Annotated in this window: 83 protein-coding genes and 2 pseudogenes (2 of these 85 cut by a window edge); 45 read left to right on the top strand and 40 right to left on the bottom strand. The window is 64.2% G+C overall.

Features of this window, described 5'->3' with window-relative positions:
- Positions 1-390, bottom strand: the start of a protein-coding gene (locus CXQ81_RS20180; RefSeq protein WP_101338342.1) for a cytochrome c. It extends 876 nt beyond the left edge of the window; 390 of the gene's 1,266 nt are visible here — the first part of the coding sequence; it begins with the start codon at positions 388-390; its stop codon lies off the left edge, out of view.
- Between the two features lie 302 nt (positions 391-692).
- Between CXQ81_RS20180 and CXQ81_RS20175 the strand changes: the two genes are divergently transcribed.
- From CXQ81_RS20175 to CXQ81_RS20165, 3 genes are all read left to right on the top strand, one after another.
- A complete protein-coding gene (locus CXQ81_RS20175; RefSeq protein WP_101338341.1) occupies positions 693-1,907 on the top strand; it encodes an MFS transporter in 1,215 nt (404 codons plus the stop codon).
- Between the two features lie 115 nt (positions 1,908-2,022).
- Entirely contained in the window at positions 2,023-2,922 is a 900-nt protein-coding gene (locus CXQ81_RS20170) for a LysR family transcriptional regulator (protein ID WP_101338340.1), read from the top strand.
- Between the two features lie 107 nt (positions 2,923-3,029).
- Positions 3,030-3,686, top strand: coding sequence for a DsbA family protein (locus CXQ81_RS20165; protein ID WP_101338339.1), 657 nt, complete (start codon positions 3,030-3,032; stop codon positions 3,684-3,686).
- Between the two features lie 70 nt (positions 3,687-3,756).
- On the opposite strand, the gene CXQ81_RS20160 is transcribed toward CXQ81_RS20165, so the two are convergent.
- The gene (locus tag CXQ81_RS20160) at positions 3,757-5,115 is read right to left on the bottom strand and encodes an OprD family porin (RefSeq protein WP_101338338.1); all 1,359 of its coding nucleotides are present in this window, start codon (positions 5,113-5,115) and stop codon (positions 3,757-3,759) included.
- A gap of 407 nt (positions 5,116-5,522) precedes the next feature.
- Here CXQ81_RS20160 and CXQ81_RS20155 point away from each other — a divergent pair, with 407 nt between their 5' ends.
- The 3 genes from CXQ81_RS20155 to CXQ81_RS20145 all read left to right on the top strand — a co-directional run bounded on the left by CXQ81_RS20155 (position 5,523) and on the right by CXQ81_RS20145 (position 8,852).
- On the top strand, positions 5,523-6,167 hold the full coding sequence (locus CXQ81_RS20155) for a hydrolase (protein WP_009044372.1): 645 nt from the start codon (positions 5,523-5,525) through the stop codon (positions 6,165-6,167).
- Between the two features lie 109 nt (positions 6,168-6,276).
- The gene (locus CXQ81_RS20150) at positions 6,277-7,884 is read left to right on the top strand and encodes an MFS transporter (RefSeq protein ID WP_101338337.1); all 1,608 of its coding nucleotides are present in this window, start codon (positions 6,277-6,279) and stop codon (positions 7,882-7,884) included.
- Positions 7,885-8,447: 563 nt separating this feature from the next.
- Entirely contained in the window at positions 8,448-8,852 is a 405-nt protein-coding gene (locus tag CXQ81_RS20145; RefSeq protein ID WP_101338336.1) for a DUF6124 family protein, read from the top strand.
- 210 nt (positions 8,853-9,062) lie between these two features.
- Here the strand turns inward: CXQ81_RS20145 and CXQ81_RS20140 are convergent, their stop codons facing one another.
- Positions 9,063-9,785, bottom strand: coding sequence for a pirin family protein (locus CXQ81_RS20140; RefSeq protein WP_101338335.1), 723 nt, complete (start codon positions 9,783-9,785; stop codon positions 9,063-9,065).
- Positions 9,786-10,007: 222 nt separating this feature from the next.
- Here CXQ81_RS20140 and CXQ81_RS20135 point away from each other — a divergent pair, with 222 nt between their 5' ends.
- Together CXQ81_RS20135 and CXQ81_RS20130 are read left to right on the top strand one after the other, a co-directional pair.
- Positions 10,008-10,958 (top strand): GlxA family transcriptional regulator, encoded by a 951-nt coding sequence (locus tag CXQ81_RS20135; protein ID WP_101338334.1) that lies wholly within the window; start codon positions 10,008-10,010, stop codon positions 10,956-10,958.
- Between the two features lie 152 nt (positions 10,959-11,110).
- The gene (locus CXQ81_RS20130) at positions 11,111-12,607 is read left to right on the top strand and encodes a winged helix-turn-helix domain-containing protein (protein WP_101339451.1); all 1,497 of its coding nucleotides are present in this window, start codon (positions 11,111-11,113) and stop codon (positions 12,605-12,607) included.
- Here the strand turns inward: CXQ81_RS20130 and CXQ81_RS20125 are convergent.
- The gene (locus CXQ81_RS20125; RefSeq protein WP_101338333.1) at positions 12,554-15,370 is read right to left on the bottom strand and encodes a winged helix-turn-helix domain-containing protein; all 2,817 of its coding nucleotides are present in this window, start codon (positions 15,368-15,370) and stop codon (positions 12,554-12,556) included. The genes CXQ81_RS20130 and CXQ81_RS20125 overlap by 54 nt on opposite strands.
- A 384-nt stretch (positions 15,371-15,754) precedes the next feature.
- Between CXQ81_RS20125 and CXQ81_RS20120 the strand changes: the two genes are divergently transcribed.
- Together CXQ81_RS20120 and CXQ81_RS20115 are read left to right on the top strand one after the other, a co-directional pair.
- Complete coding sequence (locus tag CXQ81_RS20120) at positions 15,755-16,330, top strand: flavodoxin family protein (protein ID WP_101338332.1); 576 nt, start codon at positions 15,755-15,757, stop codon at positions 16,328-16,330.
- A gap of 32 nt (positions 16,331-16,362) precedes the next feature.
- Positions 16,363-17,187, top strand: coding sequence for an alpha/beta fold hydrolase (locus CXQ81_RS20115; protein WP_101338331.1), 825 nt, complete (start codon positions 16,363-16,365; stop codon positions 17,185-17,187).
- 94 nt (positions 17,188-17,281) lie between these two features.
- Here CXQ81_RS20115 and CXQ81_RS20110 read toward each other — a convergent pair whose 3' ends face one another.
- The gene (locus CXQ81_RS20110; protein WP_009044359.1) at positions 17,282-17,707 is read right to left on the bottom strand and encodes an AraC family transcriptional regulator; all 426 of its coding nucleotides are present in this window, start codon (positions 17,705-17,707) and stop codon (positions 17,282-17,284) included.
- 292 nt (positions 17,708-17,999) lie between these two features.
- Here CXQ81_RS20110 and CXQ81_RS20105 point away from each other — a divergent pair, with 292 nt between their 5' ends.
- The 6 genes from CXQ81_RS20105 (at position 18,000) to CXQ81_RS20080 (ending at position 24,480) form a co-directional block, all read left to right on the top strand.
- The gene (locus CXQ81_RS20105; protein WP_101338330.1) at positions 18,000-18,923 is read left to right on the top strand and encodes a LysR family transcriptional regulator; all 924 of its coding nucleotides are present in this window, start codon (positions 18,000-18,002) and stop codon (positions 18,921-18,923) included.
- A gap of 125 nt (positions 18,924-19,048) precedes the next feature.
- Complete coding sequence (locus CXQ81_RS20100) at positions 19,049-19,465, top strand: DoxX family protein (RefSeq protein WP_101338329.1); 417 nt, start codon at positions 19,049-19,051, stop codon at positions 19,463-19,465.
- Positions 19,458-20,087, top strand: coding sequence for an antibiotic biosynthesis monooxygenase (locus CXQ81_RS20095; RefSeq protein ID WP_101338328.1), 630 nt, complete (start codon positions 19,458-19,460; stop codon positions 20,085-20,087). The genes CXQ81_RS20100 and CXQ81_RS20095 overlap by 8 nt, the downstream gene beginning before the upstream one ends.
- A 118-nt stretch (positions 20,088-20,205) precedes the next feature.
- A complete protein-coding gene (locus CXQ81_RS20090) occupies positions 20,206-22,044 on the top strand; it encodes an amidohydrolase (protein WP_101339450.1) in 1,839 nt (612 codons plus the stop codon).
- A gap of 68 nt (positions 22,045-22,112) precedes the next feature.
- Positions 22,113-22,739 (top strand): isochorismate family cysteine hydrolase YcaC, encoded by a 627-nt coding sequence (ycaC, locus tag CXQ81_RS20085; RefSeq protein WP_007924341.1) that lies wholly within the window; start codon positions 22,113-22,115, stop codon positions 22,737-22,739.
- A gap of 835 nt (positions 22,740-23,574) precedes the next feature.
- On the top strand, positions 23,575-24,480 hold the full coding sequence (locus CXQ81_RS20080) for a LysR family transcriptional regulator (RefSeq protein WP_101338327.1): 906 nt from the start codon (positions 23,575-23,577) through the stop codon (positions 24,478-24,480).
- Between the two features lie 74 nt (positions 24,481-24,554).
- Here CXQ81_RS20080 and CXQ81_RS20075 read toward each other — a convergent pair whose 3' ends face one another.
- From CXQ81_RS20075 to tssA, 19 genes and pseudogenes are all read right to left on the bottom strand, one after another.
- Entirely contained in the window at positions 24,555-25,823 is a 1,269-nt protein-coding gene (locus CXQ81_RS20075; RefSeq protein WP_371860910.1) for a TIGR02270 family protein, read from the bottom strand.
- Between the two features lie 7 nt (positions 25,824-25,830).
- A complete protein-coding gene (locus CXQ81_RS20070) occupies positions 25,831-26,742 on the bottom strand; it encodes a hypothetical protein (RefSeq protein WP_101338325.1) in 912 nt (303 codons plus the stop codon).
- A complete protein-coding gene (locus CXQ81_RS31265; protein WP_371860909.1) occupies positions 26,742-27,569 on the bottom strand; it encodes an HNH/endonuclease VII fold toxin-2 domain-containing protein in 828 nt (275 codons plus the stop codon). The genes CXQ81_RS20070 and CXQ81_RS31265 overlap by 1 nt, the downstream gene beginning before the upstream one ends.
- A gap of 8 nt (positions 27,570-27,577) precedes the next feature.
- A pseudogene (locus CXQ81_RS31785) lies at positions 27,578-28,007 on the bottom strand (DUF4150 domain-containing protein); the annotation flags it as partial.
- The gene (locus CXQ81_RS20060) at positions 28,007-29,047 is read right to left on the bottom strand and encodes a 3-oxoacyl-ACP synthase (protein ID WP_101339449.1); all 1,041 of its coding nucleotides are present in this window, start codon (positions 29,045-29,047) and stop codon (positions 28,007-28,009) included. The pseudogene CXQ81_RS31785 and the gene CXQ81_RS20060, both read right to left, overlap by 1 nt.
- Complete coding sequence (locus CXQ81_RS20055) at positions 29,044-30,156, bottom strand: DUF2169 domain-containing protein (protein WP_101338323.1); 1,113 nt, start codon at positions 30,154-30,156, stop codon at positions 29,044-29,046. Before CXQ81_RS20055 ends, CXQ81_RS20060 begins: the two co-directional genes overlap by 4 nt.
- A gap of 15 nt (positions 30,157-30,171) precedes the next feature.
- Complete coding sequence (locus CXQ81_RS20050; RefSeq protein WP_101338322.1) at positions 30,172-30,618, bottom strand: DUF6484 domain-containing protein; 447 nt, start codon at positions 30,616-30,618, stop codon at positions 30,172-30,174.
- Positions 30,619-30,748: 130 nt separating this feature from the next.
- Complete coding sequence (locus CXQ81_RS20045) at positions 30,749-32,974, bottom strand: type VI secretion system Vgr family protein (RefSeq protein ID WP_009044346.1); 2,226 nt, start codon at positions 32,972-32,974, stop codon at positions 30,749-30,751.
- 30 nt (positions 32,975-33,004) lie between these two features.
- On the bottom strand, positions 33,005-35,728 hold the full coding sequence (gene tssH, locus CXQ81_RS20040; RefSeq protein WP_101338321.1) for a type VI secretion system ATPase TssH: 2,724 nt from the start codon (positions 35,726-35,728) through the stop codon (positions 33,005-33,007).
- Positions 35,721-36,755, bottom strand: coding sequence for a type VI secretion system baseplate subunit TssG (gene tssG, locus CXQ81_RS20035; protein WP_101338320.1), 1,035 nt, complete (start codon positions 36,753-36,755; stop codon positions 35,721-35,723). The genes tssH and tssG overlap by 8 nt, the downstream gene beginning before the upstream one ends.
- The gene (tssF, locus tag CXQ81_RS20030) at positions 36,737-38,596 is read right to left on the bottom strand and encodes a type VI secretion system baseplate subunit TssF (RefSeq protein ID WP_101338319.1); all 1,860 of its coding nucleotides are present in this window, start codon (positions 38,594-38,596) and stop codon (positions 36,737-36,739) included. The genes tssG and tssF overlap by 19 nt, the downstream gene beginning before the upstream one ends.
- Positions 38,593-39,108, bottom strand: a complete 516-nt coding sequence (gene tssE, locus CXQ81_RS20025) for a type VI secretion system baseplate subunit TssE (RefSeq protein ID WP_009044342.1) — start codon at positions 39,106-39,108, stop codon at positions 38,593-38,595. Before tssE ends, tssF begins: the two co-directional genes overlap by 4 nt.
- Positions 39,096-39,224 carry a hypothetical protein gene (locus tag CXQ81_RS31545; RefSeq protein ID WP_007923470.1) on the bottom strand — a complete coding sequence of 43 codons (129 nt, stop codon included), beginning with the start codon at positions 39,222-39,224 and terminating at the stop codon, positions 39,096-39,098. Before CXQ81_RS31545 ends, tssE begins: the two co-directional genes overlap by 13 nt.
- 46 nt (positions 39,225-39,270) lie before the next feature.
- A complete protein-coding gene (locus CXQ81_RS20020; RefSeq protein ID WP_101338318.1) occupies positions 39,271-39,711 on the bottom strand; it encodes a hypothetical protein in 441 nt (146 codons plus the stop codon).
- Entirely contained in the window at positions 39,708-40,139 is a 432-nt protein-coding gene (locus CXQ81_RS20015) for a type VI secretion system amidase effector protein Tae4 (RefSeq protein ID WP_037005248.1), read from the bottom strand. Before CXQ81_RS20015 ends, CXQ81_RS20020 begins: the two co-directional genes overlap by 4 nt.
- A 75-nt stretch (positions 40,140-40,214) precedes the next feature.
- Positions 40,215-40,703, bottom strand: a complete 489-nt coding sequence (locus CXQ81_RS20010) for a type VI secretion system tube protein Hcp (RefSeq protein WP_009044340.1) — start codon at positions 40,701-40,703, stop codon at positions 40,215-40,217.
- Between the two features lie 97 nt (positions 40,704-40,800).
- Complete coding sequence (tssC, locus tag CXQ81_RS20005) at positions 40,801-42,294, bottom strand: type VI secretion system contractile sheath large subunit (RefSeq protein ID WP_101338317.1); 1,494 nt, start codon at positions 42,292-42,294, stop codon at positions 40,801-40,803.
- Positions 42,295-42,309: 15 nt separating this feature from the next.
- Positions 42,310-42,825, bottom strand: a complete 516-nt coding sequence (gene tssB, locus CXQ81_RS20000; RefSeq protein ID WP_087092181.1) for a type VI secretion system contractile sheath small subunit — start codon at positions 42,823-42,825, stop codon at positions 42,310-42,312.
- A gap of 64 nt (positions 42,826-42,889) precedes the next feature.
- Positions 42,890-43,912 (bottom strand): type VI secretion system protein TssA, encoded by a 1,023-nt coding sequence (gene tssA / locus CXQ81_RS19995; protein WP_256593488.1) that lies wholly within the window; start codon positions 43,910-43,912, stop codon positions 42,890-42,892.
- Positions 43,913-44,293: 381 nt separating this feature from the next.
- Here tssA and tagH point away from each other — a divergent pair, with 381 nt between their 5' ends.
- The 12 genes from tagH (at position 44,294) to tagQ (ending at position 61,792) form a co-directional block, all read left to right on the top strand.
- On the top strand, positions 44,294-45,706 hold the full coding sequence (tagH, locus tag CXQ81_RS19990) for a type VI secretion system-associated FHA domain protein TagH (protein ID WP_101338316.1): 1,413 nt from the start codon (positions 44,294-44,296) through the stop codon (positions 45,704-45,706).
- 107 nt (positions 45,707-45,813) lie between these two features.
- Entirely contained in the window at positions 45,814-46,284 is a 471-nt protein-coding gene (gene tssJ / locus CXQ81_RS19985) for a type VI secretion system lipoprotein TssJ (RefSeq protein ID WP_101339447.1), read from the top strand.
- A gap of 21 nt (positions 46,285-46,305) precedes the next feature.
- The gene (gene tssK / locus CXQ81_RS19980) at positions 46,306-47,640 is read left to right on the top strand and encodes a type VI secretion system baseplate subunit TssK (protein WP_101338315.1); all 1,335 of its coding nucleotides are present in this window, start codon (positions 46,306-46,308) and stop codon (positions 47,638-47,640) included.
- A gap of 6 nt (positions 47,641-47,646) precedes the next feature.
- A complete protein-coding gene (locus CXQ81_RS19975; protein WP_007930440.1) occupies positions 47,647-49,014 on the top strand; it encodes a DotU family type VI secretion system protein in 1,368 nt (455 codons plus the stop codon).
- A complete protein-coding gene (tssM, locus tag CXQ81_RS19970; protein ID WP_101338314.1) occupies positions 49,011-52,523 on the top strand; it encodes a type VI secretion system membrane subunit TssM in 3,513 nt (1,170 codons plus the stop codon). The genes CXQ81_RS19975 and tssM overlap by 4 nt, the downstream gene beginning before the upstream one ends.
- Positions 52,520-53,212, top strand: coding sequence for a type VI secretion system-associated protein TagF (tagF, locus tag CXQ81_RS19965; protein WP_101338313.1), 693 nt, complete (start codon positions 52,520-52,522; stop codon positions 53,210-53,212). The genes tssM and tagF overlap by 4 nt, the downstream gene beginning before the upstream one ends.
- Before the next feature lie 34 nt (positions 53,213-53,246).
- Positions 53,247-53,972 (top strand): PP2C family serine/threonine-protein phosphatase, encoded by a 726-nt coding sequence (locus CXQ81_RS19960; protein WP_101338312.1) that lies wholly within the window; start codon positions 53,247-53,249, stop codon positions 53,970-53,972.
- Positions 53,973-54,000: 28 nt separating this feature from the next.
- Positions 54,001-57,066 (top strand): serine/threonine-protein kinase, encoded by a 3,066-nt coding sequence (locus tag CXQ81_RS19955; RefSeq protein WP_101338311.1) that lies wholly within the window; start codon positions 54,001-54,003, stop codon positions 57,064-57,066.
- A complete protein-coding gene (locus CXQ81_RS19950) occupies positions 57,066-57,782 on the top strand; it encodes an ABC transporter ATP-binding protein (RefSeq protein ID WP_101338310.1) in 717 nt (238 codons plus the stop codon). The genes CXQ81_RS19955 and CXQ81_RS19950 overlap by 1 nt, the downstream gene beginning before the upstream one ends.
- Positions 57,782-58,969: an ABC transporter permease gene (locus tag CXQ81_RS19945; protein ID WP_101338309.1), complete on the top strand. Its 1,188-nt coding sequence runs from the start codon at positions 57,782-57,784 to the stop codon at positions 58,967-58,969. Before CXQ81_RS19950 ends, CXQ81_RS19945 begins: the two co-directional genes overlap by 1 nt.
- 73 nt (positions 58,970-59,042) lie before the next feature.
- Complete coding sequence (locus tag CXQ81_RS19940; RefSeq protein WP_256593402.1) at positions 59,043-60,707, top strand: SUMF1/EgtB/PvdO family nonheme iron enzyme; 1,665 nt, start codon at positions 59,043-59,045, stop codon at positions 60,705-60,707.
- 143 nt (positions 60,708-60,850) lie between these two features.
- On the top strand, positions 60,851-61,792 hold the full coding sequence (gene tagQ, locus CXQ81_RS19935) for a type VI secretion system-associated lipoprotein TagQ (RefSeq protein WP_101338307.1): 942 nt from the start codon (positions 60,851-60,853) through the stop codon (positions 61,790-61,792).
- 176 nt (positions 61,793-61,968) lie between these two features.
- Here tagQ and CXQ81_RS19930 read toward each other — a convergent pair whose 3' ends face one another.
- Entirely contained in the window at positions 61,969-63,402 is a 1,434-nt protein-coding gene (locus CXQ81_RS19930) for a PLP-dependent aminotransferase family protein (protein WP_101338306.1), read from the bottom strand.
- Between the two features lie 158 nt (positions 63,403-63,560).
- Between CXQ81_RS19930 and CXQ81_RS19925 the strand changes: the two genes are divergently transcribed.
- The 5 genes from CXQ81_RS19925 to CXQ81_RS19905 all read left to right on the top strand — a co-directional run bounded on the left by CXQ81_RS19925 (position 63,561) and on the right by CXQ81_RS19905 (position 70,705).
- Entirely contained in the window at positions 63,561-64,454 is an 894-nt protein-coding gene (locus CXQ81_RS19925) for a DMT family transporter (protein WP_101338305.1), read from the top strand.
- 478 nt (positions 64,455-64,932) lie between these two features.
- Positions 64,933-66,708 (top strand): type I secretion system permease/ATPase, encoded by a 1,776-nt coding sequence (locus CXQ81_RS19920; protein WP_101338304.1) that lies wholly within the window; start codon positions 64,933-64,935, stop codon positions 66,706-66,708.
- Entirely contained in the window at positions 66,701-68,014 is a 1,314-nt protein-coding gene (locus tag CXQ81_RS19915) for an HlyD family type I secretion periplasmic adaptor subunit (RefSeq protein ID WP_101338303.1), read from the top strand. The genes CXQ81_RS19920 and CXQ81_RS19915 overlap by 8 nt, the downstream gene beginning before the upstream one ends.
- Positions 68,015-68,017: 3 nt before the next feature.
- Complete coding sequence (locus CXQ81_RS19910; RefSeq protein WP_178081075.1) at positions 68,018-69,415, top strand: TolC family outer membrane protein; 1,398 nt, start codon at positions 68,018-68,020, stop codon at positions 69,413-69,415.
- Positions 69,416-69,988: 573 nt separating this feature from the next.
- Positions 69,989-70,705: a LuxR C-terminal-related transcriptional regulator gene (locus tag CXQ81_RS19905; RefSeq protein ID WP_101338301.1), complete on the top strand. Its 717-nt coding sequence runs from the start codon at positions 69,989-69,991 to the stop codon at positions 70,703-70,705.
- 244 nt (positions 70,706-70,949) lie between these two features.
- Here CXQ81_RS19905 and CXQ81_RS19900 read toward each other — a convergent pair whose 3' ends face one another.
- From CXQ81_RS19900 to CXQ81_RS19880, 5 genes and pseudogenes are all read right to left on the bottom strand, one after another.
- A complete protein-coding gene (locus CXQ81_RS19900) occupies positions 70,950-78,374 on the bottom strand; it encodes a DUF5801 repeats-in-toxin domain-containing protein (RefSeq protein WP_101338300.1) in 7,425 nt (2,474 codons plus the stop codon).
- 342 nt (positions 78,375-78,716) lie between these two features.
- Positions 78,717-83,306, bottom strand: coding sequence for a DUF5801 repeats-in-toxin domain-containing protein (locus CXQ81_RS19895; RefSeq protein ID WP_101338299.1), 4,590 nt, complete (start codon positions 83,304-83,306; stop codon positions 78,717-78,719).
- Positions 83,307-83,579: 273 nt separating this feature from the next.
- Positions 83,580-86,408 (bottom strand): DUF5801 repeats-in-toxin domain-containing protein, encoded by a 2,829-nt coding sequence (locus CXQ81_RS19890; RefSeq protein ID WP_101338298.1) that lies wholly within the window; start codon positions 86,406-86,408, stop codon positions 83,580-83,582.
- A 273-nt stretch (positions 86,409-86,681) separates the two neighbouring features.
- Positions 86,682-91,346 carry a DUF5801 repeats-in-toxin domain-containing protein gene (locus tag CXQ81_RS19885; RefSeq protein WP_101338297.1) on the bottom strand — a complete coding sequence of 1,555 codons (4,665 nt, stop codon included), beginning with the start codon at positions 91,344-91,346 and terminating at the stop codon, positions 86,682-86,684.
- A 174-nt stretch (positions 91,347-91,520) separates the two neighbouring features.
- Positions 91,521-91,742 (bottom strand): annotated as a pseudogene (locus tag CXQ81_RS19880) (VOC family protein); the annotation flags it as partial.
- 158 nt (positions 91,743-91,900) lie between these two features.
- On the opposite strand from CXQ81_RS19880, the gene CXQ81_RS19875 reads away from it, so the two are divergent.
- Complete coding sequence (locus tag CXQ81_RS19875; RefSeq protein ID WP_101338296.1) at positions 91,901-92,926, top strand: fimbrial protein; 1,026 nt, start codon at positions 91,901-91,903, stop codon at positions 92,924-92,926.
- Between the two features lie 89 nt (positions 92,927-93,015).
- Here the strand turns inward: CXQ81_RS19875 and CXQ81_RS19870 are convergent, their stop codons facing one another.
- A complete protein-coding gene (locus tag CXQ81_RS19870; protein WP_101338295.1) occupies positions 93,016-94,770 on the bottom strand; it encodes a dipeptidase in 1,755 nt (584 codons plus the stop codon).
- A gap of 428 nt (positions 94,771-95,198) precedes the next feature.
- Here CXQ81_RS19870 and CXQ81_RS19865 point away from each other — a divergent pair, with 428 nt between their 5' ends.
- Positions 95,199-96,215 carry a GlxA family transcriptional regulator gene (locus CXQ81_RS19865; protein ID WP_101338294.1) on the top strand — a complete coding sequence of 339 codons (1,017 nt, stop codon included), beginning with the start codon at positions 95,199-95,201 and terminating at the stop codon, positions 96,213-96,215.
- 19 nt (positions 96,216-96,234) lie between these two features.
- Here CXQ81_RS19865 and CXQ81_RS19860 read toward each other — a convergent pair whose 3' ends face one another.
- From CXQ81_RS19860 to CXQ81_RS19840, 5 genes are all read right to left on the bottom strand, one after another.
- On the bottom strand, positions 96,235-96,717 hold the full coding sequence (locus CXQ81_RS19860; RefSeq protein WP_101338293.1) for a DUF4265 domain-containing protein: 483 nt from the start codon (positions 96,715-96,717) through the stop codon (positions 96,235-96,237).
- Between the two features lie 152 nt (positions 96,718-96,869).
- Positions 96,870-97,250 carry a cytochrome c gene (locus CXQ81_RS19855; protein ID WP_101338292.1) on the bottom strand — a complete coding sequence of 127 codons (381 nt, stop codon included), beginning with the start codon at positions 97,248-97,250 and terminating at the stop codon, positions 96,870-96,872.
- 52 nt (positions 97,251-97,302) lie between these two features.
- Positions 97,303-97,557: a hypothetical protein gene (locus tag CXQ81_RS19850; RefSeq protein ID WP_007923413.1), complete on the bottom strand. Its 255-nt coding sequence runs from the start codon at positions 97,555-97,557 to the stop codon at positions 97,303-97,305.
- A gap of 150 nt (positions 97,558-97,707) precedes the next feature.
- Positions 97,708-98,919, bottom strand: coding sequence for an MFS transporter (locus tag CXQ81_RS19845; protein WP_101338291.1), 1,212 nt, complete (start codon positions 98,917-98,919; stop codon positions 97,708-97,710).
- Between the two features lie 287 nt (positions 98,920-99,206).
- Positions 99,207-100,256 (bottom strand): NAD(P)-dependent alcohol dehydrogenase, encoded by a 1,050-nt coding sequence (locus CXQ81_RS19840; RefSeq protein ID WP_101338290.1) that lies wholly within the window; start codon positions 100,254-100,256, stop codon positions 99,207-99,209.
- A 167-nt stretch (positions 100,257-100,423) separates the two neighbouring features.
- Between CXQ81_RS19840 and CXQ81_RS19835 the strand changes: the two genes are divergently transcribed.
- Positions 100,424-101,347, top strand: a complete 924-nt coding sequence (locus CXQ81_RS19835; RefSeq protein ID WP_101338289.1) for an AraC family transcriptional regulator — start codon at positions 100,424-100,426, stop codon at positions 101,345-101,347.
- A gap of 51 nt (positions 101,348-101,398) precedes the next feature.
- Here the strand turns inward: CXQ81_RS19835 and CXQ81_RS19830 are convergent, their stop codons facing one another.
- Positions 101,399-101,842: a helix-turn-helix domain-containing protein gene (locus CXQ81_RS19830; protein WP_101339446.1), complete on the bottom strand. Its 444-nt coding sequence runs from the start codon at positions 101,840-101,842 to the stop codon at positions 101,399-101,401.
- A gap of 79 nt (positions 101,843-101,921) precedes the next feature.
- Between CXQ81_RS19830 and CXQ81_RS19825 the strand changes: the two genes are divergently transcribed.
- Together CXQ81_RS19825 and CXQ81_RS19820 are read left to right on the top strand one after the other, a co-directional pair.
- Positions 101,922-102,437 carry a DUF2938 domain-containing protein gene (locus CXQ81_RS19825; RefSeq protein ID WP_101338288.1) on the top strand — a complete coding sequence of 172 codons (516 nt, stop codon included), beginning with the start codon at positions 101,922-101,924 and terminating at the stop codon, positions 102,435-102,437.
- A gap of 272 nt (positions 102,438-102,709) precedes the next feature.
- Positions 102,710-103,210, top strand: a complete 501-nt coding sequence (locus CXQ81_RS19820; protein ID WP_101338287.1) for a GNAT family N-acetyltransferase — start codon at positions 102,710-102,712, stop codon at positions 103,208-103,210.
- Positions 103,211-103,294: 84 nt separating this feature from the next.
- Here the strand turns inward: CXQ81_RS19820 and CXQ81_RS19815 are convergent, their stop codons facing one another.
- Both CXQ81_RS19815 and CXQ81_RS19810 read right to left on the bottom strand, forming a co-directional pair.
- The gene (locus CXQ81_RS19815; protein ID WP_101338286.1) at positions 103,295-103,966 is read right to left on the bottom strand and encodes a bifunctional 2-polyprenyl-6-hydroxyphenol methylase/3-demethylubiquinol 3-O-methyltransferase UbiG; all 672 of its coding nucleotides are present in this window, start codon (positions 103,964-103,966) and stop codon (positions 103,295-103,297) included.
- Between the two features lie 103 nt (positions 103,967-104,069).
- On the bottom strand, positions 104,070-105,053 hold the full coding sequence (locus CXQ81_RS19810) for a TerC family protein (protein ID WP_101338285.1): 984 nt from the start codon (positions 105,051-105,053) through the stop codon (positions 104,070-104,072).
- 426 nt (positions 105,054-105,479) lie between these two features.
- Here CXQ81_RS19810 and lptA point away from each other — a divergent pair, with 426 nt between their 5' ends.
- The 6 genes from lptA (at position 105,480) to CXQ81_RS19780 (ending at position 113,276) form a co-directional block, all read left to right on the top strand.
- Complete coding sequence (lptA, locus tag CXQ81_RS19805) at positions 105,480-106,031, top strand: lipopolysaccharide transport periplasmic protein LptA (protein WP_101338284.1); 552 nt, start codon at positions 105,480-105,482, stop codon at positions 106,029-106,031.
- A gap of 429 nt (positions 106,032-106,460) precedes the next feature.
- Entirely contained in the window at positions 106,461-107,480 is a 1,020-nt protein-coding gene (locus CXQ81_RS19800) for a fimbrial protein (protein ID WP_101338283.1), read from the top strand.
- Between the two features lie 221 nt (positions 107,481-107,701).
- The gene (locus CXQ81_RS19795) at positions 107,702-109,027 is read left to right on the top strand and encodes an LLM class flavin-dependent oxidoreductase (RefSeq protein WP_101338282.1); all 1,326 of its coding nucleotides are present in this window, start codon (positions 107,702-107,704) and stop codon (positions 109,025-109,027) included.
- A gap of 187 nt (positions 109,028-109,214) precedes the next feature.
- Complete coding sequence (locus CXQ81_RS19790) at positions 109,215-109,736, top strand: sigma-70 family RNA polymerase sigma factor (RefSeq protein WP_007923435.1); 522 nt, start codon at positions 109,215-109,217, stop codon at positions 109,734-109,736.
- The gene (locus CXQ81_RS19785) at positions 109,733-110,692 is read left to right on the top strand and encodes a FecR domain-containing protein (protein ID WP_101338281.1); all 960 of its coding nucleotides are present in this window, start codon (positions 109,733-109,735) and stop codon (positions 110,690-110,692) included. Before CXQ81_RS19790 ends, CXQ81_RS19785 begins: the two co-directional genes overlap by 4 nt.
- Before the next feature lie 103 nt (positions 110,693-110,795).
- Entirely contained in the window at positions 110,796-113,276 is a 2,481-nt protein-coding gene (locus CXQ81_RS19780; protein ID WP_101338280.1) for a TonB-dependent siderophore receptor, read from the top strand.
- A 59-nt stretch (positions 113,277-113,335) separates the two neighbouring features.
- Here the strand turns inward: CXQ81_RS19780 and CXQ81_RS19775 are convergent, their stop codons facing one another.
- Positions 113,336-114,988, bottom strand: a complete 1,653-nt coding sequence (locus tag CXQ81_RS19775) for a hypothetical protein (RefSeq protein WP_101338279.1) — start codon at positions 114,986-114,988, stop codon at positions 113,336-113,338.
- 243 nt (positions 114,989-115,231) lie between these two features.
- Here CXQ81_RS19775 and moaC point away from each other — a divergent pair, with 243 nt between their 5' ends.
- Positions 115,232-115,343: the start of a cyclic pyranopterin monophosphate synthase MoaC gene (moaC, locus tag CXQ81_RS19770; protein ID WP_007929119.1), read on the top strand. It continues 374 nt past the right edge of the window; the window shows 112 of its 486 coding nt (coding positions 1-112); the start codon lies at positions 115,232-115,234; its stop codon lies beyond the right edge, outside the window.

Below are 115,343 nucleotides of genomic sequence, written 5' to 3'. Positions count from 1 at the left end.
CGTCATGCGTCGGTAGTAGGCGTAAGGGAAGGCCGGATACAGCAAGTGCCCGTCGCGGGCGACCCCTTCGCGCATCGCCCGCTCGAAGGCCGGCAATGACCATTGGCCAATCCCGGTCTCGGCATCCGGGGTGATATTGGTGCTGTAGAGCGTGCCGAACGGCGTCACCAGCGCCAGCCCGCCGGCCAGGTAGCGGCCGCCGGGGCGGGTATGGCACACCGCGCAATCACCGGCTTCGGCGACCCGCGCGCCGCGTTGCACCTGGGCGGCATCGAAGCGTTGTGGCGGTTCGGCCGGCGCGATCGCCGGGCGCCACATCAACAGCGCGGCGCCTATCGCGCCTGCCGTGGCGAGAACCACGGCGCCCAGCCACAGCTGCCTGGCGTTCATCGGGTCACCCTTCATTGGTCCGTGGAATCCGCGCGGGCGGACAGTGATGCAGTCGAGGTCATGGAAGTCTCCTTGAGCCGAAGCGCAGTGCGGTGACGGACCGCCCCGTGGCAAGTGCCCAAGGGTAGAGAAGGGGGGTGGACGGCGGTATTGGCAAACCGCGCAAAGACCTTTTGCGTCATCGGCAACGCCGGGATCGTTGCGTGATGCGCATTGCTCAATTGCCCCGGCGGTGGATTCTCCCGATTGAGCGTCGCGCCTAGCCTTGGCGAAACTTTTCTCCACGCGAACGAGGTTTCACCATGCCTACCGGCAATTTTGCAACGACGGCCAGCACGGCGGTGAAGGGCGAACGGTCCGCCACCCTTTCTGGCGCCCTGGTGGCCTTGCTGGCCTTCTGTTGTGGCGCGGTCGTCGCCAACCTTTACTACGCCCAGCCGATCGTCGAGCTGATCGCCCCGCAGATCGGCCTGTCGAATGCCCATGCCAGCCTGATTGTCTCGCTGACCCAGCTCGGCTACGCCGCAGGCCTGCTGCTGTTGGTGCCCCTGGCCGACCTGATGGAAAACCGCCGCCTGGTGGTGGGGTTCACGCTGGCCGTGAGCCTGTGCCTGATCGCCGCGGGCTTTACTGAGTCACCTTCGCTGTTCCTGGCGTTGTCGTTGCTCATCGGCCTGACTTCGGTGGCGGTGCAGATTCTGGTGCCGTTGGCCGCGCACATGGCACCCGAGGAAAGCCGCGGGCGGGTGGTCGGCAACATCATGAGCGGGCTGCTGCTGGGCATTCTGTTGTCGCGCCCGCTGTCAAGCCTGCTGGCCCAGGCGTTCGGCTGGCGCGGGGTGTTCTTCAGCGCCGCGGGCCTGATGGCGGTGATCGCCTGCGTCATGGCCGTTGCCCTGCCACGGCGCATGCCGACGCATCAGTCTTCCTATGGCGAGTTGATCGGCTCGGTCTTCGCCCTTGCGCGCCGCCATGCCGGCCTGCGTGAGCGCTCCTTGTACCAGGGTTTGTTGTTCGCCAGCTTCAGCCTGTTCTGGACCATCGTGCCCATCGAGCTGATTCGCCAGCACGGCTTCAGCCAGGCACAGGTGGCGGTGTTCGCCCTGGTGGGCGCGGTGGGGGCGATCGCGGCGCCTATCGCCGGCCGGCTGGCCGACGCCGGGCATGGCCAGCGCGGCACTCTCGTGGCCTTGTTGCTGGCGCCGCTGTCCCTGCTGATAGGGGCGCTGCCGGGCAGTGGCTACCTGTGGCTAGTGGTGTGCGCGGTGCTGCTGGATTTTGCCGTGCAGTTGAACATGGTGCTTGGCCAGCGTGAGGTGTACGCCATCGACCCCCACAGCCGGGCGCGCCTGAATGCGGTGTACATGACCAGCATCTTCGTCGGCGGCGCCCTGGGCTCGCTGGTGGCCAGCCCGCTGTATGAGCAGGTGGGATGGAGCCTGTCGGCGACTTTGATTGCCGCGGTTCCTGGCTTGGCGCTGCTGCTGTTTCTCAGCCGTCGGTACCGCCAGGGGTGAGCCACGTTGAATGCCCCAGGGCGCGGGCCGCGGCGCTTGAGCACAACCATACAAGACACTTCATGCACCCTCAGGCATAGTCCTTCGATTGATTTTTTGCTCGCGGAATCGGCTTATGGACAAGTTGCTGGCGCTGAAGATGTTTGTTGAAACCGTGCGCTGTGGCGGCTACTCATCGGCGGCGCGCAAGCTCGGTCTGTCGACGTCTTCGGTGACGCGGCAGGTGGCGGGGCTGGAAAGCGAGCTGGGCGCCAGCCTGCTCAATCGCACCACGCGCAACACCAGTGTCACGCTCGCCGGGCAGGCCTATTTCGACAAGGCCGTGGCGATTCTCGAGGCCATCGACGAAGCCGACGCCAGCGTCGCCGATCGTGGCAGCGAAGCCCAGGGGCATCTGCGGGCCAGCGTTCCGGTGGAGTTCGGCCGGCGCATCATCGCCCCGCACCTGGGGCGCCTGCTCGAACGCCATCCGGGGCTGGAGATCAGCCTGTCGTTGAGCGACCGGGTCAGCGACCTGATCAGTGAGCGTATCGATGTCTCGGTGCGCCTCGGTTCCTCGGTGGTCAGCGATGACATCGTCAGCAAGAAGATCGGCGACTTCCAGCGTTGGGTCGTGGCCAGCCCCGACTACCTGGCACGCACCGGCCTGCCGCGCCAGCCGAGCGACCTGCTGGAGCACCAGTGCCTGCGGTTCGACTATGGCGGCGTGCACCAGGACTGGACCTTCCAGGGCGACGAAAACCCCCAGCGCCTGGGGGTGCAGGGACGCTTGCAGAGCAACAACGCCGACATCCTGCGCGAGGCGGCGCTGGCCGGTGGTGGTGTGGCGCTGCTGGCCGACTGGCTGGTGCGCGACGATGTCGGCCAGGGTCGCCTGACCCGCGTGCTGGAGCAGTACGAGGTCAATCCCGGCACCGCCAGCACCTGCATCAACGCGCTGTACCTGCCCAACCATCGCGGCTCCAGTCGCATCAATGTGTTTATCGAGTTCCTCGAGGAAATCCTTGCCGCCTGAGCCGCGCCCAGGTCTCGAGCAAGACAGCGTTGCGCGCCCTGTGGCTACTCGTCCGGCAGGTGCGCGCCTAGAGTCTGGCCATCATTGGTAGAAGCAAGGTGGTCGCTATGGGTAACGTCATTCATCTGGCGTACGACTTCATCAATCCCTGGTGCTGGATCGGCGAGCTGAACCTGCGCCAGGCCATGGCGGCGGCGCACCGGCCACGGCCGATCGTCTATGTGCCGAGCCGCTCCACGTTTGATCTTCCCGCCAGCCGCATCGAGCAGGGCGAGTACGCCCGGCGCCGGTTCGGCAGCCTGGCGCGCAGCCGGTTGTTCGAAGCGCAGATCACCCGGGCCGGCCAGGCGCTGGGGCTGCGTTTTGCCTTCGAGCGAATCGAGCGCCTGGTCGACAGCGACCCGGCGCACAGCCTGATGCTCGAGCGTGCCGCCCGCGGTGGCGACTGCGCCGCGCTGTTCGCGCGGATCTTCCGTGCCTATTTCTGCGAGGGCCGCGATATTGGCGATGCGCGGGTGCTCGCGGAGCTGGGCGGGGACGGCAAGCGCGAGCAGGAGCGGCTGCTCGACTACCTGCGCAGTGGTGAAGGACGGGCTGCGTTGCAGTGCCACAAGCGCGATGCCGCGGACTGGTCGGGCGGGGTGCTGCCAGCCTTTCGCATCGGCGACACCCGGGTCTCGGGCGCCCAGCCCGGCGCCTTGCTGGCGCGGGTGTTGCGGGACGTGACGGTGCCAGACGCGCAGGTGGCCCATGCCTTGGGTTAGCCGTCATCTGGCCGCTGCCAACGGGCCTGCCCGGCGCACGGCCCGAGCAGGCTCGGCCCACCGCGCAGGATCAGAACGGCCCGAGCTTGAGCGGGTACTGAATGACGATGTACAGCCGGTCGATGTCGTCGCCGGCCTGGGCGGCGTTGGCCCGGTGGCTGACGTGGGACAGTTGCAGCGACAGGTCCTTGGCCGGACCCGACTGCACGATGTAGTGCAGGTCCAGGTCGCGTTCCCAATGGCGTCCGCCCCGGCCCTGTTGCGGGCTGTAGGTGCCGCTGGCGGGATCGAAGGGGTTGTAGGCGCCGCCCTGGGGCGCGTGGCTGCCGTCGACGCCGCGACCGCTCACATAGCGCGCCATGAAGCTCAGGCCGGGAATGCCCAGGGCGCCCAGGTCGAGGTCGTAGCGCGCTTGCCAGGAGCGTTCGCCCGGGCCATTGAAGTCGGCGTACTTGATCGAGTTGGCGAGGTAGATGGAGTCGCCGCCGACGAAGTCGAAGGGCGTATCGCCGTGGATTTTTTGATAGGCCAGGGTGAATGCCTGGGCGTCGATCCGGTATTTGCCGGAGAGGCTGTAGGCCGTGGTGTCGATGGCGCCGGCCGCGGCCTGGCCCTGGTCGCGGGTGCGGTACAGGTTGCCGTCGAGGAACCACTGGCCAAGGCTGGCATGCAGGTTGGCGTAGTACTGGCGCCAGGTGTCGCTCAGCTCCGAGGCGTAGAGGGCGCCACCCAGCGCCTGGCCGGCGAACAGGTCGGCGCCGATGAAGTCGATGCTGGCGTGGCGGGTGGTTGCCCCGTAGCCGGAAAAGTCGCCCTTGGCGGTGGAGGCGTCCTGGTTCTTGAAGGCGTTGAAGTGACCGGCCTGCAGGTCGAGCCCTTCGAGTTCCCGGCTGGAGAGCAGCAGGCCACTGGCGTATTCCGGTTGCAGGCGTTTGTCGGCGGTGTCGAACACCGGGGTCGCCACGCTCATTTCACCGAGCGCCAGGGTGGTCCGCGAGGCCTTGAACTTCAGCGCGCCGCCGGCGCTGGAATAGCTGCCTTCGCTGCGCCCGTCATGATCCAGCGGCAACAGGCCCGTCCCGGAATGCCCCTTGCCGCCGTCCAGTTTCAAGCCCAGGAAGCCGTGGGCATCGACCCCCACGCCGAGGGCGCCGGGGGTGAAGCCGGACGCGAACGAGGCGATGAAGCCCTGGGCCCATTCCTGCTTGTAGCTCTTGCCGGCCGGGGTCGGGGAGCGATAGTCGTTGTTGAGGTAGAAGTTGCGGCTGAGCACTTCAAGGCTCGCCCCCTCAAGGAAACCGGGGGTGTCCTGTGCGCTCTGTGCCGCCAGCGCCGGGGCGCCGCCGCTGAGCAAGGCGAGCAGCCACAGCGGCGTCAGGCGGATGCGCATCGGCCCGGGGGCGGTGAGGTGTTTCGAGGCAAGCAGCATGCTGATTTCCCGCGTCAAGGTGGGTGGTCCAGGACGCGGCTGGCCGCGGGTCCGGCAGCTGCCGGCACGCCTTCGGTCTGCCCGCGTCCGCTCGGCGTGGCCATCGGATCGAGGCGAAGCATGGTTGCGTATTGCACTGCGCGGGGATTGTACGGCTGTGCTGCGTTCGGCCGTTTGCGCGGGCAGGCAGGCGGCAGGTGCGGTTCGCAGTGGGCGCTGCGGCAGTTTTTAAATTGTCTCTATTTTGGAATCAATGATTCTCTATTTTGTTGGATTGTCCCTTTTTGTTTTGACCCCTAAATTAGCCACCAAGCCGGCAGCAAAGCCTCCCACAGCGGAACCCGCGCCGAGCTCCCGAATTGTGCCACTCAACGTTTGAACCTACTCGACAGCAAAAGGAACGCGCCATGTCTATCCGTGAACTGCTCAACCCAACCAACTCCGCCCTGATCCTGATCGACCACCAGCCGCAGATGTCCTTCGGCGTGCAGTCGATCGACCGCCAGACCCTGAAGAACAACACCGTGGGCCTGGCCAAGGCGGCGAAGATCTTCAACGTGCCGACCATTTTCACTTCGGTGGAAACCGAGAGCTTCAGCGGCTACATCTGGCCGGAACTGCTCAGCGTGTTCCCCGACCATCAGCCGATCGAGCGCACCTCGATGAACTCCTGGGAGGACAAGAAACTGGTGGACGCGGTGAAGGCTACCGGGCGCAAGAAACTGATCATGGCCGCGCTGTGGACCGAGGTCTGCCTGAACTTCCCGGCTCTGGAAGCCCTGGCCGAAGGCTACGAGGTGTACATCGTCACCGACGCTTCCGGCGGCACCACCCAGGAAGCCCACGACATGTCGGTGCAGCGCATGATCCAGGCCGGCGCGGTGCCGGTGACCTGGCAGCAAGTGCTGCTCGAGTTCCAGCGCGACTGGGCGCACAAGGACACCTACGACGCGGTGATGGACCTGGTGCGCGAGCACAGCGGCGCCTACGGCATGGGCGTGGATTACGCCTACACCATGGTGCACAAGGCGCCGCAGCGGCAGGTCAAGTAAGGCTGTCGCCAACGACCATCGGCCGACGCAACCCGCTTGCCTCGGCCGATGGTCGTTAGCGGTAAAAAACATCCGGACTGCACAGCGTTCCCACGACTCAAGGACCGTCATGAAACAGACCCTCGATTCCTCCCGTAGCGCGGCCTCCCTTTCGCCCTGGAGCCCGCTCAAGCATGGCCTGTTTCGCGGGCTGTGGCTGGCCAGCATCGCCTCGAACATCGGTACCTGGATGCACGAGGTGGGCGCCGGCTGGCTGATGACCTCGCTGTCGGCCAGCCCGATGACGGTGGCGCTGGTGCAGGTGGCCGCCGCGGCGCCGATGTTTTTCCTCGCGCTGCCGGCGGGGGCGCTGGCCGATATCGTCGACAAGCGCCGCTACCTGTTGCTGGTGCAGGGCTGGATGGCCAGCGTCGCCATGCTCCTGGCGTTCCTGACCCTCAGCGGCCTGATGACGGTGCCCTTGTTGCTGCTGTTGACCCTGGCCATGGGCATCGGCACGGCCCTGATGATGCCGGCCTGGTCGGCCCTGACCCCGGAACTGGTGCCCGCCGGCGAATTGCCCGCGGCCATCGCCTTGAGCAGCGTCGGGACCAACGTGGCGCGCGCCGTCGGCCCGGCCATCGCCGGGGTCCTGGTGAGTCTGGCCGGGCCCTGGGCGACCTTCGCGGTGAATGCGCTGTCGTTCTTCGCGGTGATCGCCGTGCTCGCCTGCTGGCGGCGCGAGCCGAAGGTCGCGGTGTTGCCGGCGGAGCGGCTGTTCAGTGCGATCCGCGTGGGCTGGCGCTACGCCCGCAGTTCCCATCCGCTGCAACGGGTGCTGATTCGCACCCTGGGGTTCTTCTTCGGCGCCAGCGCCGGCATGTCCTTGCTGCCGTTGATCGTGCGCGGCGAGTTGCAGGGCAGCGCGACCCAGTTCGGCGTGTTGCTCGGCAGCGTCGGCCTTGGCGCGGTGCTGGGGGCGATGCTGTTGCCAAAGCTGCGCCAGCGCCTGGCGGTGGATCGCCTGGTGGCGCTGGCCAGCGTGACCTACGCCCTGGTGCTGTTCGCCCTGGCCTGGCTGCGCGACTTCTATCTGTTGATCCCGGTGATGCTGATCAGCGGCGGCGCCTGGATCGCCGTGCTCTCGAGTTTCCAGGTGGCGGCCCAGACTTCGGTGCCGGCCTGGGTGCGGGCACGAGCGCTGGCGGTGTATATCCTGATGTTCTTCGGCAGCATGGCCCTGGGCGGGTTGCTCTGGGGCTGGGTGGCCAGCCTGTTGTCCATGAGCGTTGCCCTGAGCCTGGCGGCAGCGGTGCTGCTGGCCGGGGTCGGGCTGACCTGGCGGGTCGGCTTGCCCCAGCGCAGCGCCGAAGACCTGGCGCCGTCGCTGCACTGGCCGCAACCGCTGCTCGGCGCCGACCAGGACCTGGAACGCGGGCCGGTGATGATCAGCCTGGAATACGACATCGCCCCCGAACACGCCCAGGCCTTCCAGCAGGCAATGAACCCGGTGCGGCGCATGCGCCAGCGCAACGGTTCGTTTTCCTGGTGCCTGCTGCAGGACAGCGAAAACCCGCGCCTGTGGTGCGAGATGTTCTTCGACGAATCCTGGGTCGGCCACCTGCGCCACCACGAGCGGGTGACCCGCGCCGAGCTGAAGATCGAGGCCGCCGCCCGCCGCTTCCAGAGCGACGGGGTGAAGATCCGGATTCGTCATTTGCTCAAGGGGCAGGGCTGAAGGGGCATCTGGTGGTCGGATGCGGGCTTTCACGTACCTGTAGCCGCTGCCGCAGGCTGCGATAGGACCGAAGGTCCTCCAGCGGTCTCAAGACCCAGCGCCCGCTATGCGGTCGATCGCAGCCTGCGGCAGCGGCTACAGCGATTGGGCGTTCTCAGGTTGTGCATTTGGCCTTTGTAGGAGCAGCCGGTCGACGCTCGATTGCTCGCGAAAAAAGCTCGTGGCTTGAGCGGCTTTTCTCTTTGATTTGTAGGGCATTTCCGAGAGAATCGCCGGGTTACATTTCTGCGGTTTTGGCGTCTTGTGCCTGTTGAATGTTCGGGGCTAGGCTGCCCCGGTTGCTGCAAAATCAGCGATCGGGACTGCAAGCCCGAACAAGCAAGAAGCGCTAGACGCACACACGGAATCGTTGAGATGTCAGCTCGATTTATGGTGGCTGCGTGCGGGAGACTTTCGGGTCTGCCGGGTTTGCTTCTTCTTCCCGGTCTTGCAGACCTGCACGTAGCCGCCACCCATCATCTGCAAGTGATGCTGGCGGTCTTCATCAAAGAAGGAGCCGCGTCATGAAAAAGATCGTCCCCGATCCGCCCATTCTTTCGCCCAGCCGCGAACAAATAGTTCAGCTGGAAATTCCCAATCAAACCCTTCTTCAGGCACTGGAAAGTCGCGTTGAGGGTGAGCCTTTGCACCGTGCTTTGCAGGAAACCGGCAGCAGCACGTTCGGTTGTCATGACGGCAACGGCCGTCCGCTATTCGCCGTTCGCCCTGGCGTCAGCGCCGAGGAGGCGTTGTTGCATGTGTCGTTGTTGCTCAAGTGCGCCGAGGAGACGGCGGATGAGATCACCAGTGCCAGCGGGATCGAGCGGGGCTTGATCTGGTCGATGATTCATTCGGTGGAAATGGCGCGGGCGGTGGTGGATGCGTTGCTGGATGGGGCGCGAAGGCAGGGAGCAGCGCAGACGTTTTGAGGCGGGAGGGCATCGCACACCCGTCGAACGGCCGCAGAGGGGCAGGGGAAAAAGGCGAACGCCCCTTGTGCAACTCGGTCAGGCTGGTTGACGCGAACGAATAGGCGCTAGCGGCTGTCAGCCGCTGCGGTCGAGGGCTTCCACCGGCCCCTGGGCGCCTGTCAACGTCGAAAAAAGGCCCGGGGACGCAAGCCCCCGGGCCGGTGCCGGTCACGGCATTTCCGGCAGTTCCTGCGCACGCAGATCGAACACCAGCACTTCGGCATCCACGCCCTTGCTCAAAGTCAGCGCCTGTTCCTCGCGGACCCGCACACCATCGCCTTCCTGCAAGAGCAGGCCGTTGAGGTCGACCGAGCCGCGGGCCACATGCACGTAGGCGTAGCGGTTGGCGTCGAGCTTGAGGGTGGCGCTTTCCTGGCCGTCGATCAGCCCGGCATACACCCGCGCATCCTGGCGCACCTGCAGCGAACCGTCGGCCCCCTCGGGGGAGATGATCAGTTGCAGGCGGCCGCGTTTTTGCCGTGGGCTGAAATGCTCTTGCTGGTAACGTGGCTTGGCGCCGCTGACGTCCGGCACTATCCAGATCTGCAGGAAGTGCACCGGCTGGGTGGCCGAGTGGTTGTACTCGCTGTGCGCCACGCCGCTGCCGGCGCTCATCAGTTGCACGTCGCCAGGGCGGATCACCGAACCGGTGCCCAGGGTGTCCTTGTGTTCCAGGGCGCCTTCGAGCACATAGGAGAAAATCTCCATGTCCCGGTGCGGGTGTTGGCCGAAGCCTTTGCCGGCGGCGACCCGGTCGTCGTTGATCACCAGCAGGTCGGAAAAACCCTGCTCCCGCGGGTTGCGATAGTTGGCGAAGGAAAAGGTGTGGAACGACTTCAACCAACCGTGGTTGGCGGCGCCGCGATCAGAGGCTTTGCGAAGGGTCAGCATGAGGGAATCTCCTGTCGGAACGGGAATTCGTCCGGTTGAGGAGAAGGCTAATGTTTACCCTGCGGCGCAATAAGTAGATGGAAACTGAAATACTGTCCTGTTCAGGTTGACAATTTTGTGCGATGAATCACGTATTCTTGCCCGATGAGCGCGCGCCGTCCGGGCATAATGTCCAGGGTCGGCGTTATGCTTCCAACCCTTTGATATCAGTGATATTTACCCATGAAAACCGTGGCAATGGTGTTGTTTCCAGACTTTCTCCTGCTCGACATGGCCGGGCCCATGGAGGTGTTTTCCATCGCCAACCGTTATCTGGAGCCGAAGGACCATTACCAGCTCTCGACAATCGGTACCGAGCACGGCGCGTTGCGCGCTTCCAACGGCGTCAAGGTGCAGGCCGATCTGCATATCGACCAGGCGCGCGGCAGCTATGACCTGCTGCTGGTGCCCGGCGGGCCGGGGGCCTACAACGAAAAGCACCGCCCCTTGCTCGACTGGCTGGCGGCGGCCGTGCGCCGCTCGGCGGTCTATGGCTCGATCTGCACCGGGGCCTTCATCCTCGGGCATGCCGGTTTGCTCGACGGGTATCGGGTGACAACCCACTGGCACTACACGGAACGCCTGATCCGGGCCTTCCCCGAGGCGACGGTGGAGACCGACCAGATCTTTGTCGAGGATCGCAACCTGATCACCTCGGGCGGGGTCACCGCCGGCATCGACCTGGCGCTGGCGGTGGTCGCCCGGGACCACGGCAAGAAAGTCGCCCAGGACGTGGCCAAGGTGTTGCTGGTGGTGATGAAGCGCCAGGGCGGGCAGGCGCAGTTCAGCCCGTTGATGGCCACGGTGGCGCCGCAGGAGACGCCGGTGACCCGGGTGCAGAACCATGTGCTCGAACACCTGGAAGAAGCCTTCAGCATCGAGCGCATGGCCAGCCTGGCGAACATGAGTTCGCGGCATTTCGCCCGGGTGTTTGCCCGGGAGGTGAACATGACGCCCATGGAGTTCCTGCAAAGCGCGCGCATCGACCGCGCCAGGAACCTGCTGGAAACCAGCGACCTGCCGCTCAAGACCGTGGCCTACAAAAGCGGCTTCGGCAGCGTGCGGCACATGCGCTTCCTGTTCGGCGAAAAGCTCGGCCTGACCCCCACCCAGTACCGCGAACAGTTCAGCTAGCGCCGGCTTGTCCGTCTGGCGCACCGCGATGGCCGTGACGCTCCCTCCAGGGCGGTTGTACCGTCATCGGTGCCTGCCAAGATACCGGGGAACTCTCGGAAATGGAGGTGCGGGAGCCTGGCGCCGGCCAGGTTTCCAGCATGTGGATACGCATGAACAGCATCAGAGATTTGAACGGCGACGGACTGCTGCGGTTCGGCCCCTACGCCTTCCACCTGCGGCAGCGGCTGGTCCTGGACGGCGACCGGCCGTTGCGCATGGGCGGGCGTGCCCTGGACATCCTGCGGGTGCTGGTCGAGCGCGCCGGCCAGGTGGTGGGCAAGGACGAATTGATCGCTCGTGTCTGGCCGAACTCGGTGGTCGAGGACATCAACCTGCGCGTGCACATCGCCGCCCTGCGCCGCGCCCTCGGCGAGGGCCAGGACGGGCAAGGCTACATCGTCAACATTCCGCAGCGCGGTTACTGCTTCACCGCCCCGGTGCGGCGTGAGGCGCAAGGGGAGCCGGTCGCGCTGGCGAGCCTGCACAAGCCCCAGCACAACCTGCCGGCACGGTTGACCCCGGTCATCGGTCGCGACCCGGTGGTCGGCAGCCTGGTCCGGCAGTTGCCGGTGCGCCGGTTCATGACCCTGGTCGGTCCGGCGGGGATCGGCAAGACCACGGTCGCGCTGCAGGTCGCCGAGCTGCTGTTGCAGCACTACCGCGACGGCGTGTGGTTCATCGACCTGGCGAGCATCGACAACCCGGCGCAATTGGTCGAGCACCTCAGGCACAGCCTCGAACTGGACGCCGGCCTGGAGGCGCTGGCAACCCGGCATGCCTTGCTGGTGCTGGACAATTGCGAGCATCTGCTCGAACGCTGCCGGGCCGTGGTCGAGCCGTTGCTGGCCTCGGCGCCACGGCTGTCGATCCTGGCCACCAGCCGCGAACCGCTGCGGGTTTCGGGGGAGGCGGTGCATGGCCTGGCGGCCTTGTCGGTGCCGCCGGCCTCGTCGTTGCACAGCGTGGCGGAAGTCATGAGCCATTCGGCGGTGCAGCTGTTGGTCAGCCGTGCCCGGGCCCGCCAGCAAGGCTTTGCCTTGCGGGAACAGGACCTGGCCGCGGTGCGCGAAATCTGTCGGCGGCTCGATGGCTTGCCATTGGCCATCGAGCTGGCGGCGGCGCAGATCGATGCGCTGGCGCTGGTGGGGCTGCAAGCGCAGCTGGACAACTGCTTTCAATTGCTGACCCAGGGCCGGCGCACCGCCGTGGCCCGGCATCGGACGCTCGAGTCCGCCCTGGACTGGAGCTATCAGCGGCTGAGCCCGCTGGAGCAAAGCCTGTTGCAGCGCCTGGCGGTGTTCGACATGGCCTTCACTGTGCAGGCCGCCACCGACGTCATCAGCTGTGCGGTGCTGCGGCCCGAGTGCGTGGCCGAGGTGATGGCGCAACTGGCGCGCAAATCGCTGCTGGTGGTGGAGCCCGGCCAGGGCACGACGCATTACCGCTTTCTCAACACTACCCGCGCCTACGCGCTGCAGAAGCTGGAACACAGCGGGCAATTGCGGGTGTTCGAAAGGCGGCATGCCCACGCCATCGGCAAGGCCCGCTGGCTGTCAGTCAGGCACCTGTCGTTGCAGCTCATCGAGCAGCTCCCGGACGCGGGTTAGGTCCGGCGTGGCAAAACCTTCGGTGAAGCGGGCGTAGAGCGGTTCGAGCAGCTCATGGGCGCGCCGGGCCTGGCCCTGGCGCTGCCAGAGCCGGGCCAGCGAGGTGGCGCTGCGCAATTCCCAGGTCAGTGCGCTCTGGGCCCTGGCCACTGCCAACGCCTGGTGCAGCACTGCTTCGGCGGCGTCAGGCGCATTGTCGGTCAGCAGCGCCTCGGCCCGGGTGCGCAGGATCTCCGCCGTGCTCCAGCCCGCGGTGCCGCTTTCGGCCCGTTGCAGCAAGGCGTTGTCGATGAAAGCGCCGTCCAGGGTCACCATGATTTCGCCGATCAGCCCGGTGCCGGATTGCGGCGGCGAGAACTCCGGGGCGCCTTCGATGACCTGCGCATAGTGCCGGCCCCAGGTGTAGAACAGCAGCACCGAATGCTTCTGCGCCTGCTCCAGCAGCAGGCGCAGGAGTTCGCGGGCGGTCGCGGCGTCGCCGTTGTAGTGGGCGATCAGGCAGCCGGCCAGGGCCAGGGTGTAGCAGATAGAGGTGCCGTGGTTGATCTGCAGGGCGATGTCCAGGGCCTGGCGCGCGGTGCGCCAGGCCTGTTCCGGATGGCCTTGCAGCCAGAGGATCCGCGCCAGGATCGTCAGGGCGGCGACGCTCTGGTCGTACTGCACGCCAAAGCCGCGGGTGAAGCGGCTCAGATTGCCGCTCTGGGCCATCAGCTGGATGACTTGCTCGGCCTGGTCCCGGGCCCGTGGTTGGTCGCCGGCGAAGTGCAGGGCCAGCACCTGCAGGCGCTGGGTGCTGAGGGACATCGCGGTCGGGCCGGCGCCGCGCCGCGCCAGGTGGTCGAACTGCCGGCTTTGCTCCAGGGCCAGTTGGTAGTGACCGCAACTGAGGTTGACCGCCATGTGCCCGGACACCGCCTTGAGCTGGGCGGCCACATCGTCGGTGCTTTCGGCCAGGGCCCTGGCCGCGACGAAGGCCTCGATGGCCTCGGTGCTGCTGCCCTGGGTGTGGTAGCAGGCGCTGCCGAGGGCCAGCTTGAGGGCCTGGGTCAGGCGCGGGCAGGCCTCGCCCGCCGCGTGCAGCAGGGCCAGGGCCTGGCGCACATAGCCGCCGTGTTCCTTGAGCAGCGACAGCTCCTGCCACAGCGGTGCGGAGGCCGCGGCCAGGTGGATCGCCAGCTGTTGCGGGCCCTGGGCATTCAAGCCCCAGTCGAGTGCCGCGCGGATGTCTTCCAGGCTGCGGGCGTGCCGCTCGACCCACAGCGTCGAGGGCGTCTGCTCCCAGTCGTCCCGGGCCTGATGCATCAAGGCCAGGCAACGCTCGGCGTGGCGCCTGCGGGTAGCCGGCAGTTCGGCGGCCTGCTCGAGTTTTTCCAGGGCATAGCTGCGGGTGGTGTCCAGCAGGCGATAGAACACTTCCTCGTCGCCGACCTCCACGTTCAGCAGGGACTTGGCCACCAACTGGGTGATCGCGGTAAAAACCGCGCTGGCTTCGATGTGCGCGTCGACGATCACCGCCGCGGCCGATGGCAGGGTGAAGCCGCCCCTGAATACGCCCAGCCGGCGCAGGCAGGCCTGCTCGCAGGCGCTGAGCAGTTCGAAGCTCCAGTCCAGGGTGGCGCGCAGGGTCTGATGACGGCCCGGGGTGACCTGGCAGCCCTGGGTCAGCAGGCGGAAACTGCCGTGCAACTGGCTGAGCAAGCCCGCGAGCCCCAGGTTGCCGACCTGGGCGGCGGCCAGTTCGATGGCCAGGGGAATGCCGTCCAGGCGCCGGCAGATATCGATCGCCAGGGGCAGTTCGTCCTGGCTCAGTTCGAAGCTGTCGTGGCTGGCCATCGCCCGCTCGACGAACAATTGCAGGGCCGAGAAAGTCAGGGCCTGGGCGCGGTCCAGCACCGCGATGGGCGGTGGGCAATCCAGGGACTCCAGGCGTTGCACGAATTCGCCCTCGGCCCGCAGGCTCTCGCGGCTGGTGGCCAGGACATGCACTTGTGGTGCAGCGCGCAGGATGCTTTCGCAGAGCGGCGCGATGGCATCGAGCAGGTGCTCGCAGTTGTCGATCACCAGCAGCATCTGCCGCTCGCGCAGGAAGTTCGCCAGGCTGGCCAGCGGTTCGTCGTCGTGCAGCGCCAGGTCGAGCAGGGTCGCCAGGTGGCTGGTGATCATCCGTGGGTCGTTGAGCGGGGCCAGGTCCAGCAGGCGGATGCCGTCCCGGTACTGGCCGATCAGCTGTTCGGCGACCCGCAGGGCCACGGTGGTCTTGCCGATGCCGCCGGGGCCGACCAGGGTGATGAAGCGCTGGCGCGCCAGTTGCGTCATCACATTGTCCACCAGGGCCTGGCGCCCGATCAGGCGGGTGCGGCGCACCGGCAGGTTATGCCCGCCCGGCTCGGCCGAAGGGGCTTTGGAGCCTTGCTCGAAGCGCTCGGGGGCGAACGGCTCCAGGGCGAAGGGCGCGACGAAGCTGTAGCCGCGCTGGGCCACGGTGACGATATAGCGCTGGCCGGCCTGGCCGTCGCCCAGGGCCTTGCGCAGCGCCGCCATGTGCACCCGCAGGTTGGTGTCTTCGACCACGCTCCTGGGCCAGACCCGGGCGATCAGTTGCTGCTTGCTGACCACTTCGCCGGCGTGTTCCAGCAGGATCAGCAGGATGTCCATGGAGCGGCGGCCCAGGCGCAAGGGCCGCTCGGCTTCCAGGATCAGGCGTTGCCCGGGGTAGATCCGGTAGGGGCCGAAATGCACAGCCTGTTCGGGGGGTAGGGTCAACGGCTCACTCCTGTTGCTGTTTTTTTTATCCTCCCCGTGGCACCTGCGCGGGGCGGGCGGACGAAGGGCACGGCCTTCTATCCCGCGGTTTTCGAGCATGTTCCTCAGGTTTCCTGAACAACGCAACGCAACGCGGACGGGCGTGCCTCGAGTGCGCTAGCCGCAGCAATCTTCTTGCCAGCGATGGGCCCCGTATTTATTGGCCGCGGCCTTGGCGACGAGCGGGCAGGGGCGGTGCCTGGGCCCTTGAAAATTAACAACGTTTAACTCGCCCTGGGTCCGCCCTACGGCCAAAACTCCAGACCTTCACGGTCGCCAACCGCAGGGACGGTCGGGTGTGCCGCGCGCAGGAAAAAGGGATGAACACCTCTGGAGGATGCCGGAATGAGCAAGGTGGTGGTGGTCTATCACAGTGGCTATGGCCATACCCGGGTCATGGCCGAAGCCGTGGCCCAGGGGGTGGAGAGTCACCTGGGCAGCGCCTGCCGGCTGATTCCGGTGGAGGCGGTGCACGAGCAGTGGGAGTGCCTGCACCAGGCCGACGCCATCATCTTCGGCGCGCCGACCTACATGGGCAGCGCCTCGGCGCCGTTCAAGGGGTTCATGGAGGCCACCGCGGCGTTCTACCTGGCCCAGCCCTGGCGCGACAAGCTCGCCGCCGGCTTCACCAATTCCGGTTGCCTGTGTGGCGACAAGCTCAACACCCTGGTGCAGATGGCGGTCTTCGCGGCCCAGCACTCGATGATCTGGGTCGGCCTCGACCTGCTGCCGGCGCGCTCCAGCCGCGGGGTATTCGATGGCCAGTTGAATCGCCTCGGCAGTTCCCTGGGCGCCATGGCCCAGTCGAATGTCGAACAGTCCCCCGAACACGCGCCGCCCCTGGAAGACCGCCGCACCGCCGCGCACCTGGGCGAGCGGGTGGCGCGCCTGGCCGAGCGCCTGGGCCATTCATCGATTTGAGTCACCCAACCCCCTGAAGGAGCAAAAACGCCATGAGCACATTCACCACCCGCGACGGTACCGAGATCTATTACAAGGACTGGGGCAGCGGCCAACCCGTCGTCTTCAGCCATGGCTGGCCGCTGAATGCCGACAGCTGGGAGGCACAGATGATCTTCCTGGCATCCAGGGGCTACCGGGTCATCGCCCATGACCGCCGCGGGCATGGCCGTTCCAGCCAGCCCTGGTCGGGCAACGAGATGGACACCTATGCCGACGACCTGGCGCAGTTGATCGAACGCCTGGACCTGCGGAACGCGGTGCTGTTCGGCTTCTCCACCGGCGGTGGCGAAGTGGCGCGCTACATCGGTCGCCACGGCACGGCGCGGGTTGCCAAGGCCGGGCTGATTTCCGCGGTGCCGCCACTGATGCTCAGGACCGCGGCCAACCCCGGCGGCCTGCCGATCGAGGTCTTCGACGGCCTGCGCGAAGCGTCCCTGGCCGACCGTTCGCAGCTGTACAAGGACGTCGCCAGCGGGCCGTTCTTCGGCTTCAACCAGCCTGGCGCCAAGCCGTCCCAGGGCATGATCGACTGGTTCTGGATGCAGGGCATGACGGCGGGCCACAAGAACGCCTATGACTGCATCAAGGCCTTCTCCGAAACCGACTTCACCGAAGACCTGAAGAAGTTCGACGTGCCGACCCTGGTGGTGCACGGCGACGCCGACCAGATCGTGCCGATCGAAGCCGCCGGCATCGCCTCGGCCAAGCTGGTCAAGGGCGCTAAGCTGCTGGTCTACCCAGGCGCGCCCCATGGCCTGACCGACACCCACAAGGATCAGCTCAACGCCGACCTGCTGGCGTTCATCGAGGCCTGAGTGGTTCGGCGACCTGCGCCTGATCCATGAAAAAACGCCGGGAGGTTTTGCCCCCCGGCGTTTTTTATTGTCGGCCCTCGAGCGTGCCGCGGCCTTATGCGCTCGCCTGGTCGAGGCAGGGGCGGGCGCCCAGGACCCGGCACCGCCAGGCGAACGGATTGATGCCTTCGCTGTGGGTGAAGATGTGGCAGAAGTGCGCCTGGTCGCAGAAGCCGCATTCCAGGCTGATCTGCGTCAGGGTCAGGTCGGTGTTGCGGATCAGTTGCTTGGCCCGGGCGATGCGCTGGCAGCGAATCCATTCCTGGGGCGACAGGCCGGTGCTGCACTTGAAGGCGCGGGAGAAATGGCTGCGGGACAGGGCGCAGGCGCGGGCGAGTTCGGTGACTTCCAGGGTGTCGCTCAGGCCGTCGAGGATCATTTGCTTGACCAGGCTTTCGCGCCAGGGAGAAAGGCCGCCGGGGGTGGTTTTTCGGGGTTGCGGGACGGACGCCCTGACGGCGTTGTGCTGAGCGTGGGCCATGACGAAATTCCGTGTCGGTGGGCATGCGCCGGCGCACCGCGGGGTGGGTCGGGCGCTTCCCGATTTAGAAAACAGGTCTGCGCAGAGGGCTTCATTCTTGGTGGCGGGGCGGTGGGCTTGCGAGTTAAACGTTGTTAATTCCGCTCAGCCGCAGGTTGCGTATCCGCGGCAACTGAGCACATGGCTGCAATTTTTCCGTGGGGCAGGCGTGCATGCTCCCGCAAGCCGCAAGCCGGGGCGGCCTACCGCTGGATAGTTCGTACAGGGCTGACAAGACAAGGGGACCGTACCGATGAACCGTAACGATCTGCGCCGCATCGACATGAACCTGCTGGTGATTTTCGAGGCCCTGATGTTCGAAAAGAACCTGACCCGGGTCGCCGAAAAACTGTTCATGGGCCAACCCGCGGTGAGCGCCGCGCTGGGCCGCCTGCGCGACCTGTTCGACGATCCGCTGCTGTTGCGCAACGGTCGCAGCATGGAGCCGACGGCCCGGGCGCTGGTGATCCTCAAGGAGCTGCAACCGGCGATGGACGCGATCTCGGGCGCGGTCAGCCGGGCCAAGGAGTTCGACCCGGCGACCAGCTGCGACCTGTTCCGCATCGGCCTCTCGGACGATGCCGAGTTCGGTCTGTTTCCGCCGCTGTTGAGCCGGTTGCGCGAGGAGGCTCCGGGCATAGTCGTGGTGGTGCGCCGGGCCAACTACCTGTTGATGCCGGCCTTGCTGGCCTCCGGGGAGATCTCGGTCGGGGTCAGCTACACCACTGAATTGCCGGCCAATGCCAAGCGCAAGAAGCTGCGGGACATCGGCTGCAAGGTGCTGCGCGGCGACAACCGGCCCGAACCCTTGACCCTCGATGAATACTGCCGGCGGCCCCACGCCATGGTGTCGTTCTCCGGCGACCTGAGCGGCAATATCGACCTCGACCTGGCCAAGGTCGGGCGCAGCCGCCGGGTGGTGTTGGGGGTGCCGCAGTTCAGCGGTCTGCGGGCCTTGCTCGCCGGCACCGAGATGATCGCCACCGTGCCCGACTACGCGGCCTGTGCCCTGGTCGAAGGCTGCGCCTTGCGCGCCGAGGACCCGCCGTTCGCCATCGAGGCGGCGCAGCTGTCCATGGCCTGGAGCGGGGTGCATGACAACGATCCGGCCGAGCGCTGGTTGCGCTCGCGGATCGCCCAGTTCATGTCCGAGCCCTTGAAGATCCACGGCGCCTAGGCGCGGGCGGTCGATCCGGTCCCTGCGGCAAGAGAGCACATACATTCAATTTTTCCCGACCGCGCAGCGGCACCATGCAATCTCGGCGTCGATGCCGGGGATTTTCAAATTGTGCGGGTGCGCCAATGAACGCTTCACCATGGGATGCACGGGCCCGGGACCTCGGGCTGCTGTTTCTGCGAGTCAGCGCCGGGCTGTTTCTGCTGTGGGTGCACGGCCTGCCGAAACTGCTCGACTACAGCGCGCAACTGCAACGCATCGAAGACCCGTTCCGACTGGGCGCCAACCTGACGCTGATGCTGGCGATTTTCGCCGAGGTGCTGTGCCCGTTGCTGATTGTCGCCGGGGTGGCGGTACGCCTGGCGTGCCTGCCGATCCTCGCGGTGCTGCTGGTGGCACTGCTGGTGGTGCATCCGCAGTGGAGCCTGGCCGAAGGCCAGTTCGCCTGGCTGTTGTTGATCCTGTTCAGCAGCATTTTTATCGCCGGCCCGGGACGGCTGGCCCTCAATGATCGTTTCGCCGGAGCCTTGCGTCATGTCTGATTCCAATCGCCTCGAAGCCACTGCGCGGCCGGACTCCGATGAGGTCGTGACGCTGATCGTCAAGCACCGGGTCAAGGCTGGCCTGGAAGCGCCCTATGAAGCCTGGTTGCGGCGCATTGTCGGGGTTGCCGGGCAGTACGAGGGGCACCTGGGCGTGGACGTGATTCGCGGCAAGAGCGGCGGCCTCGACCTGTTCACCTGCGTGCTGCGCTTTTGCTCCACCGAGGCGATGCAGCGCTGGCTCGACTCGCCGCAACGCCGGACGCTGGTGGACGAAGCCGCGCCGATGCTGGCCGACGGCGACCAGACCGAAGTCCACCCGGTCCATGAGTTCTGGTTTTCCATCCAGACCGACGCCGCTTCGCCACCGCCACGCTGGAAGCAGGCGCTGTTGACTATGCTGGTAATTCTGCCGCACACCCTGCTGGTGCCGCTGATCTGGGGGCCTGTGCTGCAACTGAATGCCTGGCTTGGCAATTACGTGGTCGCCACTTTCCTGATCACCCTGACCATCGTGCTCTCGGTGGTCTATCTGTTCATGCCCTTGGCGACCCGGCTGTTCGCCCCCTGGTTGCAAGCCTCTGCCACCGATCGACACCTGGAGCCCGGCCATGGCCAATAACGATGACCCGACCGATCCGCTGCGCCGCCACTTGCTCGCAGCCGGGTCCTTGCTCAGCGCCGCGGCGGCTTTCTGGCCGCGCCTGTCCCTTGCCTCTTCCCATTCAGAAGGACATCCGATGAACGCCGATCTGATTCTGTTCAATGGTCAATTCCACACCGTCGACCGCGAGAAGCCCCGCGCCAGCGCGGTCGCCATCAGCCAGGGGCGCTTCGTCGCCGTGGGCACCGATGCCGAGGCCATGGCCCTGCGCGGCGGCGCCACCCAGGTCATCGACCTCAAGGGGCGCACGGTGATCCCCGGCCTCAACGACTCGCACCTGCACCTGATCCGCGGTGGCCTGAACTACAACCTGGAACTGCGCTGGGAAGGCGTGCCGTCGCTGGCCGACGCCCTGCGCATGCTCAAGGACCAGGCCGACCGCACGCCAACCCCGCAGTGGGTGCGGGTGGTGGGCGGCTGGAACGAGTTCCAGTTCGCCGAAAAACGCATGCCGACCCTGGAAGAACTCAACCAGGCGGCGCCGGACACCCCGGTGTTCGTCCTGCACCTGTACGACCGCGCCTTGCTCAACCGCGCAGCCTTGCGGGTCGCCGGCTACACCCGCAACACGCCGAACCCGCCGGGTGGCGAGATCGTGCGCGACAGCAACGGCGAGCCCACCGGCATGCTGGTGGCGCGGCCGAACGCGATGATTCTCTATTCGACCCTGGCCAAGGGGCCGAAGCTGCCGCTGGAATACCAGGTCAACTCGACCCGCCAGTTCATGCGTGAACTCAATCGCCTCGGCCTGACCAGCGCCATCGATGCCGGCGGCGGTTTCCAGAACTACCCGGACGACTACGCGGTGATCGAGCAACTGGCCCGTGAGCAGCAGTTGACGGTGCGCATTGCCTACAACCTGTTCACCCAGAAGCCCAAGGAAGAACTCACCGACTTCAAGAACTGGACCGGCAGCGTCAAGCTGCACCAGGGCGACGACTTCCTGCGCCATAACGGCGCCGGGGAAATGCTGGTGTTCTCCGCCGCCGACTTCGAGGACTTCCTCGAACCGCGTCCGGACCTGCCGCAGACCATGGAGCAGGAACTGGAACCGGTGGTGCGCCATCTGGTGGAACAGCGCTGGCCGTTCCGCCTGCACGCCACCTACGACGAATCGATCTCGCGCATGCTCGACGTGTTCGAGAAGGTCAACCGCGACATTCCGTTCAATGGCCTGCCGTGGTTCTTCGACCACGCTGAAACCATCACGCCGAAAAACATCGAGCGGGTTCGTGCCCTCGGCGGCGGCATCGCGATCCAGGACCGCATGGCGTTCCAGGGCGAATACTTCGTCGATCGCTACGGCGCCAAGGCCGCCGAACAGACCCCGCCGATCAAACGCATGCTGGCCGAAGGTGTGCCGGTGGGCGCCGGCACCGATGCCACCCGGGTCTCCAGCTACAACCCCTGGACGTCCCTGTACTGGATGGTCAGCGGCAAGACCGTGGGCGGCATGGAGCTGCATGCCGAAGGCCTGCCGCGGCAGACCGCGCTGGAACTGTTCACCCATGGCAGCGCCTGGTTCTCCTCGGAGCAGGGCAAGAAGGGCCAGATCAAAGTCGGCCAGCTGGCGGACCTGGCGGCCCTGTCCGCGGACTTCTTCAGCATCGAGGAAGAGGCCATCAAGTGGATCGAGTCGGTGCTGACCGTGGTCGACGGCAAGGTGGTGTACGCCGCCGGCGACTTCTCCAAGCTCTCGCCACCGATGGTGCCGGTGCTGCCGGACTGGTCGCCGGTGGTCAAGGTGCCGGGGCACTGGCGTCCGACCTCGCCGCTGGTGGCCCAGGTGCACCAGTGCAGCGGCCCGTGCGCGGTGCATGCCCACAGCCACGAGCGGGCGCGCCTGTCGAATGTGCCGGTCAGTGACTTCCAGGGTTTCTGGGGCGCCTTCGGCTGCTCGTGCTTTGCCTTCTGACGATCAACAACAGTGCCGGCCGCAGTGGCCGGCACCCATAGCGACATCCATCCACCTAGGAGTTTCACATGAGCAACGTACCCTACAAACGTCTGGACATTAATGACGCCGTTGTCCTGCTGGTCGATCACCAGACCGGCCTGATCTCGCTGGTCCAGGATTTCTCGCCAAACGAGTTCAAGAACAACGTGCTGGCCCTGGCCGACTGCGCCAAGTTCTTCAAGCTGCCGACCATCCTCACCACCAGCTTCGAATCCGGCCCGAACGGCCCGCTGGTGCCCGAGCTGAAACAGATGTTCCCGGATGCGCCCTACATCGCTCGCCCAGGCCAGATCAATGCCTGGGACAACGAAGACTTCGTCAAGGCGATCAAGGCCACCGGCCGCAAGCAACTGATCATCGCTGGCGTGGTGACCGACGTCTGCGTGGCGTTCCCGACCCTGTGTGCACTGGAAGAAGGTTTTGACGTGTTCGTCGTGACCGACGCTTCCGGTACCTTCAACGAGGTGGTGCAGCAGGCTGCCTGGGCCCGCATGGCCGCCGCCGGCGCACAGCTGGTCAACTGGTTCTCCGTGGCGTGCGAGTTGCAGCGCGACTGGCGCAACGACATGGAAGGCCTGGCCAACCTGCTGTCGCAGCGTATCCCGAACTATCGCAACCTGATGAACAGCTACTCGGCGTTCACTGCCAAGTAAACCTTGCGCTACCGCTGGCACGAATGAATGCCCGCCATTGTGCGGGCATTTTTTTGCCTCGCGGACACCGCGATCCCTGTAGCCGCTGGCGTAGCCTGCGATCGGCGGCGTAGCCGTCGTCAAACCAGGCGAGGTGGTTTTCCAGGCAGATCGCGGACTCAGGTTTTGCGGCAACTGCGTTGCCGTTCGCAGCCTCGCAAGCTCGGCAGCGGCTACACAGGCATCGCGGTCCTTGTAGCCGCTGCCGCAGGCTGCGATCGGCGGCGCAGCCGTCGTCAAATCAGGCGAGCTGGTTTTCCAGGCAGATCGCGGACTCAGGTTTTGCGGCAACTGCGTTGCCGTTCGCAGCCTCGCAAGTTCGGCAGCGGCTACACAGGTATCGCGGTCCCTGTAGCCGCTGCCGCAGGCTGCGATCGGCGGCGCAGCCGTCGTCAAACCAGGCGAGCTGGTTTTCCAGGCAGATCGCGGACTCAGGTTTTGCGGCAACTGCGTTGCCGTTCGCAGCCTCGCAAGCTCGGCAGGGCTACACAGGTATCGCGGTCCCTGTAGCCGCTGCCGCAGGCTGCGATCGGCGGCGCAGCCGTCGTCAAACCAGGTGATGTGGTTTTCCAGGCAGATCGCGGACTCAGGTTTTGCGGCAACTGCGTTGCCGTTCGCAGCCTCGCAAGTTCGGCAGCGGCTACACAGGCATCGCGGTCCTTGTAGCCGCTGCCGCAGGCTGCGATCGGCGGCCCAGCCGTCGTAAAACCAGGCGATGTGGTTTTCCAGGTGGAATGAGGTGCCGGAACGCGAAAAAGCCGCTATAAAGCGTTCAGCTGTCAACCAGAGAGTGACAATGAACCCGTTCGAAGACATGCGTATTTTTTGCCAGGTCATGGACGCCGGCAGCTTCACCGCGGCGGCGGATCAGCTGGGCCTGTCCAAGCAGTTCGTCAGCCGGCGCCTGATGCAGCTGGAAGAGCGCCTGGGCGTGCGCCTGCTCAATCGCTCGACCCGGCGCCTGGACGTGACGCCTCTGGGCCAGAGCTACTACGAGTCGGCCCTGCGCCTGCTCAGCGAAGTCGAACAGGTGGAGCAGGGCATCGCCGGCCAGACCGTCGAACCCCGGGGCACCATTCGCCTGAGCGCGCCGCTGTCGTTCGCCATGGCCCATCTGGGGGAGCTGTTGCCGCTGTTCCTGCGGCGTTATCGCGATGTCGCGGTCGAGGTCGATCTCAGCGACCGGCCGGTGGACTTGCTCGGCGAGGGCTACGACCTGGCCTTGCGCATCGGCGTGCTGGAAGACTCGACGCTGATCGCCCGGCGCATCGCCTCGATCCAGCGGGTGTATTGCGCCAGCCCGGCGTACCTGGCCGAGCGCGGCACCCCGTTCAGGCCCGAGGAGTTGCAGGGCCACGACTGCTTGCCTTACGGCCATGGCCGCCAGGTGCAGTGGCGTTTCGAAGGGCAGGGCAATAAGCCCTTGCTGGTCAACGTCACCGGCAGGATGCGGGTCAACAACGGCGAATTGCTCAAGGACGCGGCCATCGCCGGCATGGGCATTACCTATCTGCCGACCTTTATCGTCGAGGCCGCGCTCAAGGACGGGCTGTTGGTATCGGTGCTGGACGGCTTCGAGCCCGCGCCCCTGGCCTTGTCGGCGGTCTACCCGCAGCACCGCCAGGGTTCGCGGCCGGTGCAGGTGTTTATCGAGTTCCTGCGCGAACAGCTGAATCGCGGCGTGGCTTCGGTCGCGCGATAAGGCGTGGGGAGAATGCGCTGGCGTTGGCGGGGGCTGTCCGGTGTAGCCCGGTGCCATCCGGGGCAGCTGCCGGCTCAGCGCCCGAACCCCGCCGGCTCTCCCAACAATGCCTTTTGCCGCCAGGCGAGTGCGCTGGTGGGGAACAGCACTTCGGTCGGCCGCAAGCGAGCGATGCCGCATGCCGCGGCGATACGCTGGCGTTGCTGCCCTTGGACAAGCGCTTGCCGATAACTGCTTTCGCTCTGTCGCAGCCCCAGCACATAACCCACGCCCGCCTGGAAATCGCCTGCATGGGCTTGCCACCAGGCGGCGATCAACGGTGGGTCGGGCCAGGGCAGGTTCTCATCGGGGTCCATGGCGACATTGGCATCCTCAGGGTCGTCGTTCGGCCCGGCATCGAAATCCGGCAGGTCCTGCAATTCCAGATCGAGCAGCGCCAGGTCGGCGCCAGTCATCAGGCTGAAGGCCTCGCCAGCGACGCGGGCATGAGGCAGGTCGCCCATCTGCTGGATCAGCCAGGGCACACTGACCGGATCGCCCAGCAGCCCGACGGCCTGGATGCCGATGCGCCGCTGCCCGGGGTTCTGCATCAACTGGCGGATCCAGGCGATGCTGTGCTCGCGCTTTTGCCAGGCCAGCCATACGCAGAGCGCGCGGTACTGGAACTCGCCCGCTTGCTCGGCGAACTGGCGCAGTGGCTCCAAAGCTTCCTCGTCGCCCATCTGCGCGGTGGCCCAGTTGGCCCAGAAGCGTGGGGCTGCCTCCTGATGCTGGCGGTGGGCACGAATCGCCGACATCAGGTCACGACGGCGCAACTCGCCGGCAGTACGAGCGGCCCGCGCCAGCACGCCGGGGTCGGCATGGGACAGCCCGGCCAGCAGGGCGGAGCCGGGATCGTGACGGTGCATACCGCAGGCGGCCAGGCCCAGGCGGCGGAACAGGGGCTCGGGGGAGGCGAGCATGCGCTCGATCCAGGGCGATACCCGCTCCCAGTCGAGCCAACCCAAGGCCATCAGATAGCCGCGCTCCGTTTCCACGGCACTGCGCAAGTGCTCGCTGAGCCGCGACAGCACTTGCGCGTTACCCGCCTCGAAGGCCAGCACCACACTGGCGAACAACTCGCCGATAGCGTGCGGGCCGAGTTGAGCCAGCAGAGTCTCGAGGCCGGAGGTGCCGGCGATTCGAAGGCCGTCGAGGTGGGCTTCGAGGCGATTGTCGAGTTTGCTTAGGTCGTCAAGGTTGTAATGCGGTGCACGCATGGCGTAATCGCGCAGGATGGCGAGGAAGCTGGCTTCTTCGGTGTGTTGGAGGAGCGTTTGTGGTATCGAAAAATGCACGGACAGTATCCAATCAGCGATTATCGGGATGTTTCACTTCCGTCCAGCGGTCACCATCGAATACGTAGATATCGCTTTCACCAATCGACCAGAGCAGCCCGTCCTTGGCATTGAGTCGATGGGTAGTGATAGGCGTTTCTGCCACCTTCACTGCAACGATGGTGTTGTCCTCGATACGAGCGATTTCCGCATTTCCCGCAAGATAAATATCCCCGTTGAAACTTTCCAAACCGTACCAGTTGCCGGTGAAGCCCTCTGTCTCAATCAACTGCCAGTGGTTGAACGACCCCTTAAGGACAATGCCTCGGTCACCGCTGATGAAAACGGTGCCATCGTCCAAGCATTTCACACTGGATAAATGTGCGGTCGTTGGGCTGTCATCCTTGAGCCAGCGACTACCGTCGTAGAAATAGATTTCCCCCTTCCAGCCAACCGCATAAAGGTTGTCGTGATCCAGCCCGTCGATATCAAAAAAACCGGTTGCTTTCTCGCGAGTGAGTATCGAATCGGCAATCGACCTCCAGCCGTTACTGTCGCGTTTGTATACCTGGCGACCATAGCCGCAGGCGTACAAAGTATTCCGAATGTTCTTCAGCGACTCCAGGTAACCATAAGGCTGGGTGCGATTGAGCCCGGCACCGGCGATTTGTTCCAAGTTTGTAGGGCCGCCAATCACCAGTTCAGCGACCTCCCCATTTTTTCCCAGTACCCACCAAGCCTTGTAGCCGCTGTACTCGTCGATAATGGCGCTGACGGCTTTCGCCTGGAAATCGAAGTCAGTGTGAAACCAACGGTCGTCGGGGGTTTTGCTGAAGAAACGGCAGAAATTGGTCCTTCCATCGAGACTGTTTGGGAAGGCGATGAGGCCCAGAGAGTTTCGCCGTGGGGAGTGGCCATTCAAAAAAGTGACACTTGTGTTATCCATCACATTCCTGCTCCGCTATTGGTATTGCTTTTTGGCACAAAGCCTTCAGGCGTACGAGTGCCGAATGAGTCGGCCCGCAACATGAGTTTGTCCGACTTACCCGGCCCAACATCCAGGCCCATCTGTTTGTGGGCGGACTCGCTCTGCGCCTGCATGCATGCGGAATCACAACCCTTGACACTGCTGATGGCATCGCAACCGGCTTTGTTCGCCTGGGCGAAATTCCAAGTGCCGGCCGTTTTCTTGACGGCTTGCTGGCCACCCTCCATCTTCGGTTTGCCAGTGGGGGTAAAGAGTTTTTCTTCGTTCATGAACTTATCTTCTGCCACATCGACGATAGCGTGGACGCGGCCATGCTCCTTCACGTTTCCTGCCGCATCGCTGTCGCTCTTGGTCGCACCTTCAAGACAGATACAGGGTGCCTTCACATCATCGTATTTCTCTGTGCCTGGATAGCGGGCGCCTGTTTCGCTTTTCCGCTCCCCTGAAGGAAGGAAGCAATGCGCGGGCACGACATGGTGAGGTGTTTGGCCTCCGCAGCAGCCAAAATCAAAAGGAACGAGGTTGCACTGGAACTGGTCTTTACAATCATCGTCCTTGCACATGCTCTCGCGGGCACCTTTCTTGTTGTAGAACTCGCCCTTACCCGCATCCTTTTCCAGCAATTCAGTCCAGTCCACAGCAGCGTCATCGGTCATGGCGGCCTTCTTTGTGGTGCCGGGTTTGTGGTGCGCCTTTCTTTTATCTTTGTGGGTGTTCTGCTTGACGTGCTTTTCCATGCACTTCGTTGTTTTCTTTGTCTGCTCTTTGCATTCCCCTTCGGGCATGCTCATGGCATCCATGTACATCCAGGGAGGGGTATTACCGGGCAAAGAGGCGTGGTTGTGCGTAGTCATATCCATATGCCGAACCACATTCTCCCCCTCGAACTTCACATCCATCGACCAGGAAGTGAAGTACACCTTGCCTTTGATCTTGCTGGTGATGATGCCCTTTTTCGGCGCGCAACCGGCTTCGTCGCCATAGCTGGTCTTGAAGTAACTCTTGTCCTTGAGCATCACCTCTTTGCGAGTGATCTTGACCGTTCGTGTGCCCCTGGTGGTGTCCTTGGCCATGCCGGTATTGGGGTAGGGAATGGGCACTCCCATCGGAGTCGGCGGAGCCTGGGGCGGAGTGAAGCAGACATCCGGAAAGCAGGCCACTGACTTGCCAGCCGCCGCCTTGCAGGAAACTTCCATATTGTTGGCATACACCTCGTTGCCCATCAGGGGGCCCTCACAGTCTGATAACTGAGCAGCGCGGCGGCGCGTTGGCCGGCGTCGTTGCCGAGGTGGCAGAAGATATTCGGGCCTTCGCCATAGCCCTTGCGGCTGGCGGCCAGGGCCACGGCGAGCATCGCCGGGCCGATGGCGGCGCCGGTTTCGCCGATGCAGTCGGCGGGGTGCCAGAGGTGGAAGAATTCCTTGCGCACCCGCAGGGTGCGGCTCAGGGCCAGGGAGGCTTCCTTGAAGTAGTACTGCTCGCCGGAGATATCGGTCAGGCGGTAGTCCATCTGCTCCAACCCGCAGCCGGCTTCGCTCAGGGCCGCGCGCACGGCCTGGGTCAGGCCGTCGGCGCGCAGCGGAAGGTCTTCGGCCTCCACCGTGGCTTTTTCCACGCCGAAACCCAGGCCGATGCAGGCCAGCTGCGGTGCTTCGCTGGCGGTCGGGGCGTTGACCAGCACGGCGGCGGCACCTTCGCCGGGGATAAAACCGTTGGAGTTCTGGCTGGTGAGCAGGCGTTCGCGCTCTTCGAAAGCGGCCAGGGTCGCTCCGCTGAGGAAGGAGTCGACGCCGGCGATCAGCACGTGGCGATGGCCTTGCTGGTAAATCAGTTTGCGCGCATTGAGCAGGGCGACCGCGCCGCTGACCCGACCACGGGGAATGACATTGGAGCTGCCGTGAAAACGCACGCCCAGCTCATGCTCAATGTCGTGCAGCAGGCTGAGGTCCAGGCCGTCGAGACGGCCGGGGCGGTCGGCCTCCGCCACCCCGAGCAGCAGCGGGGTTTGCTCCGGGTCGACGCCCGGCGTGCCCTGCAGCGCCTCGGCGATGGCCCGCGCCGCCATCTTGACCAGCTTGCTGCGCCCGCGCCAGGGCTGTTCCAGGGGCACGCTGGCAGCGATCAGCCATTCGCCGCCGCGGTCGATAAAGCGGGTCTCCTGGAAGTTATCGATAGCGCAACGGATCGCCGCGCAGCTCGCGGGGGCGCTAAGGCCTACGGCGCTGACCATGCCGGAGCCGATGATGCACAGCGCGGTCATCAGGGCGTCTCCTCGGGCGTGCGTTTGGCTTTCACCAGGGCCGACAGCGACGGGTAGTAATCCTTGCCCAGTTCGCGGGCGCGCCACCAGCCCGTGGACATAGTGCCGACCAGCACCTGAGCGATCTCGAACATGTTGCGTTGTAGCGGACGGGAGACACGCCAGGTCAACTGCACCTGGCACGTGTCGGTGTCGATCAGCAGGGTGTCGATCACCGCCTGCACGGTTTCATGGCCGCCTTTCTTCAGAAAGAAGGTTACCGGCACCTCCATCTGGGGAATGCGAAAGCCCGCGCGCTCCTGGGGCGTGAGGTTGAGCAACAGCACATCCTCGCCACCGCGCAGGTAGTGGGTTTGCTGATCCTCAGGGGCCGCCTGAAAGTAGCGGTGGTCGAAATCCGCCGGCAGAAAGGGAAAGCAGTCGGCCAGCCAGGCCTCGTCGTAGGTGCCGGCGAAGCGGGCGCGTTGTGGCCAGCCACGGCCAAGGGGGCCGAGGGCCATGGGGCGGAAGTCGCCAGAGGGACTGTCGATCGGTTTGCCCAACTCCTCGGTGCTCGGCATCGGCATGCCGACGATGTCGGCACTGTCGGCGCTGCGCGGGTACCAGCCGCAACCGGTCGGATTGTCCAGGTAGCAGTGGCGCAATTGGGGGTCGTTGGCGATCGGATGGCTGCCGCCAAACGCCCGGGCGTAGGAGATCTCCTGCTCGGTAAACGGCTGCGGCAAGCCGGGAGCAACGCCCAACAGCCCCGACTGCCATTGCCGTGGACCGAGGACGGAAAAGGCCTTGCTCATCCGCCCGACGCGAATGCCCGCGGTCAGTTGCGTCACGGGACGCCCGCCTGGGGCGTAGGCCTTGCCGCGCACCAGGACATCGCAGCATGGCTTGACCGGGGCGAAGTCCATTTCCTGCAGCGGCGCGCTGAGGCCGGGCTCGCCGAGAAAAGTGTCGGCCATCAGTAAGGGTTGCTGGGTGTCGGCGAGGGTGGCCGCGCGGCCGTCCAGGGGCAGGTTGAACGTGCCCTTGGCCACCACCACCAGGGATTCGCGGCCATCGGGCGCCAGGCCCTGGGTATAGGCCGCAAGCAGTTGGCTGGCGTTGAGCAGTTCCATAGGCCGGATACCTGTCTAGTTGATCTGCACCGAACCGCCCTTGATGCGGTTGACCCCGCTGGAGCGGCTGGACAGGTAGGCGCCCTGGATGATCACCTTGCCCGCGCGGGTCAGGGTGATGCTGGCCTTGCCGCAACGCAGCACGATTTCGCGCTCGGCGCTCAGTTCCAGGCAATGGTCGTCCAGCCGCACGCTGGCGGCTGGCTCGGGCGGGGCGTCCGCGCCGAGCAGGCGGCCGATCACCAATGGGCAAGCCGGGTCGCCGCCTTCGAACATCAGCGCGACCTGGCCGCCGATATCCGCGGGGCCAAGCCGCGCGGTGCAACGGGCAACGACGCCGCTGCCATCCGGGCAACCCGGGTAAAGGACCCTGGGCGTACTGGCGTGCGGCAGCTCGAGCAGGGTGCCGATGACCACTGCATCGATGCGGGCCTGTATGGGTAGCGGGTGTTGAACCGTCATATACATACCTCCACTGTGCTGGCTCTGTACGAAAAGTGGCTGTGCGCTGGGCGCCTTCGGCGCTACGCGGGCCATGCTGCGTTAAAAACAGGCTTGCCTGACCTTCGCTCGCCGACTTTTCGTACAGACCCTAGTTCTGCAGGATCTTCTGGCCCTTGACCACCACGTTCCGGTTGGCCTTGATGTTGATGGCGCCGGAGCCGTCGATGGTGATGTCCTTGCCGCGAATCATGATGGTGCCGTCCTTCTTCATGGTGATGCTGGCCGCGCCCGTGGTCAGGGTGATGGAGTCGCCGGCGGTGAGGGAGAAGTTCTTGCCGACGTCCAGGCTGTCGTTCTGCTGGATGTTGGTGGTGCGGTTCTGGGATACGTCGCGGGATTCGTTCTGGCCGATCTGGGTGCTCTGGTTGCCGTTGATCTCGATACCTTCGTTGCCCTTGACCGTTTCGTTGCGGTTGCCGGTGATGTCGATGGTCTCGTTGCCGCCCACGTCCTCGGTGCGGTTGCTGACGATGCTGATGGTTTCGTTGGCACCGACCTTTTCCGTGCGGTCTGCGCCTATGGTGATGGTCTCGTTGTTGCCCACCTTCTCGGTGCGGTTGGCGCCGATGGTGATTTTCTCGTCGCTGCCGACATCCTCGGTACGGTTCACACCGATGGAGATGGTCTCGTTATTGCCGACCTTTTCCTTGCGATCCACGCCTATGGTGATGGTTTCGTTGTTATCGACGGTTTCGGTGCGGTCGTGTTTGACGTGCACGGTTTCGTCGTTGTCGATGGTCTTGCTGCGGTCGTGGCCGACCCAGTGGGTCTCGTCGTTCTCGACCTCGATGTCCTGGTTCTTCTCGGCGTGGATGAACAACTGCTCCGCGCCCTTTTTGTCCTCCATGCGGATTTCATTGAAGTTGGCGGGCGAGCCCTCCTTGCTCGAGCGGCTTTTCACCCCGCTCTGGGTGGCATTGGCCGGCAGCTCGTAGGGCACGGTCTGTTCGGCGTTATAGACCCGGCCAGTGATGATCGGGCGATCCGGGTCGCCTTCGAGGAAACCGACTATCACTTCCTGGCCGATCCGCGGGATCTGCACCGACCCCCAGTTCTTGCCGGCCCAGGCCTGTGACACGCGCATCCAGCAGGAGCTGTTTTCGTTGGACTGGTCGTGGCGATCCCAATAGAAATGCACCTTGACCCGGCCATACTGGTCGGTCCAGATCTCCTCGCCAGCGGGGCCTACCACCCTGGCGGTCTGCGGCCCGCGGACAATCGGCAGGGGCGTCAGGGGCAGGGGTCGGAAGGCCTGGCTGGCATCCATGCAGTCCAGTTCGCTGGTGAACTGCTCGGCCAGGTCCAGTTGCCCGCTTTCATAAAGCTCCTGGCGGATCTGGTAGCGTGCGACCACCACCAGGTATTCGCGATTCTGGTCGGCGCGTTCGTAGCCGGTCAGCTTGAACAGATGCCCGCAGCCCAGGCCACGCGCACGACCGCGCAACTGCACGCGCTCGAACTGGCTGTGAATGGCCTGGATACGGGTGCGTGCGTAATGCTCGCCATCCTTGCTCTGGACGTATTCGCCCGGGTAGTCGTAGAGCGGATGGTCGCCGTTACTGTGGCTGCGCGACACGCTGGAGCGCACTTCGAGGCTGGCGCCGGGGCGCTGGAAGTCGTAGTCGTTCAACGCCAGCGAGCCCGGCTGGACTTCCCGCGCCAGTTGCCAGTCGTAGAAGTGGTCGCGCTCGCGCATCTGCTGATCGGGCGGGTAGAAGGGCACCGAAGCGTAGTCGGCCACCGTCGAGTGGGCGCCGTAGGCGTCGGCCAGCACCAGGACATGCCGCGCTTTCTCATGGCGGAAGTAGTAGTAGATGCCTTCCTGCTCCATCAGCCGGCTGATGAAGTCGAAGCTGGTTTCGCGGTATTGCACGCAGTATTCCCACTCGCGGTAACTGCCGCTCAGGTTGTCTTCGAAATCGGAGAAACCGAGGTCGCGGAACACCTGCTTGATGATGTCCGGCACCGTCTTGTTCTGGAAAATCCGGCAGTCCGAGGTACGCGTGAGCAGCCAGAACCAGGGCCGCAGGCTGACCCGATAACCGGCGAACTGGCCGTGGCCGGTCAGTTGCCGGCAGCCGCAGGCAATGCCATGGAAGTAGCGTTTGCCGCCGCCGTGCAGCTCCAGGGTCAGGCCCATCGGCTTGCCCAGCAACTGGTCGAACTTGATCGCCCGGTCTTCGGAGGTGAGGTCCAGTTCGTAATGGAACAACCGCCCCAGCTCCTCGCTGCCTTCCATGCCCTGCAGCAGCAGGACCTCGCCACCGAGGGGGCTGTCGACCTGCACCAGGCGGGTGCTTTGCGTGATTGCCATAAACGGCTTCCTCCGGCTCGCGTTCGGGCGTCAGTCGGTCGTCTCGCCAACATGCGGGTCGAATGCGTAATGCAGCGCATTGTCCCGTTGGCTGATGCGCACGCCCGCCAGCGGCTTGCCCTCGAGCATGCGGGTGAGAAACTCCCGGCTCATATCCGGCAACAGGGTATTGGTCAGGATGGCGTCGATCATCCGTCCGCCGCTCTCGATCTCGGTGCAGCGCGAGACGATCAGGTCGACCACGCTGTCGTCGTAGGCGAAGGGCACCTTGTGCCCGCTTTCCACGCGCCGCTTGATCCGTTCCAGTTGCAGGCGGGTGATGGCTTTGAGCATCTCGTCGCTCAGCGGGTAGTAGGGGACGGTCACCAGGCGCCCAAGCAGGGCCGGCGGGAATACCTGGAGCAACGGCTCGCGCAGCGCCTTGGCGATGGCATCGGGATCGGGCAGCCGTTGCGGGTCGCGGCACAGGCTGGCGATCATCTCGGTGCCGGCATTGGTGGTGAGCAGGATCAGGCAGTTCTTGAAGTCGATCAGGCGGCCTTCGCCGTCCTCCATCACCCCCTTGTCGAACACCTGGAAGAAGATTTCGTGCACGTCCGGGTGGGCCTTCTCCACCTCGTCCAGCAACACCACGCTGTAGGGTTTGCGCCGCACCGCCTCGGTCAGCACGCCGCCTTCGCCGTAACCGACATAGCCGGGCGGGGCGCCCTTGAGGGTGGAGACGGTGTGCGCCTCCTGGAACTCGCTCATGTTGATGGTGATGATGTTCTGCTCGCCGCCGTACAGGGCCTCGGCCAGGGCCAGGGCGGTTTCGGTCTTGCCCACGCCCGAGGTGCCGGCGAGGAGGAACACGCCAATCGGTTTGCTGGGGTTGTCCAGCCCGGCGCGCGAGGTCTGGATGCGCTTGGCGATCATCGCCAGGGCATGGTCCTGGCCGATGATGCGTTTTTTCATGTGCTCGTCGAGCCTGAGCACGGTGTCGATTTCGTTGCGCGCCATGCGCCCGACCGGGATGCCGGTCCAGTCGGCGACCACCGCGGCCACCGCCTGGTAATCCACGGTGGGCAGGATCAACGGGCTTTCGCCCTGCAAGGCCGCGAGGCGGCTCTGCAGCTCGCCGAGCTTGTCGCGCAATGCCGTGCGTTCGGCTTCAGCCAGGCGCGGCGATGCAGCACCGACCTCGCCGCTGGTGTCGTCCAGCGGTTCGGCGGCGGCGCGCAGGGTGGCGCGGGTCGCCAGCAGTTCATCGACCAGGGCTTTCTCTTCGCTCCAGCGACTCTCCAGGGTCGCCAGGCGTTGGCGTTCCTCGGCGAGGGCCGCCTCTACCTCCTGCTGGCGAGTGCCGATGGCGATGCCAATGGCCTGCTCGCGGCCGATGATCGCCTGCTCGGTGCTCAGCGCCTCGATGCGTCGGCGGCTGTCGTCCACTTGCGCCGGTACCGCATGCAGGCTGATGGCGACCCGCGCGCAGGCGGTATCGAGCAGGCTCACCGATTTGTCCGGCAGCTGCCGGGCCGGAATATAACGGTGCGACAGCTTGACCGAGGCCTCCAGCGCCTCGTCGAGGATCTGCACCTTGTGGTGCTGCTCCATGGTCGAGGCGACGCCGCGCATCATCAGGATCGCCTTGGCCTCGGACGGCTCGTCGACCTGCACCACCTGGAAGCGCCGGGTCAGGGCCGGGTCCTTCTCGATGTGCTTTTTGTATTCGGCCCAGGTGGTTGCCGCCACGGTGCGCAGGGTGCCACGGGCCAGGGCCGGCTTGAGCAGGTTGGCGGCATCGCCGGTACCGGCCGCGCCGCCGGCGCCGACCAGGGTATGGGCCTCGTCGATAAACAGGATGATCGGCTTGGGCGAGGCCTGCACATCCTCGATGACCTGGCGCAGGCGCTGTTCGAACTCGCCCTTCATGCTCGCGCCGGCTTGCAGCAGGCCGACGTCCAGGGTGCGCAGTTCGACGTCCTTGAGGCTCGGCGGCACGTCGCCGGCGACGATACGCAGGGCGAAACCCTCGACCACCGCGGTCTTGCCGACCCCGGCTTCGCCGGTGAGGATGGGGTTGTTCTGCCGGCGGCGCATGAGGATGTCGACCAGTTGGCGAATCTCCTCGTCGCGCCCGACTATGGGGTCGAGTTTGCCGCTGCGGGCCTGTTCGGTGAGGTCTACGGTAAAGCGCTTGAGCGCCTCCTGCTTGCCCAGCGCGCTGGGCGCCAGGGCACCGCTCGCTTCGCCCGGCGCGGCGGTGGCGTTGAAACCGTCGCTGGCGGCCAGGCCATTTTCCGGCGAGTCGCCGAGGTACTCGTCGAAGCGCTCGATCAGGTGCTCCACCTTGATCTTGTCGAACTCGCGGGAGATGGCCGAGAGGGCGTGGCGCAGGCTCGGTGTCTTGAGCATGCCGACGACCAGGTAGGCGCTGCGCACCTGGCTCTCGCCGAACAGCAAACTGCCATAGACCCAGCCGCGCTCCGCGGCTTCCTCGACCTGCAAGGACAAGTCGGTGATCGAGGTCGAGCCGCGCGGCAGGCGGTCCAGGGCGTCGGTGATATCCCTGGACAGGCGCGCCGGGTCGAGGCTGAACTGGCGGACCAGGCGGTGCAGGTCAGAGTCCTGCAATTGCAGGAGCTGATGCAGCCAATGCACCAGTTCCACATAGGGGTTGCCGCGCAGTTTGCAGAACACAGTGGCGGCTTCGATGGCCTTGTAGGCCGGGCTGTTCAACTTGCCGAACAGCGCGGCGCGGCTGATCTCACTCATGATCGCGGCTCCTTGAGGGGGGGGTATGGCTGGCGTATTCGCGGGCCAGCAGCAGGTCGCCGGCATCCGTCGACGGGCTGCCGAGCCAGGTGTCGAAGCCCAGGCGGGTCTGGCCGTCGAGATCGATGCGCGGCACTTCCTGGTGCCGCAGCAGCAGATTGACTTCCCAATCCAGCTCCTCGCCCTGGTACTCGGCGACCCAGGCGGCCAGTTCGCCGAAGCTTTCCTGGCCGGGCAGCAGGCGGCGGTATTGCTCCAGGCTCAAAGGCCCCAGGCGGATGCGGAATTTATGCTGGCGATCCCAGACGTGGGTGCCCAGGCTCAGGTCGCTGCCGAGCGAGCAGAGCGCCACGCCCAGCTGGCTGCGCTGCGGCAACTCCAGCCACTGGCCGACGTATTCCTCGATGCTCACCGGCACGCCGAAATAGTCTTCCAGGATCGCGCGCAGGCCGTCCGGGTAGCGGGTTTGCGCCGCCAGGTGGCCGGTGAAGTGGTAACGCGCCGAGTCGGCGATCGGGCCCTGGCCGAGCAGGCTGGTCATGCCCCGCCCGGACAGCGCGGCCAGGCGCATCGACCAGTAGTCGTGGGCGGGGCGGTCATGGCTGACGGTCGGCCGCGCCTCGGCCCAGGCGCGGTAGAACAGGCATAACAGGCGGTGATTGAACACGTCGAGAAAGCGCGTGAAGCTGGCGTCGTCGTTGTTGCGCTGGCGATCGCGGGCGTATTCGGTCAGGTGCAGCGGCAGCGGGCCATTGGGCCCGGTGAGGCCGAAGAACAACTGCTCGATGCGCGGCGCGGCGCCCTCGGGGCCGGTCTCGATGCTGGCCAGGGTCGAGGGGGCGAAGCCGCAGTCGGGTTTCTGCCCCAGGCGCAGCGGGTCGTCGTGCAAGCGCAGGGAATGGCCGATGCGCGGTCGGTCGCTGGCCTCGCACTCGATGCGCCGTAGCGCCTGGAAGAAGTCGTAGGCCCAGGGCTCGTCGGCCATCCGCTCGATGCTGTGCAGCGGTTTCAGAGGTTCGGTCGACATCCGGGGTGCGCCTGCCATCGCATGATTTCGCCGCGCTCGGTGGTGCGCAGTACGGTTTCGGTGAAGCTGTTGATCGACACGTAACGGGCCAGGAAACGCTCGAACACCGCGCCCAGCAGGTACACGCCGGTGCCGCGGAAGGCGTTTTCGTCGAACTCCAGGCTGATCTCCAGGCCACGGCCAAAAACGATCGGTCCCGGCATCGGCAAGCGGCGGGTGCAGGGCGTGCTGCGCACCTGGCGCAGGCCCTCGATTTGCAACTGCAGCGCCGCATCGCCGGGGTCGCCGTACAGGCGCAGCAATTCGCGCAGCGCCGCGGCTCCCTGGCCTTGTTCGCTCAGCGACAGGTAGTTCAGCGACAGCTGGCTGATCAGCCGCCAGGCGCTGGCATCGTGCGCGCGGCTCGGCCGCGGCCGGCTTGGCCCGGCCAGGCAGCGCACGGCCAGCACCGGGGCGCTGTCTTCCAGGGTGAAATCGCTTTTGCCGGTACCCACCGGCATCAGCAGCGGCAGGTCGCGGTTGGTGCACAGGGCGCTGAGGCCGAGCTGGCGCAAGTCGTGGCGATAGGGCGCCTGGTTGACATCCACCAGCGAGACGAAGGTTTCGCTGCCGATATAGGTCGAGCGTGGCCCGCGTCGCCGTTGCTGGCTGGACAAGCGACGCGGCTCGCGGCGGACGATGTAGTAGGCCTGCTCGCGGCCATAACGCAGCGGATCGCGGATCGCATAGAACGGCTGGAACGGCTGCTCGGGGCCGCTGCCATGGCCGGTGACCTGGGTCAGGGAATGGATCTCGAAATCCAGCGGCCGGGTGCGGTCGGCGATCACCTGGTGCTCATGCACCCGCTCGTTCAGGTGAATGCGATCGGTGCGGCGTGCAAACAGGTTCACCGCCGGGGTGCAGAAGGGCACGAACTGGGTCGCCGACACCGTGCCTTCCAGGGTGCTGTCGAGGCGATCGAACAGCACCACCAGCTCCAGTTCCTGGCTGGTGCAGCGCTGCACACCGGCGCTCAGCCCGGTGAAGTCGACGAACAAAAAACGATTGGGCAGGGCGAAATATTCCTGCAGCAGGCGATACCCCTGGAAGGCCCGGGGCACCACCGGCAGCACCGCGTCCCGATCGTCGAAGCCGCGCGCCTTGAGACTCTCCAGAGGCAAACGCTCGACCCAGTCGCCATCGACGCTCTTGATAAACACCGCGCAGGCGTTGCCGAGCAGCTGCTCGTACAGACGGAAAGGTTGCTCGTCGGCGCCGTTGAGGTAGAGCGGCAGGCTGTCCAGCGCCAGGGCGTTGAACGGCAACCCGGCGCCGCAACGCAGGCGCAGGCGCAACCCGGCCTTGGCCTTGGGTTCGCTGGCAGCAAGTCGGCCGAGGGTCGCGGCCGGGTTGCCGAAGTATTCGGCATGGCTGACCTGCAACGGCCACAGCGTCACGGCATGGGCGCTACGGTACTCGCAGGCGGTCTGCTCGCCATGGCCCAGCTGGCCGCGCAGGGCGGCGTGGCGTTCGACCGTGAAGCCGCTGGTCAGCGAACCCTCGTTGGGGTCGGCGACCAGTTGGACCACCACCACCGAAGGCGTTGGTGCCAGGTAATGGGGGTAGGCGATTTCCAGCAGATTGTGGGTGAAGGTCGGGTATTCGGCGTCCAGCTTCAGGTGGACCCGCGCGCTCAGGTAGGCGAAGCCCTCCAGCAGACGCTCGACATAGGGGTCGGCGCATTCGATGCCGGACAGGGTCAGGCGGCTGGCGATCTTGGGGAACTCCTGGGCGAACTCGGCGGCGCTCTCGCGGATATGCTGCAGCTCCTGGTTGTAATACTCGAGCATGCGCGGGTTCATTGGCGTCTCCTGGCGGGCTCGGCCGGCGTCACCTTGACGTGCCCGGTTTCCAGGTCGAGGGCGGTGCTGAGCAGCAAGCGCAGGGGCACCGGCTCGGCCCACAGATCGCCCTCGATCTCGAAGCTCAGGGCGTTGTGGCTCATGTCATTGCCGTCGAGTCGCGCGCGAACCTTCAACGAGCCTTTGAGGATGCGCGGCTCAAAAGTGGCGATGGTGTCGCTGAACAAGGCTTCGATGGCCTGAACATCGACACTCGAGGCGGTGTGTCCGGCCAGGGGCGGCAGGCCGAAATTCAGCACCGAGTTGCCCGCTGGCATCTGCGCGGCCTGCTCCGGATCGAACAGCACGCAGGTGTTGAACAGCCAGGCCAGATCGCGCAGCACGCAAGCTTTCAGCTGGGTCAGCGACATGACGCGGCGCTCGGCGGCTTCTTTCGGGTTGTGCGGATCGTCGTCGGTCAGGCGATCGAGCAACGAGGGTTGCAGGCGTTCTTGCAGGGTCAGCTCGGCCATCTTCGGTTATCCCTGTCGGTGAAGCTGAGGCTGTGCCGTTCGAACAGCCCGGTTTCGCCGTTGTCGGTGGTCAACGGGCGCTGGCCGACGGCGTGCACCGGCTCCTCGGCGTTCATCGCCATCTCCTGGTTCGCAGGCTTCGCGCCGAGCCCTGGCGTGCGTTCAAGCGTCGGGTTCGAACAAGCCGATAAACATTTTCTCATCCCACTGGAAGGGCGGGCAGGCCGTCACCCGGCTCACCGCCGACGAGGCTTCCAAACCCTGCCCGGTACTGCGTATCGCCTGGATCTCGGTGCGACAATCCCGACTGGGCGAGGGCAGTTGCTCGCTGCTTTCCACCAATATCACCTGGCGTGTCCCCACCTGCTTGGTGCGCAGGGTGCCGCTGGGGTCGCGGTGGAACTGGCAAGGCCATTTCAGGCTCAGGTCGATGCCGGGTTGCTGCGGGACCAGCACACGACAGTTGCCATTGCGCTCTTCCAGCAGCAGGTCCCGGGCCAGGAAGCGCGCCTGGGTGGCGCTATCGGCCGGGTTCTGCGCACAGGCGGGCAACATCAAACCCGCCAGGCCCGCGAGGATAAGGCGAAGCAGGCGCTGACTCATGACAGCTCCCAGAACCACACCTGGGCGGAGTGGTTGGCCGGGTCGTCGTAGGTCTTGGTGAAACCGCGGCTCCACAGGTCGATATGGTCGCCGGCCGCGCGACTCTCGCCACTGCGGGTAAAGCAATCCTTGAAAAAAATGATCCCGTTCTTCTCATTGAGCTGCAGCTTGGCCTTGGCCGCATCGGTAAAGATGCTGGGCCGGCCCAGATGCTGGCGCCACAGCCAGTTCGCCAGCGACTCGGCACCGCGGGCGTGGCCGTGGCTGCAGCGCGGTTCCGAATAGGTGTGGCCATCCACGAGGATGCTTCGCTCGGCGTTGAGCGTAATGCTCAGGCGGATCGCGCATTGATTTTCCCAACCGCCATCGCAAGGCTGGCTTTCAGCCGGGTAGTTGTTCCACAGATTGATGAACGCGGGTCTGGCCATCATCGAACCTCCTGTTGCGTCGTGGCCCCTGGTACAAGCCGAGCACCCTGCGGCAGGGCTGCAGGGTGGCTGGCGTCACACCTTGACGTTTTGGCGGATATTCCAGCCGTACTTGACCGGGCCGCCGTCCTTGGAGCCGTCCTGCTTCTGCGGTTGGTAGTCGACCAGCACCTGGCCGAAATTCAGCGCGATGTTTTCGGTCAGGCGATCCGCGCCGCCGCTGCCGCCGGTGCCGATCGAGGACACCAGGACCTCCTTGAGGGTGATGGTCAGGTACTCGACCGGATCGTCGCCGCCGGCCTTGCGCACCGTCAGCTTGGCCTCGTCGTAATGCTTGCCGCTGGAGCAGGCCATCATCAGGTTGGGGGAGGATTTATCCACCCACTTGGTCAACGTCAGGTCGTGGATATTGACCTTGCCGGCACCGCCGCCACCGCCCACATGCATGTTGCCGGACTGGGCCATGGCCCAGCTCCAGGAGAGCACGTCGATCTCCTCCTTGTGGTTCTTGTCCTGGGACTCGCCCTTGACGTCGCCGATCTTGATAAACATATCAACAGCCATCATGCCTCCTTAAGTGGTTTGCACCACTGTGTGCCAGTGATTCGCCACGCTGCGTCACAGGGCACCCGCCACCACGGCGAATGCCTCCTGAGATGAATCAAACCGCCTTGGCGGATGGAAGTTTGGATACCAGCCGCAGCGATACCGTGAGCCCTTCGAGCTGGTAGTGCGGGCGCAGGTAGAACTTGGAGCTGTAGTAACCGGGGTTGCCCTCGATCTCCTCGACCACCACCTCCGCCGCGGCCAAGGGGTGCTGCGCCTTGGTGGTTTCGGTGGAGTGGGCCGGGTCGCCGTCCACGTAATTGAGAATCCAGTTCTGCAGCCAGCGCTGCATGTCGTCCTTTTCCTTGAACGAGCCGATCTTGTCGCGAACGATGCACTTCAGGTAATGGGCGAAGCGGCAGGTGGCGAACAGGTAGGGCAGGCGCGCCGCCAGGTTGGCGTTGGCGGTGGCGTCGGGGTCGTCATACTCGGCCGGCTTCTGCAGCGATTGCGCGCCGATGAAGGCGGCGAGGTCGGTGTTCTTCTTGTGCAGCAGCGGCATGAAACCGTTCTTCGCCAGCTCCGCCTCGCGCCGATCGGCGATGGCGATTTCGGTCGGGCACTTCATGTCCACCCCACCGTCGTCGGTCGGGAAGGTGTGCGTCGGCAGGTTCGGCACCTCGCCGCCGGACTCCACGCCGCGAATCCGCGAGCACCAGCCATAGAGCTTGAACGAGCGGTTGATGTTCGCCGCCATGGCATAGGCCGAGTTGGCCCAGGTGTACTTGGAACTGTCGGCGCCGTTGGTTTCCTCTTCGAAGGCGAAGGCGTCCACCGGGTCGGTCTTGGCGCCGTAGGGCAGGCGGGCGAGGAAACGCGGCATGGTCAGGCCGATGTAGCGCGAGTCCTCGGAGTCGCGCAGCGAACGCCAGGCAGCGTATTCCGGCGTGGTGAAGATCTTGGTCAGGTCGCGCGGGTTGGACAGCTCCTGCCAGGAGCCCATGCCCATCACCGTCGGCGAGGCCGCGCTGATGAAGGGCGCATGCATCGCCGCGCAGACCTTGGCCAGTTCGCCGAGCAGCTCGACGTCCGGCGACGACTGGTCGAAGTAGTAATCGCCCACCAGGCAGCCGAACGGCTCGCCGCCGAACTGGCCGTATTCCTCTTCGTACATTTTCTTGAAGATCGGGCTCTGGTCCCAGGCGGTGCCCTTGAACTTCTTCAGGGTCTTGTGCAGGTCGCCCTTGGCGATGCTCATCACGCGGATCTTCAGCTGCTCGTCGGTTTCCGTGTTGTTGACCAGGTAGCTCAAGCCGCGCCAGGCGCTTTCCAGTTGCTGGAAGTCGGGGTGATGCATGATCAGGTTGACCTGCGCGGTGAGCTTGGCATCGATCGCGGCGATGATCGATTCGATGGATTTGATCGCGTCGTTGGAGATCAGCTCGGTCTTGCTCAGGGCCTGTTCGGCCAGGGTGCGCACGGCGCTTTCCACCGCCTCGCGGGCGTGCTCGGTCTTGGGTTTGAACTCTTGCAGGAGCAAGGCGGCGAAGTCGCTCGGTGCGGTCGCGGCGTCTGCCTGGGCCTGCGGGTCTTTCATCAAGTCGGCCATGGTCTGCGTCCTCTGTCAGGCTTGCGGCTCGGGTTCGGTCGGTTTCGGCGCACTGGCCAACGCCTGCAACAGCGCCGGGTCCTTGATCACCTTCATGATCATGTCCTCGGCGCCGGTCTTGCCGTCCATGTAGGTCAGCAGGTTGGCCAGCTGGGTGCGGGCTTCGAGCAGTTGGTTGAGGGCATCGACCTTGCGCGCCACCGCGGCAGGGCTGAAGTCGTCCATGCTCTCGAACGTGATGTCCAGGCTCAGGTTGCCTTCCCCGGTCAGGGCATTGGGCACGTTGAACGCCACCCGCGGTTTCATGGCCTTGAGCCGCGAGTCGAAGTTGTCGACATCGATCTCCAGGAACTTGCGGTCGGCCACCGCCGGCAGCGGCTCGGCAGGCTTGCCGACAAGGTCGGCCATCACCCCCATGACGAAGGGCAACTGCACCTTCTTCTCCGCGCCGTAAAGCTCTACGTCGTACTCGATCTGCACCCGGGGAGCACGGTTACGGGCGATGAATTTCTGGCTGCTGGTGTTAGCCATTTTTCCTCCTGCGCTGCCTATGCGGCTGTGTTGGATGGGCATCGGTTAAGCGTTTTCACTCGGACTATTCACCCTCGGGCCCGCGCAATTTTTCGAACTGGGAAAAGCCGTCCGGAATCAGGTTGCTCACGATGGTGGCGAAATCGGCGCTGACCAGTCTCTTGGCGCGGCTCAGGAGCACCGGCACGGGGCTTGAGGGCTCGTGCCTGGCGTAATAACCGAGGATCCGGTCGAGGCTGCGCAGCACATCGTCACGGCTGCCGATCTCGCCGGCGATGCGCGGCGCGGCGGCGCCGGGGGCCGAGGACATGGCGGTATCGACAGGCTCGCCGGCCTGCGCGACAGCGCCGGGAGCGTCTGGCTGAGGGGCGTGCTCGGCGATGATTTGCACGGCATGCCGAAGCAGTTGCTTGATCGTGCCCAGGTCCGCGCCGTGGGTGGAGCCGACCCGTTCGTTGACCTCACGCTCTATGGTCAACAGCGTGCCATGGGCATCGTTCAGGGCGGCGCGGCAGGCCTCGAGCTGTTCGCCCGCGCAGTCCTGAAAGGCCGCGCCGAGCTGGTCCGGGCTGAGGCTTTCACTGGCGAAGCGCTGCAAGCCCGCGGCATTCAGCGCGGCCCGCAGGCCGACGCTGCCAAATGCCCGCGAGCTGATCAGCGGCATGCCCCAGAGCAGGTGAATGACCGGCTCGGCGTTGAGGCCGGCGAGGGCGTTGATCCTAAAGGTGGGGTCATTGTTATCTTCTGCATCCAGCTTGGGATGCAGGTCGTCCCAATACTGCGCGAGCAACTGCTGGATTAGCTGTAACCCTTGCACCAGGCCGGGCAAGCCGTGCAGGGCAATGGCGCTTTGCAGGAAGTAGTTGGCGATGCGCAGGTCTTTGCTGCGCGTGAACAGCTCGACGCAGAGGTCGCGGACCTGGCGCCATTCCGGCGGTGCGGCGGGTAACACGGCATCGCCCATCTGCCGTTCGGGTTGGCCTTGTGCCGCGCGTTCAAGCTCGAGAAAGGCGGCGTCGTACTCGAGGTCGCCGCCACAGGGGGAGTCGGGGGAAATGGTTTCCAACAAGCGCTGTACATCCACCACGGACGTGATCTCCATATCGGCCCGACAATCGGCGCCCGGTCAGGGTGAGCGCACGACTAAATCCCTTTTCCTACGGATGAGTGTTCTATCCAGAGCCACTTTCTGGCGTCATTTCTGAATTCAACAATTGACCTGAAGTTTTAGCCCAGTTCAATTGTTGTCAAGAAACTCTCCGACCAGTGGGGGAACACTGTGATGTTTGAAGATAGGCGGTCGGCGGTGGTTTTTTTAGTTTCTTTTGTTATAGGGCTTATTTGAAAAAAGCGAATATAAGCGCAGGAACTTTGAGGGCACGGAAATCTTTTAGGGGGCTATACTCGCTTTGCACTCGCTGGCATGCCCGAGCTGTTGTTATTGAGCAATACCGTACAAGGAGTTCCAATGCCGCTGCGTTTGACAATCACCAGTTATCACAAGCTGACCCCCGGCCAACGCGCGGAGTTCGAGCTTGATCGCGGTGAGCTGAAAATCGGTCGCAACCCCGAGAACGACTGGATACTTCCAGACCCGGAGCGCCTGGTGTCCGGCCAGCATTGCGTCATTCAACTGCGTGACGGCACCTACTACCTGACCGACACCAGCACCAATGGCGTACAGCTGGTGAATGCCGGCGTGCGCATGCACCGTGGCAACAGCGAACCCTTGCGCGACGGCGAACTGCTGCGCGTCGGCGAGTACGACATCCTGGTGCAGATCAACGGCGCCCCACAGATCGCCAACGGCGCGCCCGGGATGAGCGATCCCTTTACCGGCTTCGATGCGCTGATCAAGCGCCAGGCGCCCGGCGAGATGCCCGGCGCAGCGGCGGCGCCCCCCGCCAGGGTGCAGATCCATGCGGGCGGTTCGCCCCTGGACACCAAGCCTGACCTGTTCGATTTTCTCGCGTCCCCGGCCGTCCCCCCTCCGGCCCTGGCCGACCACGTGCCGCCCGAACGCCATGATTTTCGCCCGCCTGAGCCACAACGCCCGAGTGCCCCTGCGGCCAGCGAAACCGGCGCGGCACCGGCGATTCCGGCGGATTGGGACCCCTTCACCGAACTGGGGGCGGGCCCGGCGCCGGTGGCGCCGGCCACTGTGCAAGCCACCGCGCAAGCCCAGCCGCAACCATTGCCAGCGGCATCGGAGAATATTGCCGGCAGCGCACCCGAACCGGCCGTGCAACGGGCCGCGGTTGCGCCTCCGGCGCCGGCAAGCGGGGGCGACAAGGAAGAGGTCCTGGAAGCCTTTCTCAGGGGCGCGGGGCTCGAGCCATTGCGTATCGACAGAGGCGAAACCCTCGCGCAAATGGAGGCCATCGGCCGCAGCTACCGGCATATGGTCGAGGGGTTGATCGAGGTGCTGCGCGCCCGTGCCAGCCTCAAGGGTGAGTTCCGCATGGCCCAGACCATGATCCGCCCTGTGGAGAACAACCCCCTCAAATTCGCCCCCAATGTCGATGAGGCGCTGCTGTTATTGCTGCGTTCCGGCAACCAGGCCTTCATGCCGGCCGACCAGGCGATCAAGGAAAGCTTCGACGACCTGAAAGCGCATCAACTGGCCGTCATGGCGGGCGTACAAGCCTCGATCCAACACCTGCTCAAGCGTTTTCAGCCCGCGGTACTGGAAGCGCGTTTAAGTCAACCTTCGGCTATTGGCGCTTTGCTGCCCGGTAGACGTCAAGCGCAATACTGGGAGTTGTTCACGGAACTCTATGCAAGCATTTCCAGGGAGGCCGAAGATGATTTCGAGGATTTGTTCGGGCGCGAATTCAGTCGTGCCTATGAGGAACAAAATACCAAGTTGCGAAAAGGCTGAGCGCCATCGGTTAGTTGGATAAAGGCCAATGGCTATTAAATAGTGAGTTGATCTTGTTTGGCGATCGGTAGTTTCGATTTGGAATAATAAACGTCATGGAGGACGACATGCCAAAGTTCTTGTTGTTCGCAACAGTACTACTGCTGACGGCCTGTGCTTCGAGCCCGCCGCCGCCCGCTGCGCCTACTGTCGTTGTCATGCATATCCAGGCTGCTGCCGATCTGAATCTTTCGGCGGGCGGCCAGGCGACGCCGGTGCGGGTGCGTTTGTATGAGTTGAAGAGCGGTGGAGCTTTCAGTCGCGCCGACTATTTCTCCCTGGTGAATGCCACCGGCACGACCTTGTCCGCGGACCTGGTGGCGCAGGACGAATTACTGGTCCAGCCGGGTCAAAGGCTGACCCTGGAGCGCACGCTCGACGAGCAGAGCCGTTTGCTCGGCCTGGTGGTGTCCTACCGTGAACTGGACAGCGCCGTGTGGCGCCAGATGGTCAATATCCCGAGCCATGCAACCACGCCATTGACGGTTTCCCTGACAGCCAGGGCGATTAGCGCGGCAGCCACGAAACCTGCGAATTAGTCCTGTCGAGGAAGCCAGTCCATGTCCTGGAATAACCGTGTGGTGTGGTCCGAAGGAATGTTTCTGCGGCCGCAGCATCTCCAGCAACATGATCGCTATATGGAAGCCCTGATCGATGGCCGTTGCCGCCCGTTGAGCGCCGGTGGCTGGGGGTTCTCCGAGCTGCGCATCGACGAGTCCCTGCTCGGCCAGGGCAAGGTGGCGATTGTCAGCGCGCGCGGGGTGCTACCCGATGGCACGCCTTTCGACATTCCCGGCGACGATCTGCCGCCGCCGCCATTGAACGTCAACGACAACCTGCGCGATGCGCAGGTCTTCCTGGGCTTGCCGCTCAAGCGTGCCGGCAGCCGCGACACCGTGGGGGAGGGCGAAGCTCCGGGCGGTGCGCGCTATATCAGCCAGGTGCGTGAGGTGCGCGATGACAACGCCGCCTTCGAGAGCCGGGCGTCGCTGGCGATCGGCGGCAAAGCCCTGCGCCTGCTGACCGAGCGCGACGGCCTCGGCGAATATGCCTGCCTCGGTTTGCTCCGGGTGCTGGAAAAACGTGCGGACAATGCCGTGCAACTGGACGACGACTATATTGCGCCGCTGCTCGATGTGGCCGCCTCCAGCGTGCTGGCGGCCTTTCGCAGCGAGCTGCAAGGGTTGTTGCACCAGCGCGGCGAGGCTCTGGCCGGTCGGGTGGTGGCCTCGGGGGCCGGCGGCGCCTCGGAGATCGCCGACTTTCTGCTGTTGCAACTGGTCAATCGCGCCGAGCCCTTGCTCAGCCACCTGGCCCGGTTGAGTCCCTTGCACCCGCAGGACTTCTATCGCGAGGCGGTCTGCCTGGCGGGGGAGTTCGCCACCTTTTCCGCAGCCGGACGTCGCCCCAGCGACTACCCGGCCTATGCCCACGACGACCTGGCGAGCAGCTTCGCCCCGGTGATGCATGACCTGCGGCAAGCCTTGTCGATGGTCATCGATACCCGCGCCACGCCGATTCCGATCGTCGAGAAATCCTACGGCGTGCATGTGGCGATGCTGGCCGACAAGAGCTTGCTGGAGATGGCCAGCTTCGTCCTAGTGGTGCGTGCCGAGGTGCCGGCCGAAACCCTGCGCACGCATTTCCCCCAGCAGGCCAAGATCGGCTCGGTGGAACACATCCGCGACCTGGTCAATCTGCAGTTGCCCGGCATCGCCTTGCTGTCCATGCCCGTGGCGCCGCGGCAGATTCCCTATCACGCCGGTTCAAGCTATTTCGAACTGGATCGTGGCAGCGAACACTGGAAACAGTTGACCCACTCAGGGGGATTCGCCTTTCACATTGCCGGCCAGTTCCCGGGCCTGAACCTGGCCTTCTGGGCCATTCGAGGATAGTTCGTCATGCACCCGATCGATGATCCCTTCGGCAGCTCTGGCATAGGCGGCACTTCAGGCGGCGCCTCGCCGGGCGGCAACGACCATACCCTGATCATGCCGCGGCCCGGCGGGCGCTCCGTCGATGCCTCTGCCCCAAGGAAGGATGGCGCCAGCGCCGCCGATCCGCACATTGCGATGCCGGGCGCGCCGGTGGCGAGCAGCCTGGCCCAGGGCCTCAACCCGCTGGAGCGGGCGGCCGGCCCGATACTGGCGCTGCTGGCCCGCTTGCGCAGCACCCTCGCTCACCCGCAACCGGCCAGCCTGCGCGCCCAGTTGCTGGCCTACCTGCGCCAGTTCGAGGAGCAGGCGCGCGCCGCCGGCGTCGCCCAGGATGAGGTGATGCTCAGCCGTTATGTGCTCTGTACCGCGCTGGACGAGGCGGTCCTCAGCACCCCCTGGGGCAGTACCAGCGATTGGGGCAAACAGAGCCTGCTGATCACCCTGCACAACGAAGCCTGGGGCGGCGAAAAAGTCTTCCAGCTGCTCGAACACTGTCTGCAGAACCCGCAGCAGCGCCTGCACATTCTCGAGCTGCTGTACCTCTGTATCTGCCTGGGCTTCGAGGGCCGTTACCGGGTCATGAATGACGGCCGCAGCCAGCTGGAAGCCTTGCGCGAACGCACCAGCGCGACCATTCGCAGCGTGCGCGGCGAATTCGAGCGCGAGCTGTCGCCGCATTGGCGGGGGCTCAGCGTGGTGCGCGATCGCTTGTCGCAGTTCCTGCCGCCCTGGGTTGGCGTGGCCATTTGCCTGGCCGTGCTGTTGCTGCTGCTGTTCGGTTTGCGCCTGAAGCTGGCGGCCGACGCCGAGCCGGTGTTTCGCAATATCCACGCCTTGGGCGAGATCCCGGTGCAAACCATCGACCGTCCACCGCAGCAGCCCAGGTTGATCGAACGCCCGCGCCTGGCGCGCTTCCTCGCCGAGGACATCAAGGCCCAGCGCGTTGCCGTGGAGGATGCGCTGGATCGCTCGGTGGTGACCATCCGTGGCGACGAGTTGTTCGCCTCGGGCAGCGCGAGCATTTCCGAACAGTTGCAGCCCTTGCTGCTGCGCGTCGCCGATGCCCTGCGCCAGATCAAGGGCACGGTGCAGGTCACCGGGCACAGCGATAACCGACCGATCGCCACCTTGCGCTACCCCTCGAACTGGAAGCTGTCGCAGGATCGCGCGCAGCAAGTGATGGAGATCCTCGCCGCCCGCAGCGGGCAACCGGAGCGCTTCACCGCCGAAGGGCGCAGCGACGCCGAACCGGTCGCCTCCAATGACAGCGCCGCCGGACGCGCCAGGAACAGGCGCGTGGAGATCACCGTGCTAGCGGAGGGCAACCAGTGAAGGCCTTTATCAATTTCCTGGTGCGCTGGGTGGTGCCGCTGCTCGGCCTGCTCGCCCTGAGCCTGGTGATCTGGTTCCTCGGTCCGCTGATCATCGTCGCGGCCTATGAACCCCTGGCCCCGGCGGCCGTACGCTGGGCGCTGATCGGCCTGTTGTTCCTGGCCTGGATCGGGGTGCGCGTATTGCGCATCGTCCAGGCCCGGCGCAACGCCGCCAAGGTCATGCAGGGCCTGGCAGCGGTGGCGCCGGATGCGGCCAGCGTCGCCACCGCCGAAGAGCTGGCGACCCTCAAGCAACGCATGGACGAAGCGCTGCAATTGCTCAAGCGCAGCAAGCTCGGCGGTAACGAGCGGCGCAACCTTTACGAGCTGCCCTGGTACGTGATCATCGGCCCGCCGGGCTCGGGCAAGACCACCGCGCTGGTCAATTCCGGTATGCACTTTCCGCTGGCCGAACAGATGGGCAGTGGGGCGATCCGCGGAGTCGGCGGTACGCGCAACTGCGACTGGTGGTTCACCGACGAAGCGGTGCTGCTGGACACCGCCGGGCGCTACACCACCCAGGACAGCCATGCGGCGGTGGACAAGGCGGCCTGGCTGGGCTTTCTCGACCTGTTGAAGAACCAGCGCAAGCGCCGGCCGATCGATGGCGTCTTCGTCGCCATCAGCCTGTCCGACCTGCTATTGGGCAGCGAGGCCGAGCGCAGCGCCCATGCCCGGGCCATCCGCACGCGGGTGCAGGAGTTGTATGGCCAGCTCGGTGTGCGCTTCCCGATCTACGTGATGCTCACCAAGTTCGACCTGGTGCCGGGGTTCATGGAGTTCTTCGACGCGCTGAGCAAGGAAGAGCGCGCGCAGGTCTGGGGCGTCACCTTTGCCCTGGACGATGGCAAGAGTCCCCAAGGCCCGCTGGCACGTTTCGATGAGGAATTCACCGCCCTCGAGGCGCGTCTTACCGAGCGCTTGGTCGAGCGCCTGCAACAGGAGCGCGACCCCAACCGACGCGATCTGATCTACGGCTTCATCCAGCAGTTCGCGGCGTTGCGTCACAACCTGTCGTCCTTCCTCGAGGGGGTATTCAAGCCCAATCCCTATGAAGAGCGTGCGCTGTTGCGCGGGCTGTACTTCACCAGCGGCACCCAGGAAGGCAGCCCCATCGACCGTCTGATCGGCAGCATGGCGCAAAGCATGAACCTGGATCGCCAGCACCTGGCGCGCCAGACCGGCACAGGCCGCAGTTACTTCATCACCCGCCTGTTCCGCGATGTCGCCTTCGGCGAGCGCGGCCTGGTCGGCAGTAACCCCAAGGTCGAGCGCCGGCATCGCTGGATCAATCGTGGCGTACTCGCCGCCAGTGCCGTGGTCTTGCTTGCGGTGACGGCCATCTGGGTCGCCAGCTACCGCGCCAACCAGGCCTATATCGCCGAGGTGGACGCGCGCCTGGCGCCGCTCAAGGGGCAGGTCGAATCCCTCAGCCCGGCGCAGCGTGAGGTATTGGCCGTGCTGCCGCTGCTCAACGCCGTTCGCCATGTCGCCGACAATTCGCTGTCCTGGGCCGAAGGCTATGGCCTGTTCCAGGGCGACATGCTCGGCGCCGAAGCCGCCAGCGTGTACCGCAAGCTGCTGATCGCGGTGCTGGCGCCGCGTCTGCTGACCCGCATCGAGGAGCAGTTGCGCAGCGGCGGCAACACCGAGTTTCTCTACGAAGGCCTCAAGGTCTACCTGATGCTGGCCAGCGCCGAGCACTATGACGCCGATGCCATCAAGACCTGGATCAACCTCGACTGGGACCACAGCCTGCCGCGCGACCTGGTCCCGGAACAGCGCCTGGCCCTGGCCGAGCATCTCAATGCGCTGTTCGCCCACAAGCCACCGCCGGCGAGGCTGGATGAGGAACTGCTGGCCGACCTGCGTCGGCAGTTGCAACAGATGTCTGTGGCGCAGCGGGTCTACAGCCGGGTGAAACGCCAGAAGCTGCCCGAGGGCGTAGCGGATTTTCGCCTCAGCGAAGCGGCCGGGCGTGACGCCGCCCTGGTGTTCACGCGCAAGAGCGGCAAGCCGCTGAGCGATCCGTTATCCGGTTTCTATACCTACCGTGGCTACCGCCAGGCGTTCATGGTCGCCAGTCTCAGCCAGTCCGGCGCCCTGGCCGAGGAACAGTGGGTACTCGGCCGGCCATTGAACGACAACCAGGATGTCGCCAGCCTGGCTCTGGAGGTGCGTGCCCTGTACTTCCAGGATTTCCTCAACCAATGGGAAACACTGCTCGGCGATCTCGATTTCGTCACGATCAACGGCATCGCCCAGGCCGCCGATGTGCTGCGGGTGCTCTCCGGGCCAAACTCGCCACTGAAGAAACTGCTCGATGCGGTGGCCAGGGAAACCAACCTGCAACAAGAAGATCGCCTGCTGGCCGAGAAGCTCAAGGCCGCCGACGGCACCGTGGACAAACTCAAGCAGCAGCTCGGCTCGCTGGTCGGACAAGCGGCCCAGGAAGATTCGTCGGCAACCTCGCAGGTCGACCCCATCACCGCGCGCTTCGCCGAGCTCAATAGCCTGGTGACCAGCCATGGGGATGGGCCAGCGCCGATCGACGATCTGCTGGCCCAGCTCAATGAGCTTTATGTGCAGGTCAGCGCCATGAGCGGCGCCAGCGGCGAGGCCCTGCTGGGCGAGGCGAAGAACCAGGCGGTAGCCACGGCATCGCGGGTCAAGCTCGGCGCCGAGCGTCAGCCGCCACTGGTGCAGAAGCTGGTCAACTCGGTGGTCAGCGCCACCACCAGCAGCATGATGGGCAGCATCCGCACCCAGCTCAACGCGGCCTGGATCAGTGAGGTGGTGAATGTCTACCGCCAGTCCCTGGCCGGCCGTTATCCCTTGGTCAACTCCAGTTCGCGGGAGGCCACCCTGGAGGACTTCGGCAACTTCTTCGGCGTGGGCGGGGTGATGGACAACTACTTTCGCAAGTACCTGCAACCCTACGTCAACACCTCGACCAGCAACTGGCGCTGGCAGCCGGGCGCCGCGGAAAAACTCGGCATCGGCCCGGGCGTGCTGCAAACCTTCCAACGCGCCGCGGCCATTCGCGATGCCTACTTCCGCGCTGGAGGCACCCAGCCGGCGGTACGCTTCGAGCTCAAGCCCGTGGCCATGGACGCCTCTATCAGCCAGTTCCTGCTCGATCTGGACGGCCAGCAGCTCAGCTACGACCATGGCCCCAGCCGGCCGATGGCGATGCAATGGCCCAGCCCCAACAGCCTGGGGGTGGTGCGCCTGTCCGTCACGCCGCCCACCAGCGCCGGTCGTTCGGGACTGACCCTGGAGGGACCCTGGGCCTGGTTTCGCTTGCTGGAGCAGTCCGACCTGACCCAGGGCAATGCCCCGGACCGCTTTACCCTGCGGATGCGCGTCGACACTGCGAGCATCTCCTGCGAACTGCGCGCCAGCAGCGCGTTCAACCCGTTCAAGGGTCGGCTGGTGTCCGGCTTCAGCCTGCCGGAGCGCTTGTGAGCAGCCCGGGTTTCTACGGCAAGCTGGCCGGCCGCGGGGATTTCATCCACCGCGGCCTGTCGTCGACCTTTATCGAGCGCTGGGATGCCTGGCTCTCCGCCGGCATGGCCAGCAGCCAGGCGGCTCTGGGGGCGGCCTGGCTGGACGCCTACCTGGTCAGCCCGCTGTGGCGCTTTGCCGTGGCGCCGGGCCTGCTCGGCAGTGAGGCGGCGGTGGGGGTGATGATGCCCAGCGTCGACCGGGTCGGGCGCTACTTCCCGCTGACCATCGCGCTGCTGCTGGAGGCCGATACCGATCTGGGCGCGCTGGTGGCCGGCCCGGATGACTGGTTCGAGGCCGCCGAGGTCCTGTTGCTCTCGACCCTGGAGCCCGAGGCCGCTGTCGAGGCCTTCGAGGCCGCGGTGCCGGCCCTCGGTAGCCCGGTCTGTAGCACGCAGGTGCCGGGCATGCAGGCGCTGCAGGGGCAGGTGCGCTTCGCCGCCACGACTGCGGCGGCGCGCGGGGCGGTGCTGATGCAGCACGCCTGCGAGGGCGCGAGCCTCTGGTGGGGCAAGGGCTCCGGACGGGTCGCCGCTGGCCTGCTGCGTTGCCAGGGGTTGCCGGCGGCGCAGGACTTCAGCGGTTTTCTGCTGGGCGAGGGCGGCTACGCGGCGCTTGCGCAAACCGCGCAGTTCGATTTCGGGAGCTGATTTTGGAAATTAGGGACATTTCGGGAGCCAGGGCATGTCGTCAGCCGTAACGCGTTACGAATCCGCCAGTCACAGCCATGTCGGCATGGTGCGTCAGGTCAACGAGGACGCCTGCCTGGATGCGGTGCAAGCCGGCCTCTGGGTGGTGGCCGACGGCATGGGCGGGTATACGGCGGGCGATTTCGTCAGCAGCCTGATCGTCGATACGCTGCGCGCCATCCCGCCCGAGCCCGCCTTGGCGGCCTATGTCCAGGCGTTGCGGGCGGGGCTGGAGCAGGCCAACGCGGCGGTTCGCCAGGAAACCGCGCAGCGCGGTGTCGGCATCATGGGCAGCACCCTGGTGCTGCTGGCCGCCCGAGCAGACAAGGCCACCTGCCTGTGGGCCGGCGACAGCCGCCTGTATCGCCTGCGCGAGGGCCAGCTGGAGGTCATCAGCCATGACCACAGTTATGTCCAGGAGTTGCTGGACAGCAGGCTGCTCAGCGAGGATGAGGCGCGGGAGCACCCCATGGCCAACATCGTCACCCGCGCCGTGGGCACCCAGGACCGGCTGGAACTCTCGGCCGTGGACCTGGAGGTGCGTCCCGGCGACAGCTTCCTGCTGTGCAGCGACGGGCTGACCAAGACCGTCGAGGACCATGAACTGCGCGAGGTGCTGGGCAACGCGAGCCCCTATGAGGTGGTCCGCAGCCTGGTGCACCTGGGGCTGACCCGGGGCGCTCCCGACAACATTACGGCGGTAGTCGTCAATGCCCACTGAAAACGCATCAGCCGAAGAACGCTCGAGCATGGACATGGACATTCCCGGCTATGGGATCGAGCGCGAGCTGGGCGAGGGCGCCATGGCCACGGTCTACCTGGCGACCCAGCGCTCGCTGGAGCGCAAGGTGGCGCTCAAGGTCATGGCCGCCGCGCTGGCCGCCGACCGCAGCTTCTGCGAGCGCTTCCTGCGCGAGGGCAAGACCCTGGCGCGGCTCTCCCACCCGCACACCGTGACCATTTACGACATCGGCAATGCTGGCCACTTCTATTACATGGCCATGGAGTACCTGCCGAACGGGACGCTGAAGGAACGGATCGCCGAGGGGCTCAGCCCGCAGCAGGGCCTGGTCTACCTGCGCCAGATCGCCCTGGCCCTGGGGTATGCCCATGCCCAGGGCCTGGTGCACCGGGACGTCAAGCCGGCCAATATCCTGTTCCGCGCCAACGGTTCGGCGGTGCTCTCGGACTTCGGCATCGCCAAGTCCCTGGAGGACAGCACCCAGTTCACCCAGGCCGGTTTCGCCGTGGGCACACCCAGCTACATGAGTCCCGAACAGGCCCGCGGCCAGCAGATCGACGGGCGCACCGACCTCTACGCCCTGGGGGTGGTGCTCTACGAGATACTCACCGGCAAGCTGCCCTATACCGGCAGCGACTCGCTGTCCACGGCCCTGGCCCACTTGACCGAGCCGCTGCCCGAACTGCCCATGACCCACGGCCGTTACCAGGGGATTCTGCGCAAGCTGCTGGCCAAGGATCCGGCCGAGCGTTTTGCCGATGCCGATGCCCTGATCGCCGCGCTGGACAACCTGCCGCCCGCCGGGCCGGCCGATGCCGAGGCGACGCAGATCCGCCCATTGCCGTTGCCCACCGCGGCGGCCGCCGGCCAATCCGCGACGACCGGCCTGGGCGGGATGACGCCGGTTTCCCTGGACATGCCGCCGCTCGCTGCGCCAGAGCCCGAGCCAGCCGCCATGGCCGGATCCGAACGGGCCACAAGCCTCGGCGCACAGCCGCCGGCCGGGTCGCGCGGGCCGTTGCTGGCGCTGCTCGGTGTGGCCGTGGTCGGCGCACTGGCCCTGGCTGGCGGGGGCTACTGGTGGCTGCGCTCGGCGCCGCCGGCGGAACCGGAAAACGGCCAGGTCGAGGCCAAAAAAACGCCGGCTGACGAGGTGCGGGACTCGCCCGCCAAGACGGCCAGCGCAGCGCAACCGCCGCTGACGACGAACGCCGACGGCGGCGACCGGCCACTGCTGATGCCGGGCAAGAAAACCCTGTTCCAGCGCGTGCTGAGCAAGCCCGGCGCACAGGTGTCCGGCCAGCCCGGGGCGGCGCCCAGCGGTGCCGCGCTGCCGGCGTTCTCGGTGCTGTATGTCTATCAGCGCCAGGCGGTGGCGGGTGGCACCTGGCTGGAGGTTGGCGCCGCCAGCGATGGCCAGCGCGATGGCTGGTTGCCGGCCGAGCAGGTCAGCGACTGGAAGCAGAGCCTGGTGCTGAAATTCACCGAGCGCTCCGGTCGTTCGCCGGTCATGTTCCTGCGCGAAGCAAGCACCCTCGAGCGGTTTCTGGCGGACACGGCGCAGGCCCGCGCGGCCCTGCACAAGGCGCAGAACGAAGGCAGCGTGGACCCGCAGATCGTCGCGCTGGAGCCTGTGGCCAGCGCCATTCCCCAGGACCAGTTCTACCTGCTGCCGATTTTCGAGGCCCGCGAGAGTTTCGATGCCGACGGTCAGCCGGTGCAACTGCTCAATGTGGCCTCCATCGACCCTGGCAATACGCCCCTGGGCAAGGCCGGGGGAGCGGCCAAGGCCGGCAGCGATGCCTTCCGCACGGCGATCGTGCTGGTGGTCGACACCTCGGTGTCGATGCAGCCCTACATCGACCGGGTGCGCCAGGTGGTGCAGGCGTTGCATCGGCAGATCGCCAGCCGTGGCGACCTGGACAGCGTCAGCTTCGGCCTGGTGGGGTTTCGCAGCAATGTCGAGAAAACCCCGGGCCTGGAATATGTGGCGCAAACCCTGGTGAGCCTGGAGCAGGGCCGCGATCCACAGCGCTTCCTCGAGCTGGCTGGCCAGGTCAAGGCCGCCCAGGTGTCCAGCCACGCCTTCAATGAAGATGCCTTCGCCGGTGTGATGGCGGCGGTCGAGGGCATGGACTGGAGTCCCTATGCCGGGCGGCTGATCCTGCTGGTCTCCGATGCTGGCGCCCTGCGCAAGAACGATCCGCTGGGGCACACCCAGATGAACGAAGCCGAGGTGCGCGAAGCCGCCCTCAGTAAACGGATCAAGCTCTATGCGCTGCACTTGCGCACCGAAGCGGGCCGGAAAAACCATGACTTCGCCGAGCAGCAGTACCGCAGCCTGACGGCCGACGCCAACCCGCAGATCGGCGACCTGTACATTCCGGTGGCGGGCGGCGATGTCGGTCGCTTCGGCGATACGGTCGCCGAGATCGGCTCGGTATTCGCCGAACAGGTGCATCAGGCGCGCAACAACCAGGCGCCGAGCCTGCCGCCGCTACAAGGGGCACCGAGCGTCGCGAGCAAGGCCACGGCCATCGGCTACGCCATGCAAATGGACTTTCTCGGTCGCCAGTCGGCGGTCCGTGCACCGCAGCTGATCACCGCCTGGACCTCCGACCATGACCTGACCAACCCCTCGCTGCCGGCCTTCCAGGTCTGCGTGCTGCTGACCAAGCTGCAACTCAACGACCTGCAGCAGTCGCTGAAACTGATCGTCGATGCGGCCCGCCGTACCCAGACCTCGCCCAAGGATTTCTTCCAGGAAATCGCCAGCGCCAGCGCCCACATGAGCCGCGACCCGACGCGGTTGAAGCAGGGCGGCAACCTGGTGGAAGGCGGCATCCTCGGCGAGTACCTGGACGGCCTGCCGTATCGCAGTAAATCGCTGACCATGACCCAGGACCTCTGGCTGTCCCTGAGCGTGGCCGAGCAGCAGGACTTCATCGACGAACTGGAGTCGAAGATCCGCCTGTACGAGACCTTCCACAACGACAGCGCCAACTGGGTCCGCTTCGGCGAGGCCCAGCCGGGCGATGCGTTGTACCGCGTACCCCTGGCGACGCTGCCCTGATGCTCAAGCTCAGAGATATTCGCAAGACCCGCGGCGAGGGACCACAGCGCTACAGCCTGGTGGTGCCCCAGCTCGACCTGCGGCCGGGCCAGCGCCTGGCCCTGGTAGGTCCCAGCGGCAGCGGCAAGAGCACCCTGCTGGACCTGCTGGCCCTGGTGCTGTCCCCGGACCCGGGCGGCGTTTTCGAATGCCGCGCCGACGACCGGACGCTGGATGTCGCCGGGCTCTGGCGCAGCGGTCGCCAGGATGTGCTGGCCGGGCTGCGCAGCCGGGTCATGGGCTATGTGCTGCAGACGGGCGGGTTGCTGGGTTTTCTCGACGTGCAGCGCAACATCGGCTTGTCGCGGGCGCTGCTCGGCCTGCCGGCCGATGCCACGGTCTGGCGTCTGGCCGAGCAGCTGGAAATCGCCGACCAGCTGCACAAGCTGCCGGCGGCACTGTCCGTGGGCCAGCGCCAGCGGGTCAGCATCGCCCGGGCCCTGGCCCATGGGCCGAGCATCGTGCTGGCGGACGAGCCCACCGCCTCGCTGGACCCGCTGAATGCCGAACGGGTCATGCAACTGCTGGTGGCCCAGGCCGAGGAGCGTGGCGTGTGCATCCTGGTCGCCACCCATGACGAGGCGCTGGCCCGGCGCGCCGGGCTGCAGCTGCATCCCTTGCAGGTGCTGCGCGGCGCGGATGGCGGGGTCACCGCGACCCTGGCGGGAGGTGGCTGATGCGGCTTGCCCTGATGGCCCTGCTGGCCTGGCACGACTACCGCGCCGAGGTGCGCCTGTCGGTTTGCGCGGTCCTGGCCCTGGTCGCCGTGCTCGCGCCCTTGCTGGTGCTGTTCGGCCTCAAGTTCGGCCTGGTCACCACCCTGACCGAACGCCTGGAGCGCGACCCCGCCGTGCGGGAAGTGGTGCCCATGGGCGGCGGGCGCTTCAGCGCCCAGGCCATCGCCGAACTGGCCGCGCGTCCCGAGGTTGCCTTCGTCGTGCCGCGTACCCGACAGATCGCCGCGACTGCCGACCTCTACCCGGACTCGGCCGGCCAGGCGTTGACGGTCGAGATGATCCCCACCGCCGCGGGCGACCCGCTGGTGGCGCCCGCGCTGCTGCCCCAGGCGCCGGACCAGGTACTGCTCAGCCAGCGGGCGGCGGAGAAACTCGGGGTCCAGGGCGGCGACGTGCTGAGCGCCGCGTTCGGCCGTCAGGTCGGCGGGCGCCAGGAATACCAGCGCACCCGCCTGCGGGTGCAGGGGGTCTTGCCACTCGCGGCCTTCCCGCGTGATGCGCTGTTCGCGCCCCTGGCCCTGCTGGAGGCCGCCGAAGACTACCGCGATGGCCTGGCCTGGCCTGGGTACGAGCCACAGGTGAACACGGCGCGGGTGTATCCGGGGTTCCGTCTCTACGCCGCGGACCTGGACGGCGTGGAGCGCCTGCGCCGGTATTTCGCCGAGCGCCAGCTGGAAGTCGCGACCCAGGCCGGCGTCATCGCCCAGGTGCGCTCCCTCAGCCACAACCTGACCCTGGTGTTCTGGGTCATCGCCAGCCTGGCCCTGGCCGGGGCCTTCGCGGCCATGACCGCCAGCGCCCTGGCCGCCGTCGAGCGCAAGCGCAGGGCCTTGTCGGTATTGCGCCTGCTGGGTTTTTCGACCGGCGCCCTGATCGCCTTCGTCGTACTGCAGGCGCTGTACACCGGGGTGTTCGGCCTGCTGCTGGCCTGGGGCTTGTACGGCATGGCCGAGACCGGGCTGAACCGGCTGTTCGCACCGGCGACGGGGGAATTCGCCTGCCGGCTGCTGCCGGTCCACTACCTGCTGGCCCTGCTGCTGACGCTGCTCTGCTGCCTGCTGGCGGCGGCCTCCGGTGGCTGGCGCGCGGCGCGGATCGAAGCATCGGAAGGGCTGCGCGATGTGTAACTGGCTGAGGGGCCTGGTCTGTCTGAAGGGCCTGGTCTGGCTGAGGGGCTTAGTCTGGCTGAGGGCTCTGGTCATGCTGGCGCTGGCCGGCGCGGCGCAGGCGCAGGACGCCCCTGCGGATAACCCGAAACCGCTGCCCGATGACCTCAGCCTGCCGCTGCCCTGCGAAGGTGAATTGGTGTTCCGCTATGTCTATGTCCTCGCCAAGGGCACCCTGGACGACCGTGAGGTCAATCTCGGCTACCCCTTCAGCGATGACGATCCGGGCTACCGGCAATCCTTCATCTCCGGTTACCGGCGCGACTACATCAACGGTCAGTTCGTCCTCGACGACCTGCCGGCCGACTGGCAAGCCAGAATCGCCCCGACCCTGCCCAAGAGCGAGGCCGACAGCCTGCTCAAGCCGATGTTCTATTTTGTCGGCAAATACGAGGTCACCGAGCGCCAATACGCCCTGGTCATGGCCCAGGAGGCGGCCTTGGCGGGGCAGGGCGAGGCACCGGCCTGCGCCCCCATGAGCGACATGTCCGCGCGCTTGCCCAAGGTCAAGCTGTCGCGCCTCGAGGCCGAGCGCTTTGCCGCGGTGTACAGCGCCTGGTTGCTCAAGTACCACCGCGACCGGTTGCCGGTCAGCGGCCGCGGCAAAGCGGCCGAGGACGGCGGGATGGGCTTCGTCCGCCTGCCGACCGAAGTGGAGTGGGAATTCGCCGCCCGCGGTGGCCATGCGGTCAGCCGCCAGGCGTTGGAGGCGCGCTTGTTTCCGCGCAAGGTGCAAGGCAGCGACAGCGATGGCCCGCTAGGGGACTGGGCGGTGTTCAGCCAGGTCGCCGGGGGCACGGGGCAGGGCGCGCGGCTATTGCCGGTCGGGCTGAAAAAGCCCAATCCATTGGGACTGTTCGACGTGATCGGCAATGCCGCGGAGATGGTCCAGGAGTCCTTCCAACTGGTCCACGCCGGCCGCCGCCAGGGCAGTTACGGCGGTTTTGTGGTCAAGGGCGGCAACTACCTGGAAGGCGAGCTGACGCTGTTCACCGGCATGCGCCGGGAATACCCGCTGTTCGCCGCCGACGGCAGCGAACAGCGCAACGCCACCACCGGTTTCCGGGTGGCCCTGGGCGCGTTGTCGGCACCGCGCTCACGCTTTGATGAGCTGTTCGAGCAGTGGCAGAAGGAGGGCCGCCTGGCAGGCCTGACCGATGAAATCGAGGCTGCCGAAGACCCGACCCAATTACTCGATAGTCTCATCGCCAGCAGCACCGACCCGAACCTGCAGGCCCGCCTGGCGCGGGTGAACGAAGAGCTCAAGCGCAATGTGTCGCTGATCGCCCGGCAGCGCGAGGAGGCCGCAGGCAACCTGATCCAGTCGGCGGCCCTGGTGGCCGAGACCGTCAACAACTACAACATTCGCCTGACCAACCTGAAGAAGGATCGCGATCAGGCGCGGGCCGCCCAGGACGAAGCCACCGCCAAGCTCTATGAAACGGCCATCGCCAATGGGCGCAGTGCGCTCGAGGGTGCCCTGGCGATCTACATCGACAACCTGGCGACCGGAACGCGCTACACCGACGAGGTGATCCAGACGCAGTTCCAGCGGACCCGGGAAGAGCTCAATCACAAACCGGTGCTGGGAAAAAGCCTCATGGCCCGTGCCACGCTTTTCGTCAGGCATGTGGGGCAGTTTCGCCAGCAGCACCGAGCCGATCCGGAGACGATCCTGAAGGAGCTTCTTGCACCCTGAGCAGGGTGTCGGAACGGTCGTCGTTGGCGGCGAAGACCAGCTAGGCTGGATGTAGCGTCGGCAGGCTTGGCTCACGCTGGACGCAGCCCGCTCTGCGCGAAGCCGAAACGGAATTGACCCACAAAACAAGGAGAGACACGACCATGGATACTTCACTCAAGAACTGCGTTTCGATCCTGGCTCGTACCCTGCCATTGCCTGGCGTGGTCTGCTGCGCCCTGCTGCTGAGCGGATGCGCGGGCTTCGGGGCTCCAAGCTCGAAGGTCGCGGCCCAAACCAAGGTCGAGTACTACCCGCAATGCTATGAGCCGGTCAGCCAGCTGCGCAGTTCCGACAAGTCGATGACCAAGTCGGTGGCCACTGGCGCCATCGCCGGTGGCCTGCTCGGCGGCCTGACCGGGGCCCTGGTCGGCAATAGCGGCGATGCCGGTCGCAATGCCCTGATAGGCGCTGCCGCCGGGGCTCTGGTCGGGGGCGCGACCGGCTACTACAGCGAACGCCAGAAGCAGATCAGCGACGACCGTGCGCGCATTGCTTCCTACGCCAGCGACTTCGACCAGAGTACCGGCGAAATCGACCGCAGCATCAGCTACACCCGTACCGCGCAGAACTGCTACCAGCGTGAGTTCACCTCACTGCTCAATGCGCGCAAGGCGAAGAAGATCGGCGACAGCGAAGGGCGCCTGCGCTTGGCCGAGATCGTCAGCGGCCTGAAGGAAACCAACGAGCTGATGGCCGCCGTGGATGGGCGTGCCGGCGAGAGCATCGATGTCTACACCCAGGCCTATGAGAAAGACTTGCAGACGGTCGGTGTGCAACGCCAGGACGTCGCTCAGGTGGCCGCCGTGAAATCTCCGGCCGTCACCGATAAGAAGGCGGCGACCCGCAAGAAGGCCAGCGCCAAGCCGGCGACGAAGACGAATGTGCCCAAAGAAGCCGTCACCACCGAGCGCACCTTGCAGCAAGCCACGGCCAAGCGTGCGGAAGGCCAGAAAATCGCTGCTCGTGGCCAGACCATGGTCAACGACGTGTGCAGCAACCCCGACATGGGTGACTGGGCACCGCCTGCCTGCTCGAAAGCCTGATGCGGGAAAAGGCAGCGGGATCCTGTCTATGGCCATCGCCGGCAAGTATCTGGCTCGTCACGTTGATCGCCTGGTCGAGGGCTCTGGTCAGGAAGTGACGGGCCTCTGTCCAACAGTGGTTTTAAGTCAAATTCTGTCTGTTTTTGGAGTCCTTGCTCATCGAACTAGGCATCACACTATAGGAGCATTGGCGACTCTTGATTGACGCCGTGGCGCAGCACCTGGGCGAGCATTGCGAACCCATCGTGGAGTGCCTGATCACCGCCAGAGGCGTTACTGACGCTCGCGCGGACGAATTGTGGAACTGTGCCTTTACCGATGCTGAATGCATCGGCGATCGAGATCAGGTGATTGCGCTGGCGTAGTGAGTGCTCGATTTCCGATGCGCGCCAGGGAGCCGGTACCTCGATCCAGAAGTGAGGGCTGTATTGATGGGTTCGGTAGGTCAGTCCTTGCAGTAGTTTTTCGACCGCCTGCTTACGGCGCTCCATTTCCGCTATCTGCTGATGCAACAGTGAGCGTGCAGTGCCATCTTCAATCCAGAGGCAGGCAATCTCATGGGGAAGTGGCGAAGCCATCCAGCAGGTGCTGCGAATCGCTGCGGCGTGGCGCCCTGCCAGTGCCTGCGGTACATGGACATATCCAGCCCGAAGTCCCGCGGCTACTCCTTTGCTCAAGCTACTGATGATGATCCCGCGCTCAGGTGCGTACATGCTGATTGGCATTGGCCTGTCCTGCATCAGCACGCCATGGGTTTCGTCCTCGATGATCAGCACATTGTGTTCGCGGCATATCTGCGCAATTTCCTTACGGCGCTCGGGGCTGAGAATCGCTGTCGTCGGATTCTGTATCGTCGGCGTGCAGTACAAAGCGGAGACTCGATTGATGCTGCAAATCTCAGCAAGCGACGCAGGGATCAACCCTTCCTCATCCATTTCTACACCCAGTACCTTGATACCCAGAAATCGAGCGACGCTGATGAGGCCCGGATAAGTGAGGTGTTCTGTGACCAGAGTGTCTCCAGCACGCAGCATCGCAATGAGGACCGTTAGCAGGCCGTGCTGGCTGCCATTAACGCAGAGGATCTGCTCGGCCGATGATCTGAAGTCACCATGCGCCAGCCATTGGGCACCCGCTTGTCGGTGGCGCTGAATACCCATATCTGGCGTGTAGAGCATCAACTCCTGCAGTCGCTCTACATCTCCTGACAGCTCCGCCATTGCGCGCGCCAGCAGCGTGGCTTCCATTCCGGGGATGTGCATGTTGCGACTCATATCGTGGCATTCATCCGGCGCCTCGATGAAATTGCGGAAACCGACATCGCGAGGACGTTCCTGCTCGCGTGCACGAACGAAGGTGCCATCACCCACCCGCGCCATGACCAGCCCCATGCGCTCCAATTCTGAATAGGCCCGACTGACTGTTCCGGCAGTAACGCCAATCTTATCGGCAAGGATGCGATGTGGCGGAAGTTTGAGGCCTTGTCCGATAGCGCCGTTGTTGATGGCCTGCTCTATGCCCTGAGCAAGCCGCATGTACTTAGGCCCAGGGCCATCTCGTAGGGCATTCTTGAAGATTGAATCGGTGTCAATAACGGGTTTGACAGACATATTTTCCTCAAATTAACCTGATATCGAGTCAATATATTGAGTTGATAAGAATATTCTTGCGAATAAATCAGATCAATCTTAAAAACTTACCTTAAGAGCCAAATAAAAACATGTCAATTAGCGTAGGGGTGCAGGATCAACCTGCAGCAAGGAGATGGATGGCGGGCTTGGTCACCACATTGCTCTTTCTTGTGGTTTGTCTCAGTTGGGGGACCACATGGCTTGGCATCAAGATAGCGGTGGAGAGCGTGCCACCACTGACATCTGCAGGTTTGCGTTTTTTGATCGCCTTTCCGCTGTTCCTCGGGTTTGCGTGGGTACGGCGCGAATCGATATTTTTCCCCCGCAAGAACTTCGGGTTTTTCATCTTCGTCACCCTGTGTTACTTCAGCTTGCCGTATTACCTGCTGAATTACGGCGAGCAGTATGTTGCTTCCGGGCTGACGGCACTTTTGTTCAGCAGCATGCCGGTCTTCATCCTGATCTTTTCGTCCATCTTCTTGAGAGAAAAGATATTTTTTTCGCAAGTTGTCGGCATAGCCATTGGCTTCGGTAGCTTGTTCATGATTATCAAGACACAGGGACTGCATCTCGATTACTCGGAGCTTTTCGGAGTGATCGCTATCCTGATCGCGGCGGTGATGCACGCTCTTTGCTATGTCATTACCAAGCAGAGAGGTGCCGAGATAGGGGTCATTACATTCAATACTCTACCGATCGGCATTGCCGGGCTGGGGCTGTTCATGACTGGCTTGGTGCTGGAGCATCCCGATCTTGCCAGCGTGACGCAGCGCTCCTGGCTGGCATTGACCTATCTCGGTCTGGTGGCTTCCGTGGGCGGCTTCATTGTCTATTTTTTCCTGCTCAAGCGCTTGAGCCCGGTCATTCTGTCGTTCGTATTCATCATCTTTCCAGTATTCGCCGTCCTTATCGGCGCCTGGTACGAAGGCACGCCCATCTCTCGACAGTTGATCCTCTATTCGATGCTGCTGCTGGCAGGCTTTGCCATCACCAAATTGCCGGTAGAACGGCTTCGCGGATGGCGCAGATAACCAATCTCTGGCCCGCAGCCCTCCGATCGAAATCAGCCGCTTGCAGATAGAAGCACCCCCTCCCGCCTACCCGATATCCGCTACGAGCACACCGCTGGTCATCGCAAGGCCGGCCGGCCAATCCAGTAACTAGACTCATTGGGATACCCCGGCGCAGCGCGCACTGCAGCTGTCGCTACCGACAATCGGATTCTTCTGTGCGAAGCAGGTGTGCGGCGCTCCTGCCGTGCGCCTGGAAAGCCTCTCCCGGCATCCCGCGGCGCCCCTGCAACAGCCACTTCCCTGCTACCCACGATGGTGCCAATAGCTCGTGCCAGAGCCCTCGGGCCTCCAAGCCGCGGGGCTCTTGCGCGTGCTTGCGCGCCAGGCCGTTGCCGGGGGCATGCCGGTTGTCCGAGGCGATCCGGCCAATGGCCGCACGCAGCTGTCCGGCGTGATCTAAGCTCCACAAAGGCTGGCCTTTCGAGCAGAGGTTTCAATGCAAAGCACACCAGAAAACAGTCTGAAAAATGCGTTGAAGGTCTGTAGAGACAGCTTTGTGTTCGTCGGCTTTTTCAGTTTCTTCATCAATGCGCTGATGCTGGTCCCGACCTTCTACATGCTTCAGGTGTATGGACGGGTGATGACCAGCGGCAGCCTGACCACCCTGACCATGTTGACGCTGATCATGACCCTGCTGGTGATCACCCTCGGCTCCCTGGAATGGGTTCGTTCGCGCATCATGGTCCGGGTCAGTACCCGGCTGGATGTGCTGCTCAGTCGCCAGGTCTACAAGGCCAGTTTCAAACGGGCCCTGGACAGCGGCGGCATGGATGCCTCGGCCCAGTCGCTCAACGACCTGACGGGCTTGCGCCAGTTTCTTTCCAGCAGCGGTCTGTTCGCCTTTTTCGACGCACCCTGGCTGCCGATCTACATCGCCGTGATGTTCCTGTTCCACCCCTGGTTCGGCTGGGTCGCGACGGGCAGCGCGCTGCTGTTGATAGTGCTCGCCTTCGTCAACGAGAAGCTCACGGGGCCGGTACTGGCCCAGGCCAACAGGGAGCATATCGGCGCGACCCTCCATACCACCAAGAACCTGCGCAACGCCGAAGTCATCGAGTCCATGGGCATGCTGGAAACCCTGATGGATCGCTGGGGGCGCCGGCAAAGAAACGTTCTGCTGCTGCAATCCCTGGCGAGCGACCGGGGCGGCATGGTCACCACGCTTTCGCGGACTTTCCGCCTGCTGGTGCAATCGCTGGTGCTGGGCCTGGGGGCCTACCTGGCGGTGGATCATCAGGTGGGGGCCGGCCTGGTGTTCGCCGGGGCCGTGCTGCTGGGGCGGGCACTGGCGCCCATCGACCTGATGATCGGCAGTTGGAAGGGCTTTATCGCGGCCCGTTCGCAGTACAACCGCCTGAACGACATCCTCGGCAAGCAACAGGCGCAACCCGAGCGTCTGTCCTTGCCGGCGCCTGAGGGCCAGGTGCAGGTCGAGAACCTGGTTGTCGCGGCACCTGGCTCCAGTACCCCGATCCTCAAGAACATCAGTTTCAGCGTACCGGCCGGTTGCGTGGTGGGCATCATCGGCCCGAGCGCCTCGGGCAAGTCGACCCTGGCCAGGGCGCTGATCGGCGTCTGGCCGCCGCAGCATGGGGTGGTCCGGCTGGATGGCGCGGACATCAGCACCTGGGACAAGCATGAGCTTGGCCCGTATATCGGTTACCTGCCCCAGGACATCGAATTGTTCGAGGGCAGCATCGCCGAGAACATCGCTCGCTTCGCCGAGATCGATTCGGCGAAGGTCATCCAGGCCGCCAGGATCGCTGGCGTCCACGAAATGATCCTGCTGTTGCCCGATGGCTACGACACCGTCATCGGCAGCGAGGGCTTCATGCTCTCGGCAGGGCAGCGCCAGCGCATCGGGCTGGCCCGCGCGCTGTACGGCAACCCGCGGCTGATCATTCTCGACGAACCCAATTCCAATCTCGACGAGGTCGGCGATCGTGCCCTGGCGGCCGCCATCGGGCAGATCAAGCACACCGGCGCGACCCTGTTCGTGATTACCCACCGCACCAACATCGTGTCGCAACTCGACCGGCTGCTGGTGATGAAAGCCGGGATGGTCGGCCTTTACGGGCCGCGCGAGGAAGTGCTGGCCGAACTCAGCGGGCAGCAACCGCTGGTACCGAAACATGCCGGGCCAGTACCGGTGGTGACCAACGTGGCATCGATCGATGCCCGCAAGGACGATGGCGGTGAATCCTATGCCTAGTCGTCAAATCGAAAGCTTTTCCGACCTGCCGGTGTCCGATCGCAAGGCCCACCGCCTGGGCATGGGCATTGTCGGCGTGACCTTCGGCCTGTTCGGCACCTGGGCGGCACTCGCGCCCCTGGACGGTGCCGCCTACGCGCCGGGGGTGGTCACCGTGCAGACTTACCGCAAGACGGTCCAGCACCTGGAAGGCGGTATCGTCAAATCCGTATTGGCCCATGATGGCGACATCGTCAAGCGTGACGATCCGCTGATCATCCTCGACGATGCCCAGCTGCGCTCCGAGTACGAGGCGACCCAAAGCCTGCTGATCGCGGCCAGGGCCATGGAGTCGAGGCTGATTGCCGAGCGCGATGGGTTGCCGGCGATCGACTTCGGGCCGATGAGCGATCCGGCCAGCGTGCGGGGAGAGGAGGCGCGCCAGGGCGAGACCCAGGTATTCAACGCGCGGCGCGGCTCGCGGCTGGGCCAGATCGCGGTGCTGCGCGAGCGCATCGGCCAATTGCACCAGCAGATCAAGGGCCTGGAATCGATGATCGCGGTCAAGGTGCGCCTGGAGAAATCCTACAGCGGTGAAATCGGCGAATTGTCCGACCTGCTCAAGCAGGGGTTCGTCGACAAGCAACGCCTGCTCGAGCAGGACCGCAAGCTGGGGATGCTCAGGTCGGAGGTGGCCGATCACCGTTCCACCATCGACAAGACCCGCCTGCAGATCAACGAAACCCAGTTGCAGATCCTCCAGGTCGACAAGGATTTCGATTCCGACGTGGCCAAGCAGCTGGCCGAGGTGCAGACCAAGATCTACGACCTGCAAGAGAAGAACTCGGCCCTGGAAGACCGCCTCAGCCGTATCGTCATCCGCGCCCCCGACGCGGGCATGGTGATTGGCATGACGGTGCACACCATTGGCGGTGTCGTGCGTTCGGCGACGCCCTTGCTGGACATCGTGCCCTCGGTGTCCGAACTGGTCATAGAGGCCCAGGTGGCGCCGGTGGACATCGACCGTATCGCCATCGGCAAGCGCGCCGATATCCGTTTCGGCGCGTTCAAGAGTTCGACCACACCGGTGATCGAAGGCGAGGTCAGCAGCGTCTCGGGCGACCGGTTGACCAACGAAAAGACCGGGACCGCCTATTACCTGGCGCGGGTCCGGGTCACCGAGCACGGGGTGCGTACCCTGGGTGAGCGCAAGTTGTTGCCGGGGATGCCGGCGGACGTGCTGATCGTCACCGGGCAACGCACGCTGTTGCAGTACCTGATGCAGCCGGCCCGGGATGTGATGTCTCAATCAATGATCGAGGAGTGACCCGTGGGAGCGTCGTCAGTTCTGCTAGGGAGTGCATTCATGCTGGCAGCGGGGGCCGCCTTGGCGCAAACCGCTGCGGTAACGTCGACCGGGGTCAGCGCCTCGACCTATTCCACCGACCTCATGCAGTTGTATCGCGAGGCGCGGCTGGAAGACCCACAGGTCCTGGCCTCTTTTGCGCAAGCGCAGGCGGGCCAGGAGCATCAACGCGAGGCGCTGGGGGCGCTGTTGCCGCAACTGTCGCTGAATGCCGGGACGAACCGGATCCACCAGGAAAACGACCTGATACAGGAGCGCAGTTACGATAGCGAAAGCTACAGCCTGGTGCTGCGCCAGTACCTCTACAACAAGGCCGCGTGGGAGAACTACCAGAAGTTCAAGAGCCTGGCCAAGCAGTCCGAGTCCGAAGCGCTGGACGCCCAGGCCGAGGCCGCGGTGGAGCTGGCGCGGCGTTACTTCACCGCGCTGGCGGCCGAGGATGAGCTGGAGCTGGTGAGGGCCGAGCGCCGGACCACGCAAAAGAGCCTGGACCGGGTCAACGCGTTGTACGAAAAGCAGATGGCGATGATTACCGACCAGCTCGACCTCAAGGCCCGGGTGGACCTGCTCGCGGCCCAGGAACTGGATGCCCGCAACCAGGCCCGCATCAGTCGCGAGGCGCTGGCGGAGCTCGTCGGCCGGCCGGTCAAGGAGAAGCTCAACCGGATTCGCGATGGCGCGCAACTGCGGGTTTCGGCGCAGAGCCTGGAGTCCTGGGTGCGCGATGGCATGGAGCTGAACCCGACGCTCAAGGCCAGCGAAAGCGGCGCCGAAGCCGCTAACGCGGCGTTGCGCAGTGGCAAGGGCGGGCACTATCCGACGGTGAGCCTGAACCTCAGCGCGCAACAGACCAACGAGGGCTACAACAATACCCTGGCGCCCCGCACCGACAGCTATGTCGCCGGTATCGGCGTTCAGGTGCCGCTGTACAGCGGTGGCTCGACCTCGGCGCGGGTCCGTGGGCTCTACCAGGACCAACTGGTCGCCGAGCAGCAGCTGGAAGCGATCCGGCGCCGGGTGGTCAAGGAGATCACCAGCGCCTACCTGACCGCCAATTCGAACGGCGAAAAGATCGACGCCAGTCGTTCGGCCCTGGCCTCGGCACAGCTGTCCAGGGTGGCGGCGGAGAAGGGGCTGAGCTACGGCATGGTCAACGCCGTCGATGTACTGACCAGCGTGCGCAACGAGTTCCGCGCCCGGCGCGATCTGCTCAAGACGCAATACGAGTTCCTCAGCAACGTCTTCACCCTCAATCGCTGGGCGGGAAAACCACCGGTTGAAAGTGTCGAGAATGTGAATGCCTGGCTGAGTCCCGGTAGCGCCGGCCAGGCCATGGGCGTTGGCATCGAGGACCAGGAGTAAGACACCGGGGCATTTCTGCCCCGGCTGAAGAATCGCTTGCGCAGAGGACCGGCGTTGAACCGGTGATTTAATGGCGCTGCCGGCCCCGTCGATAAATTGACGCTCTCATTGCCTACTGACTTATCTGCGCGCCATTCGTCTGTTACTTGACGAGCCTGGTTGGATCCGACTCTGCCCGCCGCTCGCTCGTGGCGAGCCTAAGAGCTTGATTTGCGGGGGATAGGGCGCCCCAGGGGAACCTCGGCCCAGCGACCCGCACCAGGCTTGGGTCGAAGACCGACGGATGGGTTGGCAGGCAGCTCAGTGGGCTGGCCTAGACTCAATTGAGGGCTCGCGGACGCCCTGCGACACGTGCAAACTATTGATAGTTATTCTTATTTATACCGTTTCGATAGCTTTGCCCGGCTGTGGGAAACCTCCGCCATTTCTGCCTGTACCCCGGGTCGCCAAGACCCGGGCGGGCACGTTTCAGAGCCTTTCGGCGCTCGCATCCGTCCTTCAAGAGCGAGTGGCCGATCAAGGAAGGCCAACGCGTATGAAGGTCATCGTTTTTCAAGGGGAGGCAGGAAGATCATGCCAGACCATACAAAAACGATACGCGTGATGCTGATCGATTGCCGCCCCCTCGTGCTTATGGGGCTCCATGATTTGATCAATGCGAGGAGGCCCCGGATGGAGGTGAGTGGCCAGGCCACCACCTACACCAATGCGCTGGACCTTGCCGATCAGCTGCGTCCCAATGTGATCTTTTTCAGTTTCTTTCCGGATGCGCTGAACCCCCTGGAGGTCGTCGCAGGGCTGACCCGCAGCCCGGAAATCAAACTGCTGGTGCTCAAGGGCTTGTACGAATCCGTTCCGGTTGCCCAGGCGATCGAGGCGGGCGCGCGCGGCATTGTGCTGGCGGAAGACCCGACGGATTCGATCGTCCGGGCCATCATCAAGGTCCACCATTACGACGTCGGGCTGGACCGTGCCTGGTCCGGCGGGCTTTCCGGTTATGCCGCGACCCGGCATGTACCCGTGCGATGCAACCTGGAACAGGCGAAGCAGGCGCGGCTGACGCTGCGCGAGCGGGAGCTGATTCGCGCCATCGTCGGCGACCCGTCCGCCAAATACATGAGCATCGCCGAGCGCCTGGGCATCAGTGAGCACACCGTACACAACCACCTCAGCAACATTTATCAGAAGCTCAACCTGATCAACCGCATCGACTTGCTGATGTACGCGCTCAAGCACGGGCTCACCGATAATGAAGAACCGCCCGACTCCACGTGGGTGGAACTGAAATGAGCTGATCAAGACAAGCCAGCCCTGTGGCTGTCCTTGTCGCTGTCCAGGCTGCCCGGATCGAGGGTGATGCCGTTCTCGTCGTTTCCTGCCCCATGAATGCGCAGGCATGTCGCCGTGCTCTGTGAGCCTTGGGCTGCCTGGGCGTTTGTCGCGCAAGCGAGTGAGAGCGTTTCGGACGGTAGCAGCAAAAAAAAGCGAGGGTGGTTTCCAGGCCACCCTCGCTTTCATTCGCCTGTGCGAGGTTTCAGACGCTGCCCATCACAATGTCGGTATTGAGCAGATCGACCCCGACCAGGGTAATGGTCGTTATCTGTCCGCCCGTCTCGGCCACCGTCACGATGCTGTCGGCGCCGGCATTGTTGATCGACTGCACAACGGCCCCCGCGTCACCAATGAGCACCACTGCATCGCGCTGGCCGGCTCCGGCATCGAAGCCTGTGACCTGGTACTGGTTCTCGGCGGCCGACAGGTCGATGTTGAAGGCATCCCGTTCACCCGTGGTGCCCACCAGCCTGAAGTCGAAGAGCACGTCGCTCGGGTCGTTGGCGAACAGGTTGGCGTCGAACGCGCTGGTCGCCGTGTCGCCATCCTTGTCCGTCACCGTCGCGTTGAACGCCAGCTTGACGTCGCTGGCCAGGCTCTCGGTCTCGTGGGTGAACTCGATCGTCGGGATCTTGATCTCGCCCCGGGCCATCGTCAGCTGGACCGCATCGATCAACGATGTAGCCGATTGCTCGACGGTGAAGGACACCTGTCCACCGGCCTCTGGCGTCAGGGTGTTGACCTCGATGAGGTTGGAGAAGGTGCCATCTTCGTAGAAGACCCTGTAGTACAGGTCCTCGGTGGCCGTGTTGTACCCGCCCACGGAGTTGTCGATAAACACCTTCATGCTTGTCAGCAGGCTTTCCGGGTTGACCACGAAGCTTTCATCGGCCGCGCCGATCGCCGCCTGGTTGTCGCCCTGGAACAGGTTGTTGGCAATGCCGATGCCGGCCGTGCTGACGTTCATGGCTGACGAGCCGATGAACGACGGCAGCGGGTTGGTCTGCAACTGCGCTTCGGTAGGGTCGGGTGCTCCGAGCCCGATACCGGTGAGGATGCTGTTCGCGCCGCTTGCCGGAGCCAGCGGGTTGGCGCCGAAGAACACGATGTCCTCGCTACCGATGGTCAGCGTGCGCACCGGGTCCGGGCCACCGGCATCCAGCGAGCCGTCGGCACTGCTGAGGACGATGGTCGAGCGGAAGCCTTCCTCCAGGTCCAGCGCATAAGTGCCGTTGGCGTAGGCGCTCAGGGTGTAGTGGACGGTGGTGTCCGCGGTCGCCGCGTTGTTGTCGAAGTCACCGGTCAAGGTGCCCGCGAACTGATACGCGCCATTGGCGTCCGGTGACGGCGACTGCTCGACCAGCGTACCGGTGCCGGTGGTGGTCGTATCGTCCGGCCGGACCAGGGTGAACTGGCCGTTCACCAGCGAGATGTCCAGACCGGCCGCACCCAGCCCGTCGGCGCCAGACCCCATGTTCCAGTAGCCTTGTTGTGCCTGGTCGGTCCCCGTGCCGATCAGGTTGCCAAACGCCAGGGTCGGGGTGTCGTCATCGACGGTGATCACCAGTTTGTCGGCCGCGGCGGTCACCGTGTCGCCGTCCTTGTCGGTGGCTTGCAGCAGGCTGCCCAGGTTGATCGTCAGGTCGTTCTCGTCGTTGCCGGCCGCGTGATCCAGGGGCTGGAGCAGGCTGAAGGTGTAGGCACCCGCTACCGTCAGGCTGAGGGTGAACACGTCAGTCGCGCCGGCCTTGGCGGTCAGGGTGCTGCCCAGGACGCTGTAGGTCAGTGCCACTCCGCCGGAGCTCAGGGCTGGCAAGCCGCTGGTGTTACTCGACAAGGAGTAGCTCAGCGGCACGTCGGCCCCGGACTGGAAGATGCCGCTGACGTTGCCGCTGACCGTGGTGACCTCGCCCGGTACGTCGCCGATACCCCCGGCGATGCCGTTGGCCAGGCCGTCTTCATCGACGGTACCGGCCTCGGCGGTTCCGGTGGCGGTTGGGGTGTCGTCATCGACGGTAATCACCAGTTTCTCGGCGGCAGCGGTTACCGTGTCGCCGTCCCTGTCGGTGGCCTTCAGCAAGGTCCCCAGGTTGAGGGTGATGTCGTTTTCATCGTTGCCTACCGGATGATCCAGCGGCTGCAGCAGGGTGAAACTGTAGTCACCCGCAGCATTGAGGCTGAAGGTGAACACATCGACGGCACCAGCCTTGGCCGTCAGGGTATCTCCCGCCACGCTGTAGACCAGCGCCACTCCGCCCGAGCTCAGGGCTGGCAGGCCGCTGGTATCACTCGACAAGGCGTAAGTCAGCGGTACGTCGGCACCCGACTGGAAGATACCGCTAACGCTGCCATTGGTCGTGGTGGCTTCGCCCGGCACGTCGCCGATACCACCGGCAATGCCATTGGCCAGGCCGTCCTCGTCGACGGTGCCGGCTGCGGCGGTGCCATTCGCCGTTGGCGTGTCGTCATCGACGGTGATCACCAGCTTGTTGGGCGCCGCGGTGACCGTGTCGCCGTCCCTGTCGGTGGCTTGCAGCAAGGTGCCGAGGTTGAGGGTGATGTCGTTTTCATCGTTACCGGCCGGATGATCCAGCGGTTGCAGCAGGGTGAAGCTGTAGTCACCGGCGGCGCTGAGGCTGAAGGTGAACACATCGACGGCGCCGGCCTTGGCGGTCAGGGTATCGCCCGCGACGCTATAGACCAGCGCCACTCCGCCCGAGCTCAATGCCGGCAGGCCGCTGGTATCGCTCGCCAAGGCGTAAGTCAGCGGTACATCGGCACCCGACTGGAAGATACCCGTGACGTCGCCGCTGGCGGTGGTTGCTTCGTCAGCCACGTCGCCGACGCCACCGGCAATACCGTTGGCCAGGCCGTCTTCATCGACGGTGCCGGCCGCAGCGGTGCCATTCGCGGTTGGGGTGTCGTCATCGATGGTGATCACCAGTTTCTCGGCGGCAGCCGCTACCGTATCGCCGTCCTTGTCGGTCGCTTGCAACAGGGTTCCCAGGTTGAGGGTGATGTCGTTTTCATCGTTACCGGCCGGATGATCCAGCGGCTGCAGCAGGGTGAAGCTGTAGGCGCCCGCGGCGCTGAGGCTGAAGGTGAACACATCGACGGCGCCGGCCTTGGCGGTCAGGGTATCGCCCGCCACGCTGTACACCAGTGCCACTCCGCCAGACGTCAGGGCTGGCAGACCGCTGGTATCACTCGACAAGGCGTAAGTCAGCGGTACGTCGGCACCCGACTGGAAGATACCGCTGACGCTGCCATTGGCCACGGTGGCCTCACCGGCCACGTCGCCCACACCGCCGGGGATGCCATTGGCCAGGCCGTCCTCATCGACGGTTCCAGCCGCAGCGGTTCCGCTTGCGGTGGGCGTGTCGTCATCGACGGTGATCACCAGTTTCTCGGCCGCGGCGGTCACGGTGTCGCCATCCTTGTCCGTGGCCTGCAGCAGGGTTCCCAGGTTGAGGGTGATGTCGTTTTCATCGTTGCCCGCTGGATGATCCAGCGGTTGCAGCAAGGTGAAGCTGTAGTCACCCGCAGCGCTGAGGCTGAAGGTGAATACATCGACTGCGCCAGCCTTGGCGGTCAGGGTGTCGCCAGCGACGCTGTACACCAGCGCCACTCCACCCGAACTCAGGGCTGGCAGACCGCTGGTGTCGCTCGACAAGGCGTAAGTCAGCGGTACGTCGGCCCCGGACTGGAAGATGCCTGTCACGCTGCCACTGGCCGTTGTGGCTTCGCCAGGTACGTCGCCGACACCGCCGGCAATGCCATTGGCCAGGCCGTCTTCATCGACGGTGCCAGCTCCAGCGGTGCCATTCGCCGTTGGCGTGTCGTCATCGATGGTGATCACCAGTTTTTCGGCGGCGGCCGTTACCGTGTCGCCATCCTTGTCGGTGGCCTGCAGCAGGGTGCCCAGGTTGAGGGTGATGTCGTTTTCATCGTCGCCCGCCGGGTGATCCAGCGGCTGCAGGAGGGTAAAGCTGTAGGCTCCCGCTGCACTGAGGCTGAAGGTGAATACCTCGGCCCCACCCACGCCCGCATTGGCGGTCAGGGTGTCACCCGCGACGCTGTACACCAGCGCCACTCCGCCCGAGCTCAGGGCTGGCAGACCGCTGGTGTCGCTCGACAAGGCGTAAGTCAAGGGTACGTCGGCGCCGGACTGGAAGATCCCCGTCACGCTGCCACTGGCCGTCGTGGCTTCGCCAGCCACGTCGCCCACACCACCGGCAATACCGTTGGCCAGGCCGTCCTCATCGACAGTGCCGGCCCCAGCGGTGCCATTCGCGGTTGGGGTGTCGTCATCGATGGTGATCACCAGTTTCTCGGCGGCAGCCGTTACCGTATCGCCGTCCTTGTCCGTCGCTTGCAACAGGGTTCCCAGGTTGAGGGTGATGTCGTTTTCATCGTTGCCGGCCGGATGATCCAGCGGCTGGAGCAGGCTGAAGCTGTAGTCACCTGCGGCATTGAGGCTGAAGGTGAATACATCGACCGCGCCGGCCTTGGCCGTCAGGGTATCGCCGGCAACGCTGTACACCAGCGCCACTCCGCCTGAACTCAGGGCTGGCAGACCGCTGGTATCACTCGACAGGGAGTAAGTCAGCGGTATATCGGCCCCGGACTGGAAGATCGCCGTGACGCTGCCGCTGGCTGTCGTCGCTTCGCCAGGCACATCGCCGACACCACCGGCAATACCGTTGGCCAGGCCGTCTTCATCAACGGTGCCGGCCCCAGCAGTGCCATTCGCGGTGGGGGTGTCGTCATCGACGGTGATCACCAGTTTGTCGGCCGCGGCGGTTACCGTGTCGCCATCCTTGTCGGTGGCTTGCAACATCGCGCCCAGGTTGATCGTGATGTCGTTTTCATCGTCGCCCGCCGGGTGATCCAGCGGTTGCAGCAGGGTAAAGCTGTAGGCGCCCGCCGCGCTGAGGCTGAAGGTGAACACATCGACCGCGCCGGCCTTGGCGGTCAGGGTGTCACCTGCGACGCTGTACACCAGGGGCACTCCGCCCGAACTCAGGGCTGGCAAGCCGCTGGTATCGCTCGACAGGGCATAGCTCAGCGGTACGTCGGCCCCGGACTGGAAGATGCCCGTGACATTGCCGCTGGCCGTCGTTGCTTCACCCGCCACGTCACCGACACCACCGGCAATACCATTGGCCAGGCCGTCCTCATCGACGGTTCCTGCCTCGGCGGTTCCGGCGGCGGTTGGCGTATCGTCATCGACGGTGATCACCAGTTTCTCGGCCGCGGCCGTTACCGTATCGCCGTCCTTGTCGGTCGCTTGCAACAGGGTTCCCAGATTGAGGGTGATGTCGTTTTCATCGTTACCGGCTGGATGATCCAGGGGCTGGAGCAGGGTAAAGCTGTAGTCCCCTGCGGCATTGAGGCTGAAGGTGAACACATCGACGGCACCCGCCTTGGCAGTCAGGGTGTCACCCACCACGCTGTACACCAGCGCCACTCCACCGGAAGTCAGGGCCGGCAGGCCGCTGGTATCGCTCGACAGGGAGTAAGTCAGCGGTACATCGGCCCCGGACTGGAAGATCCCGGTGACGGTGCCGCTGGCCGTGGTGACCTCGCCAGGCACATCGCCGACACCGCCGGCAATGCCATTGGCCAGGCCGTCCTCATCGACGGTTCCGGCCGCGGCGACGCCGGTCGCGGTGGGCGTATCGTCGTCGACGGTAATCACCAGCTTCTCGGCCGCAGCCGTCACGGTGTCGCCATCCTTATCCGTGGCCTTCAGCAGCGTGCCGAGGTTGAGGGTGATGTCGTTTTCATCGTTGCCGGCCGGGTGATCCAGCGGTTGCAGCAGGGTAAAGCTGTAGGCGCCCGTGGCGCTGAGGCTGAAGGTGAACACATCGACGGTGCCCGCCTTGGCGGTCAGGGTGTCGCCTACCACGCTGTAGACCAGTGCGACGCTGCCGGAAGTCAGGGCCGGCAGGCCGCTGGTGTCGCTCGACAAGGAGTAAGTCAGTGGCACATCGACGCCGGACTGGAAGATGGCGGTCACGCTGCCGCTGACGCTGGTGACCTCGCCAGGCACGTCGCCGACACCGCCTGGGATGCCATTGGCCAGGCCGTCCTCATCGACGGTGCCGGCCGCCGCGGTCCCGGCTGCGGTCGGTCCATCGTCCTCGAAGATCATCTTCGAGCCGATTTCGGTGGTGATCGTGGAGGGGTGGCGCAGCGAGAAACCACCGATATCGAAGTCGGCGTGGTTATCGCCCCTGGCGTTGACGGCGGCCCCGTTCTCGATCAGCACGCGGTTGTGGTCCGCGCTGGTGGTGTATTCGATCTGGTAGCCGGCCTTGACGCCGGTGATGGTGGCCACGCCGCCGGTAAAGCTGATGGCAATGTTCGGATCGTTCACCGAGCCGTCGGAGTTCTCGATCACCAGCCCGGTGCTTTTATCGAAAATGCGCACATTGGTGATGGCCACCGACGTATCGTTCGCATAGCCGTTGACGAAGTCCACGCGGTCTTCAACCGCAGTGTTGTAGGCACTGATTTTGACCACGGCAGTCTTGCCGCTTTGCAGCTGCACGACATCGAAACTGGCCGTCGTCGCATTGAACATGGCGGTAAAGTCGATGTTGTCTTCGACATCGGCTTCGGTCTGGCTCAGGTTGGGCACGGTCACATCCAGCCGGGCACCGGTGACGAAGGTCAGGCGGATGCCTTCCTGTTCCGTGATCATCTGATTGTTGGTACCGATGGTGACCGTACCACCGCCCTGGCTGGTATTGATCCTGTCGCCAGTGTTTATATTCGCGCCGCTCGACTGGTCTGCCGGGTCTTTACCGGTGGCGATGATCGTCGGATCGCTGACCCGCAACACACCGCCGTCATCGACCACCGTCGGGTTCGCTCCGGTGAACATCAGGAACAGGTTCTGCCCGGAAGGCGCATTGGTCAGGTCGAATCCGTCCTGGACGGTGCTGACGAAGACCTTGTTCAGCAGGTTGAGGGCATCGTCCGGGTTACTCGCGTCCGGGTGCTTGAGCGGTTGGTATTCCACGGTCCAGATCTTGCCGCCGCTGACCGGCGATCCGGTTTCTTCGATGTAGGCGGCGAACACGATCGCGCCGTCAGGGCCTCCGGCCCGGCCCAGCAGGATGTTGTTGTCGGTATCGGTGTACAGCAGGATGTTGGTGCCATCGAGGGTATCCAGGCCGCTGTCCAGGCCGTTGAGCGCCGCGCCGAGGCTGTCGGTGAACTTGATATCGAGGATGTTGGTACCGGGCGTCAGGTTGAGGGTGAAGGCATTGCTGCCGGTGTTGCCCACGGCACCGGTATAGCCACTCAAGGCGGCGTCCATGGCGGTACCGGCGCCAAGGGCGGTCAGGCGGGTGGCGAAGGTCGAGGGCAGGGCGGACAACAGGATGTCGTTGTCGTCAGCGTCTCCCGCGGGGCTTGGCGTGGTGGTGGCGTTCTGCAACCCGGTGGTTTCGTCCAGGGTCACGCTCGCACCGGTCACCAGGATGGACGAGGCGCTGCTCGCCTGAGCAGTGCTGACGGCCAGCGTGTCGGCGCTGGGGAACACGGGATAGAGAGCGGTACTGGTGTCAGCGCTCAGGTCGTTCGTGGGGGATGGGGTTTTTTTAGAAATAGTCATGACATTCTCCCGGGCAATTCCAGTCGTTGAGGCCGCACCTCGGCCCTCTGTTAGCAGATACAACCACTATGGGGATGCCGCGCAGGTTGCGCATTGGCCGATACTCCCAGGCCGGATGGGAGTTTCAGCCTATTCAGGAAGGGACGCGGGATAAGGCGCAGCAGTGCTCGCAAACAGGACCCTGAGGGGGGCTTCAGGGGTAGCCCGCAATGGCGGCCACAGGCCGTCGTCGAGCGGCTCGACGGGCTGCTCGAGCGCTCGCCGCGGTTCTCATATGGGCGCGCAAAAAAAAGCGCGGGTGGTTTCCAGGCCACCCTCGCTTTCATTCGCCTGCGCGAGGTTTCAGACGCTGCCCATCACAATGTCGGTATTGAGCAGATCGACCCCGACCAGGGTAATGGTCGTAATCTGTCCGCCCGTTTCGGCCACCGTCACGATGCTGTCGCTGCCGGCATTGTCGACCGACTGCACAACGGCCCCCGCGTCACCAATGAGCACCAGCGCATCGCGCTGGCCGGCGCCCGCATCGAAACCTGTGACCTGGTACTGGTTCTCGGTGGCTGCCAGGTCGATGTTGAAGGCATCCCGCTCACCGGTGGTGCCGACCAGCCTGAAGTCGAAGAGCGCGTCGGCCGCATCGTTGGCGAACAGGTTGGCGTCGAACGCGCTGGTCGCCGTGTCGCCATCCTTGTCCGTCACCGTCGCGTTGAATGCCAGCTGGATATCGCTGGCCAGGCTCTGGACCTCATGAATGAACTCGATGGTCGGAACCTTGATCGTGCCTTTGCCCATGGTGAGCTGGACCGCGTCGATCAGGTGGGTGCCGTCCCACTCTACGGTGAAGGAGGTCTGGCCTCCGGCCTCCGCCTGCAGGTCGGCGGCCTGCACCTTGATGGGCGCGCCCGAGGTCGTGCCGTTGTCGTAGTAGATCGTGTAGTACAGCTCTTCCGTGGCCGGGTTGTAACCCTGCACCGAGTTGTCGATATAGACCTTCATGGCCGTCAGCAGCGTCTCGGGGTTGACCACGAAACTCTCGTCACCGGCATTGATGCCCGCCGTGTTGTTGCCCTCCAGGTTGTTGTTGGCGATGCCGATGCCCGAGGTGCTGACGTTCATGGCCGCCGAGCCGATGAACGACGGCAAGGGGTTGGTCTGCAACTGCGCTTCGGTAGGGTCGGGTGCTCCGAGCCCGATACCGGTGAGGATGCTGTTATCGCCGGTCTGCGGCGCCAGCGGATTCGCGCCGAAGAACACCACATCCTCGGTGCCGATCGTCAACGTGCGCACAGGGTCCGGGCCACCGGCATCCAGTGAGCCATCGGCACTGCTGAGGACCACGGTCGAGCGGAAGCCTTCTTCCAGGTCCAGGGCATAGGTGCCGTTGGCATAGGCGCTCAGGGTGTAGTGGATGGTGGTGTCCGCGGTCGCCGCGTTGTTGTCGAAGTCACCGGTCAAGGTGCCGGCGAATTGGTAGGCGCCATTGACGTCCGGTGATGGTGACTGCTCGACCAGCGTGCCGGTGCCGGTGGTGGTCGTATCGTCCGGCCGGACCAGGGTGAACTGGTCGTTCACCAGCGAGATGTCCAGGCCGTTGGTATCCAGCCCGTCGGCGCCAGACCCCATGTTCCAGTAGCCTTGTTGCGCCAGTTGGGTACCGGTGCCGATCAGGTTGCCGAAGGCCAGGGTCGGGGTGTCGTCATCGACGGTGATCACCAGCTTGTCGGCCGCGGCGGTCACCGTGTCGCCGTCCTTGTCGGTGGCTTGCAGCAAGCTACCCAGATTAATGGTGATGTCGTTCTCATCGTTGCCCGCCGCGTGATCCAGGGGTTGCAGCAGAGTGAAGGCATAGGCCCCCACGGCATTGAGGCTGAAGGTGAACACATTGACCGCGCCGGCCTTGGCGGTGAGGGTATCGCCGGTAACGCTGTAGGTCAGCGCCACCCCGCCCGAGCTCAGGGCCGGCAGGCCGCTGGTATCGCTCGACAGGGCATAGCTCAGCGGCACATCGGCACCGGACTGGAAGATCCCGGTCACGCTGCCATTGGCGGTGGTGGACTCGCCCGCCACATCCCCAACACCTCCGGCGATGCCATTGGCCAGGCCGTCCTCATCGACGGTTCCGGCTTCGGCGGTGCCGTTGGCGGTAGGCGTGTCGTCATCGACGGTGATCACCAGTTTCTCGGCGGCGGCCGTCACCGTATCGCCGTCTTTATCCGTGGCTTGCAACAGCGTGCCGAGGCTGAGGGTGATGTCGTTTTCATCGTTGCCCGCTGGGTGGTCCAGCGGTTGCAGCAAGGTGAAGCTGTAGTCACCGGCGGCGCTGAGGCTGAAGGTGAATACATCGACGGCGCCCGCCTTGGCCGTCAGGGTATCGCCGGCGACGCTATAGACCAGCGCCACCCCGCCCGAACTCAGGGCCGGCAGGCCACTGGTGTCACTCGACAGGGAATAGCTCAGCGGTACATCGGCACCCGACTGGAAGATCCCCGTCACGCTGCCGATGGCGGTGGTGGCTTCGCCCGCCACATCACCGACACCACCGGCAATACCATTGGCCAGGCCGTCTTCATCGACGGTTCCAGCCGCGGCGGTTCCGGTTGCGGTGGGTGTGTCGTCATCGACGGTAATTACCAGTTTCTCGGCGGTGGCCGTTACCGTGTCGCCATCCTTGTCCGTGGCTTGCAGCAAGGTGCCCAGGTTGATCGTGATGTCGTTCTCGTCGTTGCCCGCTGGATGATCCAGCGGCTGGAGCAGGGTGAAGCTGTAGTCACCTGCGGCATTGAGGCTGAAGGTAAACACATCGACCGCGCCGGCCTTGGCGGTGAGGGTGTCACCCGCGACGCTGTAGACCAGCGCCACTGCGCCCGAACTCAGAGCCGGCAAGCCGCTGGTGTCACTCGACAAGGCGTAAGTCAGCGGCACGTCGGCACCGGACTGGAAGATGCCTGTGACGTTGCCGCCGGCAGTAGTGAGTTCACCTGGCACATCGCCGACACCACCGGCAATACCATTGGCCAGGCCATCCTCGTCGACTGTGCCGGCCCCAGCGGTGCCATTTGCGGTGGGCGTGTCGTCATCGACGGTAATCACCAGTTTTTCGGCGGCAGCGGTTACCGTGTCGCCATCCTTGTCGGTGGCCTGCAGCAGGCTACCCAGGTTGATGGTGATGTCGTTTTCATCGTTGCCGGCTGGATGATCCAGCGGTTGCAGCAGGGTGAAGCTGTAGGCGCCCGCGGCGCTGAGGCTGAAGGTGAACACATCGACCGCGCCGGCCTTGGCGGTGAGGGTGTCGCCCACCACGCTGTAGACCAGCGCTACTCCACCGGATGTCAGGGCTGGCAAGCCGCTGGTGTCGCTCGACAAGGAGTACGTCAGCGGCACATCGACGCCGGACTGGAAGATCCCGCTGACGTTGCCGCCGGCAGTAGTGAGTTCACCCGGCACGTCGCCGACACCGCCGGCGATGCCATTGGCCAGGCCGTCTTCGTCGACGGTGCCGGCCTCAGCGGTTCCGGCCGCGGCCGGCCCATCGTCCTCGAAGATCATCTTCGAGCCGATTTCGGCGGTCGCGGTGGTGGCTTGGCGCAGGGTGAAGGCACCGATGTCGAAGTCGGCGTGGTCATTGCCCTTGGCGTCCACGGCTGCGCCATTCTCGACCAGCACGCGGTTGTGGTTTGCACTGGTGGTGTATTCGATCTGGTAGCCGGCCTTGACGCCGGTGATGGTGGCCACGCCGCCATCGAAGCTGATGAGGATGCTCGTATCGTTCACCGAGCCGTCGGAGTTCTCGATCACCAGCCCGGTGGCGTTGTCGATGACTTGAACATTGGTAATGGCCACCGACGTATCGTCCGCATAGCCGTTGACGAAGTCCACGCCGGTTTCAACCGCGGTGCTGAAGGCACTGACCTTGACCACGGCACTCTTGCCGCCTTGCAGCTGCACCACATCGAAGCTGGCCGTCGTCGCATTAAACACTGCGGTGTAGTCGATATTGGCTTCGACGTCCGCTTCGTTCTGATCCAGGTTGGGCACGGTCACGTCCTGCCGGGCGCCGGTGACGAAGGTAAAGCGGATGCCTTCCTGTTCCACGATCATCTGGTTGTTGGTGCCGAAGGTGGTCGGGCCACCGGCCTGGCTGGTGTTGATGGTGTCACCGGTATTGATATTGACCCCCGTCGATTCGTCGGCGGGGTCCTTGCCGGTGGCGATGATCGTCGGGTCGCTGATCCGCAGGACACCGCCATCGTCGACCACCGTCGGGTTGGCCTTGGTGAACATCAGGAACAGGTTCTGCCCGGAAGGCGCATTGGCCAGGCTGAACGTCAGGTCCTGGCTGGCGCCGATAAACACCTTGTCCAGCAGGTTGAGGGCATCGTCCGGGTTACTGCCATCCGGGTGCTTGAGCGGTTGGTATTCCACGGTCCAGATCTTGCCGCCCGACAGCGGCGACCCGGTTTCTTCGATATAGGCGGCGAACACGATCGCGCCATCAGGGCCGCCGGCCCGGCCCAGCAGGATGTTGTTATCGGTATCGGTATACAGAAGGATGTCGATGCCATCGAGGGTATCCAGGCCGCTGTCCAGGCCGTCGAGCGGTGCGCCCAGGCTGTCGGTGAAACCGACATCGACATTGATCGCATCGGGCGCCAGGTTGAGGGTGAAGGCATTGCTGCCGGTATCGCCCACGTCACCGGTATAGCCACTCAGGGCGGCGTCCGTCGCGGTGCCGGCGCCGAGGGCGGTCAAGCGGGTGGCGAAGGCCGAGGGCAGGGCGGCCAGCAGGATGTCATTGTCGTCGGCGTCTCCCGCAGGGGCTGGCGTGGCCGTGGCGTTCTGCAGCCCGGTGGTTTCGTCCAGCGCAACGTTGACGCCGGTCGCTACCACGAGCGGGTCGCTCGTGAGGGATAGGTTTTCTTGCAGGGTAGTCATGACAATTCTCCTAGGCAGTTCCAGCCATTGGGGCCGCACTGGGCCCTCTGCTGGCAGATTTCACAACTATGGGGATGCACAGGAGGTTGCGCATTGGCCGATACTCCTGGGCGGCCTGGGAGTTTCAGCCTATCTGGGAGGGAAACGGGGGGAGGCGAAGGTGCCGGTCCAGGACGAGCTCTTCAGACCTTGCGCCGCTTGAGCGTGCGGCGCGGCCAAAAAAAGCGAGGGTGGTTTCCAGGCCACCCTCGCTTGGGTTTGACGCGCGATGTTTCAGACGCTGCCCATCACAATGTCGGTATTGAGCAGGTCGACCCCGAGCAGGGTGATGGTCGTCAGTTGTCCGCCGGTCTCGGCAATCGTCACGATGCTGTCGTTGCTGGCATTGTCGATCGACTGCACAGTGGCGCCCGCGTCACCAATGAGCACCACCGCATCGCGTTGGCCCGGGCCGGCATCGAAGCCAGTGACCTGGTACTGGTTCTCGGCCACCGACAGGTCGATGTTGAAGGCATCCCGTTCACCGGCGGTGCCGACCAGCCTGAAGTCGAAGGTCTGGTCGCTCGGGTCGTTGGCGAACAGGTTGGCGTCGAACGCGCTGGTTGCGGTATCCCCATCCTTGTCCGTCGTCGTGGCGTTGAACGACAGCTGGATATCGTTGGCCAGGCTCTGGGTCTCCTTGATGAACTGGATCACCGGGATCTTGACCGTGCCCAGTCCCATCGTCAGCTGGACGGCATCGATCAGATGGCTGCCATCCCACTGGACGGTGAAGGATTTCTGGCCACCCGCCTCTGCGTGCAGGTCGGCGGCCTGCACCTTGATGGGCGTGCCCGAGGTCGTGCCGTTGTCGTAGTAGATCGTGTAGTACAGCTCTTCGGTGGCCGGGTTGTAGCCCTGCACCGAGTTGTCGATAAAGATCTTCATGCTGGTCAACAAAGTCTCGGGGTTGATCACGAAACTTTCGTCGCCGGCATTGATGCCCGCGGTGGTGTTGCCCTCCAGGTTGTTGTTGGCGACACCGATGCCGGAGGTGCTGACGTTCATGGTCGATGAGCCGATGAACGACGGCAGGGGGTTGGTCTGCAACTGCGCTTCGGTAGGGTCGGGCGCCCCGAGCCCGATACCGGTCAGGATGCTGTTATCGCCGGTCTGCGGTGCCAGCGGATTGGCGGCGAAGAACACTACATCCTCGCTGCCTATCATTAGCGTGCGCACCGGGTCCGGACCGCCGGCAGCCAGCGAGCCGTCGGCACTGCTGAGGACCACGGTCGAACGGAAGCCTTCCTCCAGGTCCAGGGCATAGGTGCCGTTGGCATAGGCGCTCAGGGTGTAGTGGACAGTGGTATCGGCGGTGGCCGCGTTGTTGTCGAAGTCACCGGTCAGGGTGCCGGCGAACTGATAGGCGCCATTGCCATCCGGCGAAGGCGACTGCTCGACCAGCGTACCGGTTCCGGTGGTGGTGGTGTTATCCGGCCGGACCAGGGTGAACTGGCCGTTCACCAGCGTAATGTCCAGGCCGTTGGCATCCAGCCCGTCGGCGCCAGCCCCCATGTTCCAGTAGCCTTGTTGCGCCAGGGCGGTCCCGGTGCCGATCAGGTTGCCGAAGGCCAGGGTCGGCCCATCGTCCTCGAAGATCATGTGAGAGCCGATTTCGGCGGTGGTGGTGGAGGCCTGGCGCAAGGTGAAGCCACCGATATCGAAGTCGGCGTGGGTATTGCCCTTGGCGTCCAGGGCGGCGCCGTTCTCGATCAGGACGCGGTTGTGGTCCGCGGCCGTGGTGTATTCGATCTGGTAGCCGGCCTTGACGCCGGTGATGGTGGCCACGCCGCCATCGAAGCTGATGAGGATGCTCGTGTCATTCACCGAGCCGTCCGAGTTTTCGATCACTTGTCCCGTGGCGATGTTGATCACGCGAACATTGGTAATGGCCACTGACGTATCGTTCGCATAGCCATTGACGAAACTCGCGCCACTTTCAACCGCGGTGTTGAAGGCACTGATCCTGACCACCGCACTCTTGCCGCCTTGCAGTTGCACGATATCGAAATTGGCCGCCTTGGCATTGAACATCGCGGTGAAGTCGATGTTGGCTTCGATATCGGCTTCATTCTGATCCAGGTTGGGAATGGTTACGTCCTGCCGGGCGCCCGTGACGAAGGTGAAGCGAATGCCTTCCTGTTCCGTGATCATCTGGCTGTTGGTGCCGAAGGTGGTCGGGCCACCCGCCTGGCTGGTGTTGATGGTGTCGCCGGTGTTGATGCTGGCGCCCGATGACTGGTCGGCGGGGTCCTTGCCGGTGGCGATGATCGTCGGGTCGCTGATCCGCAAGACGCCGCCGTCATCGACCACCGTCGGATTGGCCTTGGTGAACATCAGGAACAGGTTCTGCCCGGAAGGCGCGTCGGCCAGGCTGAACGTCAGGTCCTGGCTGGCGCCGATGAATACTTTATTCAGCAGGTTGAGGGCATCGTCCGGGTTACTGCCGTCCGGATGCTTGAGCGGCTGGTATTCCACGGTCCAGATCTTGCCGCCCGACAGCGGCGACCCGGTCTCTTCGATATAGGCGGCGAACACGATCGCCCCGTCAGGGCCTCCGGCCCGGCCCAGCAGGATGTTGTTATTGGTATCGGTATACAGAAGGATGTCGATGCCATCGAGGGTATCCAGCCCGCTGTCCAGGCCATCGAGCGGTGCGCCCAGGCTGTCGGTGAAGCTGATATCGACATTGATCGCGCCGGGCGCCAGGTTGAGGGTGAAGGCATTGCTGCCGGTGTCGCCCACGGCGCCGGTGTAGCCGCTCAGGGCGGCGTCCGTCGCGGTACCCGCGCCAAGGGCGGTCAGCCGGGTGGCGAAGGCCGAGGGCAGGGCGGCCAGCAGGATGTCATTGTCGTCGGCGTCCCCCGCGGGGGATGGCGTGGCCGTGGCGTTCTGCAACCCGCTGGTTTCGTCCAGCGCAACGTTGGCACCGGTCGCTACCACGAGCGGAGCGCCATCCGCCAGGGCGGTGAGGGTCAGTGTGTCGTTGCTGGGAAAGGCGGGGTACAGATCGGTAGAGGTATCGGCGGTCAGGTCGGTGGTGGGGGATTGGGGTGTGGTCATGGCAGGCTCCTCGGCGGTTCTAGTTGTGGGGGTCGCACCTGGGCCCCTCTGCTGGCAGATGTCACAACTATGGGGATGCGCCGCAGGTTGCGCATTGGCCGATACTCCCAGGCGGCCTGGGAGTTTCAGCCTATTGGGGCGGGGAAACGGGATGAGGCGAAGGCGTCGGTCTATTGCGTGCCTTTCACGCCTTGCACGGCTTGAGCGTTCGGCACGGCAAAAAAACGAGGGCGGTTTCCAGGCCGCCCTCGCTTGGGTTTGCCGTGCCAGGTTTCAGACGCCGCTCAGGACAATGTCGGTATTGAGCAGATCGACCCCGAGCAGGGTGATGGTCGTTATCTGCCCGCCGGTCTCGGTCACCGTCACCACGCTGTCGGCGCCAGTGTTGTCGACCGATTGCACAACGGCGCCCGCGTCACCGATGAGCACCACCGCATCGCGCTGGCCTGCGCCTGCATCGAAGCCGCTGACCTGGTACTGGTTCTCGGCCACCGACAGGTCGATGTTGAACGCATCTCGCTCACCCGTGGTACCGACCAGCCTGAAGTCGAAGGTCTGGTCGCTCGGGTCGTTGGCGAACAGGTTGGCGTCGAACGCGCTGGTCGCCGTATCGCCATCCTTGTCCGTCACTGTCGCGTTGAACGCTAGCTGGATATCGCTGGCCAGGCTCTGGGTCTCCTTGATGAACTGGATCACCGGGACCTTGACCGTGCCCAGGCCCATGGTCAGCTGGACGGCGTCGATCAGGTGGCTGCCATCCCACTGGACGGTGAAGGATGCCTGGCCTCCGGCTTCCGCGTGCAGGTCGGCGGCCTGCACCTTGATGGGCGCGCCCGAGGTCGTGCCGTTGTCGAAGTAGACCGTGTAGTACAGCTCTTCGGTGGCCGGGTTGTAGCCGCCCACGGAGTTGTCGATGAAGATCTTCATGCTCGTCAACAAGGTCTCGGGGTTGATCACGAAGCTCTCGTCACCGGCATTGATACCGGCGGTGGTGTTGCCCTCCAGGTTGTTGTTGGCGACACCGATGCCCGAGGTGCTGACGTTCATGGTCGACGAGCCGATGTACGACGGCAGCGGGTTGGTCTGCAGTTGCGCCTCGGTAGGGTCGGGCGCCCCGAGCCCGATGCCGGTGAGGATGCTGTTATCGCCGGTCTGCGGCGCCAGTGGATTGGCGGCGAAGAACACCACGTCCTCGCTGCCGATCATCAGCGTGCGCACCGGGTCCGGACCGCCGGCAACCAGCGAGCCGTCGGCACTGCTGAGGACGATGGTCGAACGGAAACCTTCCTCCAGGTCCAGGGCATAGGTGCCGTTGGCGTAGGCGCTCAGGGTGTAGTGAACGGTGGTGTTCGCGGTTGACGCGTTGTTGTCGAAATCACCGGTCAGGGTGCCGGCGAACTGGTAGGCGCCATTGCCATCCGGTGACGGCGACTGCTCGACCAGCGTGCCGGTGCCGATGGTGGTGGTGTTGTCCGGCCGGACCAGGGTGAACTGGCCGTTCACCAGCGTAATGTCCAGGCCGGTCGCCCCCAGCCCGTCGGCACCGGCCGCCATGTTCCAGTAGCCTTGTTGCGCCAGGGCAGTCCCGGTGCCGATCAGGTTGCCGAACGCCAGGGTCGGGGTGTCGTCATCGACGGTGATCACCAGCTTGTCGGCCGCGGCGGTCACTGTGTCGCCATCCTTGTCGGTGGCCTGCAATAGTGTGCCGAGGTTGAGGGTGAGGTCGTTCTCGTCATTGCCGGCCGCGTGATCCAGAGGCTTGAGCAGGGTGAAGGTGTAGGCGCCCGCTACCGTCAGGCTGAGGGTGAACACATCCGTCACGCCGGCCTTGGCGGTCAGGGTATTGCCCAGGACGCTGTAGGTCAGTGCCACCCCGCCGGAGCTCAGGGCTGGCAAGCCGCTGGTGTTGCTCGACAGGGAATAGCTCAGCGGTACGTCGGCTCCGGACTGGAAGATCCCGCTCACGCTGCCGCTGGCAATAGCCGCCTCGCCTGCGACGTCACCGACGCCCCCGGCAATACCATTGGCCAGGCCGTCCTCGTCGACAGTATTTGCCTCTGCGGTTCCATTCGCTGTGGGCGTGTCGTCATCGACGGTGATCACCAGTTTCTCGGCCGCGGCCGTCACCGTGTCGCCATCTTTATCCGTGGCTTGCAACAGCGTGCCGAGGTTGAGGGTGATGTCGTTTTCGTTATTGCCTGCGGGGTGATCCAGCGGCTTGAGCAAGGTGAAGCTGTAGGCACCCGCTGTGCTGAGGCTGAAGGTGAATACATCGACGGCGCCGGCCTTGGCGGTCAGGGTGTCGCCGGCGACGCTATAGACCAATGCCACTGCGCCGGAAGTCAGGGCCGGCAGGCCACTGGTATTACTCGACAGGGAATAGGTCAGTGGCACGTCGGCCCCGGACTGGAAGATACCGGTGACGCTGCCGCTGGCATTGGTGGCCTGACCCGCCACATCCCCGACACCACCGGCGATGCCATTGGCCAGGCCGTCCTCGTCGACGGTGCCGGTCACGGCGGTCCCGGTTGCGGTGGGCGTATCGTCATCGACGATGATCACCAGCTTCTCGGCCGCGGCCGTTACCGCGTCACCGTCCTTGTCGGTGGCCCGCAACAACGAGCCCAGGTTGATCGTGATGTCGTTCTCGTTATTGCCGGCCGCGTGATCCAGCGGCTTGAACAGGGTGAAGCTGTAGGCACCGGCGGCGCTGAGGCTGAAGGTGAACACATCGACGGCGCCGGCCTTGGCGGTGAGGGTGTCCCCGGCAACGCTATACACCAGCGCCACTCCGCCAGACGTCAGGGCTGGCAGACCGCTGGTATCGCTCAACAGGGTATAACTCAGCGGCACGTCGGCCCCGGACTGGAAGATACCGGTGACGCTGCCGCTGGCATTGGTGGCCTGACCCGCCACATCCCCGACACCACCGGCGATGCCATTGGCCAGGCCGTCCTCGTCGACGGTGCCGGTCACGGCGGTCCCGGTCGCTGTGGGGGTATCGTCATCGACGGTGATCACCAGTTTCTCGGCCGCCGCGGTGACCGTATCGCCGTCCTTGTCGGTGGCCCGCAACAACGAGCCCAGGTTGATCGTGATGTCGTTCTCGTCGTTGCCGGCGGCGTGATCCAGGTGCTGCAGCAGGGTAAAGCTGTAGGCGCCCGCGGCGCTGAGGCTGAAGGTGAACACATCGACCGCGCCGGCCTTGGCCGTCAGGGTATTGCCCACCACGCTGTAGACCAGCGCCACCCCGCCCGAGCTCAATGCCGGCAGGCCGCTGGTATCGCTCGCCAAGGCATAGCTCAGCGGTACATCGACACCGGACTGGAAGATACCGCTGACGCTGCCGCTGGCCACGGTGGCCTCGCCGGCCACGTCACCGACACCGCCGGCCACACCGCTGGCCAGGCCGTCCTCGTCGACGGTGCCCGCCACGGCGGTTCCGGCCGCTGCCGGACCATCGTCCTCGAAGAGCATATGCGAGCCGATTTCGGCGGTCGTGGTGGAGGCTTGGCGCAGGGTGAAGCCACCGATATCGAAGTCGGCGTGGGTATTGCCCTTGGCGTCCAGGGCGGCGCCGTTCTCGATCAGTACGCGGTTGTGGTCCGAGGTGGTGGTGTATTCGATCTTGTAGCCGGCCTTGATGCCGGTGACGGTGGCCACGCCGCTGGCAAAGCTGATGAGGATGCTCGTGTCATTCACCGAGCCGTCCGAGTTTTCGATCACTTGTCCCGTGGCGATGTTGATCACGCGAACATTGGTAATGGCCACCGACGTATCGTTGGCATAGCCATTGACGAAACTCGCGCCACTTTCAACCGCGGTGTTGAAGGCACTGATCTTGACTACCGCACTCTTGCCGCTTTGCAGCTGCACGATATCGAAATTGGCCGCCTTGGCATTAAACATCGCGGTGAAGTCGATGTTGGCTTCGACATCGGCTTCGTTCTGATCCAGGTTGGGAATGGTCATGTCCTGCCGGGCGCCGGTGACGAAGGTAAAACGAATGCCTTCCTGTTCCGTGATCATCTGGCTGTTGGTGCCGAAGGTGGTCGGGCCACCGGCCTGGCTGGTGTTGATGGTGTCGCCGGTGCTGATGTTGACGCCCGATGACTGGTCGGCGGGGTCCTTGCCGGTGGCGATGATCGTTGGGTCGCTGATCCGCAATACACCGCCGTCGTCGACCACCGTCGGGCTGGCCTTGGTGAACATCAGGAACAGGTTCTGCCCGGACGGCGCATTGGCCAGGCTGAACGTCAGGTCCTGGCTGGCGCCGATGAATACTTTATTCAGCAGATTGAGGGCATCGTCCGGGTTGTTGGCGTCCGGATGCTTGAGAGGCTGGTATTCCACGGTCCAGATCTTGCCGCCCGACAGCGGCGACCCGGTTTCCTCGATATAGGCGGCGAACACAATCGCGCCGGCAGGGCCTCCGGCCCGGCCCAGCAGGATGTTGTTATTGGTATCGGTATACAGAAGGATGTCGATGCCATCGAGGGTATCCAGCCCGCTGTCCAGGCCATTGAGCGCCGTGCCCAGGCTGTCGGTGAAGCTGATATCGACATTGATCGCACCAGGCGCCAGGTTGAGGGTGAAGGCATTGCTGCCGGTGTCGCCCACGGCACCGGTGTAGCCACTCAAGGCCGCGTCTGTTGCGGTACCGGCCCCGAGGGCGGTCAAGCGGGTGGCGAAGGTCGAGGGCAGGGAGGTCAGCAGGATGTCATTGTCGTCGGCGTCCCCCGCGGGGGATGGCGTGGCCGTGGCGTTCTGCAACCCGGCGGTTTCGTCGAGGGTCACGCTTGCACCGGTCGCCACGACCATCTGCGCGCTGTCCGTCAGGGCAGTGCTGGTCAGTGTGTCGTTGCTGGGGAAGACGGGGTACAGATCGGTAGGGGTATCAGCGGTCAGGTCGGTGGTGGGGGATTGGGGGGTGGTCATAACAGGCTCCTCGGCGCTTCTAGTTGTGGAGGCCGCACTTGGGCCCCTCTGCTGGCAGATGTCACAACTATGGGGATGCACAGGAGGTTGCGCATTGGCCGATACTCCCAGGCGGTCTGGGAGTTTCAGCCTATGCGGCAGGAGAAACGCGAAAGCGCTGGCGCCTTACCTGTCCTCGGCGAATGCTTCCTCCAGCGCCTTGAGATTGCCGGCAAAGGGTTGCACCAGCATCAGGCGTTCCGTGCCAAACCTGACGATCGCATAACGCACCTGCAGACCGTCGCGCTGCCAATCCAGGGTCCTGGAAATCCTTGCGCTGAAGACCCGGGCGTAATACGTACACGCTTGCTCGAGGTCTTTGACGAGCACATCCACGTGGCTGAACTTTAATTTCAATGGCTTCTCCTGACGAAAAAGGCAGCAGCGCGCTGCACCGATTTTGAGAATCCTCTGATTTATCCCTTGTAGTTGCCCCACATAGACTGCCGCCCCACGCCGATTCCCAGCCAAGGAAGTTGCGACGCCACTGCGAACTCATATCGAGGGGAAATGCTTTGAAAATTCAACAACAGGCGGGGCTGCTGGCACTGACCCTGGGATGCATCATGGGAACTTCTGCCTACGCAGCAAGTTACTGCGGCAGGACTAACTTAGGCGATCCATTGAACCCGTCGATCATTGCCAGTCTTCCCGCCATTACAACCTTGAAATACGCCTCCATGGGTGGGGTAATGGCGTCCTACGACGTAGCGGTCGGACGCCGTTCTGGAGGATGGGCATGGTGCGGTGACTCTCAATGGGGATTGACCGAAGTGGTTACCAGCCTTGTATCAAGAGGTAGTCCAGGACTTTACGATTCTGGTGTGCCTGGGGTCGGCATTCGTATTGGACACCTTGCCACCAGTAACTGGTACACCCCCAATTATCCACCTTTTACCATAACCGGAGTATTCGGGAGCAACCTCTATTTTTCCGATAGATTGAGGATAGAGTTTGTGCGTACCGACATCGGTGTCGGAAAGGGCGATATGCCTTTCTTCGACTATAAGACCAACTTTTTTATTGATACCAATTACACCACTCCGGCACGAGCTGTTTTCCCCATCGAAGGCACGGGCCTTAAAACCAGGTTCGAACATAATGCCTTCTTCACCACTTGCTACACCCCCAAGAGCAGTACCGAGGTCAATATGGGGCGTCCCGCAGCAGAGCAAGTCAAGCGCGGATCGGTCCAGGATCATCCCTTCGCCCTGGATGTCGTTTGCGAAGGCCTCAATCCCACGGTCAAGCCACCGGTGAAGGTCTACTTCGAGGGTAACTCCGTTCGTGATGGCTTGTTGAATCTGAACGGTTCCGGACAATCTGGTGTCGCCAAAGGCGTTGCCATCTCGCTGACCAGCGACAAAAACGTGGCACTCCCCTTCAGCAAAGCCAAGGCGGTGGCCCTGGATTGGCAAGCCAGCGGCCCTGGCAACGAGATGTACCGCTTTGCCGCAAAGGCACGCTACGTCACCACGGGCACGGAAGTCGCCGCTGGCAAGGCCGATGCGACGCTGACCTATGTACTGGAATACAACTGATCGTGTTTCCCGCCCTGGGATGCAGAAAAAAGCCACTCGATCAGTGGCTTTTTTTGTGCCTATCAGCCGCGTTGCCGCAGCGCATCGACTCAGAGTTTCGGCAGCTGGCCGATGCGGCCGAACATCTCGGTGACGATCTGCAGGTCCAGCTGGAACTGCTCGACGGTCTTGAACTCGTTGTCGTTGTGGCCGGTGTACTTGACCTCGGGACGGGCCAGGCCGAATTGCACGCCGTTGGGCAGTTCATGCACCGAGGTGGCGCCGGCGGAGGTGCCGAACTCGTGCTTCATGCCAAGGTTTTCGCTGGCCACCGCCAGCAGCGCCTTGACCCATTCACCCTCGGGGTTGCGGTACATCGGCTCGGCGATCGAATAGTCGAAGTTCACCGCGACCTGGTTCTGCTTGCTCCAGGCGGCCAGCTTGTCGGCAATTTCCTTTTTCAACACCTCCGGGGTCTTGCCCTTGGGCACGCGCAGGTTGACCGCCAGCTTGAAGGCTTTTTCGTCCTGGCCGACATAGGTCAGGGAGGTGGTCAGCGGGCCCATGAAGTCATCGGCGAAACCGACCCCCAGCGTGTTGCCCAGGTAGTCCAGGCCCCAGTTGTCGGCGGCATAACGCGCCGCGTCGGTGATCGGGTTGTGCTTGAGCGCGACCTTGCCGTCGAGGCCGTTGATGAAGTCGAGCATGCGCGCCACCGGGTTGACCCCGGACTCGGGCTCGGAGGAGTGGGCGGACACGCCGGTGACCGTCAGCTTGACGTCCTTGCCTGCGACCTTGGCGGCCACGCTGAAGTCGCCGCCATGGGCCTTGGCGTATTCGCTGCCGGCCTTCTGCAGGCTGGCGGCCAGTTCCGCGGGTTGGTCGGTCACCAGGGTGGCGACCGAGGCGCCCGGGATCTGGTTGGTGGCCAGGCCGCCGGTCATCGAGACGATCTCCGCGCCTTTGCCCTCGGCGGCACGCCGCGGGAAGCTGGCCATGACGGTGCCGTAGCCTTTCTCGGCGATCACCACCGGGTAGCCGCCGTCCAGCGCCAGGTTGTAGTTGGGCGTCGGGTTGCGTTCGAAGTAGTAGGGAATCGCGTCGCCGCTGGTTTCCTCGGTGGTGTCCACCAGTAGCTTGAAGTTGCGCGCCAGGGGCAGTTTCTCTTCCTTGATGATTTTCATGGCGTACAGGGCCACGACTATGCCGTTCTTGTCGTCTTCGGTGCCGCGGCCGTACATACGGTCGCCGACCAGGGTGACCTTGAACGGGTCGAGCCTGGTGCCGTCCTGCAGCACCCAGTTCTCCGGCGTCACCGGCACCACGTCGGCATGGGCGTGGATGCCCACCACTTCTTTGCCGCTGCCTTCCAAGGAGATCTCGTAGACACGGTTATCGATGTTGCGGAAGTTCAGGTCGAAGGCCTGGGCCAGGGCCTTGATTTTGTCGGCGATCTTGAGGAACTCGGGGTTCTCGTGCTGCGGCACGCCATCGACGCGCACGGTGGGGATCGCCACCAGCTCGCGCAGGGTTTCGGTGGCGGCCTTGCCGTACTTCACCCGCGCATACAGGCCCAGCAGGCGATGGATCTCGTTCTGCTGCTCGGCGGAAAGCGCCTTGTTGTCGAGGAAGGCATTGATGGCCGGGCCGAGGTTGGCTTCTTTGACCACCTCGCTCTTGGCCACCTCATTTTTGCTCAAGGTGCCGAGGAACTGGCGGAAATCCGTGACCGAGGCATCGGCGAAGCGCTTGAGAATCGCCGCGTTCTGCTGCGGGGTGATGTTGGCGTGGGCGGCGGTGGTGAAGGCTGACAGGCTGGCCAGCACCAGGGTGGCCGCAGCCAGTTGCTTGAGGGAGAAATCCATTGCGGGAGGCGTTCCTTGCAGATTGTTAGGAAATATCTGACCTCCCAACCTAACACCACAAGGGAAGGGTACGGGAGCCCCCGAAGTGGGATCTGTCGCACAGAAATGCAAAAGCGGCGCAGAAACGAAAAAAAACGGCCCCGGGGCGCCTGGCAGATCGGCTGCTTTTTAGCCGGCACGCAAGGCTCAAACTCGAGGCTTGGCGGCCGTTTTTTTAAGGCCGCGCCCTGGCCGATATTTTCTGCCCCTGTGGGCCTGCGGGGCAGTAGAATCCCGTCGCCCGGTAACGCCTGCGAGGTTGACACGGCAGGCCACGGCGGCGTTGTTGGCGCTGGCGTCCGGGCAGGTTTCTTGGTGTGGGCAGTGCCGGGTTTCTCCGGTGATTTACACTGAAACCGCATTGGGTCGGGTAAGACAGGCGAGGGCGTATGGCGGTTGAACGACGGGATTTCAGTGGCGGCATGAAGGGCAAGAACCTGCGTTACCTGGAAGAGGCGCGGGTGGCGCCCGCGGCCCATGCGCGGGCGGGCTTCCTGCTGCTCGAGCACTTCTCGTTGCCGGCCTTCACCCAGGCTCTGGATACCATCGTCACCGCCAACCTGCTGCGTCCCGCCTTGTTCTCATCAACGACCTTTGGCTTGCAGGACGGTGAGGTCACCAGCGATCTCGGGCTGGTGATCCGCCCCGATGCGCGCCTGACCGCGGTGGCGCTCAAGGACCTCGACCTGCTGGTGATCTGCGGCGGCTATCGCACGGAGCTCAAGGCCGATCCCCGGCTGAGCAGCCTGCTGAAAACCGCCGCCGAGCTGGGCATCACCCTGGCCGGGTTGTGGAACGGGGCCTGGTTCCTCGGCGTCGCGGGGCTGCTCGAAGGCTACCGCTGTGCGATCCACCCGGAGCATCGTCCCGCGCTGGCGGAGATTTCCAAGGTCACCCATGTCACCAGCGAGGCCTTTGTGGTGGACCGCGACCGGCTCACGGCGTCCAGTCCCGCCGGCGCCTTCCATATGGCCCTGGAGTGGATCAAGGGATTGCACGGCAAGGCGCTGGTCGAGGGCATCGAGGACATCCTGTCGTTCGAGGAGTCCCGCTACCGGCGCATCAAGCCGACGATGCATGTGTCGTTGAGCGCGCCCTTGCGCGAGGTGGTCAATCTGATGGACGCCAACCTCGAGGAACCGCTGCAAATGGACCAGCTGGCGGAGTATGCCGGGCGTTCCCGGCGGCAGATCGAGCGCTTGTTCAAGGAGCAGCTGGGCACCACCCCGCAGCGCTATTACCTGGAATTGCGCATCACCGAAGCGCGTCGATTGCTGCAGCACACCGAACTGTCCCAGGTCGAGGTGCTGGTGGCCTGCGGCTTCGTCTCACCGAGCCATTTCAGCAAGTGCTACAGCTCGTATTTCGGCTATCGGCCGTCGAAGGAAAAACGCCTGGTGAAATGATCGCGGGCGTCAGTATCTATCAGCTTTCGAGCCACCAATTTAAAAGTGTTTCATCCTCGTCATCATCCAGGTTTTTATAGATATTGCAGTAGTACCACTGAATCCCTGTTCTATCTCGAAACCTGTTAAAGAGGTCGTTGATCTTCTCCAGCCGATTGCGCGCCGGAACCGCGAATGACAGGTTTCCCTCGAATACACCGTCCAGTGTTCCACCCAGCTCACAAGCTACACCGTTTTCCAGCCAGGCTATTTCTTCTTGAGGAATAGCGTCCGCATAGATCTGGATGCAGAAATTTCCTCCTCGTTTCAGGACGACGGCAGGTGCTTCTCTGTCTTTGATTGAAACAATGTCTCCCCGTGCCAGATTCAGCGCGATGCCAGGAGAGGAGAGCAGCTCGTAAGTATCTTGGTCAATCTTGCGAGCAGGCAGCTCTTCAAAAAAAGGGCCGTCATCATCTGTGACATAAACTTGAATCAGAACAGGTGCTTCTTTATCGCTCATACACTACTCCGTAGCTGTTCTGCTCAATGCATGCATCCATGTTGATAGGGAATGAAGCTTCTGGCACCAAGTGGAGTTGAATTTGTAGGGGAGATATTTAAATCAATATTGTTCATTAGCGATGTGCTCGTGAGAGGCCGACTGACTCAGGGTCATCGATTTTTTGAAATCACACTGTTCATGTATTGATTCAAATCGCGCAGGTCCTGAATGCTCCAGGCGTGCGGCGGTATCTTTACGCCATTCTCTCGCAAGGTTCTTGGAATCAGGTCGCCATTTGGGCGAAGTATTATCGATGACACGATAACGCCCGGATAATCGTTGAGCCGTTTCTTGAAAACGGGTGTTGTAAGGTCAGGTGTTGGAGGATTGCTTTTATTGGCCAGTGCTCCGGTTCCTTTGATATCGGCTCCGTGGCACACGGCACATCGCTGCGAATAGAGGTTTTTCCCATTGTTATCCGCGAAGGACAGTGATGTTTGAGTGAGCGATAGAACGCCTAGCGAAGCGATGAGCAATACCTTTACTTTCATTTTCCATACGTCCTTGTCGTGTCAATCAGTCTGAATCGAGGGCAAACGCTTGTCAGCCTTCCATCCAGACATCTTCGTAGCCTTGGTTGTCGATGATGAACTTGGCGCCAGCGGGCAGGCAAAGGTAATTCATCACCTGTGGCAGCATTTCACTGAGATGCTCAGTGTGAACCGCTTGATAAAAATCATCAGCGTTCGAATGTTCTCCGCAGTGAATAAACCAACTGATATTCCCCCCCTCCGGCAGCGAAATGCGTGCGCCATAAATAGGTGACTTGCCCAGAGTGGCAATCGCGATGGCGACCATTTCGTCTGGAGGAAGTACGGGTAGTCCGTATTTTTTACAGATGTCTTTCTGGTGGAAAGCCTTATTCAGCGCCTGACGGCGGCCAGATCATCGACAGCGCACGCTGACACCCGGCCCTGTGCTGTCGGTTGGGTTAACGCCCACCACCGCTCACGCCGCCACGTTCGCTGCCATGAAAGGCTTGCGCGTGGCGGCGCGGGCGGCCAGTACCGCCAGCACGGCGGCCACCACCAGCAGTGCCACGCTCAGTTCGAAGGTCGCCCGATAACCGCTCAGGTCGAAGGCCAGGCCGCCCACCGTAGCGCCCGCGGCAATCGCCAGCTGGACGATCGCCACCATCAGTCCGCCGCCGGCTTCCGCATCGTCCGGCAGCGCCCGGGTCAGCCAGGTCCACCAGGCGACCGGCGCCGCGGTCGCCACCAGGCCCCAGAGGCCCAGCAAGACCGTGGTGACCGACACCGAGGCGCCAAACGCCACCAGGGCCATGGCGATCGCCGCCATCATCAGCGGGATGATGATCAGCGTGCGATACAGGGCGTTTTTCAGGAAGGCTTCGATCAGGAAGGTGCCCGCCAGGCCGGCCAGGCCGATCACCAGCAACATCAGCGACAGGGTGGTGACACTGACCTGGGTGACCGTCTCCAGGAAGGGCCGCAGGTAGGTGAACAGCATGAACTGGCCCATGAAAAACAGGCTGACCGCGAGCATGCCCAGGGCCACCGGCATTCTTTTCATCAGGCTGAAGACATTGCCGGTGCCGGCGGCCGGCTGCGCTTTCAGCGACGGCAGGCTGGCCAGCAGCCAGACGGCGGCGAGGGCGGCCACCGGCACCACGCAGAAGAACGCCCCGCGCCAGCCGATCAGGGAACCCAGGAAGCTGCCCAGGGGCGCCGCGATCACGGTCGCCAGGGCGTTGCCGCCATTGACGATGGCCAGGGCGCGCGGCACCTGGTCTTCGGGTACCAGGCGCATGGCCGTGGCCGCCGACAACGACCAGAAACCGCCGATGGCCACGCCGATCAGCGCGCGGCCGGCCATGAAGGTCAAGTAGTCCGGGGCGAACGCCACCATGGTTCCGGAGACGATCATCAGCAGGGTCAGGGACAGCAGCAGCCGCTTGCGCTCGACCCGGGCCGCCACCGAGGCGATCGCCAGGCTGGTGAACAGGGCAAACAGCCCGGAGACGGAAATGCCCTGGCCAGCTTGCCCCTCGCTGACCTGCAGATCGGCCGCGATCGGAGTCAGCAGGCTGACCGGCATGAACTCGGAGGCCACCAGGGCAAAGGCGGCGAGGGCCATGGCCAGCACGGCGCCCCAGGTGTGTCGGGGGGCGGGCGACTCGGCGTGAGAAGTAGCGGTCATGGCGACAGGTTTCCTGTGTGACTGGAAGCGTCCGTGCTGACCGCCGGGCGTTGCCGGCCGGGCCTTGCGGACGCTTCGATGCATAAATGGGTGCACGCCGCCGGTGGAAGACCGGGCAGGCGCGTGAATGGCGATCGGGGCCGGCCCGGTGCTGGAGCGGCTCCGGTCGCGGCAGAAGGAAAACGCGACACCGGATTCGGTGCCGCGAAGCGAAGGGTGCCCAAGCCGGGCACCCAACGGACTACCAGAGGTTGTTCTGCATGAGCGGGATCAGGCGCTTGCCGCGCTCAGCCCGCCAGGGTGGCGTTGTCGATGACGAAGCGGTACTTGACGTCGCCCTTGAGCATGCGTTCGTAGGACTCATTGATCTGGTCCGCACGCACCAGCTCGATGTCGGCGACGATGCCGTGCTCGGCACAGAAATCGAGCATCTCCTGGGTCTCGGCAATGCCGCCGATCATCGAGCCGGCGAGGGTCCGGCGTTTCATGATCAGGTTGAACACATTGGGCGAGGTATGCGGGGTCGCCGGGGCGCCCACCAGGGTCATGCCGCCGTCGCGCTTGAGCAGCACCAGGAAGGCGTCAAGATCGTGGGGCGCGGCCACGGTATTGAGGATCAGGTCGAAGCTCTTGGCGTGGGCGGCCATTTCCTCGGCATTGCGCGACACCACCACTTCGTCGGCGCCCAGCTGGCGAGCGGCCTCGCGCTTGGAGTCGGAGGTGGTGAAGGCCACCACGTGCGCGCCCAGGGCATGGGCCAGCTTGATGCCCATGTGGCCCAGGCCACCGATGCCGACCACGCCGACTTTCTTGCCAGGGCCGACCTTCCAGTGGCGCAGCGGCGAATAGGTGGTGATGCCCGCGCACAGCAGCGGCGCGACGGCGGCCAATTGCTCCTCGGGGTGGCGGATGCGCAGCACGTAGCGTTCGTGGACCACGATCTGTTGCGAGTAGCCGCCCAGGGTCCAGCCCGGGGCGTCCGGCGTCGGGAAGTTGTAAGTGCCGATCATGCCGTCGCAGTAGTTCTCCAGGCCGTCCTCGCAGTCGGCGCAGTGCTTGCAGCTGTCGACGATGCAGCCGATGCCGACCAGATCGTCCGGGCGGAAGCCGTGCACATGGGCGCCGACCGCCGCGACCCGGCCGACGATCTCGTGGCCGGGCACGCAGGGAAACTGCGTGCCATGCCACTCGGCGCGCACCTGGTGCAGGTCCGAGTGGCAGATGCCGCAGAAGGCGATGTCGATCTGCACGTCATGGGCGCCGGGGGCGCGGCGGGTGATCTGCAGTGGTTCCAGAGGTTGGTCGCCCGCATGGGCGCCATAGGCGTTGACTAACATTGCACACTCCATCCTGCATTACGTTGGATGATCATTCTCCCGGGCAGGTGCAGGCGGCCAGTAGTGCATTTCGCTGGAATTCTTGCCTGATTCTCTGGTCTTTGGTTTTTTCGGTAGGAGCGGCACCGGGGCCGGGTTAACGTCTGGCAAGGAGGGTCCATACCGACATGACACGCCCACATGACACCCGCGCCCAGGCGCCCCAGGAAACCCTCGCGCGCCTCATTGGCGCCTGGATCAAAGACTCGGGAGACTGCTCGACACCCATCCCCGGCCTTGGCTTCTTTCGCCGCGACATCCCTTCGCCGCCCTCTGTGTGCATGGTCGAACCGAGCATCATCCTCGTCGCCCAGGGGGCGAAACAGCTGTGGGTCGGCGGCGAAGCCTACCCGTACGACCCCTCGCGCTTTCTCGTGACCTCACTGGACCTGCCGGCCAATTCCGAGGTGACGGCGGCCAGCCTGGAACAACCCTGCCTGGGGCTGGGCTTCAAGCTCGACCCGCGCATGCTGGCGGAGCTGGCCGCCCAGGGCGGGCTGCTGCAACCTCGCGATCGAGGCACAGGCAAGGGCGTGGGCATCGGCACCGCGACGCCGGCCATGCTGGCCTCGTTCGTGCGCCTGCTGGATTTGCTGGACGAGCCCGAAGCCATCCCGGTGCTGGCGCCGCTGATCCAGCGCGAGATCCACTACCGCTTGCTGCTGAGCGACCAGTCGGCGCGGCTGCGGCAGATCGCCTCCGTCGACGGCCAGGGCCACCGCATCGCCAGGGCCATCGACTGGCTGAAACTGAATTACACCGCGCAACTGCGGGTCGACGAACTCGCCGCCCGGGTACAGATGAGCACGCCGACCTTTCACCACCACTTCCGCCAACTCACCGCCATGAGCCCGTTGCAGTACCAGAAATGGCTACGCCTGACCGAAGCCAGGCGCCTGATGATGAACGAACACCTGGACGTCTCTAGCGCCGCCTTCAAGGTCGGCTACGAAAGCCCCTCGCAGTTCAGCCGCGAGTACAGCCGGCTGTTTGGCGCAGCACCCAGGCGGGATATTGCGCAGTTGCGGGGGGGAGGTAGGAGGGGGGAGTAAGAGTATTAGGGTTTAAGGGGCGCTTGAATTGAAAAAGGTGCGCGACCGTGACTAAGGCTTTTTTCGTCTGCGCAGGTCGCCTTTTCTGGTTTTTCTCTGGATATCCCCCGTCCTGACGGCATTGAGCATTTTCTGAAACTTTGAGCATTCAATGTGACGAGCAGCGGGGCAGGACGCGACTCGACGAAGCTCGTCGCGTATGGCGCTGAGTCGCTCGATGGTACGGTCCAGTTCGTCAGCCTTGTCGTTAAGCCGCTGGCGATCAATCTCAGGCTGACCCTCCGCGTCCAGCATGGCGACGAGATCGTCCAGTGAAAACTCTGCCGACTGCCCGAGCGCGATCAAGGACAATCGCTGGAGTACATCGGCACGAAACACGCGACTCAGGCCACGACGACCTATCGAACTGATAAGACCTTTTTCTTCGTAGTAGCGCAGCGTTGAAGCCGGTAGGCCGGAACGCCGTGCCACTTCACCAATATCCAGCTCTTTCATGCTTGACCTCAAGTCGACTTGAACCTGCAGACTGCTCGGATCAAACCGCCAAAACAGGTTCAAGGCAAGGAGCAATACCATGGGAACAGCCGAGACAGCACTGCGCATTCTGTTTGTTGGAATGGGGGCCACGCTGATCATGGACGTATCGGCTTTTATTCAAGCACGAGTGTTTGGCCTGGCGTCGCTTGACTATGGCCTGGTCGGTCGTTGGCTGGGCCACATGTTCCAGGGGCGGTTTCGTCATTCCCCGATCATGACGGCGGCTCCTGTCAGGAATGAACGCCTGATGGGGTGGGTGTTCCATTACGTCACGGGTATTGTCTTCGCGATGATGCTGATCGGTGCGAAAGGGCTTGTCTGGATCTGCAACCCCACGCTGGCGCCTGCGCTGGTGATGGGGTTGGTCAGTGTGATTGCGCCTTTCTTCATCCTGCAGCCCGCGTTCGGTTTCGGCGTTGCCGCTTCGAAAACAGCGGCACCGAACGTGGCAAGGCGCAGAAGCGTCACTGCGCATCTGACGTTCGGGCTGGGGCTTTTTGTGGCGGGATGGCTGTTGATGCTGCTCTTTCCGGCATCGTTATGCCTAAGTTGAGTGCCTTTTGGGGCAGCGGCGGGGCTCAGGGTAAGAGCGTAAGTCCTGAGTGCATATTGCTGGCCGGTTTCTGCCTGTCGCTACCGACGGCATGGGTAGCGGCCTGCCGATCATGAAGGCTCTTCTTGATGCCGACGCGCTGTGCGTTCAGTTGGCTGACTGTGGCATTTGGCATAGGATCATGGACGACAGTCCTGTCGCTCACCGGCCACCGCCTAAACACCGACATACCGATACAGTTCGCTTCCGGCCCGAGAAAAGCAGAGGTGTGTATGCCGCCATTCAAAATGCGCGAGCTAAGCCGTACCGATACGCAAGCGCTGCTGGCGTTCGAAACCCGGAACCGTGAGTGGTTCGAATCCCATATCGAGGCGCGTGCCCCGGCCTTTTATTCGTTGCAGGGCGTCGCCGAGCATATCGAGGGCTATCTGGCCGCTTTCGCGGCCGGCACCTGGCATCCCTGGGTGATCGAGGATTGCAGCGGAAACATCGTCGGTCGCGCCAACCTGAAAAACATCGATACCGCGCAGCGCTCCGCCGAAGTCGGCTATCGGATTGCCCAGAGCGCCTGCGGCCAGGGGCTTGCGACACAGGCGCTGCGGCAACTGATCGAGCAAGCGCGGACGCGCTGGCAACTGACGCAGCTGGTGGCTTATGTCTACCCGGAAAATCTCGGCTCGACCAAGGTCGTGGAACGCTGCGGGTTCCTGCCGGAGCAGCCCGCAGAAGACGGCAAGGAGGGAGCCGAGCGCCGGTTCGTTCTCCCGATCTAGATAAGGGTTGTGGCCCTTTACCGCACTCGCGACTCTGACTGCTGGCCTGTAACCGCTACATCGCATCAGTCAGCCGGATAGCGCTTACCCGCGCCGCTCGGCCACCAACAGCAACGACTGCGGCACCGGGCTTTGTGGGTGCTGCGGTTCCTGCAGGCTGGCGAGCTGGAAGCCGGCCATGTCCAGGGCGTTGAGCCAGCTGGACAGGGTGCGGAAGTACCACGGCATGGGTTGCCACTGGCCCTTGAACCCGGCGAAGGTCTCTTCGCGCCAGCCATCCTGATAGTCGCCGGCCGCGGCGCTCCAGGGATGCAGGGTCTGGATCGCCAGCGCGCCGCCCGGGGCGAGCAGGGCGTGCATGGCGGCCAGCAGCGGGATGATGTCCTGGTGCAGCAGGGCGAAGTTGGCGCAGATCAGCTCGTAGTCACGGCCGATGTCTACTTGCGCTTCCGCCAGCGCTGCATAGCTGGCCACATGCACCGTTGCCGAGCCCGCCGCCCGCGCCGCCTCCACCAGGGCCGCATCGCCATCCACCCCGACCGCCTCGACGCCCCGTTGCGCCAGGGCGCGCAACAGCCAGCCCTCGCCGCAACCCAGATCGAGCACGCGCTCGGGCTGGCGGCCCAGCACCGCCAGCAGGATCGCCTGGTCGGTGACCTCGACGCGGCTTTGAATGGCGCCGCCGCGGATGGCGTCGATCCAGGCCTGGGCGTTGTACTGCCAGCTGTGCAGCAGGGTGGATTCGGCAGTGGGCATGTCGGTGTCCAGCGTCAGTGGTGGGGGGCTACGGAGTCGCTAGCGCTGACGTTAGCAGGCGGGGCGCCCGGGTCCAATACGTCGTTCGCCGCTCAGGCGCTTTCTAGAGGATGCGCATCCGGTCCTCGTCAGGCGACTTGTTGCGACTGGTGATCAGGCTCAGCAGCACCGAAGCCAGAATGATCCCGCCGACAGTGGCCAGCGACCATTCCACCGGCATGTGCAGCCAGGGCATCAGCGTCATCTTGCTGCCGATGAACACCAGCACGATTGCCAGGCCGTACTTGAGCAGGTGGAAGCGCTCGGCCATGTCGGCCAGCAGGAAGTACAGGGCACGCAGGCCCATGATCGCGAAGATGTTCGAGGTGAACACAATGAACGGGTCGGTGGTGATGGCGAAGATCGCCGGGATGCTGTCGACCGCGAACATCAGGTCGCTGGCCTCGATCAGCACCAGCACCAGGAACATCGGCGTGGCCCAGCGCCGACCGTCCTGCTTGACGAAAAAACGCTCGTCATGAAAGCCGCTGGTGATCCGCAGATGGCCCTGTATCCAGCGCAACAGGGGGTTCCTGGCGAGGTCGGGCTGCCGATGGGCGAACAGCAGCATCTTGATCCCGGTGATGATCAGGAACACACCGAACGCATACAGCAGCCACGCGAACTGCGACACCAGCCACACGCCGGCGAAAATCATCGCCCCGCGCATCACGATCGCCCCGAGCACACCGTACAGCAACACCCGGCGCTGCAACTCCGGCGGCACGGCAAAGTAGCCGAAGATCATCACGAAGATGAACATGTTGTCGATCGACAGCGATTGCTCGATCAGATAGCCGGTAAGGAATTCCAGGGTCTTGCGTTGGGCGATCTCAGGCCCGAACTCGCCCTGCAGATACCACCAGAGCAATCCCGCGAAGGCCAGCGCCAGCGTGGACCAGGCAATCACCCAGCACGACGCTTCGCGTACCGATACGCGATGGGCCTTGCGCCCGCCGAGGACAAACAGGTCCAGGGCCAGCATGGCCAGAACGAAGATGATGAAGGCGAACCACATCCAGGGTTCGCCGATGTGCAGGGACTGCATGCCGTTCTCCCGGTCCGGGCGTGTGCTGAAGCCACGGTTCATGCTAGTGGGGAGATCGCCGTGAAGAAAAATCGATTATTCCTCACCCATGGTTCGTTATTTACGAAGTGTCGCTGAAGGTTCTCCCGCGAGGTTCATTCGGTCAGCAAAAAAAGGTCACTCCAGCCCGACGTTGTGGTGACCGGAGGGGGGCAGGGGAAAATCGGGCCCAGCTCGGTGGGCCTTTGCCTCAGTGAGCGCCAGCCGCCTTGTTCAAGTCGCTTTCGGCCCATTCGGTATAGAAGCAGGCGTCGGTTGCTAGCTGTTGCTGTCCAGCGCTCTTCAGAACAATCTGAATCTCCATTCCCACGTTTTTTGCAAGATCAAGATCGTGCATTGTGGCAGCTCGAATCAGTGGCGCTTTCAAGGGGTGATTGAGTGGATGGCATGAAGTTCGTTAAATCTTTTCCTGTTTTGCTTGGCTTGGGCATGGCACTGGGAAGCATGAACGCCTGGGGGCTGCCGAACGACAGTGAGCAACTCATTCGAGTTCAGGCCGACCGCAGTCAAATTGATAACAGGCAAGGTTTTGCTACTTATACCGGCAACGTCATCATTACCCAGGGTTCGATGAAGATCACCGGCGACACTGTGACTGTCACCATGAAAAAGGGCAGCCACAACGAGGTCGATGTCGTTACCTCCGTGGGCAACCTGGCCTATTTCGAACAATTGCAAAAAGCTACAGACCCTGAACCGGTCCAGGCATATGCCGTGACCATTCAATATCTGACCCAGCAGAATCGCATCATTCTGATCGACAGAGCCAAAGTAATCAGCGCAGGCAATACCACCTTGGGTGAGAAAATTGTCTACGACACCGTCAAGCAGATTGCCAGTGTTGGTCGCGCCACCGGTAGCAAGATCACCGAGTCGCGCCCTCGGACCGACATGGTCATCCAGCCGAAAAAGAAAAATGAGATGCAAAGGGCCCAGTAATGGGCACTGACAAGATCCGCCGCATCGAGGGACTGCCCCCTTCAGGCGATGTGGCTCATAACCATAGTTGGAAACGCGAAAGTTTCGGTGCTGTCGTTTCGTTCTCTAAAACAACAAAGAAATGGACTTGCCCATGATCAAAAAGGCGTTGTTCCTATCGTTTGCCAGCAGTCTTGGTCCTGGGTCCGCGCTCAAGCGATCGCAACTTCCTCTCCCTGTTCCAGCTTTATAGTCTTCGGCGATAGCCTCAGCAGTTCCGGGCAGATTGCTGACCCCGGCGGTCGCGCGGAGACTTCATTATTTCCATGTGCAAGATTCACTAATTGATCATGGAGAATGAAGCTGATTTTTAGGAAATATCTTATATCGACTGTCGAAGCTTCTATGTAGCGTTGCCGCACAAGTCGTTCAATTCCTGAGGAGTATTTCTTGTTCCGCATTCGTGGGCTCAGTGCCTGGACTGTAGGGCTTACGGCGGCCGGCAGCATGTTCTCCCCGTACTCGGTCGCCGCCCTTTCCGATGTCTGCCTTCCTTTAGGTTCCGCTGTTATCAGTGTTCCTTTTTCCAGCTCGCTGGTTGTGCAACGGGACGTCCCGGTTGGCGGCGTACTGGCGTCCGTGGAGGTCAAGACCCCTATTCGATGTAATAACCGCTTCTTTCCAACCGGGAGCTATGCCCAATACTTCAAGTCGTCTTCCAATGCGGCGGTTGGGGTCAGTCGTGGGGCATTCAGGACGAGCAACAGTGGGATCGGATTGAGGTGGAACCTGTCGTCGCCCCTGGGAAACTATGCGTTCAGCAGTACCGATCTCAACAGCACCAGTCCCATGACTGGCGTCGCCTTTCCCTATCTGGGAGGGGACAAATATTACTCGCTCCAACACACCTTCGAGTTGATCAAGCTGGGGGATGTGGCGGGGGGGAGTTTTCGATTTCCAGACTTCTCCGTGATGAGCAGCCCTGACTCTGTCCTGGGTGGCCTGTATGACAAGAAGCTCAACACCTTCACTTTTCCCCTGGTCAATGTGGCGGTGTCGTCCTGCTTCGTGATGGAGAACAGCATCCTGGTGAAGATGGGCAGGGTGGATGCCAACAGCTTTCGCGGCCCGGGCAGCATGACGCAGGAAAAGAACTTCTCCATCGACCTGCGCTGCGATGCGGGAGCCAGGGTCAACCTGACCCTGGATAATACCTATCAGGTCGGTGGCTACCCGGGGACCATCAGGTTGGCCTCTTCGGCGCAGTCGGCGACAGGGGTCGGCATCCAGGTGCTCAATGCTTCCACGGCAAACCACACGCCAATGCTCCTGGGGCAGCCGCAGATGATGGGGCTGGCCAGCGGCGGGATCAATTCGTTGAAGCTGGCGGCCCGGTACATCCAGGTTGCCAATCAGGTTTCCAGTGGCAAGGCCGACGGCACGCTGACCTTCGTCCTCAGCTACCTTTGAAGGCTGGGCTGCCGATTGCGGTTCCTGCGTGCCGAGCCATCCTCAACCCGCCGCGAATGCTTGCCGCCCTCCAGGCGTCCCGGCGGCGGGGCTGTCCAGGGCCGGACAGCGCACCGCGCCATAACGGCATAAGCCAGCACCTTTGATTATTGGACAGGCCAAGTTCGCCCGGTCGATGCTGCGGGGCCGCTTGACCCAGGAGCCGTCACAAGGAGCTTGCCATGCCTGCGCAACGCCAACTCAAGCTGGGCGCCTTCATGCGTCCGGTCAGCATCCACACCGGCGCCTGGCGCTACCCGGGCGCCTATCGCGATGCCAACTTCAACTTCGCCCATCTCAAGCGTTTCGCCCAGACCCTGGAGCGGGCGCGCTTCGATGCGTTTTTCATGGCCGATCACCTGGCCTTGCTCAACATGCCCATCGACGCCTTGAAGCGCAGCCATACCGCCACCTCGTTCGAACCCTTCACCCTGTTGTCCGCCCTCAGCCAGGCGACCGAACGCATCGGCCTGGTGGCGACGGCCTCGACCACCTACGACGAGCCATTCCATATCGCCCGGCGCTTCGCCTCCCTCGATCATTTGAGCAACGGTCGCGCCGGCTGGAACATCGTCACCACCGCCAACCCCGACGCCGCGCTGAACTTCGGCCTGGAGCAGGCCTTTGCCCACGACCAGCGTTATGCCCGGGCGCGGGAGTTCTATGAGGTGGTCACCGGGCTCTGGGACAGCTGGGCGGACGACGCCTTCGTGCGCGATGCCGACAGCGGGGTGTATTTCGACCCGGACAAGCTGCACCGCCTCGACCATGCCGGCCGCCACCTGAACGTGCGCGGGCCGCTGCACATCGCGCGCCCGGTGCAGGGCTGGCCGGTGATCGTGCAGGCCGGCGCGTCGGAGCCCGGGCGCCAACTGGCCGCGGAAACGGCGGAGGTGATTTTTGTCGCTCCCGGCACGCTGGAGGAGGGCCGGGCGTTCTATGCCGATATCAAGCGGCGCATGCTCGCCGTCGGCCGCGACCCCGAACACCTGAAGATCCTGCCCGGGGCCTTTGTGGTGGTCGGCGACACCCAGGAGGAAGCACGGCGGATTCGCGCGCACCTCGACAGCCTGGTGCACTACGAGAGCGCGATTGCCTCGCTGTCCATCGCCCTGGGCACGGACGCAACGCAGTTCGATCCGGACGCTTTCCTGCCGCCGATTCCCGAGACCAATGCCAGCCAGAGCGCCCGCGAGCGGGTATTGGCCCTGGCCGATCGCGAACAGCTGACGGTCCGCCAGCTGGCCCAGCGCCTCGGTGGATACGCCGGCCTGTCGTTTGTCGGCACCGCCCGGAGCATCGCCGACGACATGCAGCAATGGCTGGAGACGCGCGGCAGCGACGGTTTCAACATCATGTTTTCCTGGCTGCCGGGCGGCCTCGACGACTTCGTCGCCAAGGTCGTTCCCGAATTGCAGGGGCGGGGGATTTTCCGTCGCGAATACGAGGGCGCCACCTTGCGTGAAAACCTCGGGCTGCCACGTCCGGCGAACCGGTTTTTTGCCTAGGCGAGCGATTGCGCGGGTTAGCCGTCAGGGCGGTTCCGCATCGCGATCAAGGACAGCCAGCCCCAAGGTCGAAGGGGAGGGTTGTCGCTCCAACGCGGCTGGAGCCGCGGCCACAGGTATTTGTTGCAAGCCGCGATGGCGTACATGACAATGCGAGTCATTATCAGTCGCGAATTATTCCATCGTCATGCCCGCCAACGACTTGTCCTTACGCAGTGCTGTCAACGATCTGTATTGTGACCATCACGGTTGGCTCCAGGGCTGGCTGCGCAAGCGCCTGGGCAACGCCTTCGATGCCGCGGACCTGGCCCAGGACACCTTCGTCCGGGTGATCAAGGCCCGCTCCGCGCTGGACATCCGCGAGCCGCGCTCGTACCTGTCGATGATTGCCAAGGGCCTGCTGATCGACCTGTTTCGTCGGCGTTCGCTGGAGCAGGCCTACCTCGATGTGCTGGCCGCCATGCCCGAAGCCCTGCAGCCGTCGCCGGAGGAACAGGCGATCCTGTTCCAGGCGTTGATGGAGATCGACCGCCTGCTGCAAGGGTTGGGGCCGCGGGTCAAGCAGACCTTTATCCTGTCGCAGTTCAGTGGCCTGACCTACCCGCAAATCGCCGAGCAGTTGGGCGTCAGCGTGCGCACGGTGAACAACCACATGGCCAAGGCCATGGAGCATTGCTGCCTGATGCAGATCCAGTTGCAACTCCCATGAGCCTGCCCGCCGAAGAAATGAAAGCCATCGGCGTCGCGGCGCGCTGGTATGCCCGCCTGCATTCCGGCACCGCGACTGACGCCGACCGGGCCGCCTGGGACAGCTGGCTGGCGGCCGATCCACTGAATCGCCAGGCCTGGCAGAGAATGGCCGCGGTGGCCGAGCAGATGGCCAGCGTGCCGGGCGCCCTGGCGGCGCCGACCTTGAGCCAGGCCGGCAATGGTTCCCGACGCCAGGTGCTGCGCAGCGCCTTGCTGCTGACCTGCGCCGGTTCCCTGGGCTGGCTGGGCTGGCGCAGCCAGGCCGCGCAGAACCTGATGTGCGACTACCGCACCCGGGTGGGCGAGCGCCGCGAATTGCGCCTGGCGGACGGCAGCAGCCTGCTGCTCAACACCGACACCTCGGTCAACCTGCGCTTCGATGGGCGCCAGCGGGTGCTGGAGCTGCTGTGGGGCGAGATCCTGGTGAGCACCGCGCCTGATCCATTGCAGCGGCCCTTCAAGGTGGTCACCCGCCACGCCGAGGTGCTGGCGTTGGGCACGCGTTTTATCGTGCGCAGCCAGGCCGGGGGCGGCGAGGTGGCGGTGCTGGAAAAGGCGGTGGAGGTCAGCGTGCCGGGCGGCGGTCCGGCGATGCGGGTCGAGGCCGGCAAGCGGCTGGCGTTCGACGAGCGCAGCCTGGGCACGCCACGGGGCAACGACGTTTCGGTGGGCGCCTGGCAGCAGGGCAGCATCATCGCCATCGACCGGCCGCTGGCGGCGCTGCTCAATGACCTGTCGCGCTATCGCCCCGGCGTGCTGCGCTGGGACCCGGCCATCGGCGACCTGAAAGTCTCCGGGGTCTTTCCCATCGATGACACCGACCTGGCCCTGGCGGCGCTGGTGAGTGGGTTTGCCTTGCGCGTGACCCGCTACAGCCGTTTCTGGGTCCAGGTCGCCCGGGCCGATTCGCGCTGAACAGGCGCCTTGGATAAAAAATTCTGCGGCGCCTGCACTTTTCGACCGCACCGTTCGGCTCATCCCTCAGTGAGTTGTTATTGACCGTTTTGGGGGAGGGAGCATGTCTCGGGTGAACGCGCCAGGTCGTCTGGCGAACGCAGTGAAAGTCGCTTTGCTGGCAACCACCATGGCCAGCGCCTGTTCGGTGAATGCCGACCCGGCCACAGGGGCCGCGGCGCAGCAGAGCCAGGTCCGCGCCTACGACATCGGCGCCGGCAGCCTGGTGGATGTGCTGACCCGTTTTTCCAGCGCCGCCGGGGCGGCGATTTCCTTTGATGCGCAGCAGACCCAGGGCCGGCAATCGCCCGGGCTCAAGGGCCAGTTCGGGGTCGACGAAGGTTTCGCGCGGATTCTGCGCGGCAGCGGCCTGCGCGCCGAGCCCCAGGCCAACGGCAGCTATGTGCTGCGCGCGGTGCCGGTGCTCGGCTCGGCGCTGGAACTGGGCGCCACCAACATCGACGGCCAATTGCTGGGGGCAACCACCGAGGGCAGCGGCTCCTACACCACCGGGGCGGTGACCATCGGCAAGGGCCAGCACTCGCTGCGCGAGACCCCGCAATCGGTGACGGTGATGACCCGCAAGATGCTCGACGACCAGAACCTGCACAGCATCGACCAGGTCATGGAAAAGACCCCGGGCATCACCGTCTACGACTCGACCATGGGCGGCAAGTATTTCTACTCCCGCGGCTTTCGCATGTCGGGCCAGTATCAGTACGACGGTGTGCCGCTGGACATGGGCAACCAGTATGTCCAGGCCGACAGCTTCAGCGGCGACATGGCCTATTACGACCGGGTGGAAATCCTCCGTGGCGCCGCCGGGATGATGAAAGGTGCGGGCGGCACCGCCGGCGGGGTGAACTTCGTGCGCAAGCGCGGCCAGAGCACGCCGCAGACCGAAGTCACCTTGTCCGGCGGCAGTTGGGACAACTACCGCGGCCAGGTCGACACCGGCGGCCCGCTCAACGAATCCGGCACCCTGCGTGGCCGCGCGGTGGTGGCCGAGCAGAGCCGGCGTTACTTCATCGACGACGCCAGTCGCAAGGACCAGGTGTATTACGGTGCGCTCGACTTCGACCTGAGCCCCGACACCACCCTCGGCCTGGGCATCGCCTATGAAGATGTCGACGCCAACCCGTGCTGGGGCGGCCTGCCGCGCTACAAGGATGGCAGCGACCTGAAGCTCGGCCGCTCGACCTGCCTCGACCCGTCCTGGAACACCTGGCGCAGCAAGCGCACCACGGTGTTCGGCGACCTCAGGCACCAGCTCAACGACGACTGGGCGCTGAAGGTCGCCGGCGTCTACACCAAGAACACCCAGGACATCAAATACGCCTTCGCTTCCGGCGCGGTGACCCCCGGCGTCGACACCACCGGCATGCTCGGCAGCCTGTACGACTACGACCAGGTCGATTACGGCCTCGATGCCTACCTGGATGGCAAATTCACCGCGTTCGGCCTGCAGCATGAGCTGGTGGTGGGGGTCAACGGCAGTCGCGCGGACAAGGACGATTTCTTCTCGGTGGCCTTCCTGCCGCAGCAGCAGAACGTGTTCAATCCGGACCGGCATATCCCGAAACCGGACGACAGTTACTTCATCGAGAACTCGACCCGCGGTGGCCCGGTGAAGACCGTCACCGAACAGCGTGGCCTGTATTCGACCCTGCGGCTCAAGCTGGCGGAACCCCTGACCTTCGTCGTCGGCGGCCGGGTCAGCTGGTACCGCTCGAAAAGCGATTCGGTGTTCCTCAACTCGGGCACTTCGGAGCACGCCAGAAGCACCGAGACCGGCCAGGTCACGCCCTTTGCCGGTCTGTTGCTGGACCTCAACGACAACCTGACCGCCTATGCCAGCTACGCGGAGATCTTCACGCCCCAGGGCAACTACCGCTCGCAAAGCGGCTCGGCGCTCAAGCCGCTGGTGGGGGAAAGTTACGAGCTGGGGATCAAGGGCGAATGGTTCGACGGGCGCCTGAACAGCGCCTTCAACCTGTTCCAGACCGTGCAGAAGGACCAGGCGCAGACCGACTACAACTCCAGCTGTGCGTCATCGGACGGCTACTGCTACCTGAACTCCGGCAAGGTCCGCGCCCAGGGCTTCGAAGCCGAAATCAGCGGCGAGGTCATCGAGCGCCTGCAACTGCTGGCCGGCTACACCTATACCCAGACCAAGACCCTGGACGACATCGACAGCGGGCTCAATGGCGCCGCATTCAACAGCTATGTGCCGCGCCATATGCTGCGCCTGTGGGGCGACTATGCCCTCGATGGCGCGTTCGAGCGCTTCAGCATCGGCGCCGGGGTCAACGCGCAAAGCGATAACTTCCGGGTCTCGCCGGCCACCAGCGAAAAAATCACCCAGGCCGGCTACGCGGTGTGGAACGGCCGCATCGGCTACCGCATCGACGACACCTGGTCGCTGGCGCTCAACGGCAACAACCTGTTCGACAAGCGCTACTACTCCACCATCGGCATCGAAAGCTTCGGCAACTACTACGGCGATCCGCGCAACTTCACCATGACCCTCAAGGCGCAGTTCTAAGTCGCTCGGGCAATAAAAAAACGCCACTCCCGGGAGTGGCGTTTTTGTCTGCGGCCGACTCAGCCGATTTCCACCCATCCCCGGGTATTGCCAGCGCCTAGCAGATCAGCGACCGGCTTCACGGCAATCCGGCCATCCACGGTGCCCAGCGCCAGTTGCCCGGCGTGGGCGTCCATGGCGTGGATGAGGGTCGGCAAGCCGTCGATCCGCGCCTTGGCGTTCAGCCGTAGCTGCCCGCTGCGGGCATCGATCAGCATGAGCGTTCCGTCCAGGAAAGCCGCCGCCACCAGGCCGGCTTCGGGCAGGTGGACGATCGCGCTGGGCGAGGCCGGCGTGGGATGCCGCCACCGTTCCTGGCCGCGCTCCAGGTGCCGGCGGTAGATGAAGCCCTGGTACGCATCGCCGACCGAAGGGTTGTAGTGCTGGCCGGCGATGACCACGCTCGCGCCCAGGGTATCCGCCACATAAGCGCCGCGGCATTCCATGGCGTGGCTGGCCCGGGTGCCGTCCTGCTTGAGCAGCGGCCAGAGTCTTTGCACGGTCCCGTCGGGCTGGACGATGCACAGGTACTTGTGTTCGTGGGAACTGGCCGGCGTGCCCTGCAGTGCGAACAGATGGGGCGCGCCGCTGATGCCGATGTAATGGTTGAAGCAGTCGTAGTGGCCGATATCGACGGGCTGCACGTTGTCGCGAGCGGGGTCCAGCAGCAGATCGACGGCCTTCGAACCGGGGCTTCTCAATCGGTTGCGCCGCCCCAGCAGACGGCCGTCGCAGGCAGCCGAAAAGGTGTATTCATCGTCGTATTCCTGTACCAGGACCAGGCCGTTGTCTGTCAGGGCATACAAGCGGGAATCGCGGCGATAGGCCTCGGGGCCGTCCTGCACCAGCACCCCGTGCACATGCACGCCGGCCCCGCGCAGGATCTCGGCGCCGTAGCCTGGACCCGTGTGGTGGGCGAGCAGGGTACCGTCCGTGCCGTAGATGTCCAGCAGGCAGCCGTCGTGGGTGACGCCCAGGCGGTCCGGACCGAGCCAGGCGATATCGCGGATCGCGCCCCGGCATGCCAGCTCGGGCAGACCCAGCCAATGGGCCAGGCGCATGGCCGGTAGGCTCTGGTCATCTGCGGCAAGGCCCGAGGCAGCGACGGTCGCGGCCGGGTCCAGTTCCAGCACTGGCGGCGTCCTGGTCGCCCAGGTCGCTTCGCTGTCATCGGCCTGCACCAGGAACAGGGTGTCGAGGATCACCGACCAGTCGCTGTCGTCCAGCCCGTCCCATTCTTCGTTCCATGGCCGCACCCAGGCTTCGATCCGCTCGCCGCTGGCGTTGTAGCGGCAGCGCACCACTTCGGGAATATCGGCAAAAGGGCGCCGGCTCTGGCCGGTCTGCCAGTTCCACACCGCCAGCTCGCCTTCGAACAGGTAGCCGCCGTCATAGCGGCCGGCGCCGATCACGATGCGGGGCAGGGTGGGGTGGAAACCCACGTCGTTGATCGGCAGGCACAGTTCGTCGAAGATGGCGAACGGCACCGGCTCGCCACGTCGGTACAGGCCGAGCCGATAACGCAAGCCGGTGCCGCCATAGGCCGCGCGCGCGGGCGGATTGACCAGCAACGCAAACTCCGAGACCACGGCGGCGATATCCCCCGCCGGGTTGAAGAACGCGCCGGTGATCCTGCCGGTTCCGCGCAAGGTGGGGTCCATGATGCTGGTCATTGCTGCTCCCTGAGTGGTGGTGTGCTGGCGTTGCCTGCGCATGCTACCCGCAGCCTGCGCGCACGGGAAATCATCACGCCAGTCAGTCCTGGCGGTTCGCTGTGGCAATGCCGGCTTTCTTGATTGACGTCAACCGCGCCAGAGGGGCGGGGCGGTAGTCTCGCGGCAACGTGCGAGGCCGGGGCGATTCCGTCTGGTCCGAGCCCATCGCATCCTTAGTCGAAACCACAAGGCTTCTTGTCCATGAACGACGCGGTACTGACCCACCTCGATTCCCTCGGCCGTGCGCGCATGGTCGATGTCACCGATAAACCTGTGAGCTTTCGCGAGGCGGTGGCCGAGGCCTGGGTGCATA

Origin of the sequence: Pseudomonas sp. 09C 129, from assembly GCF_002843625.1 — a bacterium.
Taxonomy (GTDB): domain Bacteria; phylum Pseudomonadota; class Gammaproteobacteria; order Pseudomonadales; family Pseudomonadaceae; genus Aquipseudomonas; species Aquipseudomonas chlororaphis.
The sequence above is the reverse complement of the archived record's forward strand: the minus strand, read 5'-3'. Positions and strand labels throughout refer to the sequence as shown.

Coding starts and splice junctions, on each gene's coding strand:
- CXQ81_RS19825 (WP_101338288.1), top strand. CDS start 101,922: ATGGGAACAGCCGAGACAGCACTGCGCATTCTGTTTGTTGGAATGGGG.
- CXQ81_RS19925 (WP_101338305.1), top strand. CDS start 63,561: ATGGCGGGCTTGGTCACCACATTGCTCTTTCTTGTGGTTTGTCTCAGT.
- CXQ81_RS19785 (WP_101338281.1), top strand. CDS start 109,733: ATGAGCCTGCCCGCCGAAGAAATGAAAGCCATCGGCGTCGCGGCGCGC.
- CXQ81_RS19810 (WP_101338285.1), bottom strand. CDS start 105,053: ATGCAGTCCCTGCACATCGGCGAACCCTGGATGTGGTTCGCCTTCATC.
- CXQ81_RS20165 (WP_101338339.1), top strand. CDS start 3,030: ATGGGTAACGTCATTCATCTGGCGTACGACTTCATCAATCCCTGGTGC.
- CXQ81_RS19775 (WP_101338279.1), bottom strand. CDS start 114,988: ATGACCAGCATCATGGACCCCACCTTGCGCGGAACCGGCAGGATCACC.
- CXQ81_RS20145 (WP_101338336.1), top strand. CDS start 8,448: ATGAAAAAGATCGTCCCCGATCCGCCCATTCTTTCGCCCAGCCGCGAA.
- CXQ81_RS19855 (WP_101338292.1), bottom strand. CDS start 97,250: ATGAAAGTAAAGGTATTGCTCATCGCTTCGCTAGGCGTTCTATCGCTC.
- CXQ81_RS19850 (WP_007923413.1), bottom strand. CDS start 97,557: ATGGTCGCCATCGCGATTGCCACTCTGGGCAAGTCACCTATTTATGGC.
- CXQ81_RS19955 (WP_101338311.1), top strand. CDS start 54,001: ATGGACATGGACATTCCCGGCTATGGGATCGAGCGCGAGCTGGGCGAG.
- CXQ81_RS20130 (WP_101339451.1), top strand. CDS start 11,111: ATGAACAGCATCAGAGATTTGAACGGCGACGGACTGCTGCGGTTCGGC.
- tssE (WP_009044342.1), bottom strand. CDS start 39,108: ATGGCCGAGCTGACCCTGCAAGAACGCCTGCAACCCTCGTTGCTCGAT.
- CXQ81_RS19820 (WP_101338287.1), top strand. CDS start 102,710: ATGCCGCCATTCAAAATGCGCGAGCTAAGCCGTACCGATACGCAAGCG.
- tssH (WP_101338321.1), bottom strand. CDS start 35,728: ATGAGTGAGATCAGCCGCGCCGCGCTGTTCGGCAAGTTGAACAGCCCG.
- tssK (WP_101338315.1), top strand. CDS start 46,306: ATGTCCTGGAATAACCGTGTGGTGTGGTCCGAAGGAATGTTTCTGCGG.
- CXQ81_RS19815 (WP_101338286.1), bottom strand. CDS start 103,966: ATGCCCACTGCCGAATCCACCCTGCTGCACAGCTGGCAGTACAACGCC.
- CXQ81_RS20055 (WP_101338323.1), bottom strand. CDS start 30,156: ATGGAACTGCTCAACGCCAGCCAACTGCTTGCGGCCTATACCCAGGGC.
- tssC (WP_101338317.1), bottom strand. CDS start 42,294: ATGGCCGACTTGATGAAAGACCCGCAGGCCCAGGCAGACGCCGCGACC.
- CXQ81_RS20135 (WP_101338334.1), top strand. CDS start 10,008: ATGAAAACCGTGGCAATGGTGTTGTTTCCAGACTTTCTCCTGCTCGAC.
- CXQ81_RS20100 (WP_101338329.1), top strand. CDS start 19,049: ATGAACGCTTCACCATGGGATGCACGGGCCCGGGACCTCGGGCTGCTG.
- CXQ81_RS20115 (WP_101338331.1), top strand. CDS start 16,363: ATGAGCACATTCACCACCCGCGACGGTACCGAGATCTATTACAAGGAC.
- CXQ81_RS19870 (WP_101338295.1), bottom strand. CDS start 94,770: ATGGATTTCTCCCTCAAGCAACTGGCTGCGGCCACCCTGGTGCTGGCC.
- CXQ81_RS19865 (WP_101338294.1), top strand. CDS start 95,199: ATGGCGGTTGAACGACGGGATTTCAGTGGCGGCATGAAGGGCAAGAAC.
- CXQ81_RS20170 (WP_101338340.1), top strand. CDS start 2,023: ATGGACAAGTTGCTGGCGCTGAAGATGTTTGTTGAAACCGTGCGCTGT.
- tagQ (WP_101338307.1), top strand. CDS start 60,851: ATGGATACTTCACTCAAGAACTGCGTTTCGATCCTGGCTCGTACCCTG.
- CXQ81_RS20105 (WP_101338330.1), top strand. CDS start 18,000: ATGAACCGTAACGATCTGCGCCGCATCGACATGAACCTGCTGGTGATT.
- tagH (WP_101338316.1), top strand. CDS start 44,294: ATGCCGCTGCGTTTGACAATCACCAGTTATCACAAGCTGACCCCCGGC.
- CXQ81_RS19960 (WP_101338312.1), top strand. CDS start 53,247: ATGTCGTCAGCCGTAACGCGTTACGAATCCGCCAGTCACAGCCATGTC.
- CXQ81_RS19920 (WP_101338304.1), top strand. CDS start 64,933: ATGCAAAGCACACCAGAAAACAGTCTGAAAAATGCGTTGAAGGTCTGT.
- tssJ (WP_101339447.1), top strand. CDS start 45,814: ATGCCAAAGTTCTTGTTGTTCGCAACAGTACTACTGCTGACGGCCTGT.
- CXQ81_RS19890 (WP_101338298.1), bottom strand. CDS start 86,408: ATGACCACACCCCAATCCCCCACCACCGACCTGACCGCCGATACCTCT.
- CXQ81_RS20015 (WP_037005248.1), bottom strand. CDS start 40,139: ATGGCCAGACCCGCGTTCATCAATCTGTGGAACAACTACCCGGCTGAA.
- CXQ81_RS31545 (WP_007923470.1), bottom strand. CDS start 39,224: ATGAACGCCGAGGAGCCGGTGCACGCCGTCGGCCAGCGCCCGTTGACC.
- CXQ81_RS20020 (WP_101338318.1), bottom strand. CDS start 39,711: ATGAGTCAGCGCCTGCTTCGCCTTATCCTCGCGGGCCTGGCGGGTTTG.
- CXQ81_RS20010 (WP_009044340.1), bottom strand. CDS start 40,703: ATGGCTGTTGATATGTTTATCAAGATCGGCGACGTCAAGGGCGAGTCC.
- CXQ81_RS20045 (WP_009044346.1), bottom strand. CDS start 32,974: ATGGCAATCACGCAAAGCACCCGCCTGGTGCAGGTCGACAGCCCCCTC.
- CXQ81_RS19795 (WP_101338282.1), top strand. CDS start 107,702: ATGCCTGCGCAACGCCAACTCAAGCTGGGCGCCTTCATGCGTCCGGTC.
- tssB (WP_087092181.1), bottom strand. CDS start 42,825: ATGGCTAACACCAGCAGCCAGAAATTCATCGCCCGTAACCGTGCTCCC.
- CXQ81_RS19840 (WP_101338290.1), bottom strand. CDS start 100,256: ATGTTAGTCAACGCCTATGGCGCCCATGCGGGCGACCAACCTCTGGAA.
- CXQ81_RS20050 (WP_101338322.1), bottom strand. CDS start 30,618: ATGACGGTTCAACACCCGCTACCCATACAGGCCCGCATCGATGCAGTG.
- CXQ81_RS20090 (WP_101339450.1), top strand. CDS start 20,206: ATGAACGCCGATCTGATTCTGTTCAATGGTCAATTCCACACCGTCGAC.
- CXQ81_RS20120 (WP_101338332.1), top strand. CDS start 15,755: ATGAGCAAGGTGGTGGTGGTCTATCACAGTGGCTATGGCCATACCCGG.
- CXQ81_RS20175 (WP_101338341.1), top strand. CDS start 693: ATGCCTACCGGCAATTTTGCAACGACGGCCAGCACGGCGGTGAAGGGC.
- CXQ81_RS19900 (WP_101338300.1), bottom strand. CDS start 78,374: ATGACTATTTCTAAAAAAACCCCATCCCCCACGAACGACCTGAGCGCT.
- CXQ81_RS20150 (WP_101338337.1), top strand. CDS start 6,277: ATGAAACAGACCCTCGATTCCTCCCGTAGCGCGGCCTCCCTTTCGCCC.
- CXQ81_RS19790 (WP_007923435.1), top strand. CDS start 109,215: ATGCCCGCCAACGACTTGTCCTTACGCAGTGCTGTCAACGATCTGTAT.
- CXQ81_RS20140 (WP_101338335.1), bottom strand. CDS start 9,785: ATGCTGACCCTTCGCAAAGCCTCTGATCGCGGCGCCGCCAACCACGGT.
- CXQ81_RS20070 (WP_101338325.1), bottom strand. CDS start 26,742: ATGGATAACACAAGTGTCACTTTTTTGAATGGCCACTCCCCACGGCGA.
- CXQ81_RS19975 (WP_007930440.1), top strand. CDS start 47,647: ATGCACCCGATCGATGATCCCTTCGGCAGCTCTGGCATAGGCGGCACT.
- CXQ81_RS19945 (WP_101338309.1), top strand. CDS start 57,782: ATGCGGCTTGCCCTGATGGCCCTGCTGGCCTGGCACGACTACCGCGCC.
- CXQ81_RS20080 (WP_101338327.1), top strand. CDS start 23,575: ATGAACCCGTTCGAAGACATGCGTATTTTTTGCCAGGTCATGGACGCC.
- CXQ81_RS19830 (WP_101339446.1), bottom strand. CDS start 101,842: ATGAAAGAGCTGGATATTGGTGAAGTGGCACGGCGTTCCGGCCTACCG.
- tssF (WP_101338319.1), bottom strand. CDS start 38,596: ATGAACCCGCGCATGCTCGAGTATTACAACCAGGAGCTGCAGCATATC.
- CXQ81_RS19885 (WP_101338297.1), bottom strand. CDS start 91,346: ATGACCACCCCCCAATCCCCCACCACCGACCTGACCGCTGATACCCCT.
- CXQ81_RS19905 (WP_101338301.1), top strand. CDS start 69,989: ATGCCAGACCATACAAAAACGATACGCGTGATGCTGATCGATTGCCGC.
- CXQ81_RS19780 (WP_101338280.1), top strand. CDS start 110,796: ATGTCTCGGGTGAACGCGCCAGGTCGTCTGGCGAACGCAGTGAAAGTC.
- CXQ81_RS19915 (WP_101338303.1), top strand. CDS start 66,701: ATGCCTAGTCGTCAAATCGAAAGCTTTTCCGACCTGCCGGTGTCCGAT.
- CXQ81_RS20110 (WP_009044359.1), bottom strand. CDS start 17,707: ATGGCCCACGCTCAGCACAACGCCGTCAGGGCGTCCGTCCCGCAACCC.
- CXQ81_RS31265 (WP_371860909.1), bottom strand. CDS start 27,569: ATGCCCGAAGGGGAATGCAAAGAGCAGACAAAGAAAACAACGAAGTGC.
- CXQ81_RS19940 (WP_256593402.1), top strand. CDS start 59,043: ATGCTGGCGCTGGCCGGCGCGGCGCAGGCGCAGGACGCCCCTGCGGAT.
- CXQ81_RS19950 (WP_101338310.1), top strand. CDS start 57,066: ATGCTCAAGCTCAGAGATATTCGCAAGACCCGCGGCGAGGGACCACAG.
- CXQ81_RS19835 (WP_101338289.1), top strand. CDS start 100,424: ATGACACGCCCACATGACACCCGCGCCCAGGCGCCCCAGGAAACCCTC.
- CXQ81_RS20155 (WP_009044372.1), top strand. CDS start 5,523: ATGTCTATCCGTGAACTGCTCAACCCAACCAACTCCGCCCTGATCCTG.
- CXQ81_RS20095 (WP_101338328.1), top strand. CDS start 19,458: ATGTCTGATTCCAATCGCCTCGAAGCCACTGCGCGGCCGGACTCCGAT.
- CXQ81_RS19930 (WP_101338306.1), bottom strand. CDS start 63,402: ATGTCTGTCAAACCCGTTATTGACACCGATTCAATCTTCAAGAATGCC.
- CXQ81_RS19895 (WP_101338299.1), bottom strand. CDS start 83,306: ATGACTACCCTGCAAGAAAACCTATCCCTCACGAGCGACCCGCTCGTG.
- CXQ81_RS19845 (WP_101338291.1), bottom strand. CDS start 98,919: ATGACCGCTACTTCTCACGCCGAGTCGCCCGCCCCCCGACACACCTGG.
- tssG (WP_101338320.1), bottom strand. CDS start 36,755: ATGTCGACCGAACCTCTGAAACCGCTGCACAGCATCGAGCGGATGGCC.
- CXQ81_RS20160 (WP_101338338.1), bottom strand. CDS start 5,115: ATGCTGCTTGCCTCGAAACACCTCACCGCCCCCGGGCCGATGCGCATC.
- CXQ81_RS19860 (WP_101338293.1), bottom strand. CDS start 96,717: ATGAGCGATAAAGAAGCACCTGTTCTGATTCAAGTTTATGTCACAGAT.
- ycaC (WP_007924341.1), top strand. CDS start 22,113: ATGAGCAACGTACCCTACAAACGTCTGGACATTAATGACGCCGTTGTC.
- lptA (WP_101338284.1), top strand. CDS start 105,480: ATGAAGTTCGTTAAATCTTTTCCTGTTTTGCTTGGCTTGGGCATGGCA.